General features: G+C 69.6%; 106 protein-coding genes, 2 tRNA genes and 1 pseudogene (2 of these 109 only partly in view). 54 read left to right on the top strand and 55 right to left on the bottom strand.

The genetic code is table 11. The annotated features are described in order from the left end of the window. The 3 genes in view from argE to BO64_RS04305 are tightly spaced (at most 34 nt apart) and all read right to left on the bottom strand, a layout consistent with a single transcriptional unit that may run on beyond the window. A protein-coding gene (gene argE / locus BO64_RS04315; RefSeq protein ID WP_496402043.1) for an acetylornithine deacetylase crosses the window boundary here: on the bottom strand, positions 1–890 show its 5' portion. Its footprint begins 277 nt before the window's first position; the window shows 890 of its 1,167 coding nt (coding positions 1–890); it begins with the start codon at positions 888–890; its stop codon lies off the left edge, out of view. A gap of 34 nt (positions 891–924) precedes the next feature. After that, positions 925–1,416, bottom strand: a complete 492-nt coding sequence (locus tag BO64_RS04310) for an FKBP-type peptidyl-prolyl cis-trans isomerase (RefSeq protein ID WP_496402042.1) — start codon at positions 1,414–1,416, stop codon at positions 925–927. A gap of 13 nt (positions 1,417–1,429) precedes the next feature. Further along, the gene (locus BO64_RS04305; RefSeq protein ID WP_496402041.1) at positions 1,430–2,638 is read right to left on the bottom strand and encodes a threonine ammonia-lyase; all 1,209 of its coding nucleotides are present in this window, start codon (positions 2,636–2,638) and stop codon (positions 1,430–1,432) included. 123 nt (positions 2,639–2,761) lie between these two features. Here BO64_RS04305 and BO64_RS04300 point away from each other — a divergent pair, with 123 nt between their 5' ends. Together BO64_RS04300 and BO64_RS04295 are read left to right on the top strand one after the other, a co-directional pair. Beyond that, a complete protein-coding gene (locus tag BO64_RS04300; protein ID WP_496402040.1) occupies positions 2,762–3,298 on the top strand; it encodes a D-glycero-alpha-D-manno-heptose-1,7-bisphosphate 7-phosphatase in 537 nt (178 codons plus the stop codon). 18 nt (positions 3,299–3,316) lie between these two features. Then, on the top strand, positions 3,317–5,095 hold the full coding sequence (locus BO64_RS04295; protein WP_496402039.1) for a glycosyltransferase: 1,779 nt from the start codon (positions 3,317–3,319) through the stop codon (positions 5,093–5,095). Here the strand turns inward: BO64_RS04295 and BO64_RS04290 are convergent. Beyond that, positions 5,092–6,033, bottom strand: a complete 942-nt coding sequence (locus BO64_RS04290; RefSeq protein ID WP_496402038.1) for a hydroxymethylglutaryl-CoA lyase-like TIM-barrel protein — start codon at positions 6,031–6,033, stop codon at positions 5,092–5,094. The two genes, BO64_RS04295 and BO64_RS04290, sit on opposite strands and share 4 nt — an antisense overlap. Positions 6,034–6,189: 156 nt before the next feature. On the opposite strand from BO64_RS04290, the gene BO64_RS04285 reads away from it, so the two are divergent. The 5 genes from BO64_RS04285 to BO64_RS04265 all read left to right on the top strand — a co-directional run bounded on the left by BO64_RS04285 (position 6,190) and on the right by BO64_RS04265 (position 10,807). Then, positions 6,190–7,119: a hypothetical protein gene (locus tag BO64_RS04285; protein WP_496402037.1), complete on the top strand. Its 930-nt coding sequence runs from the start codon at positions 6,190–6,192 to the stop codon at positions 7,117–7,119. A gap of 104 nt (positions 7,120–7,223) precedes the next feature. Beyond that, positions 7,224–8,039 (top strand): hypothetical protein, encoded by an 816-nt coding sequence (locus BO64_RS04280; RefSeq protein WP_496402036.1) that lies wholly within the window; start codon positions 7,224–7,226, stop codon positions 8,037–8,039. Positions 8,040–8,068: 29 nt separating this feature from the next. After that, the gene (locus tag BO64_RS04275; RefSeq protein WP_496402035.1) at positions 8,069–8,887 is read left to right on the top strand and encodes an amidohydrolase family protein; all 819 of its coding nucleotides are present in this window, start codon (positions 8,069–8,071) and stop codon (positions 8,885–8,887) included. A 1-nt stretch (position 8,888) separates the two neighbouring features. Then, positions 8,889–9,554 carry a class I SAM-dependent methyltransferase gene (locus tag BO64_RS04270; RefSeq protein WP_496402034.1) on the top strand — a complete coding sequence of 222 codons (666 nt, stop codon included), beginning with the start codon at positions 8,889–8,891 and terminating at the stop codon, positions 9,552–9,554. Continuing rightward, the gene (locus BO64_RS04265; RefSeq protein WP_496402033.1) at positions 9,551–10,807 is read left to right on the top strand and encodes an ATP-grasp domain-containing protein; all 1,257 of its coding nucleotides are present in this window, start codon (positions 9,551–9,553) and stop codon (positions 10,805–10,807) included. Before BO64_RS04270 ends, BO64_RS04265 begins: the two co-directional genes overlap by 4 nt. Here the strand turns inward: BO64_RS04265 and rffA are convergent. The 4 genes from rffA to BO64_RS04245 are packed head-to-tail and all read right to left on the bottom strand — an operon-like array spanning position 10,804 to position 14,954. Beyond that, positions 10,804–11,967: a dTDP-4-amino-4,6-dideoxygalactose transaminase gene (gene rffA / locus BO64_RS04260; protein ID WP_496402032.1), complete on the bottom strand. Its 1,164-nt coding sequence runs from the start codon at positions 11,965–11,967 to the stop codon at positions 10,804–10,806. The two genes, BO64_RS04265 and rffA, sit on opposite strands and share 4 nt — an antisense overlap. A 46-nt stretch (positions 11,968–12,013) precedes the next feature. Then, positions 12,014–13,639: a cisplatin damage response ATP-dependent DNA ligase gene (locus BO64_RS04255; RefSeq protein WP_496402031.1), complete on the bottom strand. Its 1,626-nt coding sequence runs from the start codon at positions 13,637–13,639 to the stop codon at positions 12,014–12,016. 37 nt (positions 13,640–13,676) lie between these two features. Then, on the bottom strand, positions 13,677–13,895 hold the full coding sequence (locus tag BO64_RS04250) for a hypothetical protein (protein ID WP_496402030.1): 219 nt from the start codon (positions 13,893–13,895) through the stop codon (positions 13,677–13,679). 51 nt (positions 13,896–13,946) lie between these two features. Then, complete coding sequence (locus tag BO64_RS04245; RefSeq protein ID WP_496402029.1) at positions 13,947–14,954, bottom strand: ligase-associated DNA damage response exonuclease; 1,008 nt, start codon at positions 14,952–14,954, stop codon at positions 13,947–13,949. Positions 14,955–15,049: 95 nt separating this feature from the next. On the opposite strand from BO64_RS04245, the gene BO64_RS04240 reads away from it, so the two are divergent. Beyond that, positions 15,050–15,448: a PaaI family thioesterase gene (locus tag BO64_RS04240; RefSeq protein WP_496402028.1), complete on the top strand. Its 399-nt coding sequence runs from the start codon at positions 15,050–15,052 to the stop codon at positions 15,446–15,448. Positions 15,449–15,452: 4 nt separating this feature from the next. Then, positions 15,453–15,863, top strand: coding sequence for a PaaI family thioesterase (locus BO64_RS04235; RefSeq protein WP_496402027.1), 411 nt, complete (start codon positions 15,453–15,455; stop codon positions 15,861–15,863). Here BO64_RS04235 and phnD read toward each other — a convergent pair. From phnD to BO64_RS04220, 3 genes are read right to left on the bottom strand one after another with little or no spacing between them, the layout of a single operon-like run. Further along, a complete protein-coding gene (gene phnD, locus BO64_RS04230) occupies positions 15,860–16,870 on the bottom strand; it encodes a phosphate/phosphite/phosphonate ABC transporter substrate-binding protein (protein WP_496402026.1) in 1,011 nt (336 codons plus the stop codon). The genes BO64_RS04235 and phnD overlap by 4 nt on opposite strands. A gap of 2 nt (positions 16,871–16,872) precedes the next feature. Beyond that, on the bottom strand, positions 16,873–17,685 hold the full coding sequence (locus BO64_RS04225; protein WP_496402025.1) for a hypothetical protein: 813 nt from the start codon (positions 17,683–17,685) through the stop codon (positions 16,873–16,875). Positions 17,686–17,694: 9 nt separating this feature from the next. After that, positions 17,695–20,301: a TonB-dependent receptor gene (locus BO64_RS04220; protein ID WP_496402451.1), complete on the bottom strand. Its 2,607-nt coding sequence runs from the start codon at positions 20,299–20,301 to the stop codon at positions 17,695–17,697. Between the two features lie 141 nt (positions 20,302–20,442). On the opposite strand from BO64_RS04220, the gene BO64_RS04215 reads away from it, so the two are divergent. From BO64_RS04215 to BO64_RS04195, 5 genes are all read left to right on the top strand, one after another. Beyond that, on the top strand, positions 20,443–22,119 hold the full coding sequence (locus BO64_RS04215) for a lysine--tRNA ligase (protein WP_496402024.1): 1,677 nt from the start codon (positions 20,443–20,445) through the stop codon (positions 22,117–22,119). Positions 22,120–22,253: 134 nt separating this feature from the next. Next, complete coding sequence (locus tag BO64_RS04210) at positions 22,254–22,730, top strand: MerR family transcriptional regulator (RefSeq protein ID WP_496402023.1); 477 nt, start codon at positions 22,254–22,256, stop codon at positions 22,728–22,730. 124 nt (positions 22,731–22,854) lie between these two features. Beyond that, positions 22,855–24,645 (top strand): acyl-CoA dehydrogenase C-terminal domain-containing protein, encoded by a 1,791-nt coding sequence (locus BO64_RS04205; RefSeq protein WP_496402022.1) that lies wholly within the window; start codon positions 22,855–22,857, stop codon positions 24,643–24,645. A gap of 10 nt (positions 24,646–24,655) precedes the next feature. Beyond that, complete coding sequence (locus BO64_RS04200; RefSeq protein ID WP_496402021.1) at positions 24,656–25,135, top strand: OsmC family protein; 480 nt, start codon at positions 24,656–24,658, stop codon at positions 25,133–25,135. A gap of 66 nt (positions 25,136–25,201) precedes the next feature. Further along, positions 25,202–25,759 carry a hypothetical protein gene (locus tag BO64_RS04195; RefSeq protein ID WP_496402020.1) on the top strand — a complete coding sequence of 186 codons (558 nt, stop codon included), beginning with the start codon at positions 25,202–25,204 and terminating at the stop codon, positions 25,757–25,759. On the opposite strand, the gene BO64_RS04190 is transcribed toward BO64_RS04195, so the two are convergent. The 4 genes from BO64_RS04190 to BO64_RS04175 all read right to left on the bottom strand — a co-directional run bounded on the left by BO64_RS04190 (position 25,756) and on the right by BO64_RS04175 (position 28,946). Next, the gene (locus BO64_RS04190) at positions 25,756–26,259 is read right to left on the bottom strand and encodes a GNAT family N-acetyltransferase (RefSeq protein ID WP_496402019.1); all 504 of its coding nucleotides are present in this window, start codon (positions 26,257–26,259) and stop codon (positions 25,756–25,758) included. The two genes, BO64_RS04195 and BO64_RS04190, sit on opposite strands and share 4 nt — an antisense overlap. Positions 26,260–26,264: 5 nt before the next feature. Further along, positions 26,265–26,735 carry a very short patch repair endonuclease gene (locus tag BO64_RS04185; RefSeq protein ID WP_496402018.1) on the bottom strand — a complete coding sequence of 157 codons (471 nt, stop codon included), beginning with the start codon at positions 26,733–26,735 and terminating at the stop codon, positions 26,265–26,267. Further along, positions 26,732–27,721: a cysteine synthase A gene (cysK, locus tag BO64_RS04180; RefSeq protein WP_496402017.1), complete on the bottom strand. Its 990-nt coding sequence runs from the start codon at positions 27,719–27,721 to the stop codon at positions 26,732–26,734. The genes BO64_RS04185 and cysK overlap by 4 nt, the downstream gene beginning before the upstream one ends. A gap of 97 nt (positions 27,722–27,818) precedes the next feature. Beyond that, the gene (locus tag BO64_RS04175; RefSeq protein WP_496402016.1) at positions 27,819–28,946 is read right to left on the bottom strand and encodes a DNA cytosine methyltransferase; all 1,128 of its coding nucleotides are present in this window, start codon (positions 28,944–28,946) and stop codon (positions 27,819–27,821) included. An 88-nt stretch (positions 28,947–29,034) separates the two neighbouring features. Between BO64_RS04175 and BO64_RS04170 the strand changes: the two genes are divergently transcribed. Next, complete coding sequence (locus BO64_RS04170; RefSeq protein ID WP_496402015.1) at positions 29,035–29,499, top strand: COG3650 family protein; 465 nt, start codon at positions 29,035–29,037, stop codon at positions 29,497–29,499. Here the strand turns inward: BO64_RS04170 and BO64_RS04165 are convergent. Next, the gene (locus tag BO64_RS04165; protein ID WP_496402014.1) at positions 29,496–29,621 is read right to left on the bottom strand and encodes a hypothetical protein; all 126 of its coding nucleotides are present in this window, start codon (positions 29,619–29,621) and stop codon (positions 29,496–29,498) included. The two genes, BO64_RS04170 and BO64_RS04165, sit on opposite strands and share 4 nt — an antisense overlap. Positions 29,622–29,772: 151 nt before the next feature. Between BO64_RS04165 and BO64_RS04160 the strand changes: the two genes are divergently transcribed. From BO64_RS04160 to BO64_RS04150, 3 genes are all read left to right on the top strand, one after another. After that, positions 29,773–31,512: an N-acyl-D-amino-acid deacylase family protein gene (locus BO64_RS04160; protein WP_496402013.1), complete on the top strand. Its 1,740-nt coding sequence runs from the start codon at positions 29,773–29,775 to the stop codon at positions 31,510–31,512. A gap of 77 nt (positions 31,513–31,589) precedes the next feature. Further along, complete coding sequence (gene recQ / locus BO64_RS04155) at positions 31,590–33,428, top strand: DNA helicase RecQ (RefSeq protein ID WP_496402012.1); 1,839 nt, start codon at positions 31,590–31,592, stop codon at positions 33,426–33,428. Positions 33,429–33,434: 6 nt separating this feature from the next. Further along, positions 33,435–34,373, top strand: a complete 939-nt coding sequence (locus BO64_RS04150) for an acyltransferase family protein (RefSeq protein ID WP_496402011.1) — start codon at positions 33,435–33,437, stop codon at positions 34,371–34,373. Here the strand turns inward: BO64_RS04150 and BO64_RS04145 are convergent. Further along, positions 34,321–35,697: a hypothetical protein gene (locus tag BO64_RS04145; protein WP_496402010.1), complete on the bottom strand. Its 1,377-nt coding sequence runs from the start codon at positions 35,695–35,697 to the stop codon at positions 34,321–34,323. The two genes, BO64_RS04150 and BO64_RS04145, sit on opposite strands and share 53 nt — an antisense overlap. Before the next feature lie 43 nt (positions 35,698–35,740). Then, positions 35,741–37,720, bottom strand: coding sequence for a TonB-dependent receptor plug domain-containing protein (locus tag BO64_RS04140; RefSeq protein WP_496402009.1), 1,980 nt, complete (start codon positions 37,718–37,720; stop codon positions 35,741–35,743). Positions 37,721–37,893: 173 nt separating this feature from the next. On the opposite strand from BO64_RS04140, the gene BO64_RS04135 reads away from it, so the two are divergent. Then, entirely contained in the window at positions 37,894–39,024 is a 1,131-nt protein-coding gene (locus tag BO64_RS04135) for a helix-turn-helix domain-containing protein (protein WP_496402008.1), read from the top strand. On the opposite strand, the gene BO64_RS04130 is transcribed toward BO64_RS04135, so the two are convergent. Beyond that, a complete protein-coding gene (locus tag BO64_RS04130; protein ID WP_496402007.1) occupies positions 39,021–39,284 on the bottom strand; it encodes a hypothetical protein in 264 nt (87 codons plus the stop codon). The genes BO64_RS04135 and BO64_RS04130 overlap by 4 nt on opposite strands. Positions 39,285–39,553: 269 nt before the next feature. On the opposite strand from BO64_RS04130, the gene BO64_RS04125 reads away from it, so the two are divergent. Next, the gene (locus tag BO64_RS04125) at positions 39,554–39,967 is read left to right on the top strand and encodes a hypothetical protein (RefSeq protein ID WP_496402006.1); all 414 of its coding nucleotides are present in this window, start codon (positions 39,554–39,556) and stop codon (positions 39,965–39,967) included. A 25-nt stretch (positions 39,968–39,992) separates the two neighbouring features. Here BO64_RS04125 and dmeF read toward each other — a convergent pair whose 3' ends face one another. Further along, positions 39,993–40,955 carry a CDF family Co(II)/Ni(II) efflux transporter DmeF gene (dmeF, locus tag BO64_RS04120; protein ID WP_496402005.1) on the bottom strand — a complete coding sequence of 321 codons (963 nt, stop codon included), beginning with the start codon at positions 40,953–40,955 and terminating at the stop codon, positions 39,993–39,995. Positions 40,956–41,027: 72 nt separating this feature from the next. Here dmeF and BO64_RS04115 point away from each other — a divergent pair, with 72 nt between their 5' ends. Beyond that, the gene (locus BO64_RS04115) at positions 41,028–42,122 is read left to right on the top strand and encodes a CobW family GTP-binding protein (protein ID WP_496402004.1); all 1,095 of its coding nucleotides are present in this window, start codon (positions 41,028–41,030) and stop codon (positions 42,120–42,122) included. 30 nt (positions 42,123–42,152) lie between these two features. Here BO64_RS04115 and BO64_RS04110 read toward each other — a convergent pair whose 3' ends face one another. Further along, on the bottom strand, positions 42,153–42,950 hold the full coding sequence (locus BO64_RS04110) for an isocitrate lyase/PEP mutase family protein (RefSeq protein WP_496402003.1): 798 nt from the start codon (positions 42,948–42,950) through the stop codon (positions 42,153–42,155). 138 nt (positions 42,951–43,088) lie between these two features. Between BO64_RS04110 and BO64_RS04105 the strand changes: the two genes are divergently transcribed. The 5 genes from BO64_RS04105 to polA all read left to right on the top strand — a co-directional run bounded on the left by BO64_RS04105 (position 43,089) and on the right by polA (position 51,411). Then, a complete protein-coding gene (locus BO64_RS04105) occupies positions 43,089–44,024 on the top strand; it encodes a DUF808 domain-containing protein (RefSeq protein ID WP_496402002.1) in 936 nt (311 codons plus the stop codon). Positions 44,025–44,034: 10 nt separating this feature from the next. Continuing rightward, positions 44,035–45,171: a DNA replication/repair protein RecF gene (gene recF / locus BO64_RS04100; protein ID WP_496402001.1), complete on the top strand. Its 1,137-nt coding sequence runs from the start codon at positions 44,035–44,037 to the stop codon at positions 45,169–45,171. Between the two features lie 84 nt (positions 45,172–45,255). Then, positions 45,256–45,801, top strand: coding sequence for a DUF3617 family protein (locus tag BO64_RS04095; RefSeq protein WP_496402000.1), 546 nt, complete (start codon positions 45,256–45,258; stop codon positions 45,799–45,801). Positions 45,802–46,019: 218 nt separating this feature from the next. Beyond that, positions 46,020–48,443 (top strand): DNA topoisomerase (ATP-hydrolyzing) subunit B, encoded by a 2,424-nt coding sequence (gyrB, locus tag BO64_RS04090; RefSeq protein ID WP_496401999.1) that lies wholly within the window; start codon positions 46,020–46,022, stop codon positions 48,441–48,443. Positions 48,444–48,531: 88 nt separating this feature from the next. Further along, positions 48,532–51,411 (top strand): DNA polymerase I, encoded by a 2,880-nt coding sequence (polA, locus tag BO64_RS04085; protein WP_496402450.1) that lies wholly within the window; start codon positions 48,532–48,534, stop codon positions 51,409–51,411. 12 nt (positions 51,412–51,423) lie between these two features. Here the strand turns inward: polA and BO64_RS04080 are convergent, their stop codons facing one another. Then, positions 51,424–52,203 (bottom strand): metallophosphoesterase family protein, encoded by a 780-nt coding sequence (locus tag BO64_RS04080; protein ID WP_496401998.1) that lies wholly within the window; start codon positions 52,201–52,203, stop codon positions 51,424–51,426. A 156-nt stretch (positions 52,204–52,359) separates the two neighbouring features. On the opposite strand from BO64_RS04080, the gene BO64_RS04075 reads away from it, so the two are divergent. Then, the gene (locus BO64_RS04075) at positions 52,360–52,764 is read left to right on the top strand and encodes a cupin domain-containing protein (protein WP_496401997.1); all 405 of its coding nucleotides are present in this window, start codon (positions 52,360–52,362) and stop codon (positions 52,762–52,764) included. A 536-nt stretch (positions 52,765–53,300) separates the two neighbouring features. Here BO64_RS04075 and BO64_RS04070 read toward each other — a convergent pair. Both BO64_RS04070 and BO64_RS04065 read right to left on the bottom strand, forming a co-directional pair. Beyond that, positions 53,301–53,909 carry a recombinase family protein gene (locus BO64_RS04070; protein WP_496401996.1) on the bottom strand — a complete coding sequence of 203 codons (609 nt, stop codon included), beginning with the start codon at positions 53,907–53,909 and terminating at the stop codon, positions 53,301–53,303. Next, the gene (locus BO64_RS04065; protein ID WP_496401995.1) at positions 53,906–54,229 is read right to left on the bottom strand and encodes a hypothetical protein; all 324 of its coding nucleotides are present in this window, start codon (positions 54,227–54,229) and stop codon (positions 53,906–53,908) included. The genes BO64_RS04070 and BO64_RS04065 overlap by 4 nt, the downstream gene beginning before the upstream one ends. Positions 54,230–54,877: 648 nt before the next feature. Here BO64_RS04065 and BO64_RS04060 point away from each other — a divergent pair. From BO64_RS04060 to BO64_RS04045, 4 genes are all read left to right on the top strand, one after another. Beyond that, positions 54,878–55,765 carry a hypothetical protein gene (locus tag BO64_RS04060; RefSeq protein ID WP_496401994.1) on the top strand — a complete coding sequence of 296 codons (888 nt, stop codon included), beginning with the start codon at positions 54,878–54,880 and terminating at the stop codon, positions 55,763–55,765. A gap of 96 nt (positions 55,766–55,861) precedes the next feature. Further along, on the top strand, positions 55,862–56,959 hold the full coding sequence (locus BO64_RS04055; RefSeq protein ID WP_496401993.1) for a hypothetical protein: 1,098 nt from the start codon (positions 55,862–55,864) through the stop codon (positions 56,957–56,959). A gap of 2 nt (positions 56,960–56,961) precedes the next feature. Further along, positions 56,962–57,234 (top strand): hypothetical protein, encoded by a 273-nt coding sequence (locus tag BO64_RS04050; RefSeq protein WP_496401992.1) that lies wholly within the window; start codon positions 56,962–56,964, stop codon positions 57,232–57,234. Between the two features lies 1 nt (position 57,235). Next, the gene (locus tag BO64_RS04045) at positions 57,236–58,042 is read left to right on the top strand and encodes an ASCH domain-containing protein (protein ID WP_496401991.1); all 807 of its coding nucleotides are present in this window, start codon (positions 57,236–57,238) and stop codon (positions 58,040–58,042) included. Here the strand turns inward: BO64_RS04045 and BO64_RS04040 are convergent. Continuing rightward, positions 58,039–58,569, bottom strand: a complete 531-nt coding sequence (locus BO64_RS04040; protein WP_496401990.1) for a hypothetical protein — start codon at positions 58,567–58,569, stop codon at positions 58,039–58,041. The genes BO64_RS04045 and BO64_RS04040 overlap by 4 nt on opposite strands. Before the next feature lie 264 nt (positions 58,570–58,833). Here BO64_RS04040 and BO64_RS04035 point away from each other — a divergent pair, with 264 nt between their 5' ends. Then, on the top strand, positions 58,834–59,208 hold the full coding sequence (locus BO64_RS04035) for a hypothetical protein (RefSeq protein ID WP_496401989.1): 375 nt from the start codon (positions 58,834–58,836) through the stop codon (positions 59,206–59,208). Here the strand turns inward: BO64_RS04035 and BO64_RS04030 are convergent. Both BO64_RS04030 and BO64_RS04025 read right to left on the bottom strand, forming a co-directional pair. Next, positions 59,093–59,755: a DUF6538 domain-containing protein gene (locus tag BO64_RS04030; protein ID WP_496402449.1), complete on the bottom strand. Its 663-nt coding sequence runs from the start codon at positions 59,753–59,755 to the stop codon at positions 59,093–59,095. The genes BO64_RS04035 and BO64_RS04030 overlap by 116 nt on opposite strands. Beyond that, positions 59,717–59,792 (bottom strand) — tRNA-Ala (locus tag BO64_RS04025). The genes BO64_RS04030 and BO64_RS04025 overlap by 39 nt, the downstream gene beginning before the upstream one ends. 95 nt (positions 59,793–59,887) lie before the next feature. Here BO64_RS04025 and BO64_RS04020 point away from each other — a divergent pair. The 5 genes from BO64_RS04020 to BO64_RS04000 all read left to right on the top strand — a co-directional run bounded on the left by BO64_RS04020 (position 59,888) and on the right by BO64_RS04000 (position 62,824). Beyond that, a complete protein-coding gene (locus BO64_RS04020; protein WP_496401988.1) occupies positions 59,888–60,193 on the top strand; it encodes a YggT family protein in 306 nt (101 codons plus the stop codon). 2 nt (positions 60,194–60,195) lie between these two features. Next, on the top strand, positions 60,196–60,480 hold the full coding sequence (locus tag BO64_RS04015) for a DUF167 family protein (protein ID WP_496401987.1): 285 nt from the start codon (positions 60,196–60,198) through the stop codon (positions 60,478–60,480). 64 nt (positions 60,481–60,544) lie between these two features. Then, a complete protein-coding gene (locus BO64_RS04010; RefSeq protein ID WP_496401986.1) occupies positions 60,545–61,288 on the top strand; it encodes an SIR2 family NAD-dependent protein deacylase in 744 nt (247 codons plus the stop codon). An 86-nt stretch (positions 61,289–61,374) separates the two neighbouring features. Beyond that, on the top strand, positions 61,375–61,782 hold the full coding sequence (locus tag BO64_RS04005; protein WP_496401985.1) for a hypothetical protein: 408 nt from the start codon (positions 61,375–61,377) through the stop codon (positions 61,780–61,782). 82 nt (positions 61,783–61,864) lie between these two features. Further along, the gene (locus tag BO64_RS04000) at positions 61,865–62,824 is read left to right on the top strand and encodes an HpcH/HpaI aldolase/citrate lyase family protein (RefSeq protein ID WP_496401984.1); all 960 of its coding nucleotides are present in this window, start codon (positions 61,865–61,867) and stop codon (positions 62,822–62,824) included. On the opposite strand, the gene BO64_RS03995 is transcribed toward BO64_RS04000, so the two are convergent. The 6 genes from BO64_RS03995 to hemC all read right to left on the bottom strand — a co-directional run bounded on the left by BO64_RS03995 (position 62,821) and on the right by hemC (position 68,849). Beyond that, complete coding sequence (locus BO64_RS03995) at positions 62,821–64,461, bottom strand: acyl-CoA dehydrogenase family protein (protein ID WP_496401983.1); 1,641 nt, start codon at positions 64,459–64,461, stop codon at positions 62,821–62,823. The two genes, BO64_RS04000 and BO64_RS03995, sit on opposite strands and share 4 nt — an antisense overlap. Before the next feature lie 75 nt (positions 64,462–64,536). Continuing rightward, positions 64,537–64,612, bottom strand: a tRNA-Thr gene (locus BO64_RS03990). Between the two features lie 52 nt (positions 64,613–64,664). Further along, entirely contained in the window at positions 64,665–66,179 is a 1,515-nt protein-coding gene (locus BO64_RS03985) for a heme biosynthesis protein HemY (protein ID WP_496401982.1), read from the bottom strand. Next, positions 66,176–67,033 (bottom strand): COG4223 family protein, encoded by an 858-nt coding sequence (locus BO64_RS03980; protein WP_496401981.1) that lies wholly within the window; start codon positions 67,031–67,033, stop codon positions 66,176–66,178. Before BO64_RS03980 ends, BO64_RS03985 begins: the two co-directional genes overlap by 4 nt. Continuing rightward, positions 67,030–67,734 (bottom strand): uroporphyrinogen-III synthase, encoded by a 705-nt coding sequence (locus tag BO64_RS03975; RefSeq protein WP_496401980.1) that lies wholly within the window; start codon positions 67,732–67,734, stop codon positions 67,030–67,032. The genes BO64_RS03980 and BO64_RS03975 overlap by 4 nt, the downstream gene beginning before the upstream one ends. Positions 67,735–67,877: 143 nt before the next feature. Further along, on the bottom strand, positions 67,878–68,849 hold the full coding sequence (gene hemC, locus BO64_RS03970; protein WP_496401979.1) for a hydroxymethylbilane synthase: 972 nt from the start codon (positions 68,847–68,849) through the stop codon (positions 67,878–67,880). 72 nt (positions 68,850–68,921) lie between these two features. On the opposite strand from hemC, the gene tsaD reads away from it, so the two are divergent. The 4 genes from tsaD to BO64_RS03950 are packed head-to-tail and all read left to right on the top strand — an operon-like array spanning position 68,922 to position 71,642. Next, positions 68,922–70,010 (top strand): tRNA (adenosine(37)-N6)-threonylcarbamoyltransferase complex transferase subunit TsaD, encoded by a 1,089-nt coding sequence (gene tsaD, locus BO64_RS03965; protein WP_496401978.1) that lies wholly within the window; start codon positions 68,922–68,924, stop codon positions 70,008–70,010. Beyond that, entirely contained in the window at positions 70,007–70,999 is a 993-nt protein-coding gene (locus tag BO64_RS03960; protein ID WP_496401977.1) for an NAD(P)H-dependent glycerol-3-phosphate dehydrogenase, read from the top strand. The genes tsaD and BO64_RS03960 overlap by 4 nt, the downstream gene beginning before the upstream one ends. A 6-nt stretch (positions 71,000–71,005) precedes the next feature. Beyond that, complete coding sequence (locus BO64_RS03955) at positions 71,006–71,290, top strand: YciI family protein (protein ID WP_496401976.1); 285 nt, start codon at positions 71,006–71,008, stop codon at positions 71,288–71,290. After that, a complete protein-coding gene (locus tag BO64_RS03950; RefSeq protein ID WP_496401975.1) occupies positions 71,277–71,642 on the top strand; it encodes a Rieske (2Fe-2S) protein in 366 nt (121 codons plus the stop codon). Before BO64_RS03955 ends, BO64_RS03950 begins: the two co-directional genes overlap by 14 nt. Before the next feature lie 34 nt (positions 71,643–71,676). Here the strand turns inward: BO64_RS03950 and BO64_RS03945 are convergent, their stop codons facing one another. Both BO64_RS03945 and BO64_RS03940 read right to left on the bottom strand, forming a co-directional pair. After that, positions 71,677–72,435 carry a creatininase family protein gene (locus BO64_RS03945; protein WP_496401974.1) on the bottom strand — a complete coding sequence of 253 codons (759 nt, stop codon included), beginning with the start codon at positions 72,433–72,435 and terminating at the stop codon, positions 71,677–71,679. A 64-nt stretch (positions 72,436–72,499) separates the two neighbouring features. Beyond that, positions 72,500–73,006: a hypothetical protein gene (locus BO64_RS03940; protein ID WP_496401973.1), complete on the bottom strand. Its 507-nt coding sequence runs from the start codon at positions 73,004–73,006 to the stop codon at positions 72,500–72,502. Positions 73,007–73,099: 93 nt separating this feature from the next. Here BO64_RS03940 and acs point away from each other — a divergent pair. Beyond that, positions 73,100–75,031: pseudogene (acs, locus tag BO64_RS03935) on the top strand (acetate--CoA ligase); the annotation flags it as partial. Positions 75,032–75,473: 442 nt separating this feature from the next. Further along, positions 75,474–76,403 (top strand): small ribosomal subunit Rsm22 family protein, encoded by a 930-nt coding sequence (locus BO64_RS03930; RefSeq protein WP_496401972.1) that lies wholly within the window; start codon positions 75,474–75,476, stop codon positions 76,401–76,403. Here BO64_RS03930 and BO64_RS03925 read toward each other — a convergent pair. After that, on the bottom strand, positions 76,400–77,365 hold the full coding sequence (locus BO64_RS03925) for a LysR family transcriptional regulator (RefSeq protein ID WP_496401971.1): 966 nt from the start codon (positions 77,363–77,365) through the stop codon (positions 76,400–76,402). The genes BO64_RS03930 and BO64_RS03925 overlap by 4 nt on opposite strands. Positions 77,366–77,593: 228 nt before the next feature. Here BO64_RS03925 and BO64_RS03920 point away from each other — a divergent pair, with 228 nt between their 5' ends. Further along, positions 77,594–80,455 carry a M16 family metallopeptidase gene (locus BO64_RS03920; RefSeq protein ID WP_496401970.1) on the top strand — a complete coding sequence of 954 codons (2,862 nt, stop codon included), beginning with the start codon at positions 77,594–77,596 and terminating at the stop codon, positions 80,453–80,455. A gap of 11 nt (positions 80,456–80,466) precedes the next feature. On the opposite strand, the gene BO64_RS03915 is transcribed toward BO64_RS03920, so the two are convergent. Both BO64_RS03915 and BO64_RS03910 read right to left on the bottom strand, forming a co-directional pair. After that, complete coding sequence (locus BO64_RS03915) at positions 80,467–81,774, bottom strand: Hsp70 family protein (RefSeq protein WP_496401969.1); 1,308 nt, start codon at positions 81,772–81,774, stop codon at positions 80,467–80,469. An 89-nt stretch (positions 81,775–81,863) separates the two neighbouring features. Then, positions 81,864–84,155: an NADP-dependent malic enzyme gene (locus tag BO64_RS03910; RefSeq protein ID WP_496401968.1), complete on the bottom strand. Its 2,292-nt coding sequence runs from the start codon at positions 84,153–84,155 to the stop codon at positions 81,864–81,866. Between the two features lie 206 nt (positions 84,156–84,361). On the opposite strand from BO64_RS03910, the gene BO64_RS03905 reads away from it, so the two are divergent. The 3 genes from BO64_RS03905 (at position 84,362) to BO64_RS03895 (ending at position 85,838) form a co-directional block, all read left to right on the top strand. Beyond that, on the top strand, positions 84,362–84,793 hold the full coding sequence (locus BO64_RS03905) for a hypothetical protein (RefSeq protein WP_496401967.1): 432 nt from the start codon (positions 84,362–84,364) through the stop codon (positions 84,791–84,793). 136 nt (positions 84,794–84,929) lie between these two features. Further along, positions 84,930–85,703 carry a 4-hydroxy-tetrahydrodipicolinate reductase gene (dapB, locus tag BO64_RS03900; RefSeq protein ID WP_496401966.1) on the top strand — a complete coding sequence of 258 codons (774 nt, stop codon included), beginning with the start codon at positions 84,930–84,932 and terminating at the stop codon, positions 85,701–85,703. 3 nt (positions 85,704–85,706) lie between these two features. Then, on the top strand, positions 85,707–85,838 hold the full coding sequence (locus BO64_RS03895; RefSeq protein ID WP_496401965.1) for a hypothetical protein: 132 nt from the start codon (positions 85,707–85,709) through the stop codon (positions 85,836–85,838). A 15-nt stretch (positions 85,839–85,853) separates the two neighbouring features. Here the strand turns inward: BO64_RS03895 and dut are convergent, their stop codons facing one another. Together dut and coaBC are read right to left on the bottom strand one after the other, a co-directional pair. Beyond that, a complete protein-coding gene (dut, locus tag BO64_RS03890; RefSeq protein WP_496401964.1) occupies positions 85,854–86,312 on the bottom strand; it encodes a dUTP diphosphatase in 459 nt (152 codons plus the stop codon). Beyond that, positions 86,309–87,517 carry a bifunctional phosphopantothenoylcysteine decarboxylase/phosphopantothenate--cysteine ligase CoaBC gene (coaBC, locus tag BO64_RS03885; RefSeq protein ID WP_496401963.1) on the bottom strand — a complete coding sequence of 403 codons (1,209 nt, stop codon included), beginning with the start codon at positions 87,515–87,517 and terminating at the stop codon, positions 86,309–86,311. The genes dut and coaBC overlap by 4 nt, the downstream gene beginning before the upstream one ends. Before the next feature lie 185 nt (positions 87,518–87,702). Here coaBC and BO64_RS03880 point away from each other — a divergent pair, with 185 nt between their 5' ends. After that, positions 87,703–88,260 carry a hypothetical protein gene (locus BO64_RS03880; protein WP_496401962.1) on the top strand — a complete coding sequence of 186 codons (558 nt, stop codon included), beginning with the start codon at positions 87,703–87,705 and terminating at the stop codon, positions 88,258–88,260. Between the two features lie 13 nt (positions 88,261–88,273). On the opposite strand, the gene ubiB is transcribed toward BO64_RS03880, so the two are convergent. Beyond that, complete coding sequence (gene ubiB / locus BO64_RS03875; RefSeq protein WP_496401961.1) at positions 88,274–89,785, bottom strand: 2-polyprenylphenol 6-hydroxylase; 1,512 nt, start codon at positions 89,783–89,785, stop codon at positions 88,274–88,276. 3 nt (positions 89,786–89,788) lie between these two features. Continuing rightward, complete coding sequence (locus BO64_RS03870; RefSeq protein ID WP_496401960.1) at positions 89,789–90,547, bottom strand: class I SAM-dependent methyltransferase; 759 nt, start codon at positions 90,545–90,547, stop codon at positions 89,789–89,791. 61 nt (positions 90,548–90,608) lie between these two features. Here BO64_RS03870 and mutM point away from each other — a divergent pair, with 61 nt between their 5' ends. The 5 genes from mutM to dnaA all read left to right on the top strand — a co-directional run bounded on the left by mutM (position 90,609) and on the right by dnaA (position 95,487). Next, entirely contained in the window at positions 90,609–91,484 is an 876-nt protein-coding gene (gene mutM / locus BO64_RS03865; protein ID WP_496401959.1) for a bifunctional DNA-formamidopyrimidine glycosylase/DNA-(apurinic or apyrimidinic site) lyase, read from the top strand. Positions 91,485–91,494: 10 nt separating this feature from the next. Then, positions 91,495–92,367, top strand: a complete 873-nt coding sequence (locus tag BO64_RS03860) for a TraB/GumN family protein (RefSeq protein ID WP_496401958.1) — start codon at positions 91,495–91,497, stop codon at positions 92,365–92,367. 34 nt (positions 92,368–92,401) lie between these two features. Next, positions 92,402–93,181: an enoyl-CoA hydratase gene (locus BO64_RS03855; RefSeq protein ID WP_496401957.1), complete on the top strand. Its 780-nt coding sequence runs from the start codon at positions 92,402–92,404 to the stop codon at positions 93,179–93,181. Between the two features lie 147 nt (positions 93,182–93,328). Then, positions 93,329–93,598, top strand: coding sequence for a 30S ribosomal protein S20 (rpsT, locus tag BO64_RS03850; protein ID WP_496401956.1), 270 nt, complete (start codon positions 93,329–93,331; stop codon positions 93,596–93,598). Positions 93,599–94,026: 428 nt separating this feature from the next. Beyond that, entirely contained in the window at positions 94,027–95,487 is a 1,461-nt protein-coding gene (gene dnaA, locus BO64_RS03845) for a chromosomal replication initiator protein DnaA (protein ID WP_496401955.1), read from the top strand. A gap of 286 nt (positions 95,488–95,773) precedes the next feature. Here the strand turns inward: dnaA and pnp are convergent, their stop codons facing one another. The 9 genes from pnp to rimP all read right to left on the bottom strand — a co-directional run bounded on the left by pnp (position 95,774) and on the right by rimP (position 106,668). Next, a complete protein-coding gene (gene pnp / locus BO64_RS03840; protein WP_496401954.1) occupies positions 95,774–97,921 on the bottom strand; it encodes a polyribonucleotide nucleotidyltransferase in 2,148 nt (715 codons plus the stop codon). A gap of 248 nt (positions 97,922–98,169) precedes the next feature. Next, positions 98,170–98,439: a 30S ribosomal protein S15 gene (gene rpsO / locus BO64_RS03835; RefSeq protein WP_496401953.1), complete on the bottom strand. Its 270-nt coding sequence runs from the start codon at positions 98,437–98,439 to the stop codon at positions 98,170–98,172. Between the two features lie 19 nt (positions 98,440–98,458). Continuing rightward, positions 98,459–99,388 (bottom strand): tRNA pseudouridine(55) synthase TruB, encoded by a 930-nt coding sequence (gene truB, locus BO64_RS03830; RefSeq protein ID WP_496401952.1) that lies wholly within the window; start codon positions 99,386–99,388, stop codon positions 98,459–98,461. Continuing rightward, positions 99,388–99,825 (bottom strand): 30S ribosome-binding factor RbfA, encoded by a 438-nt coding sequence (gene rbfA / locus BO64_RS03825; RefSeq protein ID WP_496401951.1) that lies wholly within the window; start codon positions 99,823–99,825, stop codon positions 99,388–99,390. Before rbfA ends, truB begins: the two co-directional genes overlap by 1 nt. 210 nt (positions 99,826–100,035) lie before the next feature. Then, positions 100,036–100,536 carry a DUF2939 domain-containing protein gene (locus BO64_RS03820; RefSeq protein WP_496401950.1) on the bottom strand — a complete coding sequence of 167 codons (501 nt, stop codon included), beginning with the start codon at positions 100,534–100,536 and terminating at the stop codon, positions 100,036–100,038. A 148-nt stretch (positions 100,537–100,684) separates the two neighbouring features. After that, positions 100,685–103,648, bottom strand: a complete 2,964-nt coding sequence (gene infB, locus BO64_RS03815) for a translation initiation factor IF-2 (protein WP_496401949.1) — start codon at positions 103,646–103,648, stop codon at positions 100,685–100,687. Positions 103,649–103,716: 68 nt separating this feature from the next. After that, positions 103,717–104,382 carry an RNA-binding protein gene (locus BO64_RS03810; protein WP_496401948.1) on the bottom strand — a complete coding sequence of 222 codons (666 nt, stop codon included), beginning with the start codon at positions 104,380–104,382 and terminating at the stop codon, positions 103,717–103,719. Positions 104,383–104,403: 21 nt separating this feature from the next. Next, on the bottom strand, positions 104,404–106,110 hold the full coding sequence (gene nusA / locus BO64_RS03805) for a transcription termination factor NusA (protein ID WP_496401947.1): 1,707 nt from the start codon (positions 106,108–106,110) through the stop codon (positions 104,404–104,406). Between the two features lie 12 nt (positions 106,111–106,122). Next, positions 106,123–106,668, bottom strand: a complete 546-nt coding sequence (gene rimP / locus BO64_RS03800) for a ribosome maturation factor RimP (protein ID WP_496401946.1) — start codon at positions 106,666–106,668, stop codon at positions 106,123–106,125. Between the two features lie 266 nt (positions 106,669–106,934). On the opposite strand from rimP, the gene ppa reads away from it, so the two are divergent. After that, positions 106,935–107,471, top strand: coding sequence for an inorganic diphosphatase (gene ppa, locus BO64_RS03795; protein WP_496401945.1), 537 nt, complete (start codon positions 106,935–106,937; stop codon positions 107,469–107,471). Between the two features lie 51 nt (positions 107,472–107,522). Here the strand turns inward: ppa and trmB are convergent, their stop codons facing one another. The 4 genes from trmB to lnt all read right to left on the bottom strand — a co-directional run. Then, positions 107,523–108,197, bottom strand: a complete 675-nt coding sequence (gene trmB, locus BO64_RS03790; protein ID WP_496401944.1) for a tRNA (guanosine(46)-N7)-methyltransferase TrmB — start codon at positions 108,195–108,197, stop codon at positions 107,523–107,525. Positions 108,198–108,318: 121 nt separating this feature from the next. Further along, positions 108,319–109,539 (bottom strand): methionine adenosyltransferase, encoded by a 1,221-nt coding sequence (gene metK / locus BO64_RS03785; protein ID WP_496401943.1) that lies wholly within the window; start codon positions 109,537–109,539, stop codon positions 108,319–108,321. A gap of 112 nt (positions 109,540–109,651) precedes the next feature. After that, positions 109,652–110,074 (bottom strand): helix-turn-helix domain-containing protein, encoded by a 423-nt coding sequence (locus BO64_RS03780; RefSeq protein WP_496401942.1) that lies wholly within the window; start codon positions 110,072–110,074, stop codon positions 109,652–109,654. A gap of 72 nt (positions 110,075–110,146) precedes the next feature. Further along, on the bottom strand, positions 110,147–111,510 hold the 3' portion of the coding sequence (gene lnt / locus BO64_RS03775; RefSeq protein ID WP_496401941.1) for an apolipoprotein N-acyltransferase. The gene runs 199 nt beyond the window's last position; the window shows 1,364 of its 1,563 coding nt (coding positions 200–1,563); the start codon falls outside the window, past its right edge; the stop codon is at positions 110,147–110,149.

Genomic DNA, 111,510 nt, shown 5'->3' with positions numbered 1-111,510 from the left:
ACCACCCCGGCCTCGGGCGCCCGGGCCTTGAGGGCGGCGTCCATGGCCGCCACCTGCGCCCGGAAGTCCTTCAGCACCGCGTCGGCCTTCAGCCCCGGCGGGGTCCGTAGGTCGAAGACGAATTCGCAGTGGCGGGCGATGATGTTGTGGGCCGTTCCCCCGTTCACCAGGCCGATGGTCAGGGTCGCCCCCTTGGGCGTGAACGGCGAAGCGGGGTCGGCCTCGGCCTCCAGCCGCTCGGAGAGGTCGGTGAGGGCGTTCATCAGGCGGGCCGCCGCCATCACCGCCGAGACGCCCTGCTGGGTCTGGCTGGAGTGCGACTCCCGCCCCGTGACCGTGACCTTGTAGGTGGCGATGCCCTTGTGGCCGTTGACCGCCACCATGTCGGTGGGCTCGCCCACCACCACCAGCGCCGGGGGCGGCAACTCGCGGCGGATCACCTCGATCATCAGCGGCGCCCCAAGGCAGCCGACCTCTTCGTCGAACGAAAAGGCCAGATGCACCGGCCGGCGGGCCGTCCTGGCCAGTTCGGGCGCGGCGGCCAGGGCCAGGGCCAGGAAGCCCTTCATGTCGCAGGTCCCGCGGCCGTAGAGCCGGCCGTCGCGTTCCACCACCGTCCAGGGATCGGTGCTCCAGGGCTGGCCGTCCACCGGCACCACGTCGGTATGGCCGGAGAGGACAACCCCGCCCGGCTCGGCGGGCCCCAGGGTGGCCAGGAGGTTGGACTTCGTCCCGTCGGCGTTGGGCACCCGCCGGTGGGTCACGCCCAGGCCGTCGAGATAGCGCTCCACCCATTCGATGAGGGCGAGGTTGGACCGGCGGGAGGTCGTGTCGAAACCCACCAGCGTAGTGAGCAGGTCCCGGGCGGACGGGTAGAGATCAGCCGTCATGCCCAAAGCCTTAACCCCTGGCTGGCGGTCTGGGCTACCCCTGCATGATCCGGCCGGGGCCGGGCAGCACGTCGATCAGCTCGATGCGGAAGATCAGGGCGGCGTTGGGCGGAATCTCACCGCCGGCCCCCTCCGCGCCATAGCCCTGCTCGGGCGGGACGTAGAGGATCCACTCGTCGCCGGGACGCATCTGGACCAGGGCTTCCTGCCAGGCCGGAATCAGGCCCCGCAGCGGCATGGCCGCCGGCTGGCCTCGCTCGTACGAGCTGTCGAAGACTCGGCCGTTGATCAGCTTGCCCTCGTAGTGAACCTTCACCTCGTCGCGCAGGGTCGGCTTGATGCCCGTCTCGGGCCCGGACCGAACGACCCTGTAGGCGACGCCGGACGGCAGGACCTGAACGCCCTCCTCCTTGACGGTCTTCTCCATGAAGGCCTTGGAGGCTTCCGCCTGGTCGGGGAGCTTCGCCTTGGGTTGGCAGGCGGCGAGCGCGAGGGCGGCCGCCGCAAGGATCAGGACACGCTTCATCTCGGACTACTCGCTAGACCACTCGGGGGGGATAGCCGCGCTCGCGCAGGGCATCCATCACTTCCTGGGTGTGCTGGGCGTCACGGGTTTCGATCATCACGTCGAACTCGGCGCCCTTGGCCGGCACGTCCAGGGCCAGACGATTGTGGGCCACCTCGATGATGTTGGCGCCCATCTGGCCGATGGTGGCCGACACATTGGCCAGCAGGCCGGGCCGATCGTCGCCGATGATCCGCAGCGAGACGATGCGGCTCTCGCGCACCAACTCACGGGTCAGCACCGAGGCCAGCAGGCGGGTGTCGATGTTGCCGCCGGTGATGACCAGCCCGCACTTCTTGCCCCGGAACCGCTCGGGATAGGCCAGGAGCGCCGCCAGCGAGGCCGCGCCGGCGCCTTCGGCCACCGTCTTCTCCACGTTGGCGTAAAGGGCGATGCCGCGCTCGAAGTAGGGCTCCTCGATCAGCAGCACGTCGTCGATCAGCGGCCGGGAGACGGAATAGGTGACCTCGCCCACCTGTTTCACCGCGATCCCCTCGGCGATGGTGGAGGCGCCGACATTGGTGGCCGTGCGCACGCCGCGCATCTTGGCGGTGAACGAGGGGAACATGGCCGGCTCGACGCCGACCACGCGGATGTCCTTCTTCAGGTGCTTGGCCGCCGTGGCCATGCCGGCGATCAGACCGCCGCCGCCGATGGGGATCGGCAGCACTTCGAGGTCCGGCACGTCCTCCAGCATCTCCAGGGCGACGGTGCCCTGGCCGGCCATGACGTCCAGGTCGTCGAACGGATGGACGAAGGTGAGGCCGCGCTCCTCGCAGATGCGCCGGGCCGTGGCCGAGGCCTCGTCATAGCCGTCGCCGTCGATGACCACCTCGGCCCCGTGGGCCCGGGTCTGCTGCACCTTCACGAAGGGCGTGCCTTTCGGCATCACGATGGTGACCGGAATGCCCAGCCGCGCGGCGTGATAGCTGAGCCCCTGGCTGTGGTTGCCGGCCGAGGCGGCGATGACCCCGCGCTTGGCGACCTCGCCATCCAGCTGCAGCAGCTTGTTGAGCGCGCCGCGCTCCTTGTAGGCCGCCGTGAACTGGAGGTTCTCGAACTTCAGCCACACCTCCGCCCCCGTGATCTCGGAGAGGGTGCGCGACAGGCGACAGGGCGTGCGCTCGATGTGACCCTGAAGCCGTTCCTTGGCCGCCAGGATGTCGTCGAAGCTCAGGGTCATTGCGTGGGTCGGGTCCTCGAAAGGTCGCGCAACCTAGCGACGGCGCGCCTCTGCTGCAACGCAGCGCGCTGGGCCGGCCCAAAATGAAATCGAGACCGCGCACGGTTCAGCTATAAGGCCGCCGTGTCGCATTCGTCATCGAATCCCGTCTTTCGCCCCGCCCTGTTCCTCGACCGCGACGGCGTGCTCAACGAGGACCGCGGCTATGTCCACCGCTGGGACGACTTCACCTGGATCCCGGGCGCCCGGGAGACTGTGGCCGCCTTCAACCGCGCCGGCTGGCTGGTGATCGTGGTGACCAATCAGTCGGGGGTCGGGCGCGGCTACTACACCGAGGCGGACGTGCATGCCCTGCACGCCCGGATGCAGGAGGACCTCGCCGAGGCGGGCGCGCGGATCGACACCTTCTACCATGCGCCCCAGCACCCGGAGGCGCCCCTGGAGGCCTACCGCCACCCGGACCCGCCGCTGCGCAAGCCCAACCCGGGCATGCTGCTGCAGGCCATGGCCGAGTGGCCCATCGACCGCGAGGCCTCGCTGATGATCGGCGACAAGCCCTCCGACCTAGAGGCGGCCCTCCGCGCCGGGGTGAAGGGCGTGCTGTTCGAAGGCGGAAACCTCCGCGATTTCCTGGTGAAGCAGGCTCTGTGGCCCGCATAGGCCCGCGGAGAGACGGCCATGTCTGAAACGCCCGACATCCTGAAGGCCGGCTGGGACGCGGCGCTGAACGGCGCGCCCGCGGACCAGGTCCTGCCCGCGCTCGCCGCTATCGGCGAGGGCGATCCGCGCTTCCCTGAGGCGCAGCACCTGCGCGGATATCTGGCCCTGCGCTGGGGTGACGCCGCGAGGGCCCTCCCGCTGCTGACCGACGCCATTCGTCGTGGGCATGGCCGCCGGGCCGTCTGGCTGCGGCTGGCGGCGGCGGCCAGCCGCCTCGGCTGGCCTGACGAGAGCGTGGCCATGGTGCAGGATCTTCTGCGCCGGCTTGCTCCCGGGGACCTTGACCCGTTCGTCGTCGACCTCGTCCGGGCGACCGACTTCGCCAACAAGGAACTCAGCGCCGCCAAGGACGCCACCTTTGAGCGGCTTCTGCTGACCATCCTTCCCGACCTTCTGGCGCGCGAGGCCATGGACGCCGCCATGCTGCTCGAGGGGGCGATCTACGAGTTCTACGTGAAGCCGACGGAGACGGACGCCCACTTCCAGCACTGCATGAGCCGCCTGGAGCCGCTGTTCACCGCCGCCGGCCGCGCCTGGCGGGAGAGGCTGCCCGCGCTCCCCCGACCGCCGATGCGGCGGCCCTATCGCATCGGCTTCTTCATCCATAGCGCCTCGATGCTCGCCCACATCGAGGTGCTGCTGAACACCCTGAAGGGCTATCGCCGGCTCGCCGACCAGCCGTTCGAGCCCATCGTCTACTGCTTCTCCGGCAAGGACCCGCGCCTGGAGGCGGCCCTGACCGAGCTGTCCGTCCCGATAGTGATGCTGAAGGAGCGCTTCCCGGAGGCGGCGAACTCGAGCTGGCGACGCCTCCTCCGTCTGCGCGAGTCTGTGGCCGAGGACGGCGTCCACGAGGTGATCTGGGTCAGCCTCGTGACCATCCTGCCCCTGGCCTTCGGCCTGCGCATCGCCCCCGTCCAGACCTGGTGGGCGATGAAGTACCGCAACTTCAGCCAGCCCGACATCGACGGCTATGTCACCGGCAGCGCCCTGACGCGGTACTCCACCTTCGCCGGCCGGCGCTGGAGGATGGGGCGGCTCGGCGTGGACGACTGGTACGATCCCGCGCTGGAAGGGGAGGCTGCCGCGATCCGCGCGCGATTTGCCGGCAAGACCATCCTCATGACCCTCGGGCGGACCGAGAAGATGCGGGACGCCGATTATCTGTCGGCCGTGGTCACCCTGCTGAAGCGTCATCCCGAGGCGGTGTTCCTGTGGGCCGGACGAGAGGAGGACCCCATCGTCGTAAAGGCCTTCGCCGAAGGCGGAGTGCTGGCCCAGACCCACTTCATCGGCTGGGTGAACACACGGCTCTACGCCCAGGTGGCCGACATCTTCCTGGACACCTTCCCGTTCCCCTGCGGCTTCACGCTGTTCCAGGCGATGGCGGCGGCGAAGCCCGTGGTCGTCTTTGATGCATCAGAGGCGGCTCAAGCAGGGCTCATGAGCTTCATCAAGCCACTGCTCGACGGCGACGAAGGCACGGCTGAAGAGCGCCAGGAACTCCGTTCCCTAGTGGGAGATCCGGACGCGCCAATGATCGCCATTGCGCGATCATCCGATGACTATGTGCGCTGCGCAGATCGGCTGATCACGGACCATGCGGCCCGCGCGGCGGCCGGCGGCGCCTCCAAACGCTTCATGGACCGCTATTTCTCCAGCTCGACGTCCATGGGCGCGTCCTTCACCAGCCATTTCGTCGAGCTCGTCGACGAAGCGGCGGCCCGCGCAAGCTAGTCCAGCCTGCCTGAACCGGCCTGATGGATGAGCGGGCGTTCGAGATACAGGCTGCGGAAAATCTGCTCACGGCTGCGGCCGCTTGCCAGCAGTTTTCCCAGGTGGCGCGAGTGGGTTCCGGTGAGGCCCAGCGCCACATTCCAGTAGTCGTAGTCCTGACCCACTCGCCGTGAAAATTCCTCAGCGAGGCTGATCGCATGCGAGATCCGATCTGGATCGTCCAGCGTGAGCAGGCTCAACAGCACCTCGGTCGGGGCATTGCCGCCGGAGCGCCCAAAACCGCCCAGGGTGCCGTCCACATAGGCATAGCCAAGCTCCGCCGCCACGAGGCTGTTGGAAACGGCGGAGTGGAGATTGTTGTGCCCGTGGAACGCTTTGCGCGCCGGCCAATGTCGGCTGAAATGCGTCAAGGCTGCCAGGGTGCGCGCGCCGTACAGGAACCCGGCGGAGTCGACGTAGTAGCAGCCGGCGGTCTCAAGCTTCGCAAGGGACGCCAGGGTCTCCTCGATCAAGTCCAGCGGCCAGACTGAGGAGGCCATCAGGAATGGGAAGGCTTCGACTCCTGACCCCTGAAGCTCCGCGAGCACTTCAAAACCGGCCTCGACGGCAGAGTCCGGGATGCCGACCCGGATGAACTGGGCGCCATCGCCGGCGCACTCTCGAACTTCCTGGAGCGTCGCATTCCCGGCGATCAGGAAACACCCGACCTTGCTCGCGCCCGCAACAGATAGCGCGGCCTCAAGATATGCCCGGTCGGTCGCCCCCGCCGCCTTCCCGTGCAGGCGCGCGCCGCCGAGGCCGAGGCCATGCCCCACCTCGATGTGCGACACCCCCAGCTCAGACAGGCCCTTGGTGATCGACCGGGTCGTGTCCAGGTCGATCATGAAGTCGACCACGTAGCTGGAGTCTCGCAGGGTGCAGTCGAAGACAGTCGTCATAGATCCTCAATGCGCAGCGTCATGCGCGGATGGCCTCTTTTGGAGGACGCTTCTAGGCCAAAGTCCTGCGGGCGCCTTCGGACGAGTGGCGACGGCCCGGCCATAGCGCATTTTCACGATAGCCACGACAGCCACGGAGACCTTAGAGCGGGCGCCATGGAGACCATCGTCCTGCCCAAGGCTGTTCACGTCGCCACGCCCAATCCGTCCATCCACTGGATGGCTGGCGGCCTCGGAGCATTCTTTCCGCGGATCACTCCCGACGGTCTGCTGGAACTGTTTGTCAGCGGCCGGGACGAACGCGGGGAAAGCCGCATCGGCAGCATGCTCTTCGAATGGGGCGACCCGCCAAGGCTCCTTGAGGTGAGCGAGCCGCTGCTCGACGTGGGCGAGCTCGGCACCTTCGATATGAATGGCGCCGGATATCCCTGGATCGTCGAGCATGAAGGCGTCGAGCGGATGTATTACGTCGGCTGGACACGGCTCGGCGGCCAGGTTCCGTTTCGAAACCAGATCGGGCTCGCCGAACGACGGGAAGGGCGGGGTCCCTTCATCCGGGCATCGCGCGCTCCCTTACTGGAAGCGATAAATTCGGAGCCGATCGGCTCCGGCTCGTGCTCCGTTGATCGCCAGTCCGACGGCCGTTGGCGCCTGCTCTACGTGAGCTTCGTCGCCTGGGAAGCTGCCCCGAATGGCGCGGTGCACCGCTACCATGTCCGGCAGGCTTTCTCCGACGACGGTCTGAATTTTGACCGAGCCAATTCCAGCGTGGCCATCGAACTAGAAGGGGACGAGCTCGCCATCGGCACGCCCGCGCCGCGCAGAACAGCCGAGGGCGAGGAAATCCTGTTCACCGCGCGGACGGACTTCTATCGAATCTACAGCCTGCCCGTGGACGACCGCGGCGAGATCTCTCGCCGGCGTACGCGCCTGTCCATTCCGCAGGGCGCCTGGGATAGCGAGATGCAGGGTTACCCCAAGGTGCTGCGGCACGACGGCGCCGACTGGCTATTCTACTGCGGCAATGGTTTTGGCCGCGCAGGCATCGGCATGGTTCCACTGCCGGCCGGACGCGTGGCGCGCTAGTCGTCAGGTGCAGCAACTGAAGCCACGGCGGCTGGTGATTCCTGTTTTCAACCGACCCGAACTGTGGCGCATGCAGCAGTGCTACGGGCGCAACGGAAGTTGAGATGGCAGCGGTGAACATGGCGACCGAAGATCTGGGCTCCGGGACGATCATCGAAGTCGCCGCGCCCGGTGACATTCTCGCCGATGCAGCAGCCCTGGCCGATATGGCGCGGGACCTTGATCGCGGGCGCATACTGGTCAGCCGGAGGGTTCTTTCGCCGGAGTACGTCAGCCATCTGGTCGACTATCTCATCGGGATCGGACGGGGGTCGTTCCCGAACTGGCGGCCCCTTGAGCCCGGGTGCCCCAATTTCCATCGCCTCAACTGGGATGATGAACGCGCCTACGTCCGGGCGGCGTTTCATCAGTTCTCCTTTTTCCCCTGGAACCAAGACGTCTTTCGCATTTTCGAGCGCCTGCGGGACGCCTTTCGGCTACGCAATCACCTCTGCGGCGCGAAGGAGAACGCCTTCCTGTCAGGCGTCGCGTCGGAGGGAGCCGTGGCCCGGTTCTCCGCCCAGTTCTACCCCTGTGGCGGGGGCTACATGAACGGACATGTCGACCCGGTCGGCGACTTCCAGATCGTGGTTCCGATTCTCGTCATGTCCACGTTCGGCGAGGACTTCCGCTCTGGGGGCCTGTGGATCGACACCCCGGACGGCGCCCGCGTGAACATCGATCCGCACGTCGGCCCCGGCGACATCGTCTGGTTCCATCCGCAGCGGCCGCACGGAGTGGCCCCCATCGACCCGGAGATGGGCCTCGACTGGCCCGCATTCAGAGGACGATGGTCGGCCATCCTCGCCGTCAACGCCCTGCCGGGCTCGCCATCCAGAGCGGGTGTCGAGGTCGAACCGGCGCGGCCTCCTCAGGCATGACCGCAATGCGGTCCTCCCCAACCGACCTCATGACGTCATCCCGTCCCCAGCACATCCCACTCTTCGACAGCCATGCCGGCGCCACCCTGGACGGACGCTGGCTCGATGGCCGCGCCGGGCTAAGCTTTGCCGAGCTGCGCAGCGCCATGACCGCTGCAGGCTTCGTGGGCGGGCTCGTCCAGGGCCTGCCAGGCGTATGTGGCTATGAGCATTCCGCCTTTGCGAAGGCCGCGCTGGCGCAGCAGGGCCTCCGGCCGGTGGCCGCCTGGGACGGCTCGGAGGCCGAAACGCGCCTCGATCACCTGAAGGGGCTGAAGGCGATGGGCTTCGTCGGGGTTCATGTGCACCCCCGGCTCACGGGCCAAGGTCCGCAGACCGACCTTTTCCAGGCGCTGATGCAATCGGCCGGCGCGGCCGGTCTGGCCGTGTTCTATTGCGCCTATCAGTTTGCAGACACCGCGTCGGGACTTCCCGTCGATCCATTGCCGCATCTCGCCGACGCCCTGCGCGAGGCCCCGACGACGCGCCTGGTTCTGCTGCACGGCGGCACGGTGGAAGCCCTGCGCTACGCCGAATTCACGCGCGCCAACGACCGCGTCCTCCTCGACCTGTCCTTCACGCTTATGCGGTATGCGGGCACGTCGCTTGATCAGGACTTGTCCTACATCTTCCGGACGCTGGACCGTCGGGTCTGCATCGGTACGGACGCGCCCGAGTATCCCCACGCCGACGTGCGCGCCCGGTTTGAGGCCCTGACAGCGGACCTTCCGACAGACAAACGAATGAACGTCGCCGGCCGGAGCCTCGCACAGTTCCTGGACCTCGACCTCTATCCCGCGGCGGCGTGACATGGACCTCGACGAAAAGGCGGCCAACCGCCAGCGATACGAAAGCCGCTACGCCGAATACGGCTACGATCCTCGGACTCTGGGCTGGACCAAGGGCCGCGAGCGTCTGAGGTACGAGATGCTGCTGGCGGGCTGGCCGCAGGAAACGTCGTCTGTCCTCGATGTAGGCTGCGGCTTCGGCGACATGCACGCCTACTGTCGCGCCAGCGGACGGGCGGCGTGGCGATACACGGGCGTCGACATCGTGCCGGCGCTCGTCGAGGAGGGCCGCCAGCGCCATCCCGACGCCGACCTGCGGGTGCAGGACATGGACGTCGAGGGCCTGCCTGCGGGCTACGACATCGTCGTGGCCTCGGGCGTGTTCTCGCATCGGCTCAAGGACAATCTCGGGTTCATCGCGCGCGCGTTTGAAGCCTTCGCCGGCGCCGCGCAGATCGGCTTTGCGGCCAACTTCATGTCGCCCACGGCGGACATTCGCTACGATCACCTGTTCTACGCGGAGCCGGGGGCCATCTTCGATCTGGCGCGCCGACACAGCCGGCGGGTCGTGATCCGCCACGACTACATGCCGTTCGAATATACCGTTCAGGTGCACCTGAACGACGCGTTCGATCCGGACACCGTGGTGTTCGGCGCGTACAACCACCTCGTCTCGAACACGCCGTGACGGATGCGTTGAAGTCCGCAAATCCTACCGTCCTCGTCCTGGGCGCGGGCCGCGCGATCGTACGGTCGGTCGCCGGGCTGAAGGCCGCCGGCTTCCGGACTGTCGTGGCCGACAGCATCCCACAGCCGCACGCCTTCGAGGTCGCCGATGTGGGATCACCCTGCGCGGTGCACGATGTGGACGGCCTCGCGCGGCTCATTGAGGAGCACGGGATCGACGGCGCCGTCGCCACCAACGAGGCCGGCGTGTCGGCCATCGCGCACCTGGCCCAGCAAGACCTGGTCCGCGGCCTTCCCCTGCCTACTGCCGCCCGGCTGGCGAGCAAGCTCGAACAACGCCAGGAGATCAATCGGCTCTGCCCGGACTGGGCGGTGCCGTTTCAGATCGTCCAGGACGTCGAAGACGTCATCCGTGCCGGCGAAGCCCTCGGCTGGCCGCTGATCCTCAAGCCCGATCTCAGCGGCGGCGGGTCCCGCGGCGTGAGTCTCGTAAGCGATCGCGAGGCCGCCGCATCGGCCCTGGCGTTTGCACAGGAAGCTGCGGCCGGATCGGCCGTGCTGGCCGAACGTGCCCTGGACGGCCCCCAGTTCAGCGCCGAGGTGCTTGTCGCCGAGGGCCGCGCGGAGGTGCTGGCGATCGGCCGCAAGCGGAAATCCCGGCCGCCATACCGGGTCGACCTCGGCGTCAGCTACCCGGGCCTGGCGGGGCCAGATCGCGCCTTGGCCGAGCAGATGGTGAAGGACGTGGTGCGGGCGCTTGGCATCGAAAATTCGCCCGCACACATCGAATTCGCCATGACGTCCGCTGGCCCGCGACCGATCGAGGTCGGCGGTCGGGTCGGGGGGGGATTTACGGCCCTACTCGTCGGCCACTCCAGCGGGTGCGATCCCTTCCTGCAAGCGGCGCGGCTGGCGTGCGGCCTGCCCGTTCAGTGGCCGGAGCCCGACGCCGGCGCCCGGGGGGCCGTCTACGGCTTTCTGACCTACCCGCCAGGACAGGCCGCGGGCTTTGTCATACCCGAGCAGGTGACGGCCGACCCGCGCGTGCTGGACGCTTTCATTTTCCTTCCGCCGGACGGACAGATTCGTCCTCTCAGGTGGACATCGCAGCGCGTGGGCATGATCGCGGTGACGGGCGTCGACGCAGACGACGCCATGCGCCATTTCGAGGCCATCTCGAAGGAGATGCTCCTCGACTATGCTGATGGCCGCCGCTGCGCGCCCCTGACCAACAACGCCGAAGAGGCCTGTTAACGCAGCGCCGCGCGCACCGCGTCGATGACCTGCCCGACCTGCGCCGAGGTCATCTCGGCCCAGAGCGGCAGCCGCATCAGCCCTTCGCCCGCCGCGTCGGTATTGGCCATGTCGCCGACCTGCCGGCCATAACGAAGCCCCGCCGGCGAAGCGTGCAGGGGCACGTAGTGCGAGGTGGCCTGCACGCCCTTCTCGCGGAGCGTCCGCATCACGGCTGTGCGGCGCTCCAGCGACGGCAGGCGCAGGTGATAGATGTGGGCGTTGTGCTCGCACGCCTCGGGAATGTGCGGCAGCCGCGCGAGGCCCGCCTCGCCCAGGCCGCGGAACGCCTGATGATACTCCGACCAGATTTCCAGCCGCCGGCCGGTGATCTGACGGGAACGTTCGAGCTGGGCCGCAAGGAAGGCGGCGTTGAGCTCGCTGGGCAGGAAGGACGAGCCCACGTCGATCCAGGTGTACTTGTCGATCTCGCCGCGGAAGAAGGCGGCGCGGTTGGTCCCCTTCTCGCGGACGATCTCGGCGCGGCGGCCAAGGTTGTCCGCCTGGCAGGTGAAGGCGCCGCCTTCGCCGCAATGGATGTTCTTGGTTTCGTGGAAGCTGAAGGCGCCCATGTCGGCCAGGGCGCCGGCCGCGCGGCCCTTGTAGCGGGCGTGCAGCGCCTGGGCCGCGTCCTCGATCACCGTCAGGTCCGCCTTGGCGGCGAGCTCCATGATCGGGTCCATGTCGCAGGGCACGCCCGCGTAGTGCACGACCATGATCGCCCGGGTGCGCTCGCTCAGGGCCGGCCGGACCTGCTCGACATCGATGTTCAGGGTGTCGGCCCGCACATCGACAAACACCGGCGTCGCCCCGCGCAGCACCACGGCGTTGGCCGTGGACGAGAAGGTGAACGAGGGCATGACCACCTCGTCCCCCGGCCCCAGCCCCGCCAGGATCGCAGCCAGCTCCAGGGCCGCGGTTCCGGATGGGGTAAGCAGCGCATGGCCTATGCCCAGGGCCTCGCGCAGATAGGCCTCGGCGGCGTGCGAGGCGGCATTGTCCCCGGCCAGCACCCGCCGTTCGACGGCCGCTTCGATCGCCGCCAGTTCGTCGCCCGTCCGCAATGGCCGAACGAAGGGCACGTCGATGGGCGGCAGCAGGGCGATTTCGCTTGAAGTCATGCGCGCCCTGTCTGCGCTAACGCCGATCGCGCCGCAAGGCTTGGCCCTAGCGTCCCTCCATCTGGATCAGCAGGCGTTCGAGGGCGGCGAGGTCATCGGCCTCGCCCGGGGGTTTGTCCCAGCGGATGCGGTTGATCCGCGGGAAGCGCATGGCGACGCCTGACTTGTGGCGGCTCGAGCGCTGGAGCCCCTCGAAGGCCACCTCGAAGACCAGGCCGGCGCGGGGTTCGGCGCGGACCGCACGGACGGGCCCGAAACGCTCGGTGGTGTTGTCGCGCACGAACTTGTCGATCTGCCTCAGCTCCTCGTCGGTGAAGCCGAAATAGGCCTTGCCCACCGGGGTGAGGAACCGCTGGCCGGTGGCCGCATCCTCGGTCCAGACGCCGAAGGTGTAGTCCGAATAGAAGCTCGAGCGCTTCCCGTGACCCCGCTGGGCGTACATCAGCACCGCGTCCACCAGGAATGGATCGCGCTTCCACTTGAACCAGGGGCCCTTGGGCCGGCCGGCCTCATAGACGGAATCCCGCCGCTTCAGCATCAGGCCCTCGGCGATCTGCGGATCGCCCGGCGGGGGGCCGGCCCGCAGTTCGGCGAGTTCGGCCCAGGTCGCGAACGGCTGGAGGGGCGAGATGTCGAGGCGCGGGCTGGCCTGGCGGGTGATGAAGGCCTCCAGCCGCCGCCGGCGCTCGACAAAGGGCAGGGTGCGGGTGTCGTCCGGCCCGTCCTGAAGCAGGTCGTAGGCGCGGATCGCCGCCGGATAGCGGGCCAGCAACTTCCCATCCACGGCCTTGCGGTTCAGCCGCTGCTGCAGGTCGGCGAAGCTCGCCACGCGGCCCTCGCGCATCACCAGCAGTTCGCCGTCGATGACGCCCTCGTCCGTCAGGGCGTCCAGAATGTCCGGGAACGTCCGGGAAATGTCGTCGCCCGTCCGCGTGTAGAGCCGGCGCACGCCGCCCTCATTCACGGCCTGGACGCGGATGCCGTCCCACTTCCACTCGGCCACATAGTCGGCGGGGTCGAGCCGGGCGAAGTCGACGGCCTCGTCGATGGCCTGGGCCAGCATCACCGGCCGGAAGCGGCCCGGGTTCTCGGACGACGGCTTCTCGCTGCGCCCCTCCAGCCAGCCGAACAGATCCTCATAGGGCGGATGGAGGGCGTGCCACAGCTCCTCGATCTCGGCCGGCTCGACGCCGCCCATTTCCGCAGCCGCCCGCTTGGCGAGCCTGGCCGTCAGGCCGACCCGCAGGGCGCCGGTCATCAGCTTCAGCAGGGCCCAGCGCTCCCGGGGGCTGTCCATGGCGTCCAGCCAGCCTTCGATCAGCCGCTGGACCTCCGCCCGCGAGGCCGTGCGCAGGGCCTCCACCACCTCGGACAGCTCCGGCTCGCGGTTGGCCCCGGGGCGCCTGGGCCAGCACAGGGACACCGCCTCGGCCAGATCTCCCACATAGTCGTAGGACCACCAGAAGAGCTGGGGGTCCATCCGCGCTTCGATGGCCTTGCGGATGAAGGCGGGCTTGGCTGCGTCGAAGGAGAGGTCGCCGGTGAGGGCCGCGAGCGCCCAGCCCCGGTCCGGATCGGGCGTCTCTCGCAGGTAATCGCGCACCAGCGTCAGCTTGGCGTTGCGCGACGGGGTCAGCGCCAGCCGGTCCAGAAGTTCGGCGAAGGCCCGCATGGCTCAGAAGCTAGGGAGGCGGGGCGTCGCCGCCAAATCAGACGTCCCGGCCGTCGTCGCCCTCGCCGATCATGCCGCCCGGCGCGTCCTGGCCCCGGTCGGCGTCGCCGTCCACGCCGGGATCACGGGCGTCGCCCGTCCCCGCGGCCGGCGGCAGGCCGTCGTGCGGATGCTGTGGCGGCGCGCCTTCGCCCGGCGGACGGCCGAGCGGGCCGCCTTCTCCACCGGCGCGACCGGGCGTTGGACCTTCGGACATCGGCGAGCTCCTCTTCGCGGGAGCCAACGCCAGGGCGCAGCCGGCGTTCCCCTAGTCGTCGTCATCCTCGTAGCCCACCAGGGCCAGGGCCCGAGCCGAGACGCCGTGCAGCTCGGCCCAGCGGGCCAGGGCCTCCTCCCGGCCATGGGTGATCCAGAGCTCGCCGGGGCGGATCTCATCGATGGTGGCGGTGAGCTCGTCCCAGTCGGCGTGATCGGAGATGACCAGGGGCAGTTCCACGCCGCGTTGCTTCGCCCGGGCGCGGATCTGCATCCAGCCCGAGGCGAAGGCGGCCACCGGCTCGGGGAACCTCCGGCTCCAGCGATCCTGCAGGGCGGAGGGCGGGGCGATGACGATCTCGCCCGCGAAGCTCTGCCTGTCTGACGTGGTGGCCGGCGCGAGCGGCCCGAGGTCGATCCCGTGGCGCTGGTAGAGGCCGTTCAGCCGCTCCAGAGCGCCGTGGACATGGATAGTCCGGTCCCAGCCGGCCTCTCGCAAAAGGCGGATGATCCGCTGGGCTTTGCCGAGGGCGTAGGCCCCGATGATGTGGCTGCGGTCGGAAAACTGGGCGACCGAGCGCAGCAGGCGGGCGATCTCCTCCCGATCATCCGGATGGCGGAAGACCGGAAGGCCGAAGGTTGCCTCCGAGATGAAGACGTCGCAGGGGACCGGTTCGAAGGGCGGGCAGGTGGGATCGCGCCGCCGCTTGTAGTCGCCCGAGACCACCATGGTCAGGCCTTTCCAGCGGACCACCGCCTGGGCCGAGCCCAGCACATGGCCGGCGGGGACCAGGGTGACCTCCACCCCGTCGCGGGCGACGGTCTCGCCATAGGCCACGGCCTGCCGCCGACGGGTGAAATCCTCGCCGTAGCGCTCGGCCATGATCGCCAGGGTCTCAGGGGTGGCGAGGACCGCGCCATGCCCGGACCGGGCGTGATCGGAATGGCCGTGGGTGACCACCGCCCGCGCCACCGGCCGCACCGGATCGATGTAGAAGTCCCCCGGGGCGCAGTAGAGGCCCTCGGGCTTGGGGCAGAGCAGGTCCTGAGGCCGGATCATCTTCCTAGAATGTAGGAAGCCGCGACAGGCTGCGCATTGACGGACACGACGTCGGCCCCCTAACCGGTCCCGCCATGCCTACGCCGCAAGAATTCATGGCCCGCGTGATGGTGATGGCGCCCCACGCCGCCGCCATCGGCCTGACCTTCGAGTCCGCCGGGGACGGCCGCGGCGAGATGTCCGTGGCCTGGCGCGAGGACCTGGTGGCCGATCCCGACACCCAGGTGATCGCCTCCGGGGTCGTCACCACCCTGCTCGACCATGCCTGCGGCCTGGCGGTGAACGCGGCCATCGACCAGCCCTTCCCGATCGCCACCCTCGACCTGCGGATCGACTACATGCGCCCGGCGGCGCCTCGGACGGGGCTGCGCGCCTCGGCCCACTGCTACAAGCTCACCCGCTCCATCGCCTTCGTCCGGGCCCAGGCCTGGGACGTCGACCCGTCCGACCCGGTGGCCACCGCCCAGGCCGCCTTCATCCTGAACCGGGGCTAGCGGCATGACCTCGCATCAGGCCCTCGCGCAGTTCCTCGACCGCTCGCCCTACATCCGCTTCCTCGGCATGACCGCCGAGTTGGAAGGTGAGACCGTCCTGGCCTGCCTGCCGTTCAAGCAGGAGCTGATCGGCAATCCGATGATCCCGGCCCTGCACGGCGGGGTGATCGGCGCGTTCCTGGAGATGACCGCCCTTGGCCGGCTGGCGGTGGCCGAGCCGTCGCGGCGGATGCCCAAGACCATCGATGTCACCGTCGAGTACCTGCGGCCGGGCAAGCCCCTCGACCTGTTCGCCCGGGCCGAGCTGCGCAAGGTGGGCCGGCGCATCGCCAACGTCCATGTGGAGTGCTGGCAGGACAGGCCGCAGAACCCGGTGGCGGCGCTGCGCGGCCACTTCCTGCTGCAGGCCGACTAGGCTCCGGGCGCCAACGCCGCCCGCCCCCGGCGGATTTCGGCCAGGGCGGCCTCGGCCTTGGCCACGCCCGCCGCATCGCCCCGGCTCCTGGCCCGCAACAGCTCGCCGGTGGCTTCCATTTCGCGCACGGGCAGCAGGTGCGTGGCGTCAGCCGCCTTGAACGGGAGGGTCTGAATGCGCTCGAGCACCGCCCGCTGGCGAGCCGCCTCCGGCGTGTCGCCGACGCCGTAGCTGAACATGAAGTCCGCGATCTTCCGGCGCAGCTCGGGATCCAGGTCCTTGCGCCAGACCAGCGGGTCCTCGGGGATGCGCGGCGAGCGCCAGATGATCTCTACCGAGGCCAGGGTGCGCCGGGCGATGGCCGTGTCCAGCATGGCCATCCGCTCCATGGAGGCGGTGTTGTTGGTGGCCGCGTCCACCGTGCCCGAGGCGACGGCGAAGAGGTTGGCCTCGTGGTTCGCCGAGCGGACGGTCTTGAAGCAGGTCTCGGGGTCGATGCCGCGTGGGGCGAACAGATAGGTCATGGGCGCGAGCGTGCCCGAGGTGGACTTGGCGTCGCCGATGCCGAAGTCGATGGTGCGGTCGCACTTGAGCAGCTTTTCGAGCGTCAGGCCCGAGCCCTTGGGGACGATGATCACCGCCTCGTAGCCGTCGATCCCGGTGGGGTTCACCGAGCGGGCGAAGACCTCGCCGTTCGCCCGCCGCACAGCCTCAAGCCCGGACTGGTTGGTGAACCAGCCAAGGTCGGTCTGTTTGAAGCGCATGGCCTCGACGAGCATGGTGTAGTTCGAGCCGTAGAAGGCCTTCACCGGCATGCCGAGGGCCTTGGACATGTCGTCCAGGAACGGCTGCCAGTCGGCCTGGGCGCTCTGCTGGCTCTCGGCCGACAGGATGGAGAAGTTGAGCTCACGCTTCTCGGCCGGAGCGTCCGCCCCTTGCGAGCAGGCCGCAAGCGGCCCCGCGGCGGCGAGGACGGCGGCCAGGACCAGCAGCTTGCGTCGGATCACGTCTATTCCCCCCTCGCTGCCGCCAGTCTGGGCAGCCGCATGGCCACGACCTCTCGATTGGGCCGGCTGATCCCAAAGAGAGCACGATCCGAGCTTCTGTCGAAGGCGATCGCCTGCCCCTCGATGGGCGCGGCGATGGTCGCCACGTGATCAAGCTTCGATCCGCCCTTGGGCAGTCTAAGGACGTAAAGCTCCGCATGGTCATGGCCGGTGACATACAGCAGCCCGTCCGCGCCCCAGGCTCCGCCGGACGAACTCATGGGCCGGAAGCGATCGACCACCGAGGCAGGGAACGACCAGGCCTCCTGTCGCCGCCATTGATCGTCGAACTTCACCAACTGGGTATGGGCCGACCCTCGGCCGGGCTCTCCGCCTTTGCCCTCATAGTTGGCGAAGGCCGCCCACCAGGCGCCATCGCGTCGCTCCACCCACGTCAGCGACCCCGTCTGCTGCCCCAGCGAAACCGTCCGCAGGTGAACCATCCGCACGGGATCGAAGATCTCCACCGAACCGGTCATCGGAACCTCCGGGAAGTTGGAGGCGGCGCAGACCAGCTCGCGCTCGATCACGGTGCACGAATTGATATGGGGAAAGCGGTCTCGGTCGCCTGACCACTCGGCGACCTTCCGCCCCGTGGCCTTGTCGTACTTGGCGATCCGAGAGTTGGCGACGGCATAGAAATGGCGACTGTCGACCGCCACGCCCTGGGTCGCCTCCGGCGCCGGATAGCGCCGGAGAACCTCGGCTGAAAGACCGCCCTGCGCCGCCGCGGGGACAGCCAGGCTGACGAAGACGAGGATCAGAAACGTCCGCATGGCGCACCCCTAGAATGCAGCCGCCAGGCCAACCCAGTAGGTACGACCGTAGTTGGCCCACTCCTGAAGAAAGCGGTGACCTGGCCCGGTCACTTCCTGCCGGCCGGTGTTGGAGATGTTCTGCGCCTCCGCGAAGACGGTGATGTTGTTGTTCAACCGCCAGGAAACGCTCGCGTCGAACAAATGGCGCCCCTTCCAGTACTGGTCGGAGTTGGGCACGGCGTCGACGATCGTCTCCAGGAACCCGCCGATATAGTTGTGGGACAGCCGCGCCTCGAAGGGGCCGCGTTGATAGTAGATCGACTCGTTGGAGGTCACGTCCGGCTGCTGGAACAGACCCCGGGTGCGAGGGCCAGCGCTGGTCAGATAGGTCGCCTTCGAATTGACGAACGTGACATTGCCGTTGAACCCGAAGCCGTCGAACGGGGCGGGGAGGAAGGCGAAGGCCTGCTGGATGGCGAACTCCACGCCCTCGACCTTGGCGTTCTCGGCGTTCTGCGGTTCGCTGACACGGTAGCTCACGCCGCCGATGCTCTGCAGCGAGGTCAGGGTGAAGATCTCGTTCTTGATCGTCTTCCGGAACAGGGCGACCGAGACCAAGCCATCGGTCGGATAGAATTCGAAGGAGAGGTCGAAGCCCTCGCTCTCCCGCGCTTTCAGGTTCGGATTGCCCCGGCTCAGGGTGGCCTGGGCTCCATCAGAACCGATGGTTTCGCCGGCGGTCAGCTGGCCGAAATCAGGCCGGCCGATGGTGTTGGTCCAGGCGGCGCGGATCACGAGATCGTCCGTCAGGCGGTACTGCAGGTGCAAACTCGGCAACCAGTTGTCGTAGCGGCCACCGTTGCTCACTGGCGTCAGGACTCCGCCGTGATTGCGCAGGGCGTCAGAGTCGACCTTGGTCCGCTCATACCGCAGGCCGCCCAGGACGGTCAGGGGGCCGAACTCGTAGCTCGTCTGGCCGTATCCCGCGAAGACGTCCTCCCGCACCTCGTAATCGCCGGTGTTCGGCGTGGCGGTGATGATGAAGCGGTCGCGATTGGCTTCCAGGAACGCCCGGGCCGCCCCGGCGTCGACGCGCGGGTCGAGCAGGTAGCGTCCGGCGATCCGTTCGCTCGGCCCCGGTTTGTCGACCAGATCAAGAGTGTAGATGAGGCCGCTGGAGGCCGCGTAGTTGGTCTGTCGCGACAGGAACGTGCGCGTGGTGGTCCGCGCCAGCCCGCCAAACTTGGCCTTCAGACGCGCATCGGCGCTCTCATAGGCGAGGTTCAGGCGCCCCTGCCATGACGCCTCGTCGGTGGATGTCAGGGCATCCCGATGCTGCTGCAGCCGGTAGTTGGCCGGATTGCGGTAAGCCGCCTCGTCGAGAGGCATGAACACCGGGAAGAGCGGGTTGCTGGTGTCGTAGGTGAAGGCCAGCAGGGATTCCTGCGCGGCCTGTGTGCGGAACTCCACCGAATGGTTCGGCACGTCGAGGGCGGCGCGTGAATAGACAAGGTCGCCATCGGCTTTCCATTCCGGGGCGATGCGCCAATCGACCCCGCCCCGCCCCATGGCGATCTCGCGGCGGGTAATCGGCTGGTTCATATGGATCACGCCCCGGCCGCGCGCGAAGCTGCCCGAGACCGGCGTCTGGTTTGACACATTGCCGAGGGGCTCAAGCCGGTTCTCGATCCGCTCCTCGTCATCTTCCATCTTGGCGAACAGGCCGGAGACGACCCAATGGAGGCTGTCGGCAGGGCGGTGCTCGACCTTGGCGTTGATCCCCGCCCGCTGCTTCGTGTTGTTGTACCAGAAGAGGCGTTGGTAGGTCGGAACCTGGATGCCGTTGCCCGTGGGCGCGCCGGAATTCACCGGGGTCCCCTCGGCGGTATACTCCCGCACCGAGGGATCCTGACTTTCGACCTGAGGGATGTCGTAGTCGAGCTGTTCGAACGAAGCGCCCACAACGACGCCCCATTCATCCTCCGCGCCAAAGGTCCTCCCGGCGGCGATGGCGGCCCGGTATGACAGCTTGTCATTACGAACTTCGCCGCTGCGCTCGTAGTGGCCGTATGAGGCGATCGCGTTGACGAACGGCCCGCTCAGGTCAAAGGCGCTGCGGGTGGTGACATTGACGATACCGCCGATGGCGTTGGCGTCGTTCTCGGGCGTCACCGTCTTGGTGACCTCCAGGCGGCCAGCCATCACCGAGGGAACGATGTCCATCGGCACGGTACGACCGGTCTCGTCCACCGAGCCTACGATGGCGCCGTCGATGGTGGTGCGGTTGTAGGTGGAGCGCAAGCCACGGAGGGTCGGAAAACGCGGCTCGCCCTGGTCTTCCATCACCGAGACGCCCGGGATGCGCCGCAGGGCGGCAGCAGTGTTGTGATCGGGCAGCTTGCCGATGTCGTCCGCGGAGACCGCGTCCACCACCTCGAAGCTTTCACGCTTCACTGCGATGGCGGCCCGCTGCGCCTCGCGTTGGCCGGTGACCACGATCTCGTCCACCTCGGCCATGTCCGCGTCATCGGCGGCGCGGGCCGGAACGGCGAGCGCGGCCATCAGCACGAAACCCGAGGCCGACAACAGAACATGGGCCCGCAGCCTGCGGCGAGCGGCGAAGTTCGGAGACATTTGGAAACACCCCTTCTTGTCGGGGCGCTCTTTAGGGCCGCGCCATGACAGGTCCGCGACGTTGGAGCGACGGCTGTGAGACAACGCCGCGGCGCGCGAAAGCGCTTGAGCGCGGCGGCCCTGGGCGCTAGGCCGCGCGCCATGCTGCAAGGTCTTTCCCATCAGGCGCGCGACGCGAAGAGCTGGCCGTTCGAACAGGCCCGGATCCTGCTCGACCGCATCACCCGCCTGCGCCTTACCGACGCCGAGCGCGACCTGGCGTCCAGCCTGTTCGCCCAGGGCAAGTTCCATGAGGCGGTGGCGAGCCTGCCGGCCCTGGCCAAGCCCGTGGTCTTCCAGTGCGGCTATGGCGCCAGCGGCCTGCCGCACCTGGGCACCTTCGGCGAGGCCACCCGGCCGACCATCGTGCGCAACGCCTTCCGGGCCCTGACCGAGGACGCCATCCCGACCACCCTGATCGTCTTCTCGGACGACATGGACGGCCTGCGGAAGATTCCCGACAACGTGCCTAACCGCGAGATGCTGGAGGAAGACCGCGACAAGCCGGTCACCTCGGTCCGCGACCCCTTCGGCCAGTACGAGAGCTTCGGGCACCACAACAACGCCCGGCTGCGCGCCTTCCTCGACAGCTTCGGCTTCGAGTACACCTTCATGAGCTCGACCGAGACCTACAAGTCCGGCCGGTTCGACGAGGTGCTGCTGCGCATCCTCGAGCGGTTCGACGCCATCCAGGCGATCATGCTGCCGACCCTGGGCGAGGAACGGCGCGCCACCTATTCACCCTTCCTGCCGATCAGCCCCAAGACGGGCCGTGTGCTTCAGGTCCCGACCCTGGAGCGCAACCTCTCCAAGGGCGCCATCGTCTTCGCCGACGAGGACGGCGAGCGCATCGAGACGCCCGTCACCGGCGGCCATGTGAAGCTGCAGTGGCGCCCCGACTGGGCCGCCCGCTGGACCGCCCTGGAGGTGGACTTCGAGGCCTCGGGCAAGGACCTCGTGGACAGCGTCCGGGTGTCCAACAAGATCGTCCGGGCCCTCGGCGGCGAGCCGCCCGAGGCCTTCCACTTCGAACTCTTCATGGACGAGAACAACCAGAAGATCTCGAAGTCCAAGGGCAACGGCCTGACCATCGAGGAATGGCTGCGCTACGGCGCGCCCGAGAGCCTGACCTACTACATGTTCCAGAGCCCGAAGTCGGCCAAGCGGCTGTACTTCGACGTGATCCCCAAGGCGACGGACGAATATCTGTCGCACCTGGACGCCTTCAATCGCGACCGGGCGGCGGGCAAGGTCAACCTCGACAACCCGGCCTGGCACGTGAACCGCGGGGCGCCGCCCGAGAAGGGTTCGCCCGTCAGCTTCAGCCTGCTGCTGAACCTGGTCTCGGCCGCCGACGCCTCCACCAAGGAGATCCTCTGGGCCTTCCTAGAGCGCTACCTGCCGGGCGCCACGCCGGAGAACGAGCCGATCCTCGAGCGCCTCGTGGGCTTCGCCCTCAACTACTACGAAGACTTCGTGAAGCCTTCGAAGCGCTTCCGGGAGCCCACCGACCAGGAGCGGGCGGCCATGGAGGCCCTGGTGGCCCGGCTGAAGGCCCTGCCGGAAGGCGCCGACGCCGAGGCGATCCAGAACGAGGTGTTCGAGGTGGGCAAGGCCGCCGGTTTCGAACCCCTGCGCCTGTGGTTCGCCGCCCTCTACGAAGTGCTGCTGGGCCAGAGCCAGGGCCCCCGGTTCGGCTCCTTCGTGGCGATCTTCGGCATCGACCGCACCATCGACCTGATCGAGCGGGCCCTGCGGGGCGAACTCGTCTCGGCCTGACCTCCTGTTCGAAGCGGACCACCGCGGGCCTCACCCTGGGTGAGGCTCGTAGGTGAACGTCGTTCATCTACCCTTGACGTAAACGTAACCCCGCCCTTAGCTGCCGCGGCGTGTGAAACCTAAGGGAGGATTTCATGCCCACGGACCTGCGCCGGCCGATGCGCACCTATACGATCCGGCAGCTCTGCCTGGAGTTTAAATGCACGCCGCGCGCCCTGCGCTTCTATGAGGACAAGGGGCTGCTGAACCCCGCCCGGGACGGCATGAACCGGGTCTATTCCTATCGCGACCGCGCCCGCCTGCAGCTGATCCTGCGCGGCAAGCGGGTGGGCCTATCCCTGGCCGAGATCGGCGAGATCCTCGACCTGTACGACGCCGACGAGTCCGGCGCCGCCCAGGCGGCCAAGAGCCTGCGCAAGTTCAAGGAGCGCATCGTCGCCCTGGAGCAGCAGAAGCAGGACATCGACGCGGCCATCGACCAGCTGCAGAAAGGCATCGCCCAGATGGAGAAGCGGCTGGCGGAAACCCGGCCCGACCTTCTGCCCCGGGCGGCCGACTATGATCAGGTGCTGCGCCGCCGGCTGGACGGCGTGGAGCACAGCGAGGCCTAAGGGCCCGCGCCTCGGCCGGACGCCGGCCGACGAGCGAACGCAGGGCCGCGCGAGCCTAGCTCGCGCGGCCCGCAAGGATTATGTCGGGAGCCGTCACGCTCCCTTGGCTTGCTCCGGAGTAGCCATGTCCTACCAGCCCCCCGTGCGGGACTATGTGTTCCTGCTGCGCGACGTGCTGCAGCTCGACCGCTACGCCGACCTCCCGGCCTTCGCCGACGCCTCCATGGAGACCGTGGAGGCCATCCTCGATGAAGCGGGCAAGTTCACCTCCGAGGTGCTCGCCCCGCTCAATGCGGTGGGCGACAAGGAAGGCTGCACCTGGAGCCCCGACTTCACGGTGAAGACGCCGACCGGCTTCAAGGAGGCCTACGCCAAGCTGGTGGAAGGCGGTTGGCCGGCCCTGGGCTCGGATCCGGCCTATGGCGGGCAGGGCCTGCCGCATGTGGTCAATGTAGCCTTCTCCGAGATGAGCTCCTCGGCGAACATGGCCTTCTCCATGTATCCGGGCCTCACCCACGGGGCCTATTCGGCGATCCTCGCCGGCGGGACGCAGGAGCAGAAGGACCTCTACCTGCCCAAGCTGGTCTCGTTCCAATGGGCCGGGACCATGAACCTCACCGAGCCGCACTGCGGCACAGATCTCGGCCTGCTGCGCACCAAGGCGGTCCCGCAGCCGGACGGGACCTACAAGATCACCGGCCAGAAGATCTGGATCTCGGGCGGCGAACAGGACCTGACCGAGAACATCGTCCACCTGGTGCTGGCGCGGATCGAAGGCGCGCCCGCGGGAACGCGCGGCATCAGCCTGTTCATCGTGCCGAAGTTCATCCCCGACGCCGACGGCAACCCAGGCCAGCGCAACTCGGTGAAGTGCCTGGGGCTCGAGGAAAAGATGGGCATCCACGGCAACGCCACCTGCGTGATCAGCCATGAGGAGGCCACCGGCTGGCTCGTCGGCCAGGAGAACCAGGGCCTCAAGCTGATGTTCGTGATGATGAACGAGGCGCGGCTCGGGGTGGGCCTGCAGGGGCTGGCCCAGGCCGAGGCCGCCTATCAGGCCGCCGTCGCCTTCGCCAAGGATCGGCTCCAGGGCCGCTCGCTCACCGGCCCCAAGAACCCCGACGGCCCCGCCGACCCCATCATCGTCCACCCGGACGTGCGGCGGATGCTGATGGACAGCCGGGCGATCATCGAGGGCGGCCGCGCCTTCATGGCCTGGACCGCCCTGCACGGCGACCTCAGCCACGCCAGCCCTGACGAGACGGTCCAGCAGAAGGGCCGCGACTACATGGCCCTGATGACGCCGGTGGTGAAGGCGTTCCTCACCGACCGGGGCTTCAAGGTCTGCTCCGAGGCCATGCAGGTGCATGGCGGCTCGGGCTTCACCGAACACTTCCCGGCCAGCCAGTACCTGCGCGACGTGCGCATCGCCCTGATCTACGAGGGCACCAACGGCGTCCAGGCCCTGGACCTCGTGGGCCGAAAGCTGGCGGCCGACGGCGGCCGGGGCGTGATGAGCTTCTTCGCCGAGCTGGACGGCTTCGTGGCCGACAACGCCGAGGCCGACGCCGAACTCAAGCCGTTCATCGAGGGCGTCGCCAAGGCCAAGGGCGAGTTGCAGGAGGCCACCATGTGGCTGATGCAGAATGGCCTGGCCAACCCGGACAACGCCGGCGCGGCCTCCACCGACTATCTGCAGCTCTTCGGTCTGACGGCGCTCGCCTATATGTGGGCGATGATGGCCAAGGCGGCTCAGGCGAAGATCGCCGCGGGCGACACCGATCCGTTCTACGCGAACAAGCTCGTCATCGGACGGTACTATGTCGATCGTATTCTGCCTGAAACCAGCGCCCATCTGGCTAAACTGAAAACCGGCGCGGACCTGATGATGAGGCTTCCCGCCGAGGCGTTCTAACGGAGGTTCCATGGCCAGCTATCGCGCAACCATCGAGTGGTCCCTGGAGCCGGGCGTCGGCGCCGAGGATTTTCTCAAGGGGCGCTACAGCCGCGGCCATACCGTGCGCTTCGCAGAGCATGTGATGCCGGCGACCGCCTCGGCCCATGTGGTGGGAAACCGGTGGGCGGCGCCCGGGGCGGTGGATCCCGAGGAGATGTTCGTCGCCGCCCTCTCCAACTGCCACATGCTCACCTTCCTGCACATGGCGCGGCTGAAAGGCTTCGTGGTCACTCGCTACCGGGACGAGGCGGTGGGCGTCATGGAGAAGAACGCCGACGGCCGCATGGCGGTCACCCGCGTGACCCTCAGGCCGCAGATCACCTATGAGGGCCGCCGCCCGACGCCCGAAGAGGCCCATGCCCTCCACCATGAGGCGCACGAGGAATGCTTCATCGCCAATTCGGTGAAGACCGAGGTGGCGGTGGAAGACGTCGCGGCGGACGCCTAGTTCCCCATACGTTCTTGACACAACTCAAGCTTGACTGCAGCCTCTCGACAAACGGGAGGTGGAGCTATGGGATATTCCTTGGCCTGGGTCGCCGTGCGCGGCGTCACGCGAGAGGCTGCGCTTGAGGCCCTGGGCATGGAGGCCAGCGGCAAAGGCGGGCGCATCCGCCAGAGCCTTGGCGAGCTGCCTGGCGGATGGCTGCTTTATCTGGACGAAAATCCGGATCGGGGCTTCGGCAAGCCGCTTGAGCGGCTTGTGACCTTGGGCGCACCGACGGTGGCCTGCCGGCAGGAAGACCATGTCATGCGCAGCGAGGCCCGCGGCTATGAAGGCGGGCGCGAAATCTGGCGAATCGTCTGTGATTCCAGCGAGGACGAGCGGCTGGCCGTGAGCGGTAAGCCGCCCGCCCCCTTCGAGGAGCTTCGCGCTCAGGCTCAGGCCGAGCAGGCGGCGGAGGACGAAGACGAGGACGAATATCCCGTCGACTTCATCTATGAGGTGCCGCTCAACCTGGGCATGGCGATCTTCGGCTTCCGGCCGGGCGAGACGGAGGATCCTTCGTTGACCCCGCTCAAGCCGGCCGGGGGCGGCGGGTTCTTCGCCCGCCTCTTCGGGCGACGCTAGGCGGGCAGCTTCTTCCAGTAGATGGCCGTGCCAACGGCTCCGCCCTGGGGCTTGTAGGCATAGTCCGGGATCACCCCGGCCCGGGTCCAGCCCAGGGACTCGTAGAGCTCGGAGGCGCCGCCTTCCACGGCGGTGTCCAGGTTGAGGAGGGTGCGGCCGTGCTCGACCGCCAGCCGCTCGGCCTCGATCATGAGGGCCCGGGCGAGCCCCTGGCCGCGGGCCGCGGGAGCGACCATCAGCTTCCAGATCTCGCCCCGGAACGGCTGGTTGGGCGGGGTGTCCAGCCACAGGGTCACCGTGCCCTCCAGCCGGTCGTCCACGAAAGCGCCGAGGACGATGCGTCCGGCGTCGGCGACGGCGCTCGACCAGTAGGCCTCGGCCGCGCCCTCGGGGACCGGGTCCATGAAATGCACCGAGCCGCCGGCCGCGACGGTCTCCTGCAGGATCTCGGCCAGCCGCGGGACCGCGGCCGCGTCCAGGCGTTGGATGGTCAGGTTCATGCCTGTCAGGTGGGGACGCGCCCGCGCGCCGGGTCAAGCGAGCCGAGCAGCTCAGTCAGGCGCGCCTCCAGGCCTGCCCGATCCTTCAGCTCGCATTCCCAGATCGTGACCACGCGCCAGCCGGCCGTGGCGAGAGCCTCACGGTTGCGGGCGTCCCGGGCGACGTTCCGCCCGACCTTGGCGGTCCAGTAGTCGCGGTTCTGCTTGGGGACCCGTGCGCCCCGGGGACAGTCGTGGCCGTGCCAGAAACAGCCGTGCACGAAGAGCGCCAGCCGACGTCCGGGCATGACGATGTCAGGACTGCCCGGCAGGTCCTTGCGATGCAGGCGATAGCGGGCGCCCAGCCGGGTGAGCGCCCGCCGCACGATCATCTCGGGCGCGGTGTCCTTGCCTTTGACCCGCCGCATGACCGCCGAACGGGTCTCCGGATCGAAGACGTCCGTCGCCGCGGCCTCGTCGGACGGGTGGGATGTCACAGCCCTTCGAACAGCGCCGTCGAGATGTAGCGCTCGGCGAAGGACGGCACGATGGCCACCACGAGCTTGCCGGCCATGTCATCGCGCTTGGCGATTTCGAAGGCGGCGGTCAGGGCCGCGCCGGAGGAGATGCCCACCGGGACGCCTTCCTCGCGGGCCACCCGGCGCGCCATGGCGAAGCTGTCGTCGTTGGAGACCTGGACGATCTCGTCGATGACGCCGCGGTCCAGGATCGAGGGCACGAAGCCCGCGCCGATGCCCTGGATCTTGTGCGGGCCGGGCTTGCCGCCTGACAGCACCGGAGAGGCCTCGGGCTCGACGGCGACCATCTTCACCGAGGGCTTGCGGGCCTTCAGTACCTGGCCGACGCCGGTGATGGTGCCGCCGGTGCCGACGCCGGAGACCACCACGTCCACGCGCCCCTCCGTGTCGTTCCAGATCTCCTCGGCGGTGGAGACCCGGTGGATCAGCGGGTTGGCGGCGTTGTCGAACTGCTGGGGCATGACCGCGCCGGGGGTCGCCTCGACCAGCTCCTTGGCCCGGGCGACGGCGCCGGCCATACCCTTCTCGGCCGGGGTGAGCTCGAGCTTGGCGCCCAGGATCACCAGCATCTTGCGGCGCTCGATGGACATGCTCTCGGGCATGACCAGGGTGAGCTTGTAGCCCTTGGCCGCGGCCACGAAGGCCAGGGCGATGCCGGTGTTGCCGGAGGTGGGCTCGATGATCACCCCGCCGGGCTTCAGGATGCCCTTGGCCTCCAGATATTCGATCATCGCCACACCGATCCGGTCCTTCACCGAGGCCACCGGATTGAAGAACTCGAGCTTGGCCACCACCTCGGCCTTGGGCTTCAGCGCCTCGGTGAGGTGCGGCAGGCGCACCAGGGGCGTGTCGCCCACGGTGTCGAGGATGGAGTCGTAAATCTTGCCCCGGCCGGCGCGGCGGTAGCGGGCGGCGTCGTAGGCCTTGTCGGGAGTAGCGTCCATGGCAGGGTCTCAGGTCTCAAAGGCTGGAAGCTGGCCCCGTGAACCTAGGCTTTCTGCGGCGTTTGGGAAGGCGCCGCGCCTGGCGCCGCTTGCAGATTTACTCAGCGGCCATGACCGAGGCGGGCGCCAGAAGGAGCTCCAGCAGCTCCTGGGCCAGCCAGCGGACCACCGGCACGGCGACGCCGTCCCCCGCCACATGCAGGGCGGCTGTGGCCGGCTTTGGCAGCTGATAGGTGTCCGGCAGGCCCATCAGCCGGGCGGCTTCCCGGGGGCTGAGGAGCCGGCTGCGGACATGGCCGTCCTCCACCACCACCAGGGTCTGGCGCGAGGAGCCGCCCCGGGGGGTGCGCAGGCAACCGGCGAGCCCGTCGAACCGGACCTCGGCCCGCTGCACCCGGCGGCCGTCCTCGATGCGGGTCCGCCGGAACACGGCGCCTACCGCCCGGCCCCGATGGCCGGACAGGCGGGCGCGATGATGCGGCGCCATGAGCGACAGAAGGCGCTCGGTGTCGGCCTCCGAGCGCCAGACGACAGCCTCGTCCGGCTCCAGCAGGGCCGACAGGTCGATGTTGCGGGCGGGGGGCGGGGCCAGACGCCACCACACCCAGGCGGCCTTCAGGTCATGAGGCAGGCCGATGTGGGCCTGACGGACGGCCCGGGTATGGAAGGGGCTGTCCCCGGAAAGCGCGGCGGGCGGCGCGATCCGCGAGGCCACCACGAACACCCGGGGCCGCGACTGCGGCAGGAGGCAGGCGGCGTCGATCTCCAGCGCCCCGAACACATAGCCCGCCTCGGCGAGGGCGCGGCCGAGGGCGGCGAAATCGGCCCCGCCGCGGGAGGTGAGCAGGCCGACCACGTTCTCGATGACGATCAGGCGCGGGGCGCGGCCCTCGCCCTGCAGGGCCTGCATCAGCTTCCAGAAGCCGAAGAATGCCGAGGAGCGCCCGCCCTCCAGCCCCGCCCGGGCGCCGGCGAGGCTGAAGTCCTGACAGGGGCTGGAAGCCCAGGCGAGGTCGGCTTCGCCCGGCAGGTCGGCGGCCGAAAGCGCCCAGACGTCGCCCTCGCGGAAGTGCCCCTCGGCGTCCGGGAAATTGGCGCGGTAGGTGGACGCCTTCACCGGGTCGAAGTCGTTGGCGAAGGCGCAGGCCCAGCGCTCGCCGAGCCCCAGGCGCGCCATGCCGCCGCCGGCGAAGAACTCGTAGAAGCTGAAGGGTGTCGCGCCCACGGCCCGACCCTAGCGTGATTTGCTGCGATCCATCATCCGGCGACCAAAGCGCCTTGCGGCCGTCCTGAATGAGGGCTTTGCTGCGGTGATGCGTCACCTACCGATCCTCGCCGCCGCGCTGCTGCTCCCGGCCTGCCAGCCCCAGGCGCCGGATGGCGCGCCCGCGCCGGCGCCCGCCGACGCCCCGACTGATGCGGCCCTGCCGCCTGGTCCGACCACCACCGACTTCAGCGCCCCGATCACCGCCCGGGGGACCGAGCCGTTCTGGGCCCTCAGGATCGACGGCGGGACCCTCACGCTGGAGCGGATGGGCGAGACGCCGGTGAGCTACGAAGCGCCAGGGGCGGCCATCTCGCCGGGGCGCGGCGAATGGCAGGCCGCCGGGCCCGGCGGGGCGAGCCTGAAGGTGACGCTCTATGTCAGCGAATGTTCGGACGGCATGAGCGACCTGCGCTATCCCATGACCGCCGAGGTGGAGCTGGTGACGGGCGAGACCCTGCGGGGCTGCGCGGCGCGGAGCGACGCCCTGCCCCGCGAGGCCGGTCAGGGCTAACCCAGCTCCAGCATCGGGATCTGGCCGACTTCGGCCTGGGCTTCGCCGCCTTCCCGACCGGGAAGGGTGAAGCCCACCGCGATCGCCAGGGCCGCCAGGGCCATCAGGGCTTTGATCGGCATGATCTTCCTTTCATCAGGCGTCATCGAACCCCTCGGAGACGGCGAGGTTCCTAAGGCAGAGGCCCGGTTCTGCTTGACCTGACGCGGCGTCCGCGCGGCTAGATGCCGGCAAAGGGCGCCTTGAGACGCCCGGCCCTTAGGGAGGCGCGCCATGGAAAAGGCCTTCGACCTGGTGATCCGCGGCGGGACCGTGGCGGACGGCTCGGGCGGACCGCTGCGCGAGACCGATGTGGGCGTCAAGGACGGCCGCGTCGCCGCCGTGGGGCGGCTGTCCGGCGCCGGCGCCGAGGAGATCGACGCCCGCGGCCTGCTGGTGACCCCGGGCTTCGTGGACATCCACACCCACTATGACGGGCAAGCTGCCTGGGATGAGCGGATGCAACCCTCGTCCTGGCACGGGGTCACTACCGTCGTCATGGGCAACTGCGGCGTCGGCTTCGCTCCCTGCCGGGCCGAAGACCACGACCTGCTGGTGCGGCTGATGGAGGGCGTGGAGGACATTCCCTTCCCGGTGCTCAGCCAGGGCCTGCCGTGGAACTGGGAGAGCTTCCCCGACTATCTCGACGCCCTGGAACGGCGGCGGTTCGACGTCGACATCGGCAGCCAGCTGCCTCACGCGGCCCTGCGGGTGTTCGTGATGGGACAGCGCGGCGCCGACCGCGAGCCGGCCACCGAGGCTGACATCCACGCCATGGCGGCCATCGCCAAACGGGCGGCCGAGGCGGGGGCGCTGGGCTTCTCCACCTCGCGCACCCTGAACCACCGCACCTCGGACGGCCAGCCGACGCCCACCCTCACCGCCGGCGAGGACGAGCTGACCGGCATCGCCCTGGGCCTGGCCGCCGCCGGCCGTGGCGTTCTGCAGGTGGTGTCCGACTTCGCCGAACCAGCCGCCGAACTGGCCATGCTGCGCCGGATCGTCGAGCGCTCGGGCCGTCCGCTGTCGTTCAGCCTGCTGCAGAGCCCCCGGGCCCCCGACAGCTACCAGATGATGCTGGCGTGGCTATCGCAGGCCAACGCCGACGGCCTGCCGATCCGCGCCCAGGTGGCCGGCCGGCCCGTGGGCGTGCTGTTCGGCTTCGAGCTGACCATGAACCCGTTCAGCCAGCATCCGGCCTATGGCGAGATCCGCGACCTGTCGCTGGCGGCCAAGGTGGCGCGGCTGTCCGACCCGGCCTTCCGTGCGCGGCTGCTGGCCGAGGAGGCGGCCGCCGCCGAGGGCTTCGCCGGAACCCAGCCGCGCGCCTGGGACAACATGTTCCTGATGGGCGAGGAGCCGGACTACGAGCCGACTTCCGACACGACCGTCGCCGCCATCGCCGTCCGGGAGGGGCGCGATCCGGCCGAGGTGGCCCTGGATCACATGCTGAGCAACGGCGGGCGGGGCATGCTGTACCTGCCGTTCCTCAACTACGCCCGGCACACCCTCGACCCGGCCCATGCGATGCTGAGCCACCCCCACTGCGTCCCGGGCCTCTCGGACGGCGGGGCGCATGTAGGCATGATCTGCGACGGCAGCTTCCCCACCTTCAACATCACCCACTGGACGCGTGACCGCACCCGCGGCGCGAAACTGCCGCTGGAGCGCATGGTGAAGGCCCAGACCCGGGATACAGCCGAGACCGTGGGCCTGTTCGACCGGGGGCTGATCGCCCCGGGCTACCGCGCCGATCTCAATGTCATCGACTACGACCGGCTGAAGCTGCGCCCGCCCGAGGTGGCCTACGACCTGCCGGCGGGCGGACGGCGGCTGCTCCAGCGGGCCGAGGGCTATGTGGCCACCATCGTGGCGGGCGAGGTAACCTACCGCGACGGCGAGCCCACCGGGGCCCTGCCCGGTCGGCTCCTGCGCGGCGCCCAGGCCGCCCCGCAGGCCCTGGCGGCGGAGTAGCTCGGCGGGCGCCCCGGCCCCGGCCGGGCGGGAAAGGTCGCATCGACCTCGGCGCGAATTGGGCCATAAGGGCCCCCATGCACGCCGCTCACGCAGAGGAGAGGGTTCCGTCGCTGGAGGCGGCGCGGAACGTCCTGCGCCGCACGTTCGGACACGCCGACTTCCGGGGCCTGCAGGCCGACGTCATCGGCGAGGTCCTGGCCGGGCGCAGCGCCATGGCCGTGCTGCCCACGGGCGGCGGCAAGAGCCTGTGCTACCAGATCCCCGCCATGCTGCGGCCGGGCCTGGGCCTCGTGGTCTCGCCGCTGATCGCCCTGATGACCGACCAGGTGGCGGCGCTGCAGCAGTCGGGCGTGGCGGCCGCACGGCTGGACTCCAATGTCGACCTGCACGAGCGCACCGAGACCTGGCGACGCATCGAGCGCGGCGAACTTGACCTGCTCTATGTCTCGCCTGAAGGCCTCATGCAGCCGACCATGCTGGACCGGCTGGCGCGCACGTCCCTCGCCCTGATCGCCATCGACGAGGCCCACTGCGTGAGCCAGTGGGGACACGACTTCCGGCCCGAGTACCGGATGCTGGGACGACTGGCCGAGCTCTTCCCCGCCGTGCCGCGGCTGGCGGTCACCGCCACCGCCGACGCGCGCACCCGCGAGGACATCCGGGCGGAATTGCGGCTGGAGGGCTGCGCCGAGTTCGTGGCGAGCTTCGCCCGGCCCGAGCTGATCCTGTCGGCCGAGCGCAAGAAGGGCTCCAAGGAAAAGCGCGTGGTCGAGCTGGTGGCGGCGCGGCCCGGCAAGTCGGGCGTGGTCTATGCCGGCTCGCGCGACGGCACCGAGAAGCTGGCCGAAGCCCTGCGCCAGGCCGGGGCGCCGGCCCTGGCCTATCACGCCGGCCTCGACCGCAACCTGCGAACCGAGCGGCTGGAGCAGTTCCTGGAAGCCGATGCGGCGGTGATGGTGGCGACCATCGCCTTCGGCATGGGCGTCGACAAGCCGGACGTCCGCTTCGTCATCCACGCCGACCCGCCGGCCTCCATCGAGGCCTACTGGCAGGAGATCGGCCGGGCGGGCCGCGACGGCGAACCGGCCGAGGGCATCACCCTCTATGGCGCCTCCGACCTCGCCTGGGCCCTTCGGCGGATCGCCGAGCGCGACGTGGACGAGGGCGTCAAGCAGGTGCAGGTCCGCAAGCTGCGCCAGCTCTACGCCATGCTCGACGGCGTCGCCTGCCGGGCGGCGGCGGTGCGCCGCTACTTCGGCGAGAGCGGGGTGAAACCCTGCGGCCAATGCGACCTGTGCACTGGCGAGATCGAGACCACCGACGCCACCGAGGCCGCCCAGAAGGCGCTGTCGGCCGCCCACCGGCTGGGCGGACGGGTCGGGCGCGGGCGGGTGGTGGACCACCTGCTGGGGCGGACCAAGGACGTCACCGACTGGGAGGCGGGCCTGTCCACCTGGGGCATCGGCTCCGAGCTGTCGGCCCTGCAATGGCGCGACCTTCTGGAACAGCTGCTGTTCGAGGGGCTGCTGCGCGAGGACCCCAATGACGGCCGCCCGCTGGTGGGCATCGGCGACGCCGACGGCGTGCGGGCGGTGTTCCGGGGCGAGCGGCGCGTCGTCATGCGCAAGATCGAGGACGAGCCCGCCCAACGGCCGCGCCGCAAGCAGAAGGAGCCGCCGCTGTCGCCGGCCGATGCGCCGCTGTTCCAGGCGCTGAAGGCCTGGCGGGCGCGGGAGGCCAAGGCCCAGCACGTGCCGCCCTATGTGATCTTCCACGACCGGACCCTGGCCGAGATCGCCCAGGCCCGCCCCGGCAGCCGGGCGGCCCTGGAGCGGATCAGCGGCGTCGGCGAGGCCAAGCTCGCGCACTACGGCGAGGCCGTGCTGGACGTGGTGCGCGGCTTCGAAGGCTAGGCCGCCATGAGCTTCGACCTCATGCGCCTCCTCGCCGCCCTGCTGGTGGTGGTGAGCCACACCTTCCCGCTCTCGGGCGAGCCGCCGCTGACCATCCGCGGGGTCGAGGACCTGGGAGCGCTGGGCGTCTCGGTCTTCTTCGTGATCAGCGGCTTCCTGGTCACGGGCAGCTACCAGCGCGACCCGAAGAGCTATCTCCTGAAGCGCATCCTGCGGATCGAGCCGGGGCTGATCGTCTCCCTCGTTCTCACGGTGGTCCTGCTGGCCTTCGTCACCACCGCGCCCCAGGCGGAATACTGGCGCGGCGCGACGCTCTATGTGGTGCGCAACGCCCTGCTTTATCCGGCCACCTACGAACTGCCGGGCGTATTTGCGGACGCACCCCACGCCGGCGTGGTCAACGGCGTGCTGTGGACCCTGCGGCTCGAGTTCACCTTCTACTTGGTGCTGATGCTGATCCGGGCCAACCTGAAGCTTGTCGTGGCCCTGGCCGGGCTGTGCGCCGGCGCCTGGCTTTCGCTGGTCGTCACCACCCCGGGCTGGGCCGACGAACAATGGAGCCGCATCGCGGTCCTCGCCGGGCGCAACGGCTTCCTGTTCTTCGCCGGCTCGGCCCTGTGGCTGACCAGGGCGAAGGTTCCGCTGTGGCTGGGCGCGCTCTCGGCCCTGGCCTTCCCGTTCGTGGGCCCCCTGGCCCTGCCGACGGCGGTGGCGGGTCTCTCCCGCCCCGGCAAGCTGCCGGCGGACCTCAGCTATGGGGTCTATATCTACGCCTTCCCGATCCAGCAGCAGCTGGCGCTGATGGGACAGCTGAACGTGGTCACGGCGATCCTGGCGGTCCTGCCGTTCGCGGTGGCCAGCTGGTTCCTCGTGGAGCGGCCGGCGATGCGCCTCAAGCCGCGCGTCGCCGGGGAGTCGGCCGGCGGCGAGGGACGAGCCTGGTGACGTCGGCCTGGATGCGCCGCCATCCGAGCCACACCCCGATCGCCACGCTGAACCCCGCAAACAGCAGCAGCACCGTCATCGCCCCGGCCCAGGCCGGGCCCCGGTCGAACCCGGAGATCATGTCCAGCCGGTGCAGGGCGAGATGCCACCAGCGGAAGCCCTGGGCGGCCTGATCCACCGACCGCAAGAGTTCGCCGGTCTCGGGATCGATGTAGTCGCGCGTCCCGTCGGCGCGGATCACCCGCCACACAGGCAGCTTCACCGTGTCATGGTGGCCGTACCAGTAGGCGTCCTCCTTCTGCATCAGCCCCTGGGAGGCGATATGACCGAGCACGGTCGTCGCCCAGCGCAGCTCGGCCTCTCTGGGCGGGCCGGCCAGGCGCCGACCGTCCACGACCAGGGAAAGCCGGCCACGAAAAGGCGCGAGCCGCACCTGCCGCACCGGCCGATCTTCGGCCTTGAGGCGTTCCAGAGCCTCGCCCAGCTCGGCGACGGTGATGGCGGCGGCGGCGTAACGGGCGCGGGCCGGATCCTCGCCGCTCTCCAACAGGCCCCACGGCTGCATGGAGAGCAGGCCCGAAAGCACCCAGGTGAGGGTGAGCAGGCCCGCCGCCAGGCCCGTCAGATGGTGCCACAGCATGACGCCCCGGAAGGGCGAGAGCCGCTCGTCCCGCCACGGCCGCCAGGCGATCAGGCCAAGGTAGATCCCGGTGACGGTGAGGAAGACGCCGGCGAGCGAGGTCCAGATCACCACCTGGGTCCAGAGCCTGCCGTCCTGACGCAGAACCTGCGGATAGAGCCAGTGGGGGATCGGGCCGAGCCAGGCCAGCACCCGGCTCGCCCGGGTGGTCACCTGCGCCACTTGGCCGGTGCGGGCCGAGACATGGACCACCGTCCGGGCCGGATCGCCCACCTCCACCCGCCAGAACGGCCGGCGGGCGTTGAAATAGCCGGTGACGGTCCACTGGTCGCGCTCGACCAGGCGGGCGGAGACCGGCGTGCGCCCGGTATGGGCGGCCGCCACGGCCAGCGCCTCGGCCACGGTCAGCGGCTCCAGGACCCCGCCACGGGCCAGGTCATAGGTCTCGCCGCCGCTGCGCAGCACCGGTCGGCCGGCCACGGCCTCGATGACGCCGTCCTCCAGGCGCTGGCCGGGACCGAAGCTGGAGAAGTCGCAGCAGGCGGCCCAGGGAATCGGCGCAAGGCCCGCCGTCCGCTCGGGCTCGGTCACCTCCGGCCAGCGGACGAACAGCATCACGACGCCGCTGACGAACCAGACGAGCATGAGCAGGCCCATGGCGACGCCCAGATAGCGGTGCGTCACCACCAGCCAGCGCGGCGCCCAGGGCTTGCGCTGAGGTTTCGGCTTAGAAGCTATAGGCGTAGCTCACATGCAGGGCCCGCGGCGCGCCGCGGAAGCGGTAGAGGAAGCGGGCGGTGGAACCGTCCACCACGGCCGAATTGACCCGGGTCGCATAGTCCTCGTCCAGGACGTTCTCGATCCGCGCGGCCAGCTTGTGGCGACCGCCCACGCCGTCGAGCAGCACATGCGCGGCGAGATCCACCACCGTATAGTCGCCGTACTTCACCCGGCCGAACCCGGAGACGTTTGACGCGACCTCTCCAGTCCAGAGGAGACTCGCCGAAGCGCCGTAGGGGCGGTCCGCCGGCTGCCAGACGACCGTCGCCTTGGCCTGGTCTTTCGGCACCCGCTCGAACTGGACGCCCGCCCCGGCGGTTCGGGCGCGGGTGTGGGAATAGGCGCCGCGAACGAAGAGCGCGCCGCCGAGCTGGACCGTCGCCTCGGCCTCGAAGCCGCGGAAGCGCACCTTGCCATCGGTGTTGATGTAGACGCCGTCGGGCAGGCCCGGCTGGTCGTAGTCGTCGATGATCAGGTTCTCGACCTTGCGGGCGAAACCCGTGAGCTTCCAGTCCAGGGGGCCGGCCTGGCCGCCGATCGAGGCGTTGAAATTGAGGCTCTCCTCGGCCTCCAGGTTCGGATTGCCCACCGCGCAGCAGGGGTCGATTCCGTAGAGCTGCTCGGCGCTGGGCAGCAGGAAGGCGGCGCCGGCCATGCCTTCCAGGTAGAGGCTGTCGGTGGCGTCCCAGCGTCCGGAGACGTTCCAGATGGTCGTCTCGGTTTCGCCGGTGCGATTGTGGCGGACCCCGGCGGCGAAGCGGGCGCGGTCGAAGAGATCGTCGGTGGTGCGAACCTGGGCGACGACGGCGTGCACCTTCTCGGTCCGGTCGGCGATCAGCAGCACGTCGTCGCGGCCGTTGAAATTCTGGAAGTCATAGCCGAGCTGGTACTCGAACCCGCGATGCAGGTTCAGCTTGGCCAGGACGCTGACGCCGTAGTCCTCGTAGCCCCAGTAGGTGAGGTCATCGACGATCACCGGCGCGGCGGTCGGATCGCGGGGGACGTTGTTCACCGTCGAATAGACCGTATCCCAGTCGTGATAGTAGCCCTTCACCGAAAGCTGGATGTCGTCGCGGGCCGTCCAGTCGAGGCTGACGCTGGCGATCTCCTCGTCGCGGTCGTTGAACGACAGGCGGGTGAGGCGCGGGTTCGGATATTCGAGGTGCGCGTCCGTGTGCTGAACATAGAGGTTCAGCGCGAGGCCATCGGCCAGATCCACCCCGTACTTGCCGCCGAAGCTGACCACGTCATAGCCGCGCTTGCGGTCGGTGGCGCTCGGCTGGAAGACGTCGAAGCTCCGATAGCCTTCGGACTCGTCCTTGGACGCCCAGGCCACGAAGCGGTGGCGGCCGATGGCGTCCCGCACATAGGCGTCGGCCCGGACGCCGCCGTGGGTGTCGACGCCCGCCGTGACGCGGCCGTCGAAGGTGTCGGAATAGCCGCGGGTGACGACATTGATGGCCCCGGCGACCGCCTGGGTGCCGTAGAACAGGCTCTGACCGCCCTTCAGCACCTCGATCCGCTCGACCATGCTGGCCGGCAGGGTGTCAGCGGGGCTGGTGGAGGTGTAGAGCCGGTTGTTGATCCGTACGCCGTCCACGAGCCACAGGACGTCGCCCGTCCGCGAGCCCTGCAGGGCGATATCGACGTAGGAGAACGGCCCGTTGCGTGGGGCCAGATAGAGGCCCGGCGCCTGCATCTGCAGCGCCTGGGAAATGTCCATATAGAGGTTATTGCGCAGGGTGGCCTCATCGATGACCGAGAGGTCCGCGCCATAGCGGGCCAGCTCCTGCGGCAGGGTCTCTTCCAGCCGGGCGGCGGTGACCACCAGCTCGTCCACATCGGCCGTCTCGGCCCAGGCGCCCGTGGCCAGGCCCGTGGCGGTCAGGCACGACAGCGCCGCCCCCGCGAGCAGGAATCTCCTCATCTCTCCAGTCCCTCGACGCTCGCCGATTGTTGTTGGCCGAAACTCGGGTATGGCGATAAGGACCGTCGCGCGGGCGGGCTCGTACTTTACGGTTCGCCCGGCGTTACACGGGGGTTACAGCGACAGCGATGGGCGGCCTGGAGGCGGAGATCGCGCGGGTTCGGGAGAGCGGCGTGCTGGGTCGCTCCCAGGGGCTTTCGCGGCTGTTCGACTACCTCGCTGAGCAGGCTCTGGCCGGGCGGCCGGTGCGCGAAGCCGACATCGCCGCGGACGTCTTCGGCCGGACGTTGGATCTGGCGGGCGACGCCTCGGTGCGGGTCTATGTCCACCGGCTGCGGCGCAAGCTGGACGCGTTCTACGCGGATCGCTCGCCGCGCCTGGCGGTCCCGCTGGGCGAATACCGCCTGACGCTTGTCGAAGCGCCGCCCTCTGAAACGGCCGAGGTGAAAGCGTCCGCACCTCGCCGCCGCACGCCCTGGATCATGGCGGCCGGGTTCGTCCTTCTCGCCCTCGCCGGGATCGGCGGCGCCTGGACGCTGCGGGCCACGGCGCCGATGCGGGAGCTGGACCGGGCGGCGGCCTCCCCCCTCTGGGCCGGTTTCGGCGCCGAGCGGCCGGTGCTGGTGGTGGTGGGCGATTACTACATCTTCGGCGATACCGAGCACGGCGAGACGCCGGTGCGGATGATCCGGGCGTTCGACATCAACTCGCCCGCCGACCTCGACGGCTATCTGATGGCCCGGCCCGAACTCCAGGGCCGCTATGTGGACCTCGACACCTACTACACGCCGGTGGGCGCGACCCTGGCGCTTCGGCAGGTGATGCCCCTGGCTCGACGCCTGGCCAGGGAGGACGAGCGCCTGCGGCTGGTGACCTCCTCGCAGCTCACGCCGGCGATGCTGAAGGACTTCGACATCGTCTATGTGGGCTATCTGTCAGGGCTGCGGCTGCTGCAGGACCCGGTGTTCGAGCGTTCGCGCTACGCCATCGGGGAGACCTTCGACGAGCTGATCGACCGCCGCACCAGCCAGACGTTCGTCAGCACGGCGGGTCCGGCCCATGCCGGTCGCCCGAACCAGGACTACGGCTATCTCGCGGCGTTCCAGGGACCAGCCGGCAACCGCTTCGTGGTGATCGCCGGGGCCCGCGACATCGGCCTCATGCAGGTGGCGGAGATCGCTGCCGATGGCCGCCGCAATCGGACGGTTGCGCCCAAGGCCGAGGGCCTGCTCTACCGTGTGGAGGGCGTCGGCCGCACAAACCTGTCGGCGACGCCTGTCATCCCGGACGGAGAGGCGCCCTAGCGCGGCGGATTGACCGGCCCCGGCGGCATGGCGTCGTCCTGCTGCCCCGCCGGATCCTCGCTGAGGGTCGGCGGCGTGGCCGGCATGGGCTGGCCTTGGGTGTCCGGCGTGGTTCCGGGCGGCGCGGGGTTCACGGTCATCGGCGACTGCGCAGAGGTGTCGCGGGTCGAGTCCGTGGCGGCGGCGGTTCTTTCCCCGCCGGTCTCGGCGCAGGCGGCGAGGCCCGCCAGGACCAGCGCGAAGGCGGCTGAACGGAACATCCTGATCCTCCTGGAAGCTGCGGCGTTCGCCAGGCAGGCGCCTTGGCGGTGGACGTGAGGCATGGCGGAGCAACGGAAGCCGCCCGTCGAAGTTCCGCGGGCCCGGCTATGGACACCGCGGCCCGATGACGGCATGGAGCGCCGCCCGCCATCCGGTTCTCGGGGCGTCCCGGCGGGTTCAGTCAGCTTCGGTTCACATGCGCCGGGGCAGGTGTGGCGCCTTCCCCGCCGATCCGGCGCCCCGTCCAACGTCTCGCGTTTCAGAACTCATGCGCTTCAGACCTGCCGCCTCGAGCCTCGTCCGCACCACCATCACGGCCTACGCCCTGTTCTTCGGGCTCAACGCCCAGGCCGCGCCCGCCAAGGCCGCCGAGCCCCGCGGGGTGCAGGCGGCCTTCGGCAACACGGTCAAGGCCCTGTATCCCGATGGCCGCTATCAGCGCATCTGGCTGCACGCGGACGGCACCTGGGACGCCATCGGCCGACGCGGCAAGGCCTCCTCGGGCAAATGGACGGTGAAAGGCGAACAGGTCTGCCTGAAGCAGTCCAAGCCGATCCCCGTGCCGATCAGCTACTGCACCGACTTCCCCTCGGATGGCGGCATCGGCGCGGTCTGGACCGGCAAGGACATGCACGGCGAGCCCATCAAGCTCACCGTCGTCAAGGGCATCGATCTGCCCTGAGCCTGACCGCTGGGCGGCTTGCCGTTCAGCCGTGGCTGTGGCCGCAGTGGTCGTGGGCGTGGTCCGCCCCGCGCACCTCCACCGTCACATGCGACAGGCCCGCGAGCCCGGCGAGGCGGGCGCGATAAGCCTCGGCCGGCTGGGGATGGTCGGCTGCGATCACCGCGATCACTGCATGGTGGCCCGGGCCGAGACGCCAGAGATGCAGGTCGATGACCCGCTCGCCGCCGCTGGCCAGGCGGGCGCGGACCTCGGTGGTGAGTTCGGGCGAGGGGTTGATGTCCAGCAGGGCCGCCCCCGCGCGCTTCAGCAGCTTCACGGCGAACTGCGCCACCAGCAGGGCGGCCAGAAGGCCCGCAAGGGGATCGGCGAAACGCCAGTCGAACTGCTGGCCGATCAGTACCGCCGCCAGGACCAGGACCGAGACGGCGGCGTCGGCGGTTAGGTGCAGGTGGACGGCCGAGAGGTTGAGGTCCCCGTCCGGGTCGTTGCGGGTGGCATGGGCGCGGCCCGGCCGCAGCAGCCAGATGCAGACGAGGGTGATCGCCAGGCTGGCGGCGGCGATCGGCACGGCGCCGTGATAGTCGACCACATGCGGGTTGAGGATGCGCTCGACGCTCTCGCCGGCGATAATCACCGCGGTGAGGGCCAGCACCATGCCGTTGGCGAAGCCCGCCAGATAGCCCAGCTTGCCGGTGCCGAAGCTGAAGGCGGGATTGCCAGCGTTGCGCCGCGCCAGAACATAGGCGCCGGCGGCCACCAGCAGGGCGACCACGTGGGCGGCCATGTGCAGGCCCGCGGCGGTCAGCGCCAGCGAGCCCGTGACCACGCCGCCCACCACCAGCACCGCCAGGGTGGCGACGCAGATCGCGGTCACGATCCAGGTGCGGCGTTCATTCCGGCGGTGGTCGGCCCCGAGATAGGTCCGGTCCTGACGGAAGGCGTCGAGGGGTTCGACGCGGATTTCGGGGCGCTCGGCCATCGTCATGTGTTATTTTATAACATCTCAGAGTGAGAACGCTACTTCATAAGTTCGCGCCGTGGCCCTACATGGTCGCCCATGAGCGACAAGACCCCAGTCACCGTCCTGACCGGCTACCTCGGCGCGGGCAAGACCACCCTCCTGAACCGCATCCTCTCCGAGGACCACGGCAAGAAATACGCCGTCATCGTCAATGAGTTCGGCGAGGTGGGCATCGACAACGACCTGATCGTCGGCGCGGACGAAGAGGTCTTCGAGATGAACAACGGCTGCGTCTGCTGCACCGTGCGCGGCGACTTGATCCGGGTGCTTTCCGGCCTGATGAAGCGCAAGGGCAAGTTCGACGCCATCATCGTCGAGACCACCGGCCTCGCCGATCCCGCGCCCGTCGCCCAGACCTTCTTCGTGGACGATGACGTGCGCGCCCGCACCGAGCTGGACAGCGTGACCACGGTGGTCGACGCCAAGCACCTGCCGCTGCGCCTGAAGGACTCCAAGGAGGCGGCCGAGCAGATCGCCTTCGCCGACCAGATCATCCTCAACAAGGTCGACCTCGTCTCCGAGGCCGAGCTGGCCGAGGTGGAAAAGGCGATCCGCACCCTGAACCCGCTGGCGCCGATCCGCCGGGCCGAGCGCTCGAACGTGCCGCTGGATGCGATCCTCGGCCGCCACGCCTTTGACTTGGCCCGGGTGACCGAGCTGCAGCCCGACTTCCTCAACCCGGCCCACGGCGAGCCGGGCCATGTGCACGACGAGAACTGCAGCCACCACGGTCACGACCATGACCACCATCACCATGGGCATGACCATGATCACGATCATGGCCACAACCACGGACATGATCATGGGCACATCCACGACCACGTGGCCGAGAGCGGCATCACCTCGATCTCGCTGACCGCAGACAAGCCCATCGACGCCAATCGCGTCACGGCCTGGCTGAACAACGTCCTGCAGACCCAGGGCGTCGACATCCTGCGCGCCAAGGGCATCCTCGACATCAAGGGCGAGGACCGGCGGCTGGTGTTCCAGGCGGTGCACATGATCCTGGAAGGCGACTTCCAGGGCCCGTGGCGCGAGAGCGACAAGCGCTATTCGCGCTTGGTATTCATCGGCCGCAACCTCAACGAGGCCGCCCTGCGCGCCGGCTTCGAGAGCTGCATCGCCGCCTAGAAGCCTCGCTGGGGGCGGCCCCGCCCGCTCCTAGCCGAACCGCTGCTGCAGCGCCGGAGCCCCCTCGGCCGTCCGGGCCAGGGCGTCGGGATCGCCGTCGCGGACGAAAGCCTCCACCGCCCGGGCCAGCGCCGCATAGGCCACGCGGAATGGATTGGTGGCGGTCGACAGCCGCCGCACGCCCAGCGCCTGCAGCCGCGCCGCATTCGGCACGCCCGCCCAGCCCATGATGTTCAGCGGCAGACGGATCTCGCTGGCGAGGCGGCCGATCAGGTCCGGATCGGACGGCCCCGGCACGAAGATCCCGTCAGCGCCGGCCGCGCGGTAGCGCTCGGCCCGGGCGACGGTCTCGATGAACGCCGCGGGACCGTCAGCGAGGCCACGCAGATAGACGTCCGTGCGGGCGTTGACGAAGACCCGGTCTCCGAGGGCCGTCTTGATCGCCTCGATCTTCGCCGCATGCAGCTCGGGCGGGCGATCACCGTCCTCCAGATTGATGCCCACCGCCCCGGCTTCGACCACCCGGGTGACGTTCTCCACGAGCTGGCCAAGGTCGTCGGTGTAGCCGCCCTCGAAGTCGGCGGTGACCGGCACGTCCACCACCCGGGTGATTTCGGCGACGGTCAGCACCGCCTTGTCCACCGGCAGCAGGTCGCCGTCGGCATAGCCGTGGGCCCAGGCGACGGCGGCCGAGGAGGTGGCCACGGCCTTGGCGCCGGCGTCGGCCATGACGGCGGCGCTGGCGGCGTCCCAGGCGTTGGGCAGCACCAGAATCTCGGCGCCCCGGTGCAGGTTGCGGAAGGCTTCGGCCTTGGCGGTGTAGCTCATCTATAAGGTTCCCTGTCCGTGGTTCAGCTTGCCAGGACGCTGATATGGGAAGGCTTGTGACACGCCGCTCGCGGAAATCGGACGTGATCGGCGCGTTAGGTGCGACGCCTGCAAAGGCGCTCTGACAGGAGAGTTCTGATGGCGTCGGGCTTGGTCGCCCTCCTCGACGACGTGGCCGCGATCGCCAAGGTAGCCGCCGCTTCCCTGGACGATGTCTCGGCGGCCGCCGGCAAGGCCGGGGCCAAGGCCGTGGGCGTGGTCGTTGACGACACCGCGGTGACTCCCAGCTACGCCACCGGCTTCACCCCTGACCGCGAGCTGCCGATCGTCTGGAAGATCTCGCTCGGCTCTCTGCGCAACAAGTTCCTGTTCCTCCTGCCCGGCGCCCTGCTGCTCAGCGCCTTCGCCCCCTGGGCGGTGACGCCGATCCTGATGCTGGGCGGCGCCTACCTGGCCTTCGAAGCGACCGAGAAAATCCTCGAGGCGGTGCGCCATGAAGACACCGCCGATGAGGCCAAGGAGCTCGCCCTGGGCTCGGCCGAGCTTGAGAAGGCCAAGGTGTCGGGCGCCATCCGCACCGACCTGATCCTCTCGGCCGAGATCACGGCCATCTCCCTGTCCAGCGTCACGGACCGGCCGCTGCCGGTGCAGGCCACAGCCCTGGCGCTCGTAGGCCTGCTGATCACCGCCGGCGTCTACGGCGTCGTCGCCCTGATCGTGAAGATGGACGACATCGGCCTGCACTTCGCCCGCAGCGAACGGCGGCTGGTCAGGCGGCTGGGCGCGGCCCTCGTGCGCGGCATGCCCACCGTGCTGACCTGGCTGTCCACCATCGGCACCGGCGCCATGCTGTGGGTGGGCGGCGGCATCCTGCTGCACGGGCTGGAGCACTACCACGCCCCGGTTCTCCCCGAGCTGACCCATGCCCTCACCGGGCCGGCCACACACCTGCCGCTGGTGGGACCGGCGGCCGGCTGGCTGGTGTTCGCTCTGCTCTCGGCCGTGTTGGGCCTGGTCGTCGGCGGCCTGGTCGCCGGCGTGCTTCATCTGGCGTCCCCCAAGCGCCACGGCTAAGACCCCCAAGGTGCGCACGGCCCTCATCCGCCTGACCCTGACCGACTTCCGCTCCTACGCCGCCGCCGAGCTGGCGCTGGACGGACGGCCGGTGTGGCTGGCGGGCCCCAATGGCGCGGGCAAGACCAACCTGCTGGAGGCGGTCAGCTTCCTGATCCCGGGTCGGGGTCTCCGGGGCGCCAGCATCGCGGAGGTCGGCCGGCGCCTGCCGGGCGAGGCCGTCGGGCGGGCCTGGGCGGTCTCCGCGACCATAGACGTCGAGGGCGACCAGACGCGGCTTGGCACCGGCGTCGAACTGGCCGGCGCGGCCCGGCGGGTGGTGCGGGTCGAGGGCGAGCCGGCCCCGCCCGGACGCCTGGCTGAACACGTCCGGCAGGTGTGGCTGACCCCCGCCCATGATCGCCTGTTCCTGGAAGGGGCGAGCGATCGGCGGCGGTTCCTCGACCGGCTGGTCTTCGCCGCCGACCCCGGCCACGCGCCCCGGGTCCAGGCCTACGAGAAGGCCCTGCGCGAGCGGATGCGGCTGCTGGCCGATGGTCCCGCCGACCCGGCCTGGCTCGACGCCCTCGAAGCGCGCATGGCCGAAGCCGGAACTCTGATGGCCGAGGCCCGGGCCCGCACCGTCGCCGCCCTCCAGGCCGAGATCGACACCCGCGGCGAGCGGCCGTTCCCCCAGGCCCGGCTATCCCTGACCGGGGAGTGGGAACAGCTGGCCGGCGCGGGCGCCGATTTCGCCGAGATCGAGGCCCGGCTAGCCAAGGCGCTGGCTGCGGGGCGCGAGCGCGACGCCGCCGCCGGCCGTGGCCTCACCGGCCCGCATCGCGGAGACCTCGCCGTCGTCCACGCCGACAAGGACCGTCCGGCCGCCGAGTGCTCCACCGGCGAACAGAAGGCCCTGATCCTCAACCTCGTGCTGGCCCAGGCTGCGCGCCTCGCCCGCGCGGACGGCCAGCCGGCGCCAATCCTGCTTTTGGACGAAGTGGCCGCCCACCTCGACCGCACCCGCCGGGCCGCCCTGTTCGATGAGATCGAGGTGCTGGGCCTGCAGGCCTTCCTCACCGGCACCGACGACCATCTCTTCGAAGCCCTGGCGGGCCGGGCCCAGGGGTTCCGAGCCGAGCTGTCCGGCCTGACGCCCGTGGCCTAGATCGCCCGCTCGTCGCAACCGGCGCGCGATTTACCGCATGCGACTTCACCCATGGACGTCCATGCCCCAAAGGTGGAGGTTTCGATGAAGCACCGGAGCCCCCCGATCATGCGCATGCTCACCGTTTCCCTCGCCGTCCTGGGCCTCGCCGCCTGCGGCTCGAAGTCGGACGCCCAGACAGAGGCCGCCACGGGCGATGCGACGCCTGCCGCCGCCACGGCCTCGGAGGGGACGCTGAGCCTGGGCGCGGACGGCGTGCCGCGCTTCCGCGAGGGCCTGTGGGAGGTCACCCGGATCGAGGACGGCGAGCGCGAGGTCAGCAAGGTCTGCACGGGCGCCGAAGCCCGGGAGGACGTGCGCGAGATGCTCACCCGCGAGGCCCCTGGCTGCAAGATGGACCGCTCGAGCGGCCCCGGCGGAATCAAGCTGCGCGCGGTGTGCGACCAGGGCGGCGTGAAGACCGAAACCGACATGACCATGTCGGGCTCGTCCACCAACTGGAACATGAAGCTCGCGCTGTTCGTGGTCATGCCGGACGGGGCCCGCAGCGGCAACGAAGTGACCATGAACGCCCGCTGGGTCGGCGCCTGTCCCGCCGGCATGAAGCCCGGCGACGAGGTGGAAGACTAGTCTTTCGTCCGGCGCGTCGCGACCGCCTGTCCACCCTTGAGCAGATCCCGGCGCCGCAGCCCCGGCTGCGGCGCTGAATCGCGTGCAGAATCAGCCTGGAGCCCTATATAGGTGAGGGGAATCCTTAGGCTCCGCGCCCAGCGCGGCGGCCTCGCACCAGGCGCTTAAGGCAACGCTGGCCATCGGGCCCGCAGGACGGCGCCCCAGCTGGACGCGATATGAGCGAAGAAGTCGAGCAGAACGGCAACGGCGCGGCCGACTATGGCGCGGACTCGATCAAGGTCCTCAAGGGCCTGGATGCGGTGCGCAAGCGGCCGGGCATGTATATCGGCGACACCGACGACGGCTCGGGCCTGCACCACATGGTCTATGAGGTGGTCGACAACGCCATCGACGAGGCCCTGGCCGGCTACGCTACCCGCGTCGAGGTGATCCTGAACGCGGACGGCTCCTGCACCGTCACCGACGACGGCCGCGGCATTCCCACCGACATCCACGAGGGCGAAGGCGTCTCGGCGGCCGAGGTCATCATGACCCAGCTGCACGCGGGCGGTAAGTTCGACCAGAACAGCTACAAGGTCTCGGGCGGCCTGCACGGCGTGGGCGTCTCGGTCGTGAACGCCCTGTCCGACTTCCTGAGGCTGAAGATCTATCGCGGCGGCCTGCAGCACGAGATGGAGTTCCGCCGCGGCGACGCCGTCGCCCCACTGGCGGTCACCGGCAAGGCCCCGCTGCGCGAGAACGGCGAGTTCCTCACCGGCACCCACGTCACCTTCCTGCCGTCGGCCGACACCTTCCGGTTCATCGAGTTCGACCTGAAGACGCTGGAGCACCGCCTGCGCGAGCTGGCGTTCCTGAATTCGGGCGTCACCATCTGGCTCAAGGACTATCGCGGCGCCGAGCCGTTCGAAGAGGTGATGAGCTACGAGGGCGGCATCGAGGCCTTCGTGCGCCACCTCGACAAGGCCAAGCACCCGCTCATCAAGGCGCCCATCGTGGTGCGCGGCCGCAAGGACACCGTCGAGGTGGACATGGCCATGTGGTGGAACGACGGCTACCACGAGAATGTCCTCTGCTTCACCAACAACATCCCGCAGCGGGACGGTGGCACCCACCTGGCCGCCTTCCGCTCCGCCCTGACCCGGATCATCACCAACTACGCCGAGGCCTCGGGCACGACGAAGCGTGAGAAGGTCTCGGTGTCGGGCGAAGACGCCCGCGAAGGCCTCACCTGCGTCCTGTCGGTGAAGGTGCCCGACCCCAAGTTCTCGTCCCAGACCAAGGACAAGCTGGTCAGCTCGGAAGTGCGCCCGGCCGTGGAGAATCTCGTGAGCGAGGGCCTCTCGACCTGGTTCGAGGAGCATCCGAACGAAGCCAAGATGATCGTCCAGAAGATCGCCGAGGCCGCCGCCGCCCGCGAGGCGGCGCGCAAGGCCCGCGAACTGACGCGCCGCAAGTCGGCCCTGGACATCACCTCCCTGCCCGGCAAGCTCGCCGACTGCTCCGAGAAGGACCCGGCCAAGTCCGAGCTGTTCCTGGTGGAAGGTGACTCGGCCGGCGGCTCGGCCAAGCAGGCGCGCAACCGTGAGAACCAGGCCATCCTGCCCCTGCGCGGCAAGATCCTGAACGTCGAGCGCGCCCGCTTCGACAAGATGCTGTCGTCGGATCAGGTCGGCACCCTCATCACCGCCCTGGGCGCCGGCATCGGCCGCGACGACTTCGACATCGAGAAGCTGCGCTACCACAAGATCGTCATCATGACGGACGCCGACGTGGACGGCGCCCACATCCGGACGCTGCTGCTCACCTTCTTCTACCGGCAGATGCCGGAGGTGATCGAGCGCGGCTACCTCTATATCGCCCAGCCGCCGCTCTATAAGGCGACCAAGGGCAAGTCATCGCGCTACCTCAAGGACGACAGCGAGCTCGAGGCCTACCTCATCGACGAAGGCGTCGACGGCGCCGTCCTGCGGCTCGCCTCCGGTGAGCAGCTCGGCGGCCAGGACCTGCTGCGGCTGGTGAACGCCTCGCGCGGCGCCCGGGCCAATGTGGATCGGCTGTCGGCCCGCGCCCCGGCCTTCGCCATCGAGCAGGCCGCCCTGGCCGGGCTGTTCCAGGAAGGCGGCGGCGATCCGACCGCGGCGGCCAGACGCCTCGACCTCTATGCCGAGGAAGGCGACGGCGCCTGGGAAGGCGTGCGCGAACAGTCCAGCTACGTCTTCAGCCGCACCCGGCGCGGGGTGTCCGAACGCATCGTCCTCGACGACGTCCTGCTGCAGGCCGCCGACGCCCGCCGCCTGGCCGAACGGGCCAGGGAACTGGCCGAGATCTTCCCCGGCCCCGCCACCTTCACCCGCAAGGACAAGACCACCACCGTCCGCGGCCCGCTGGATCTGGTGGGCGCGGTGATGGACGCCGGCCGCAAGGGCCTCTCCATCCAGCGCTACAAGGGGCTGGGCGAGATGAACCCCGAGCAGCTCTGGGAAACCACCCTGGACGCCGAGGCCCGCACCCTGCTGCAGGTCAAGGTGGCCCACGCCGACGCCGCCGACGACATGTTCACCCGCCTGATGGGCGACCTGGTCGAGCCGCGGCGGGAGTTCATTCAGGAGAACGCCCTGGACGCCGAGGTGGACGTCTAGTCCGGCTGCTCGTCCAGACCCGCGGGGAAGACGCGGGCGAGGCCTCTCGATGGGTGACCTCGCCCCGCCGCCGCCCTATCTTCCCCTCATGACCGACACGCTCGACGCCACGCCCAAGTCCCTGGGCGAGATTCCCCGTGAACCGACCCAGGACGGGCCGAAGATCCGGCTCTATCTGGTCGACGGCTCGGGCTACATCTTCCGCGCCTTCCATGCGCTTCCGCCGCTGACGCGGAAGTCCGACGGCCTGCCGGTGGGCGCCGTCGCGGGCTTCTGCAACATGATCTGGAAGCTGCTCGTGGAGATGCGCAGCCAGGCGGACGCGCCCACGCACCTGGCCGTGGTCTTCGACCATTCCGAGCAGACGTTCCGCAACAAGCTCTACGACCAGTACAAGGCCCACCGGCCGCCGCCGCCAGAGGACCTGGTCCCCCAGTTCCCGCTGGTCCGCGAGGCCACCCAGGCTTTCGGCGTGCCCAGCCTCGAGCTGCCGGGCTACGAGGCCGACGACCTGATCGCCGCCTATGCCTGCAAGGTGCGCGACATGGGCGGGGAGGTGACCATCATCTCGTCCGACAAGGACCTGATGCAGCTCGTCGGCCCGCAGGTCTTCATGCTCGACACCATGAAGAACGTCCGCATCGGCATCGAGCAGGTCGTCGAGAAATTCGGCGTAACGCCGGACAAGGTCGTCGATGTGCAGGCCCTCTGCGGCGATTCGGTCGACAATGTCCCGGGTGCGCCGGGCATCGGCATCAAGACCGCGGCGGCCCTGATCAACGAGTACGGGGACCTCGACACGCTCCTGGCCCGGGCCGGCGAGATCAAGCAGCCCAAGCGGCGCGAGACGCTGATCCAGTACGCCGACCAGATCCGCCTGTCCCGGGAGCTGGTGCGGCTGGACTGCGAGACGCCCTTGCCCTGTCCGATCGACGACCTCGTAGTGGACGATCCCGATCCGGCGGTGCTGTCGGCCTTCCTGGAGAAGATGGAGTTCCGCACGCTGGCGCGCCGGGTCGGCGACGGCAAGGCGCCCGTCGGCGACCGGCCGCCGCTGGGGACCGCTCCGGCGACCACCGAGGCGACGAAGGCGCGGACCGGGCCTGAGCACCCGGCCGTGGACGTGAACGGCTATGTCTGCGTGCGCGACGAGGCCACCCTGGACGCCTGGATCGCCAAGGCCTTCGCCGCGGGCGTTGTGGGCTTCGACACCGAGACCGACGCCCTGTCGGCCAGTTCCGCGGGCCTTTGCGGCATCTCCCTGGCCGTGGCCCCGGGTGAGGCCTGCTACATCCCGGTGGGCCATGCGGAGGCCGACGGCTTGGCGCTGGAGGCCGCCGACGACCTCACCCAGATCCCGCTGGAGACGGTCATCGCCAAGCTGAAGCCGCTGCTGGAGGATCCGGCGGTGCTGAAGGTGGCGCAGAACGCCAAGTACGACATGGCGGTGCTCAAGCGTCACGGCGTCGAGGTCGCCCCCATCGACGACACCATGCTGATCAGCTTCACGCTGGAAGGCGGCCTGCGGAAAAGCCACGGCATGGACGACCTGTCCCGGACCTGGCTGGGCCATGAGCCGATCAGCTTCAAGTCCGTGGCAGGGACCGGCAAGGCGCAGAAGAGCTTCAAGCACGTGGGCCTGAGCGAGGCCACCTGCTACGCCGCCGAGGACGCCGACGTCACCCTGCGCCTGTGGGAGCACCTCAAGCCGCGCCTGGCCCACGAGGGGCTGGCCAACGTCTATGAGACCACCGAGCGCCCCCTGCCCAAGGTGCTGGTGGACATGGAACTGGCCGGGGTGAAGGTCGATCCGCAGCGCCTGCGCGAACTGTCCAACGACTTCGGCGTGCGCATGGCCGAGCTGGAGGCCGAGGCCCATCGCCTAGCCGGCCGCCCGTTCAACCTCGGCAGCCCCAAGCAGATCGGCGAGATCCTCTATCAGGAGATGGGCCTGTCGGCCGGCAAGGCCACCGGCACCGGCGCGGCCTCCACCGACGCCTCGGTGCTCGAGGACCTGGCCGCCCAGGGCCATGCGCTGCCGCGCACCCTGCTGGACTGGCGCCAGCTCTCCAAGCTGAAGGGCACCTACACCGACAATCTGGTCGAGGCGATCAACCCGAAGACCGGCCGGGTCCACACCACCTTCAAGATGGCGGCGGCCACCACCGGCCGTCTGGCGTCGGAAGACCCCAACCTGCAGAACATCCCGATCCGCACCGAGGAGGGCCGCAAGATCCGGCGCTGCTTCATCGCCGAGCCCGGCCATGTGCTGATCAGCGCCGACTACAGCCAGATCGAGCTGCGCCTCCTGGCCCACATCGGTGACATCCCGCAGCTGAAGCGCGCCTTCGCCGAGGGCCTGGACATCCACGCCATGACCGCCTCCGAGATGTTCGGGACGCCGGTGGAGGGCATGCCCGCCGAGACCCGGCGGCGCGCCAAGGCCATCAACTTCGGCATCATCTACGGCATCTCGGCCTTCGGCCTCGCCAACCAGCTCTCGATCCCGCGCGACGAGGCCAGCGCCTACATCAAGACCTACTTCGAACGCTTCCCGGGCATCCGCACCTACATGGACCGGATGCAGCAGCAGGTCCGGGCCGAGGCCTTCGTCACCACCATCTTCGGCCGCAAGGTCCATATCCCCGCCGCCCGCGGAAAGAGCCAGGCCGAGCGCGCCTTCGCCGACCGGGCGGCCATCAACGCCCCGATCCAGGGGGCGGCGGCGGATGTGATCCGGCGGGCCATGGTCCGCATGCCAGGGGCCCTCAAGGCGGCCGGCCTGTCGGCGAAGATGCTGTTGCAGGTGCACGACGAACTGGTGTTCGAGGCGCCCGAGGCCGAGGCCGAGGCGGTGATCGCCGTGGCCAAGAAGGTGATGGAGACCGCCCCCGAGCCGGCCCTGCAGCTGTCGGTGCCGCTGGTGGTCGAGGCCCGCGCGGCCGCCAACTGGGACGACGCGCACTAGGTCGCTCGGCCCTTACGCGGCCACGGGCCGCTGGGCGCGCTGCTGGATGAGCCGCTGGTGCTCGCCCTCCAGGCGCACGGCGGTGAGCACGCCCGTGGCGTAGGCCCCGGTGTCGACGCCGAGGCGATTGGGCAGCAGCTGCGGCTCCTCGCTCGGCGTATGGCCGTGGACGATCACCTTGCCGAACGGCTGGGTGGCCTGCAGGAACTCCTGCCGGATCCAGAGCAGGTCGCGCTCGGCCTGGGCCTCCAGGGGCACGCCCGGGCGAACCCCCGCATGGACGAAGGCGTAGTCGCCCGCCTCCGCCATCAGCTCCAGCGTCCTGTAGAAGGCCAGGTGGGCCGCCGGCAGGGCCGCCGCGAAGGCGTCCCGGGCCCGCCGCCAGGCTTCAGCGTCGGTGCGCGCGGCCGGCGGCTGGACGCCGTAGGACGCCAGGGTCGGGCCCGCGCCATTGTCCATCCACACCGGTCCGAAGTCGGGATCGTCCAGAAAGCGCAGCAGCGCCTCCTCATGGTTGCCCTTCAGGACGCGGGTCTCGAACCGCCCCTCGCCCTGCATCTGCAGCAGGAGGTCGACCACGCCCTTGGAGTCGCCCCCCCGGTCCACATAGTCGCCGAGCATGACCAGCAGCGGCCGCTCGGCCGGGCGCGTCGCCAGGGCGTCCTCGAAGATGTCGCGCAGCAGGGGAGAGAGCAGGTCGAGCCGGCCGTGCACATCGCCCACCGCATAGACCAGCCGCCCGCCCGTGGACGGACGCGCCTTGGGGGATTTCCTGCGCAAGAGGCCGAACATGCGAAGTGAAGAATAGGAACCCGAAGCCCGACGTACAACGAACGCCGATCAGCCGGCCGTCATCTGGCCAACGCCTCGCCCGATGGAATTGACTCTCGTCATGGCCCGGTCGCCTGCTGCGGCCATACAGAAGGGCACGGAGAAGGAGACGCGCAGATGAAGGGCTTCGTCGAGGACATCGAGGAACTCACGAAAGGCAACGAGGACTTCCGGCGAGTTCTCTACACGGGCAAGCACCTCCAACTGGTGCTGATGGCCCTCCAGCCGGGCGAGGAGATCGGCGAGGAGGTCCACGCCGACCACGACCAGTTCTTCCGGGTGGAGAAAGGCAAGGGCGAGGTCTGGATCGACGGCGTGCGGACGAACATCAAGGGCGACGACGCGATCATCGTCCCCGCGGGCGCCAGGCACAACGTCGTCAACACCGGCGACAAGCCGCTCAAGCTCTACACGATCTACGGGCCGCCGGATCACCGGGACGGCATAGTCCACAAGACCAAGGCCGACGCCGAGGCCGCCGAAGAGCACTTCGACGGCGCGACCACGGAAACCACGGAATAGGACGAGGCCCGGGCCTCAGCCTCAGGGCGTCCATGCCGCCACGACGGCCATGGACGCCCCAATGCTGTCCGGATACTTCGCGGTTTGTGGATCAACGGCGCAGCGCGTGTATGCGCGCGCTTCCAGGCCGAAACTCCGCGACCTGCTTCGGTTTGATCTTGCCGGACAATTCAGCGTCGCTGGGGGACCAATCCGGAAGGATTGGTGGAGCCGAGGGGAGACTCGCGGCGTCGGTATCTGACGGCTGCGGCTGACCGTCATCAACCGTTTCGTAGTTGGTGCTATCGGGCTCTTTGGTGGGCATGTGCGCGACCGTGGTGATGGTGTGCGCGCATCATCCGACGAGTCGGTCGGAGGGTGGCGGATGGGTGTGCGACGAGGCTCTGAGGACGTGGTGGAGCCAGCGGCGCACATCACCCCGGAGGAGTTGGAAATCCTCTCGCCGCTAATCGGCGCCTTGGCCCGGATGGCGATGAGGGAGCTTGCGCAGGAGGAGGCGGATGCGTGCGCAGACCCTCTCCTCGAAGACGGTCCGCCTACGCTGCGAGAGGCTCCTGAGGGGTAGCCACCTCGCGAGCGATCTTCGTCACCGTGGTGGTCGAGGCTTTGTGCAGGCGGGCGGTTGCACGGATGCCCAGACCGTCCAGCAACGATCTCCTGATCGCCTCCACACGGTCCTCGGGCATGGGCTTGCGGCCGCTCTTTTTCATCGTCCTCCGCAACCCTGCGAGGATGCGCTCGCGGATCATGGCACGCTCGAACTCGGCGAAGACGCCCAGCATCTGGAAGAGCATCCGGCCCGAAGGTGTCGAGGTGTCGAGCCCCTGCTGATGCAGGTAGAGGTCCACGCCCTTGGCGTGGGCGTCGTTCAGGAAGGCCACAAGGTCGGGCAGGGATCGGCCAAGGCGGTCCACGCTCCATGCGGCGACCATCTCGAAGTCCTTGCGGGCGATCCCCTTCAGCAGCGCGTCGTAGCCGGGGCGTTTGTCGCGGCCCTTGGCTCCGGAGATGCCTTCGTCGGTGAAGACGGCCGTGACGATCCAGCCTTGCCGCTGGGCGACCTCTTGGAGTTCGCGCAGTTGGTTCTCGACCGTCTGGGTCCGGTCGGTGGACACGCGGGCGTAGATGGCGATGCGCTTGGTCACTGCTCACCCCACGTCGCCTTGAAGAGCAGCATGTCGCCGTCGTTCTTGAACTCGATCCGCCAACTGTCCTCTTCGTCAGGGCCGAACCGACCCTTGGGGACATGCTCGACGATCCGGTAGGCGCGGATGTGCTCGAAGCACCAGTTGGCGATCTCGGGCCTGAGAATGACGAAGGGGCCGTGGATTTGGCTGAAGATGACGACCTGCTCGTCGGGCCACGTCATCAGCCAGAGCTTGCCCTCGGTCTTAAGGCGGTAGCCTCCGCGCGGTCCCTCTTCCCAGCGATCCGCGCCAGTCGCCAACGTCAGCCACGCCGTCATCCGTTCTCCTGAAGCTGTTGAGGTTCGAGCTTCAGGCTCTCACGGATCGGCCATCTGTCATCAAAAACATGCCGCGCCATTTCGGGCACGTGCTCCGAAACAGATGATGTGCGCGACGCCAGAAGCCGGGTTGGCGGATGTTGCGCGGCCCTTGTTAAGGCAGATGTTTTCGAGCGCACCCACGGCCGGTTTTCAGAGGGGTTTCGGAGAACGGGTCTGATGGGGGCCAACGCCACGAAGAATGACCCGAGAGGCAGCCGCCTTCGCGCCCGCCTGCGACGAGCCGAGATCGGCTGACGGCCTGCGGTCCTCGCTACGCTCGGTCCTCAGCCTGCCGATCCCGCCTCGTGCGCTTACCAAGTGAAGTTCAGGGCGCGGCCGGGATTCATGTGCCCACTGGAAAATCACACGCCACTTCAATGACCGGATGACTTGTAGACCAGTTTTCTAACGAAGAATCCCCGGCCGGAGTCTTAGATGAAACGTTAGAAAAATAGTGGGAAAGCGTGGAGGAGATTTTCTTCATCGCGCAGTTAGAAAAATATTGGGGATCGCGCGGCTGTTAGATTATTGTGGATAAATAGCAGAGACAAACCATTTAAGACGCAGAAATCTAACTACGGTATTATCAAAGTGCGTAACCGAGAAATGGTGGTCAGCACACTCGGCCACATCTACCACAACAAATCGACTAACCAGCCCCAACTTCTGATGAACGAGATCGCCGGATTTGAGGCGTTCAACTCCTTCGCCGATCTTCGCAACTACGTGATCGGCCTGCAATATCCGAATGAGCAAGCCAGCAAGTTGGAATGCTTCGGGTGGGTGCCGACCCTGTTCATGCCCAGCGACCGGGTCTACCGCCGCCCCGACGGCACGGAGGTCACTAAGCACGGCAACTGGCGGGTTGGCGCGGAAGAGGCGGACCGGCTCTCGATCTTTTATGCCGACGTGGACAACGCCGCTCCCGGCCAGCCCATCGTGACCATGGAGCACGTGGCGGCGAGACTCGACGCGTTCGACGGTCCGCTCAGCTACTTCATGTATTCCAGCTTCAGCCACGCTGCCGCCAAGCCGAAGTTTCGAGTGGTGGTCGAGACCAGCCGGGACATCAGCCGCTCGGAAATGCTGCGGCTTGCGCTCTACCTGAACTGCACCGCGTTCGGGGGCCAAGCGGACCTCAGCATCTACGACCCCGGTGATTTCATCTTCGCCCCGCCGCATCAGACCGTCACGCTGACGCAACTCGAAGGCGCCGCGCTGGATGTGGACGCGACGCTGGCGAAGCAGGCTCTGCTGGCGGCTTCCAACCCCAACAGCGTCGCTGCCTACCTTCAGGCCCGCCAGCCTCGCGCGCCGAGCAAGCCGATCACGAAGAAGCGGCGCGCGTCGATGAAGGCGAAGGCGACGGACACCGCAGCCGCCCGCCTCCTGCGCGACCATACGGTTGGCGAGATCGAGCTTCGCGGTTGGAGATGGATCGCGCGGCAGATTTTACCCGACCGCGACGGTCGGCTGCCGTGGAAAGCCACTTAGCGTGGGCAATGATGCAGGCTGCGTTGCCCACGCTTGACAGCGCGGTTGCGCCCATGCTGTATGGGGATATCGGAAAGCTGACTTGCCAAGGAAAACATGGGCCAGAGCCTTAGAGACGTTTTTGAGAGCCGCCTCGCCGAGTTCGAGGAGGACTACGGCTTCTACGAACAGGACGAAGCCATCCGCACGCTGACCGTCACCGGCGAGCTACTCGACCTGATGTTTGGGGGCGTGGAGGCGCCTCTGGCGATGACCGCGCTCCGACGCATCATCGCGCACGGCGTTGGTCGCGAGTGGGACTGGGGCAAGCTCGCTAAGGATGGGGTGGACCTCAACTGGCGGGAGACATGGGAAGAGATCAACGGCTGGGACGCAAGCTCCACGCCGCCGTTCCTTGACGAACTCCACGACCTCAACGCCTTCGGATATTTCGGCATCCATCCGATTTGGGGGTTTGCGGCCTCTGAGCGGCGCCATCTGCCTGAAGCGCAGCACCTGCTCGCCCGATTGGCGGCTGCTGAGGACATGCCCACGTGGGTCGAAAGCGTTTGCCAGAAGATCGATCTTCTTGAGCGGCTCGCGCCCCGGACGGCAGATGGTGGCGCCAGCCTTCGCGAGATTCTCGTCACGCGGAACCTCGCCCGAGCCCGGATCAAGTTCGATCAGGGCCAGCCGATCACCATCCAAGAGCTTGCGCTGTTGTCGGCTGTCACGCCGAAGCGCATCCAGAACGCGATCTACGCCAAGACCGACGAGGCGCCGGTCGTGGACAAGAACGGCCTGATCAGCCCTGAGTCCTGCGAGACGTGGCTGGCGACCCGAGACTATCGTCCCTCGATCTGGAAGCAGGTCGCCTCGATCTACCCGCTTGGTCCGGAATGGGGCGAGGACATCGAGTTCGAAGCCACCGAGCCCGACCGGTTCGTCGAGGACTTCGTGTTTGTCCCCGTCGCCAACGACGGAACCATGTTTGTGCCGAGTTTGCACCGGGCTGGGAAGGACCACGCAGGCGGCTACACCATCGGCGCGAAGGGCGCCGAGCAGGTGATCCCGAACTACGACGCTGCACTCGATCAGCTTCGTAAGATGGAAACGCCCCGCTGGCGGCGGCCGAACCTCGAAAGCGGCAAGTGGGGTATCGTCACGGGGCAGACGTGGAAGCGCGTTCGTCGCGCCGAGCTTCAGGGCCTGTGACCATGGAAGCTCGCCCCTTTGTCATGTCGCAACATGCGGCAGAACGCGCGCGCGACCGCAGCATTCCTGACATCGCCCAGTGGTTGCTCGCCGAGTTCGGCACGCGTCGCCGAGCCGGGCGAGGCGCCGACAGCTACTCCTTCGACAAGAAGTCGTGGAAGGACGTTGAGCGTCTCTTCGGTTCATGGCCGCTCAAGAAGATGGACCAACTCAAGCGCACCTACATGGTCGTGGCTGACGACGGCACCGTCATCACCTTGGCCTACCGGGACTAAGATGCAGATCAGCAAGGGACTCATCCTCGCCGATCCGTGGATCGGCCACATTCTCGACGGCTCCAAGACGTGGGAGATGCGGTCGAGCAGCACCTCGCATCGAGGCTGGTTCGCCCTCATTCGCAAGGGGAGCGGCTGCATCCACGGCGTGGCGCGGCTGGTGGACGTGGGCTCGCCCCTAAGCCCGGCCGAGATGCTCCGCACGTTTGAGAAGCACCGAATCCCAGCCGACCTCATCGCCAGCGGTGCGGTGGCGAAATGGAACACGCCTTGGATCATCGCCGACGTGCGGCGTCTGCCGAAACCGGTGCCATATACTCACCGAAGCGGAGCGGTGACGTGGGTCGCGCTCGACGCCGAGGTTGGCCAAGCCATCGCCGCGCAGTTGGGCGACCTCGGAGCGGAGGAGGCAGTCGTTCGCTTCGTTCCTCCGGTGACTTCAAGAGGCGCGACGCCGCCGCCCACCACAACGCGCGCGGCCCCATCCGCGAGCGCGATCAGGATCGAGATCAGGGAAGCCAACCTTCGCCACAAGCACTTCTACCTTCGAGACCACGTCCATAAGTTCCCCGACGACGTGATCGGCGGCTCGAACAGGGCGAAGGCGGCGCCGCGCGAAGTGATCCTCGATTGGGGCGGTCCTGAACCAGCCCGCACCGACATCGATGGCGAGGACAAGAAGTTCTTCCGCGCGCGCGGCTGGGTGGGGGCTTTCTACAAGCTCCACGACGCGCAAGCTGGGGACTTCGTGCTCATCGAGCCCATCGATCCCTACCGCTATCGCGTGAGGTTGGAGAAGGCGGCTTAGGCCGCCTTCATCTCGAATCGGCTCCGCAGGTCCATGTCAGCCGTCCGCGTGTAAGTCGCCAGCAGTCCATCCAGCGTCGCGTTCGGCTGGACTGCCGTGTCGGGGATCATGATCGTCCGGTCGTGGCGGAAGGCAAGCTCCTCGATCTCGGCCTTCAGGACCTCTGGATCGACTTCGTCGAGGCCGTCGCCGCTCTCGTCTTCCAGCGCGTCGGCTTCTGCGGCCTGCTCGCCCTCGCGCCACTCCTCGGCAGTCTCTTCGATGCCGTCGATGTCGTCGAGGGTCACCAACGCAGCCTCGATGGTCTTCCCGAGCCCCACCTCGTCGGCCAGCAGCACGCCCTTCGAGATCGGCGAGCGCATGGCGAACATCGCTGCATCGACCTGATGCGGATTGAGATCGACGCGTGCGGCCGAGAGAGACTGCGTGAGGCCGTCAGTCCGCCCATCGCCGGTCAGTCCCTCGCGCGTGAGGAAGTGGGCGAAGTAGGCTGCCTGATAGGGCGTGTAGCTAGGCGATACGCTCATAGATTCTCGATGTGGCCGGGCGGTCGCACGCGCTACCGGCGCCGGTGTCACGGCTCGAATCGCGTTGGCGTCCCCCGAGGGCTGGTTCCCCCAATGTTCAGGTATCCGAGGGGCTTGTTCAATGGGGTCAGGCACGATCAAGGGCAGGCGGCGCCGCATCGCGCTCGCGCCGGGATTTCGCTCCTCGACTGCCGCCGTGAACGCGCCCCAGTCTACGAGCCATTCCCGCTCGTTTCGCCGCGACCATTCGGCAAAGACCTCCCGATGGCGCGCTTCGAACTCGGCCCGGCCGACATTGTTACGCCGACAAAAGTGAGCGACGGCGTCTTCGACAGCAAACCGACCAAGTTCGCCAGAGGCGGCCATCGCGGTCGTGGCGCCGAAGTGCTCGACGGCGTGGCAGAGCCAGCAACTCAGTTGGATGGCGACCAGCTTGGCGACGGCCGGATCGGCACTGGTGTCGTATTCCCATTCCTCATGGGCGGCGAGGTCGCGGGGTTCCAACTGCGCCTGCCCGCATGTCTCACACCGCAAGCCGCGCTGCGCGATGACCTCTTCGCGCAGGCTTCTCGGTCGATGCCGCTGATCGGCCTGTCCTTGCCCCACAACTCGAACACCATCTCCCGTAGGTTTTCGTAGTGCATCTCGGTCTTGCGACTGCGCTGCCTCGCGGGATCGGTAAGGAAGAGTCGAAACAGGTCACCGAGACTCCTCGATGAGCCACGCTCACAACCCGCATCTCCGCGCCGGAGAACCATCGTTCGAGGTCACCTGCCACCAATCGCGCGGCCCGGATCGCCTCAGCCTTGTTGGACGTTCTCAGAGACCGCCACACGTGCGTTCGTCCGACCGTCGCTTCGAGCGTTCTTGGCACCCTGAGACGAACGTAGAAGACCCTTCCCCTGACTATCAGGCCAGACGGTTGGCGCCGCGAGAGTGCGACCGACCGTGGCGACGGTGGAGCGGGCCGTTCAGACGGTTTGTGAACCACACTGGTGCAGCAGTCCGCCGCGCGAAAAACCCTTTCGCCGCAACGTCTTAGCTCACCGTCAGAGGGGCGGTTGTGAACCACGTTGGTGCAGCAATCGGCTGCTGCTGGTTCACGCGTTTCCAGTTTCCCGAGACAAACCAAACCCTTGGCGGGAAATGGTGGAGCCGAGGGGAGTCGAACCCCTGACCTCCTCATTGCGAACGAGGCGCTCTACCAACTGAGCTACGGCCCCAGGAAGGCGCGGAATAAGGCGATTGGCGGGGCTGCTGTCAAGCGTGCTTTCTGACTGCGCCTTGCTTGCGGCCAAAAGGCCGTTAAACGAGGGGCATGGCCAGCTTCGCCCACTTCATCCTCGACGCCCTCCTGGGCCTGCTGATCCTGGCGATCATCGTCAGCGCGATCCTCTCGTGGCTCGTCGCGTTCAACGTGATCAACCTGCGCAATCAGTTCGTCTATGGCGTCGTCCGCTTCCTCGACGCGGTGACCCGGCCCGTGCTGGCGCCCTTCCAGAGGATCATTCCGCCGCTGGGCGGCGTGGACATCAGCCCGATCATCGCTATCCTCGTGCTGCAGGGGATCAAGATTTACCTGCTGCCCATGGCGATGAACCCGCTGAAGGCCTTCCTGGGCTGACCTTGCGCCTCACCGTCCGGGTGACGCCGAAGGGCGGGCGCGACGGCGTGGACGGCTGGGCCAGCGACGAAGCCGGGCGGCCGGTCCTGAAGGTCCGTGTCAGCGCCGCCCCCGCCGACGGCGCCGCCAACGCCGCCGTCACCACCGTCATCGCCAAGGCCCTGAAGGTCCCGCGCTCGGCCGTCCGCATCGTGGCCGGCGACACCGCGCGAGTGAAGCGGCTGGAGATCGAGGGCGCGGAACAGGCCGACCTCGACCGCGCCTTCGGCCGGCCGCCTGCGGCCTGAGGCTCCAGGCCGCCCCCCCTCAAGGTCGCTTCCGGTCCGCCTCGCGCGCCGCTAGCCTTGCCCCATGTCCCGCGCCGACCTCGCCCGCATGATCGCCGACGCCCGCCGGATGGTGGTGTTCACCGGCGCGGGCATCTCCACCGAATCGGGCATCCCCGACTTCCGCAGCCCCGGCGGGGTCTGGTCGAAGATGAAGCCCATCTACTTCCAGGAGTTCGTGGCCAGCGAGGCGAAGCGGCGGGAAGCCTGGGAGCGGGCGTTTTCCGGCCGCGCCGGCTGGGTGGGGCGCGAACCCAATGCCGGTCACATGGCGGTGGCCCGCCTGGTGGCCCAGGGCCGCTGCAGCGCGGTGATCACCCAGAACGTCGACAACCTGCACCAGGCCTCGGGCGTGCCCCCCGAGAAGGTGATCGAGCTGCACGGCAACGCCAGCTACGCCACCTGCCTGGAGTGCGGCCTGCGGCACGAGCTTGCCGATCTCAAGGCGCTCTACGAGGCCACCGGCGACCTGCCCGCCTGCCGCGCCTGCGGCGGGATCGTGAAGACCGCCACCATCTCCTTCGGCCAATCGATGCCCGCCGAACCCATGGCCCGGGCCGAGGGCGAGACCCTGGCCTGCGACCTCTTCCTGGTGCTGGGCTCGTCCCTGGTGGTCTATCCGGCCGCCGGCTTTCCGCTGCTCGCCAAGCGGGCCGGGGCCAGGCTCGCCATCGTCAACCGCGAGCCCACCGAGCTCGATCCCTATGCCGACCTCGTGCTGCACGACGAGATCGGCCCGGTGATGACGGCCGCCGTTCCGGCCAACTGACTCATCCCCGCCGCAGCGGCGCCGCACCCCCGCCTTGTTCTGCGCGTTATGCCCGCGACGCCCATTGACCGCGGAGTCCTGACGCCTTGCTGATCCGTTCCCTGGCCGCCCTCGCCGGCCTCCTCGCTCTTTCCGCCTGCGGCCCCAGCGGCGGCGGGGCCGCCTCGACCGACCCCTATGCGGGCCTCGACGCCCAGATGCTGGCCTGGCGCACCGAGATCGAGAACACCCATCCCGCCTGCGCCGCCAAGAACGACGGCAAGGGCTGCGAGGCCTTCGAGGTGACCTGCAAGGGCGCCCAGGAGCTGACGGCTGAGGACGCGGCCCAGGGCGTCACCGCCAAGGTGGTGGCCGCCATGCGCTTCGCCGCCACCACGCCCGACGGCTCGTCGGGCAAGAACGCCTCGGCCTTCGCCACCTTCTCCAAGGCTGGCGACCAGTGGACCCGCACCGAGTCCGCCCCGGTCAATCCGACCACCTGCGCCCCGTTCTAGAGGCGCCCTTCCGGGGGCGGTGGCCTTCCCCAACGGCTTCGGTCTAATCAGCGGCGAGCCGCAAGACCGGAGCCGACGCCGCATGGCCTACGACCGCCCCGCCCGCCCGAACCGCAGCCAGCTGTCCGTGCCGGGCTCGTCCGCCCGCTTCATCGAGAAGGCCGCGGGCAGCGCCGCCGACATCGTCATGCTGGACCTGGAGGACGCCGTGGCCCCGGCCGACAAGCCGGCGGCCCGGCGGACGGTCATCGAGGCCCTGCGCGATGTCGACTGGGGCGAGCGGACGGTGTCGGTGCGAATCAACGCCCTCGACACCCCGTTCATGTACCGCGACCTCATCGAGGTGGCCGAGCAGGCGCCGCGGGTGGACCTGATCATGGTCCCCAAGGTCGACAGCGCCGCCGACGTCCATCTGCTCGACGTCCTGCTGTCGCAGATCGAGGCCGCCACAGGCCGTCGGCGCATCGGCCTCGAGCTGCAGATCGAGACCGCCAGGGGGTTGCAGAACGTCGACGCCATCGCCGCCGCCAGCCCCCGGGTCGAGAGCCTGCACTTCGGCCCCGGGGATTACGCCGCCTCGATCGGAGCTCGGACCGTCTCCATCGGCGGGCCGGTGCCCGACTATGCGGTCCTGGCGGAACCCGGCCCGGACGGCGCGCGACCGCCCTATTACGGGGACGCCTGGCACTACGCCCTGGCGCGGATCGTGGTGGCCTGTCGCGCCGCCGGCGTGCGGCCGGTGGACGGCCCCTACGCCGACTTCCGCGATCCTGAGGGCCTGCGCTGGAGCGCCCGGCGAGCCTCGGCCCTGGGCTTCGAGGGCAAGTGGGCCATCCACCCCGATCAGATCGCCGTGCTGAACGAGGTGTTCAGCCCCACGGCGGAGGAAGTGGCCCGCGCCCGGCGCATTCTGGAGGCTCTGGCCGAGGGCGAGCGGCAGAGCCGCGGCGCTGTGGCTATCGACGGCCGCATGGTCGACGCCGCCTCCATCCGCCAGGCCCAGGTGCTGGTGGCCAAGGCCGAACGCCTGGGGATCGGCTAGCCCCGGGTCAGCAGGCCGCGGGCGATCACCTGCGCCTGGATCTCGGCCGCGCCCTCGAAGATGTTGAGGATACGGGCGTCGCACAGCACCCGGCTCATCTCGAACTCGAGCGCATAGCCGTTGCCGCCGTGGATCTGCACCCCGGCGTCGGCGTTGGACCACGCCACCCGGGCCGCCAGCAGCTTGGCCATGCCGGCCTCGATGTCGCAGCGCTCGTCCAGGTCCTTGGTGCGGGCGGCGAAGTAGCTGAGCTCCCGGGCCACCACCGTCTCAACCAGGGCCAGGGCCAGCTTGTCGGCCACCCGGGGGAACTCGATCAGCGCCTTGCCGAACTGGCGCCGCTCCTGGGCGTAGCGCAGGGCGAGGTCGAAGGCGTTCCAGGCCACGCCCGTGGCCCGGGCCGCCGTCTGGATGCGGGCCGCCTCGAAGGTGCGCATCAGCTGCTTGAAGCCCTGGCCCTCGGCCTGGCCCAGCAGGCCTTCGGGCGGCACGGCGAAGTCCTCGAAGCTGAGGACGTATTCCTTCATGCCCCGGTAGCCCAGGACGCCGATCTCGCTGCCGGTCAGCCCCGGGTCCGGGAACGGATTGTCCGGCGTCCCCCGCGTCTTCTCGGCCAGCATCATCGACAGGCCGCCGTGGCCGCGGTTGTCGAGGTCGGTGCGCACCAGCACCGTCATCAGATCGCTGCGCGAGGCGTGGGTGATCCAGGTCTTGGCCCCGGTGATCCGCCAGAAGCCGTCGGGCGCCTTCACCGCCCGGGTCTTGAGGGCGGCCAGGTCCGAGCCGTTGTCCGGCTCGGTGAAGACGGCCGTGGGCAGCACCTCGCCCGAGGCGATCTTCGGCAGCCAGCGCTGCTTCTGGTGCGGCGTGCCGGCGGTGGAGATGAGCTCGCCGGCGATCTCCGAGCGGGTGCCCAGGGAGCCGGCGGCGATCCAGCCCCGGGACAGCTCCTCCGAGACCACGCACATGGCGAGCTTGCCCAGGCCCAGGCCGCCGTATTCGGGGGCGATGCAGACCCCGAATACGCCGAGCGCGCCCATCTCGCGGACCACCTCGTCCGGGATCAGCACGTCGTCCAGGTGCCAGCGGTGGGCGAAGGGCGCGATCCGCTCGGCGGCGAAGCGCCGGAACTGCTCGCGGACGGCGTCGAGGGTCTCGTCGCCCAGGCCCTCATAGGGCCGCCAGCCCTCGGCCAGCTTCTGGACCAGGGCCTTGCGCACCCCGAGCGTGTTGCCGTTGGCCAGGAACCAGCCGGCGCCCGGATCGCGCGCCAGGGCCGAGGCGGCCTCCTCAGCGCCATAGTCCCACGGCCGGGCCAGCTCGTTCTGGCTCATGGGCAGGCCGCCCAGCAGCTGGGCGAGGTATTCCCCGAAGGCCACGCGCAGCACCAGCTGCTCGCCCTCGCCCAAGGCGCCGGCCGCCTGGGCGCGCTGGGCCCACACGTGCAGCTGGGCCAGGGCCTCCACCGTGGTCGCGGCCCAGGCGAAGGCATGGACCCCCCGCTGGGCGGCGTCGAGGCGCTCCGGATCCAGCCGCCCCTCCGGCGCCGCCACCGCGGCCACGCCCTCCCGGGCAGCGGCCACGAAGCGGCGCAGGGCCGCCACGGCGCTCCCAGCGCGGATCAAGAGGTCGGCCATGCACAACTCCTCCAGGCGTTCACGCGCCGGTCATGGCCCGGTCGCCCTGGGGAAGACAAGCTGAAGAAGGAGAGATGGTGCCGCCTGCGTGACTCGAACACGCGACCTACGCATTACGAATGCGCCGCTCTACCGGCTGAGCTAAGGCGGCCCAGGAAGGGCTCTCGCGGTTCCGAAGCAGGGCCCGGCCACGCGAGGTGGGGCTATTTAGCGGCTCGCGGGCCGTTCGCCAAGCGTCGGCGCGCAGCGCCGCGTCGGCCGGCGCCCGACGACGGGCTTTCCAGGGCCGGCGGCGGCTCGGGGCCGAAGTCGTCGGCGTCCACCGGATAGAGCACCGGCTCGGTGAGCATGGGCTCGGATTCATAGGCCAGCGGCAGCTCGGGCAGCTCGCGCAGGGTCTGTTCCGAACGCTCGTGGCGCGGGTGGATGAGCTCGCCCGTCTCGGCGTAGCTCATCACCAGCCGGCCCCAGTCCTTGGCGTGATAGGCGAAGGCCCGCCCCTCGGGGTCGAGGTCGGACCAGTCGGGCTCGTGCGGAGCGCTCACGCCGCGGGCGAGCCACACCCGGGCCTCGTCCGGGCTGCCTGCGGCGTAGGCGGCCCGCGCCATCAGGCCGCAGATGCGGGCGGTGGGCGGCTCGCCCTCCAGCGCCTGGGCGGCTTCCCGGGCGGCGACGGGATCACCGGCGATCAGGGCCCGCTCCACATGTAGGATCAGGCTCTCGCGGTGTGCGGGATTGACCGCCGCCAGTTCCGACAGCCGCTGAGCGCGCTCGCGTGGGGTCTCGTCGGTGCGCAGGTCGCGATAGGCGAGCCACAGGGCCGGGTGCGGCGCGGTCCGCCAGGCGGTCTCCACCGTGGCGGCGGCGCGGCCGATCTTGCCCTCGGCGGCCAGCAGGCGGGCGGCCATGACCACCCCAGGCGCGAATCCGGGCTGCAGCTTGGCGGCCTCCACCGCATGGTCGAGGGCCAGGCTTCGGGCCTTGGGATCGGGCGCATGCTCCAGCTGGGCCGCCGAGGCGGCGAGCAGGGCGGCCCGGGCCCGCTCGGCCACCACCGGCGGGACGATCCGCCGCTCTAGGGCGCTCTTCACCAGCTCGAGGGCGCCGGCCCAGTCGCCCACGTCCAGGCGGGACTCGAGCAGGGTGCGCCAGGCCCAGCGGGCGGTGCGCGTCTCGCCATAGGCCTCCTGGGCGTGGCGCAGGGCCGTCTCCCGCAGCCCCTGGGCGGCGGCGAGCTGCATCAGGCCCTTGTGGCCGGCCAGGCGCATCTCGGGGAAGCCCAGCATGGCGGTATAGGCCGCCCGGGCCTCGTCCAGGTCCCCGGCGGCCTCCGCAGCCTGGGCGGCGAGCACCCGGACGAGGCCGGGCGCGTCGGTCGCCAGTTCGGCGGCCTTGCGGGCCAGGCGCCGGGCCTCGGAGCCGTCGCCCCCGGCCGCCGCCAGGAAGCCGCGGGTGAGCACGTCCACCGCCTGCCGCCGCCGGGCCTCCGCCCGCGCCTGCTCGGCCCGGCTGGGGGCGTCAAGGATCCACAGGACGGTGCGCCAGAGCACCGCCGCCACCAGGCTGACCAGCAACGCCAGCAGGAGCCCCGCCGCGGCCGTGGTGTCCGCCCGCCAGCCCAGCCATTCGACACTGGCCCGGCCCGGCTCGCCGGTGAAGGCGAGGACTGAGACGGCCACCGCCGCCACCAGGAAGAAAACGATCGCCGCCCGGATCATGCCGCGACTTCCAGGACGGCGCCGGCGGCGCGCAGGTCGCGCAGGGCCCGGGTCTTGAGCCGGGCGGCGGCGCGGTCGATCTCGGCCCGGCGCTCGGCCTCGGCCCGCCACGCGGCCAGGCTCTCCTGCACAGCCTCAGGCAGGCCGTCCAGGGCCTTGAGGGCGGCGGGCACGTCGCCCTCCTCGAGCGCGGCCTCGGCCCGGGCCAGGCGCGCATCGGGACTGTCGCCCTCGGTGCGGCTGACGCGGCGCACGCTGACCATCCGCGAAAAGGCGTAGATCACCCGCTGTTCCAGCTTGGCGTCGGGCCCGGGAAGGCGGGCGGCGCTGGCGGCGCGGGCGGCATAGGCCGGAAACTGGGCGGCGAGAGCCGCGCGGGTGGGCGCGCCCTCGGCGGCCACCCGCGACAGCGCCGCCAGTTCGGGCAGGTCGGGGGCGAGCCGGCGCAGGGCGGCGAGTTCGGCGGCGAACGGGCGCGAGGTCTGGCTGGCCTCGATCAGAGCAGCCGCCGCCACCGCGGCGGCGGCCGCCTCAGTGGTGCGGGCGCCCTGGCTCTCCAGGGCGGCGATGCGGGCCTGCAGGCGCTGGATTTCGGCTTCGTCGGCGTCGAACGGCTCGGCCTGAGCGGTCACGAGCGGGACCGCCGGCTCAGGGGTGGCGGGCGCGGCCCGCGGCGGCGCCGGCTCGTCGGGCAGGAAACGCGGCAGGAGCCGCGCGACGCCTGCGCCGGCCAGCACGCAGAGCAGGCAAAGGGCCAGCAGGGTCCAGAGCCCCAGGCCGAAGGGCCGGCGCCGATAGGCGGCGGGATCGCTGGGCACGCCGGGGGCCGTGACGGGATCTGGACTGACGCTCATGGCTGGCGGTCGATGAGATTGAGCAGCGCCGCCTCCAGCGGGAACGGCGGATAGGCCCTGGCGGCCAGGGGCGTGCGCTGCAGCGGCTTGATCACGGCCTTGGACAGGCCAAGCGCCCGCAGGTGTGGCGCCGGATGGGCCTTCAGCACCTTGGCCATCACCTGGGCCGCCCGGGGCGAATGGAGGAGCGCCACGTCCGCCGAGGCCAGCCGCTCGGCCTCCTCGGCCGACAGCTTCACCGGGGCGGTCTCGTACAGGACCAGCCGCCGGGCCTCGATCCCGTGCTTCTGCAGCGATCCCGCCAGGTCGCCCGCGGGCTCGGCGGCGCCCGGGTGCAGCACGGCGCCCTTCAGTTCGGCGCGGCGGATGCCGATGCCCTCCGCCAGGGCCTCCACGTCGCCGTCCGCGGAAAGCACGGAGCGGAACCCGGCCTGCCGGGCCGCCTGGGCCGTGGCCGCCCCCACGGCGAAGACCCGCAGCGACCGCTCTGGGCAGGCGTCGGCGAAGGCCCGCACGCCGTTGGCCGAGGTGAAGGCCAGGGCGGCCACGCCGGTCAGGTCGATCTCCACGTCGGGCAGGACGCGGACGGCCAGCAGGGGCGCCACCAACGCCTCATGGCCCAGCGCGCGCACGCGCTCGGCGGTGGCGTCCGCGCCGGGCTGGGCGCGGGTGATCCAGATCCTCTGCCGACGGCCGGCCATGCTCCCTTGTCGCCCCGAACCCTTTCGTCTTTGCGAACGACGTTAAGCCTGACGCGGGCGGGTGCAATCCCGGTGCGTTGACCGGTCACACAAGGCCGCCGCGCGTGACCTGAAAGCGACGCCCCGAACAGACGCCGCGCCCGTCAGAGCGAGATGGCGTCGCCAGCCTCGGCCTTGATCGCCTCGCCCAGGGAGACGCCCAGGGCATGGGCCGAGGCCTCGGGGTCGGCCAGCTGCGAGAGCTCGGCCTCGCCCGTATGGCGGAAGCGCCGGGCGCCATCGGGCGTCAGGGCCTCGACGATCAGCTTGCACGTCCCGCCCTCCAGCCAAGCGTGGGCGCCGATGGGCGTCTTGCACGAGGCTTCCAGAGCCACCAGGGCCCCGCGCTCGGCGGCGACGGTGAGAGTGGTGGTCTCGCAGCGCAGCGCCCGCACCCAGGGCAGGTCCTTGTCGGCGACCCGGGTCTCGATGGCCAGGGCGCCCTGGCCGGGGGCCGGCGGCGCCTCCTTGGGGTCGAGCAGGCTGCTGGGCAGATGGCCGAGGCCCAGGCGGCGCAGGCCGGCGTAGGCCAGGAGGATTGCGTCGGCCTCGCCGGCGGCCAGCTTGGCGAGGCGGGTGTCCACGTTGCCGCGGAGCAGCTGGACTTTTAGGTCCGGGCGGCGATGGAGGCTCTGGGCTTGGCGGCGCAGGCTGGCGGTGCCGAGGATCGCGCCCTCGGACAGGTCCTCCAGCCGTTGCGGCCCCCGGGAGAGGAAGGCGTCGCGGGGATCCTCGCGCGGCGGGATCGCGCCGATGCACAGCCCCTCGGGAAGCACCGCCGGCACGTCCTTCATCGAGTGGACGGCGCAGTCGATGCGCCCCTCCAGGAGGGCTTCCTCGATCTCCTTGGTGAACAGCCCCTTGCCGCCGATCTCTAGCAGCCGCCGGTCCTGCACCCGGTCGCCCGTGGTGGTGATGACCACCAGAGGCGCGACCCGGTCGACCTCGGCCTGATCCTGAGGATCCACTCCCAGGGCGGCCGCGATCCGGCGCTGGATCGTTCCGCTCTGCGCCAGGCTCAGCTTGGAGCCGCGCGCCCCGATGCGGATGGGGCCGGCCGCAGGTTGCGTGGACACGGTGGGCAGTCTACCTCCGAACCTTGAATTGGAAGCGCCTCGCTACAGGAGCGGGCCGCCCCCGGCAACCGGATGACCCGCACACTCACCGTACTTGGCCTGGAGACGAGCTGCGACGAGACCGCCGCGGCCGTGGTGCGTCTGGCCGACGGCCGCGCTGAGGTGCTGTCCTCGGTGGTCGGCAGCCAGATCGCCGCCCATGCCCCGTTCGGCGGCGTGGTGCCCGAGATCGCCGCCCGGGCCCATGTGGAGGGCATCGACGCCATCGCCGCCCAGGCGATGGGCGAGGCGGGCGTGGACTATGCCCACCTCAGCGGCGTGGCGGCCACGGCGGGCCCAGGCCTTGTGGGCGGGGTGATGGTCGGCCTGTCGTTCGGCAAGGCCGTGGCCCTGGCCCGGGGCCTGCCGCTCGTGGCGGTGAATCACCTGGAAGGCCACGCGGTCTCGGCGCGGCTGGGCGCCGACATTCCGTATCCCTTCCTGCTGCTGCTGGTCTCCGGCGGCCACTGCCAGCTGCTCGAGGTCGCCGGGGTCGGGGCCTGCCGCCGCCTGGGCTCCACCATCGACGACGCGGCCGGCGAAGCCTTCGACAAGATCGCCAAGACCCTGGGCCTGCCCTATCCCGGCGGCCCGGCCCTGGAAAAGCTGGCCAAGGGCGGCGATCCGACCCGCTACACCCTTCCGCGGATGCTGCTGGGCCGGAAGGACTGCGACTTCTCCTTCTCGGGCCTGAAGACCGCCGCCGCGCGCATCGCCGAGGGCCTGACCACTGACGAGGAGCGGCGGGACCTGGCCGCCACGGTGCAGGCCGCCATCGCCGCACAGCTGGCCGAACGCACCGACCGCGCCATGAAGGCCTATGCCGGGGAGCGCGAAGGCCGCGACCTGCGCTTCGTGGTGGCCGGCGGGGTGGCCGCCAACGCCGCCGTTCGGGCCAGGCTCACCGAGACGGCCGAGGCCCGGGGCTTCAGCTTCCACGCCCCGCCCCTGGCCTATTGCACCGACAACGCCGCCATGATCGCCCTGGCGGGCGCCGAGCGCCTGGCCCTGGGCCTGACCGATCCGCTGGACTCGGTGGCCCGACCCCGCTGGCCCCTGGACGAGGCCGCCGCCGCCGCCAGTCCCACCCATGTTCCCGGACGAAAGGGCGCCAAGGCATGAAGCACGCAGGGGTGATCGGCGGCGGCGCCTGGGGGACGGCGCTCGCCCAGGTCTGCGCCCGCGCAGGTCGCGCGGTGACGCTGTGGGCCCGCGAGGCCGAGGTGGTGGAGGCGGTGAACGCCCGCCACGAGAACGTCGCCTTCCTGCCGGGCGCGCCCCTGGATCCGGCTGTGCGCGCCACGAGCGACCTCGCCGAACTGGCGGACGCCGACTTCATCCTGGCGGTCCCGCCCGCCCAGCACATGCGCGCCACCCTGACCGCCTTCGCGCCCCACGTGCGCCCCGGCCTGCCGGTGGTGCTCTGCTCCAAGGGGGTCGAGCAGGGCTCGCTGAAGCTGATGACCGACGTCCTGGCCGAGACCCTGCCGCAGGCGCGCCCGGCGGTGCTCTCCGGCCCAAGCTTCGCCGGCGAGGTGGCCCGCGGCCTGCCCAGCGCCGTCACCCTCGCCTGCCCCGACGACGCCTTAACCGAAGCCCTGGGTCAGGCCATCGCCACCCCGACCTTCCGGCCCTACTTCGCCGACGACATGATCGGCGCCGAGGCCGGCGGCGCCGTGAAGAACGTGCTGGCCATCGCCTGCGGCATCGTCGAGGGCCGGGGCCTGGGCCGCTCGGCTCACGCGGCCCTGATCACCCGAGGCTTCGCGGAACTGACCCGGATCGCCGTGGGCCTCGGCGGCCAGGCGGAAACCGTGGCCGGGCTCTGCGGCCTGGGCGACCTGGTCCTCACCTGCTCGAGCCCGCAGTCGCGCAACATGAGCGTCGGCCTCGCCCTCGGCGCGGGCCAGACCCTGGAACAGGCCCTGGCCGGCAAGCTGTCGGTGGCCGAAGGCGTAGCCTCGGCGCCGGCCGTGCGCGAGCTCGCCCGCAAGCTCGGCGTGGAAACCCCCATCTGCGAAGCCACCGCCGCCATCCTGGCCGGCGAGGTCGACGTGGACACCGCCATCCGCGGCCTGCTGTCCAGGCCGCTCAAGGACGAACAGGACTGAACGCCCATGCCGCTCTTCGCCCTCATGTGCCTCGACAAGCCCGACTCCCTGGAGCTGCGGCTGGCCACCCGTGAGCGGCACCTGGCCTATGTGCGCGAGCATGCCGAGAAGGTGCGTGTGGCCGGGCCGGTCCTGGACGACGCCGAGCAGATGGCCGGGTCGTTTTTCATCCTAGACGTACCGGACAAGGCCGCCGCGGAAGCCTTCCACGCCGCCGATCCCTACACCCAGGCCGGCCTGTTCGGGTCGGTGACGCTGCGCCACTTCAAGGCCCTCATTGGACAGGTCTGAGCCGGGCAATCCGGCCCGCCCGCCAGCGGGCGCACGCCTTTGCGCCCTCGCCGATCTCGACGATCCCGGCACGCGCGGCTTCCGCTTCCGGGAGGGCTCGCGCCTGTTCGCCGGCTTCGTGCTGCGTGAGGGCGGGACAGTGCGCGGCTTCGTGGATTCCTGCCCCCACGCCGGCTGGCCCCTGTCGGCCCTGCCCGACCGCTATCTGACCCGGGACGCCCGCCACATCCTCTGCGCCGGCCATGGGGCCCTCTTCAGCCTGGAGGGGCGATGCGTCGCCGGCCCCTGCCTGGGCGAGCGCTTGTCAGAATGGCCGGTGGAGGTGCGCGGCGGCGAGGTGTTCACGGCCTGAAACCGGCGAAAGCTCCGGTTTCGAGAGCGCGCCTTCAGCCGAGCTGCGCCGGGCCTTGTTCGGCGTCGAAGGCGGCCACGTCCTCCAGCAGGGCGGCGGCGGCGGTTCGCACCAGTTCGCCGCCTTTCTCGGGCGTCGCCTGGCCCGGATCGGAGCCCATGCGGCCGTCGGCGTAACGGGCGCGGAAGTCGCTGGCCTCGCGGATCGGGCCGGTGGGGGCGATCTGCGGCGCGTAGTTGGCGGACTTGATCGCCTGCGGATAGGCCCACTGGGTCACGGCGATCTCGGACGGCGTGGCGTGGCTGCCGTGGCCGGTGGGGAACTGGCGGTTGGCCAGGGCGGTGACGCCCGCAAGGTCCCACCAGTTCTTCAGCTTGCAGGCGAAGCCGCGCTTGCGGCCGGCGTAGCTGGCCTCGGCGTAGAGCTCGGAGAAGGCCGCCTCGATGGTGGCCACGTTCCCGCCGTGACCGTTCAGGAAATAGAGCTTTTCGAAGCCCGCATGGGCGAGGCTGCGGCACCAGTCGCCGATGGCCAGCATGAAGGTGGACGGCCGCAAGGCGATGGTGCCCGGGAAGTCCAGATGGTGCTGGGCCATGCCGATGTTGAAGGTCGGCGCCACAAGGATGTCCCCCTGCTTCTGGGCCTCGTGGGCGATGATCTCGGGGCACAGCCAGTCGGTGCCGAGCAGGCCGGTGGGGCCATGCTGCTCGTTCGACCCGATGGGGATCACCACCGTTTTCGAGCGCTCAAGGAACGCCTCGACCTCGGCCCAGGTGGACAGGTGCAGCAGCATCGGTTCGGCTCCTCGGCCCGACAAAAGACTCCGGACCGCAGATGCGCCTTCGCGGCGCGGTTTGCTAGTCGCCGGCGTCCGCCACCTGCACGGTCACGCCCATGGCCTGCATGCCCACCAGCCGCCAGCGCTTGTCGCTCTTGCCGAAGGTGAGCAGGCAGCGGCCGGAGCCGTCGTCGGCCGGCAGGCACACCTTGCCGTCCTGGATCTTCAGCCGTTCCCGGATCGGCGCCGCGTCGCCAGCCCGCACCACATGCAGCGCCTCAGGCGAGATCATGCGGTCCAGGGCGAACTCCGAGGGCCCGCCGTCCACCTCCAGGCCGCGCTCCCGGGCCCATTCCACCATCTGCCGGCGCACATCCTCGCGCACGGCCTCGCGGTCGATCTCGGCCTCGAAGGCCACCCGGTCGCCGGTCTCCACGGCCTTGAGCAGGCGCTCGGCGCTGGCCGCCGCCTCGGACCTGGCCCGGCCCTCGCAGCCGCCCAGGACCAAACCCAGCGCCGACAGCGCCACGACCGCACCCATCCGAAGCATGGCGCGGAAAATGCCGATGGCGCCGAGTCCCCGCAAGCGGAGCCATAACCTGCGACGGCGACCGATGTTGCGCGTCGTCGGCGCAGAGCCTACTCGTGCGCTTCGGCCACAGTTGGAGGAGCATCGCGCATGTCGGATGGCGAGATTTTCCCGGTCCCGGAGGCGTGGGCGCAGCGGGCGCATCTGGACGCCGCCGCCTATGAGGCCGCCTGCCGTAGAGCCGAGGAGGATCCCGAGGGCTTCTGGGGCGACATCGGCCGCCGACTGGACTGGATGGTCCCCTTCACCCAGGTGAAGGACGTCTCCTTCGACAAGGACGACTTCCGCATCAGGTGGTACGCAGACGGCGTCCTGAACGTCTCGGTCAACTGCCTGGACCGACATATCGCCGAGCGTGGCGACCAGATCGCGGTGATCTGGGAGAACGACGACGGCAGCGCCTATGACGCCCTGACCTACAGGCAGCTCCTGGCCGAGGTCTGCCGCTGGGCCAACGTCCTGAAGTCGAAGGGCGTCAAGAAGGGCGACCGGGTCACCATCTACCTGCCGATGATCCCCGCCGCCGCGGCGGCCATGCTGGCCTGCGCCCGGATCGGCGCGGTCCATTCCGTGGTGTTCGGCGGGTTCTCGCCCGACAGCCTGGCCGGACGCATTCAGGACTGCGACTCGAAGATCGTCATCACCGCCAACGAGGGGCTGCGGGGCGGCAAGGTCGTTCCGCTCAAGGCCAATGTGGACGAGGCGCTGAAGTCCTGCCCGGGGGTCACGGACGTGATCGTCGTGCGCCGCACCCCCGCCGAGGTCCCCATGACGGAGGGCCGCGACGCCTGGTTCGCCGACCTGAAGAAGACGGTCCCCGACACCTGCGATCCCGAGCCGATGAACGCCGAGGATCCGCTGTTCATTCTCTACACCTCGGGCTCCACGGGTAAGCCCAAGGGCGTGCTGCACACCACCGGCGGCTATCTCGCCTGGGCCAGCTACACCCACGAGATCGTCTTCGACTACCGGCCTGGCGAGGTCTTCTGGTGCACCGCCGACGTGGGCTGGGTGACCGGCCACAGCTACGTCGTCTATGGCCCGCTGGCCAATGCGGCCACCACCCTGATCTTCGAGGGCGTGCCGAACTTCCCGACCTCGTCGCGCTTCTGGGAAGTCTGCGACAAGCACAAGGTCGAGATTTTCTATACCGCCCCCACCGCCATCCGCGCCCTGATGCGCGAAGGCGAAGAGCCCGTGCGACGCACCTCCCGCCAGTCGATCCGGCTGCTGGGCACGGTGGGCGAGCCGATCAATCCCGAGGCCTGGCTCTGGTACCACCGGGTCGTGGGCGAAGGGCGCTGCCCCATCGTCGACACCTGGTGGCAGACCGAGACGGGCGCCTGCCTGATGAGCCCGCTGCCGGGCGCGACGTCGCTGAAGCCGGGCTCCTGCACCAAGCCCTTGCCGGGCATCAAGCCGCAGCTCGTGGACGCCGACGGCAAGCCGCTTGAGGGCGCCGTCTCGGGCAACCTGTGCCTGATCGACAGCTGGCCGGGGCAGATGCGCACGGTCTACGGCGACCACCAGCGCTACATCGACACCTACTTCACCACCTACCCCGGCAAGTACTTCACCGGCGACGGCGCCCGGCGGGACGAGGACGGCTACTACTGGATCACCGGCCGGGTGGACGACGTCATCAATGTCTCGGGCCACCGCCTGGGCACCGCCGAGATCGAGAGCGCCCTCGTCGAGCACGAGGCCGTCGCCGAGGCGGCGGTGGTCGGCTACCCCCACGACATCAAGGGTCAGGGCATCTACTGCTTCGTGACCCTGAAGGTCGGGATCGAGCCGACCGAGGCGCTGCAGGCCGACCTGCGCGGCTTCGTCCGGCGCGAGATCGGCCCCTTCGCCGCCCCCGACGTGATCCAGTTCGCCCCGGGCCTGCCCAAGACCCGCTCAGGCAAGATCATGCGGCGCATCCTGCGCAAGATCGCCGAGGACGACCTCGGCAACCTCGGCGACACCTCCACCCTGGCCGACCCGACCGTGGTGGACGACCTCGTCAAGAACCGCGCCGCCCGCACCCAGGCCGACATCCTCTATCTGAACGGCAAGGTGGTCCCTGCCGCCGAGATCGAGGCGCTGCTGATCAAGAACGCGCCGGTGGCCGAGGCTGTGGCGGTGGACGCCGGCAAGGCGGGCCTGGCGCTGTTCCTGGCCCTGGAGCCGGGCTTCCAGCCCAGCGACATCCTGAAGGCCGACATCCGCGCCATCCTCCGGCGCGAGCTGGGCGAGGGGGTGGTCCCGGGGCTGATCCATCTCGGCGCCCTGCCGCGCACGCCGGCGGGCGAGGTCGTGCGGCCGATCCTGCAACGGATCGCCGAAGGCCAGCCGCCCGGCGACCTGACCGGCCTGGCCGACCCGGCCGTGGTCGACGAGATCCTCATGAGCCGCGCCTAAGCTGTCGCCCGACCTGCCGCCAGCGCTGAAGGCCGCCATCGCGCGCGAGCTGGACGGCGTGTCCCGCAAGGGGCTCGCCGAGCGCGCGGCTGCGACCACCGCCACCTACCGCTCCGGCGGGGGCTCCTCCACGGCCATCCGCTCGGCCGAGGACGCCCTGGCCTACGCCCTGGCCCGGCTGCCGGCGACCTACGCCGCCTGCGCCGCGGTCTTCGCCGAAGCCGGCCGGATGGCGCCCGACTTCGGCCCTGCCCGGCTGTTGGACGCCGGCTGCGGCCCGGGCGGCGGCAGCTGGGCGGCGCTCGAAGCCTTTCCAAGCCTGACCTCTGTCGCCTGGGTGGACGCCAGCGCCCCGTTCCTGGCCCTGGCCGCGCGCCTGGGCGCCGAGGGTCCGGCGCCCCTGAAGGCCGCCGCCGCCCAGCGCGCAGACCTCACCGCCGCGGCGGACCTGCCTCGGGGCGACCTGGTGATGGCGAGCTACGCCCTGGCCGAGATCGCCCCCGCCGATCAGGCGCCCCTCGTCCGTCGCCTTTGGGCCGCCTGCGAAGGCCTGCTGGTGCTGGTGGAGCCCGGCACGCCCGCCGGGTACGGCCGCATCCTCGCCGCCCGCGAGGCCCTGATCGGCGAGAGGGCGACGATCCTGGCGCCCTGCCCGCACCACGACGCCTGCCCGCTGGTCGGCGAGGACTGGTGCCATTTCCGTGTCCGCCTGCCACGCTCGCGCGACCATCGTCTGGCCAAGAGAGCCGAGGTTCCGTTCGAGGACGAGAAGTTCAGCTACCTCATCGCGGCGCGCCCGCATGTGGCCGTCGCCCCGCGGTCCGCGCGCGTCCTGGCCCCGCCCAGGGTCGGCAAGCCGGGCATAGAGCTTCGGCTGTGCGCCCCGGGCGGCCTTGAGACCCGCTTCGTGGCCCGGCGTGACAAGGCGGCTCATGCCCGGGCGCGTCGCCTGGACTGGGGCGACGCTTTCGAGGACGAGACCCCTTAAGGCGCCGCCTCATCCAGGCCCACGGGAAGGCCGTCGTTGGCCGGTTCTCCCAGGCGGCGAAGGCGGCGGGCCCGTTCCGCCCGGACGCGCCCCATTTCCTGCAGATAGGGCACGAAGAAGTCGATGAAGGCGCGCACCCGAGGCGTGTCCTTCAGCTCCCGGCGGGTCACGATCCAGGACGAGGCGCGCGCCTCCTCGATGATCGGCGAGCAGCGGATGAGGTCGGGCTCCAGGTCGGCCGCCTGGCAGGCCATGGGCCCGACGCCGAGCCCGGCCCTTATGGCGTGCAGCAGGTTGGTCATGGTGTTGGAGCGGCTCACGGGCGCCTTCCCGCCGGCCAGGCTGAACATCCAGGCCATCCCGGGGCCGTCGGCCATCTCCAGTTCGCCGCCGAGCAGGTCGTGGTCCTCGAGCGTCTCGGGCGTGGGCAAGCCCTTCCGCGCGGCGTAGTCCCGGCTGCAGTAGAGCGCGAAGTCGTGGTCGCCCAGCTTGCGGGCCACGAGGTCCGAGATCGCCAGGGCCGCGGCCGATCGGATCGCCACATCCGCCTCGCCGGCCTCCAGGTCCAGGGGGCGATCGGTGATGATGAGGTCGGTCTGGATCTCCGGATGCCGCTGCCGGAATTCGACGATTCCCGGCATCAGCATGAGGTTGGCCATCATCTCGGTGGCGGTGACGCGGATCACGCCCGCCAAGCCCCGGCGGCGCCCCGCCGCTCGATTGCCGAAGCGGAGGGCGGCCTGCTCCACGCGCTCGGCCTCGGCGAGGAGGTCCTGGCCGCACTCCGTGAGACGGCTGCCCGTCTGGCCGCGCTCGAAGAGCTTGAGGCCCAGGGCTGTCTCCAGGCTCTCGATGCGGCGCGCGACCGTGGTCTGGTTAACGCCCAGGGCCCGGGCGGCCGCCAGGGTGGAGCCGCCCCGGGCCACCGCGAGGAAGGCCTTCAGGTCGTTCCAGTCGTACATGTCTGCCTCCGCCCCGCGGGCAGACGCCCGCCGGCCAGGACGCCCGCTCGCGCCCTCGCGGAGACAAAGCGTACTCCCCCGCACGCAAAACAGAACCCCGTTATCGCGTCGCGTATAACAAACAGACCTGACAGGCCGCCGCCCTTAGGGCGTGACCATCTCTTAAGCTTCCCCCCTGGCGCGGGAGTGCTAGGTGTTGAGGACCATCATCCCCAACCGGGACCATCCATGATCCGCACCGTCCGCCCCGCTCTCCGGACCTTCCGCGCCGCCGGACTGGGCCTGCTGCTGGCCACCTCGGCCCTGGCGCCCGCCGCCCTGGCCCAGGCCGCGCCGACCGCGGCCGCCGCCGAGGCGCCGCCGATCGTTTTCCAGCAGCGGACCCTGGCCAACGGACTGAAGGTCTTCACCTCGCTCGACAAGGCGACGCCCAACGTCACGGTTCAGGTCTGGTACGGCGTCGGCTCCAAGGACGATCCCCAGGGACGCTCGGGCTTCGCCCACCTCTTCGAGCACATGATGTTCAAGGCCACCCGCAACCTGCCGGCCGAGACCATCGACCGGATGACCGAGGACGTGGGCGGCTTCAACAACGCCTCCACCTGGGACGATTTCACCAACTACTACGAGGTGGTGCCGGCCAATCACCTGGAGCGCCTGCTATGGGTCGAGGCCGAGCGGCTGTCCGCCCTGGTGGTCGACGAGGAGACCTTCCGGTCGGAGCGGGACGTGGTGAAGGAGGAGTTCCGCCAGAACTACCTGTCCCAACCCTACGGGCGCTTGTTCGGGCTCTACATCCCCGAGGCCAGCTACAAGGTGCATCCGTACCGCCGCCCGGGGATCGGCAACATCGAAGAGCTGGACGCCGCCACCATCGACGACGTCCGGGCCTTCCACCAGACCTGGTACCGGCCGGACAATGCGGCCCTGATCGTCGTGGGCAACTTCGATCAGACCCAGCTCGACGCCTGGATCGACCGCTACTTCGGCGTGCTGAAACGGCCTGAGACGCCGATGCCGCGGGTCGCCGTCAAGGAGCCGCCGCGCACCGAGGCCGGCGTCTTCGAGGGCTACGGCCCCAACGTCCCGCTGCCGGCCGTGGCCATCACCTGGCAGGCGGTGGAGGCGGCCCACCCGGATGCGGCGGCCCTCACCGTGCTCGACGCCATCCTGTCGGCGGGCAAGTCGTCTCGGCTCTACAACAGCCTCGTCTATGAGAAGCAGCTGGCCATCGAGGCCATGTCCAGCGCCGACCTGCCCCAGGACCCCGGCCTGTTCGTGGTGGCCGCGGTGATGGCCAGCGGCCACGGGATCGAAGAGGGCGAGGCCGCCCTGCTGGCCGAGGTGAAGCGCCTGCGGGACGCGCCGCCCAGCGCCGCCGAGCTGGCCGAGGCCAAGAACGAACTGGTGGCCGGCCGCCTGCGCCAGCGCGAGACCATCGACGGGCGGGCCTTCGCCCTCGGCCAGGCCCTGATGCTTACCGGCGACGCCGCCCAGGCCAACACGGAGCTCGCCGCCCTCCAGGCCGTGACGGCCGAGGACGTCCAGCGGGTGGCCCGCAAGTACCTCGCCGAGGACCGGCGCATGACCATCCGCTACCGGGCCGAAAGCGAACGGCCGGCCGGGCGGGTCGATGCCCCGAAGCCCCCGCCGCCGAAGACCGTGGCGAAGTATGACGGGCCGGTCCTGAGCCTTGCGCCGGAGGCCGAGCGTGTGAAGCCGCCGCCCATCGGCGAGCCGTTGCAGCCGACCCTGCCGGCGCCGGCCGAGCGGACCCTGGCCAACGGGCTGCGGGTGATCGTCGCGCGCTCGTCGGACCTGCCGCTGATCACCGCCGACCTCACCGTGAAGACGGGCGCCTGGGCCGATCCTCAGGGCTTGGCCGGCGCGGCGGCCATGACCGCCAACATGCTCACCGAGGGCACGAAGACCCGCTCGGCGCAGGAGATCGCCAGCCAGACCGAAGCCCTGGGCGCGACCCTGTCCTCCGGCGCCAGCCTGGAGGTCTCCTCGGTGACCCTCAGCGTCATGCCCGACAAGGCGCCGGCGGCCCTGGCCATCATGGCCGACGTGGCGAAGAACCCCGCCTTCGCCGCCGAGGAACTGGAGCGCCAGCGCCAGCAGGCCCTCGACGGCCTGCAGGTGGCCTATCAGCAGCCGGGCAGCCTCGCCGCCCTCGCCACCTCGCCGGTGATCTTCGGCGGCACGCCCTTCGGCCATCCGTCCCAGGGCTCGCCGCAGTCCCTGACCCGCCTGACGCCCGAGGCCCTGGCGGCCATCCACCGCACCTACTACCGGCCGGACAACGCCGTCCTGGTGCTCACCGGCGACATCACTCCAGAGCAGGGCTTCGCCCTGGCGGAACAGGCCTTCGGCGACTGGCGGAAGCCGGACGCCCCGCTCCCGGCCCAGCCGCGCATCGCCCCGTCGGCCAGACCCCGGGCGGTGGTCATTGACCTGCCCGGCACGGGCCAGGCTTCGGTGAACGTGGTCAAGCCGGCGATCCCACGCACCGACCCCGACTACTATCCGGGCATCGTCGCCTCGACCGTCCTCGGCGGGGGCTATTCCGCGCGGCTGAACCAGGAGATCCGCATCAAGCGGGGCCTGTCCTATGGCGCCCGCGCCAGCCTCTCCACGGCGCGCACCACCGGCTCGTTCCGGGCCAGCGCCCAGACCAAGAACGAGTCCGCCCCGGAGGTCCTCGACCTGATCAAGGCCGAGATGACTAGGCTCGCCGCCGAGCCCGCCTCGGCCGATGAGCTGAAGGCCCGCAAGTCGGTGCTGGTGGGAGGCTTCGGCCGACAGCTGGCTACGTCAGGCGGCCTGGCCGACATTCTCGGGAACCTGGCGCTCTACGACATCCCGCTGGACGAGGTGAGCCTCTACACCCGCAAGGTGGAGGCGGTGGACGCCGCCCAGGTGCAGGACTTCGCCCGGCGGGTCCTCGACCCGGCCCAAGCCAGCGTCATCGTCGCCGGCGACGCCAAGGCCTTCGCCGAGGGCCTCAAGGCGCGCCTGCCGACCCTTGAGGTCACCCCGGCCGCCGAGCTCGACCTGGAAAGCCCGACCCTGAGAAAGATGAAATAACGCCCGGACCTCTAGGCGGACCGCATGGTCCAGCCGGAGAGGTCGGGTTCGCGGCCCATCAGCGACAGCCCGGCGGCGATGGATTCCAGCTCCGCCCCGGTCTCGATCCGCTCGCGCGGGAACCGGCGGTGGAAGATGTCGCGCACCGCGGGCACCAGGGACGAGCCGCCGGTCAGGAACACCCGGTCGATGGCGCCCGTCTCCAGGCCGGCGGCGCCCAGGGCCTCGTCCACCGCGCGCTCGATCAGGCCGAGCTCCGGCGCGATCCAGGCCTCGAACTCGCCACGCGCCACCTCGGCGCCGATGTCGATGGAGCCGGCCTGGAACCGGAACTCGGCCCGGTCCTCGAAGGACAGGGCTTCCTTCAGCCGCGAGACCGAACGGTAGAGGCGATAGCCGTGGTTCTCGTCGAGGACCTCGATCAGCCGCTCGATCTTCTCGGGCTCCACCGCATCGCGGGCCAGCTTGCGGATGTCGCGCATCTCCCGGCTCGCCCGCATCAGGGCCAGCTGATCCCAGCGGGCGAAGGTGGAGTACCAGCGGTTCGGCACCGGCAGCACCTTGCCCATGGAGGTGTAGCTGGAACCCTTGCCGAGCTCGGGCGAAACCAGGCGGTCGATGATCCGGTAGTCGAAGGCGTCGCCCGCCACGCCGACGCCGGCGCGGCCCAGGGGCGTGGCCGCCAGTTCGCCCGCCCGGCGCTCGAAGCGGATGATCGAGAAGTCCGAGGTGCCGCCCCCGAAATCGCCCACCAGGACCGTGGCGTCATGGTCGAGCTCCCGGGCGAAGAAGAAGGCCGCGCCCACCGGCTCATAGGCGTAGAGCACCTCCTCCACGCCCAGGCGGCGGAAGGCGGTCTCGTAGCGGGAGAGCGCCAGGGCTTCGTCGGGATGGGCGCCCACGAAACTGACAGGCCGGCCCACGATCACCCGTTCAGGCATCTGTTCCAGGCGCGCGCCGGCATAGTCGCGCAGCCTCAGCAGGAAGGTGGAGAGCAGGTCCTCGAAGCGATAGCGTCGGCCGAGGATCTGGGTCTCGGTGAAGCTCGCCTGAGCGGCGAAACTCTTGAAGCTCTGAATGAACCGGGTCTCGGCCGGGTCCTCCACATAGGCCTCGATGGCCCAGGGACCCGCCGTGACCTGCCGCTCCGAAGGCTGTTCGGGCGGAGCGTAGAACGAAAGGCACGAGCGGAAGGCGAACAGCTCGCCTTCCGTCGCAGGGAACTTCACCAGTTCGGCCGGACCGGTGTCCCCGGCCAGGGCGAGGACGGTGTTGGTGGTGCCGAAGTCGATGCCAAGGGTGCGACTGGGCCAGGTCATCGGGACGCTCCTATCGGGGACGGGCGGCGGACCGCCCGCTCCCCGTGGGCGCGCGGTCCCTCAGATGCTCAGGCGCGACGCCACGACCATCAGGACTCCACCTCCGCCAGCGGGCGGTCGTAGGCGCAGAGAGTGGCCTGCTGCAGGATCCGCGACACCGAGGCCGACAGCGGGCAAATCTGCACCGACTTCGACAGGCCGAGGAGGATCGGCCCAATCACCGTGGCGCCGCCCAGCGACTTCAGGAGCTGGGTGGAGATCGCCGCCGAGTGGATGGCCGGCATGATCAGCACATTGGCCGGGCCCGACAGGCGCATGAACGGGTAGTTGCCGCGCCGCTCGGGATCCAGGGCCAGCTCGGGCGTCATCTCGCCTTCGTATTCGAAGTCGATGCCGTCCATCTCGTCGAGCATGGCCACAGCCTGGCGGACCTTCTCCTGGCGCTCGCCCATCGGATTGCCGAAGGTCGAGTAGCTCATGAAGGCCACCCGCGGCGTATAGCCCAGGGTCTTCACCGCCCGGGCCGCCTCGATGGCGATCTCCACGAGATCCTCGGAGTCCGGCATCTCGGTGACGTTGGTGTCGGCGATGAACAGCGTCCGGCCCTTGGTGAGCACGAGGCTCATGCCGATCACCCGGCCGTCAGGCGCCGGGTCGATCACCCGCAGCACCTCTTCCAGCACCTGATCGTAGGCGCGCGTCACGCCCGTGACCATGCCGTCCGCGTGGCCATGGGCCACCATCGAGGCGGCGAAGGCGTTGCGGTCCTGGTTGATCAGGCGCTGCACGTCGCGGCGCAGGTAGCCCTCTCGCTGCAGGCGCTTGTAGAGGCTCTCGGTGAACTCGGCGTTCCAGTGCGAAAGGCGGGCGTTGATGATCGAGAGATTGGCCTCGGCCGGGTCGATGCCCGCCAGGCGCATGTTCTCGTGCACCAGCTCCTCGCGGCCCACCAGGATCGCCTCGCCCAGGCCGCTGGTCTGGAAGGCGTAGGCGGCGCGGATGACGCTGGGCTCCTCGCCCTCGGCGAAGACGATCTTCTTCCGCGGGCCGGCCAGCACCGCGCCCTGCAGCTTCTGCAGGAAGGCGGCGGTGGGATCGAGACGCTGGGCGAGCGAGGCCCGGTAGGCGTCCATGTCCTCGATCGGTCGGCGGGCCACGCCCGTGTCCATGGCCGCCTGGGCCACGAACGGCGGGATGTACCAGATCAGCCGCGGATCGAACGGAGTGGGGATGATGTACTCGGGCCCGAACTTCAGGGTCGCGCCGTGATAGGCGGCGGCCACCTCGTCCGGCACGTCCTCGCGGGCGAGCTGCGCCAGGGCGTTGGCGCAGGCGATCTTCATCTCCATGTTCACCCGCCGCGCGCGCACGTCGAGGGCGCCGCGGAAGATGTAGGGGAAGCCCAGGACGTTGTTCACCTGGTTCGGGTAGTCGCTGCGGCCCGTGGCGACGATGGCGTCGGGGCGCACGGCGTGCACCTCCTCCGGGGTGATCTCCGGATCGGGGTTGGCCATGGCGAAGATGATCGGCTTGGGCGCCATCTTCTTCACGAGGTCGCCCGAGAGCGCGCCCTTGGCCGACAGGCCGATGAACACGTCCGCGCCCTCGAGGGCGTCCGCCAGGGTCCGCTTGTCAGTGTCCACCGCGTGGGCGGACTTCCACTGGTTCATGTCGTCGGTGCGGCCGCGGTACAGAACGCCCTTGCGGTCGACGGCGATGACGTTCTCGTGCGGCACGCCCATGGCCTTGATCAGCTCGAGCGTCGCGATCCCCGCCGCGCCGGGTCCGTTGAGGACCACCTTGACCGTCTTCAGGTCGCGGCCGGTGATGTGACAGGCGTTGATCAGGCCGGCCGCGGTGATGATCGCCGTGCCGTGCTGGTCGTCGTGGAACACCGGGATGTCGAGGAGCTCCTGGAGCTCGCTCTCGATCCGGAAGCACTCGGGGCTCTTGATGTCCTCGAGGTTGATGCCGCCGTAGGTGATGCCGATGTTCTTGACGACGGTGATGATCTCGTCGGGATCGGTGGCCGAGATCTCGACGTCGATAGCGTCCACGTCGGCGAAGCGCTTGAAGAGAACGCCCTTGCCTTCCATGACCGGCTTGGACGCCAGGGCGCCCAGGTCTCCGAGGCCCAGGATCGCCGTCCCGTTGGACACCACCGCCACCAGGTTGCCCTTGGAGGTGTAATCGTAGGCCGCCTCGGGGTCCTCGGCGATCTTCAGCACGGGAACCGCCACGCCCGGCGAATAGGCGAGCGAGAGGTCTCGCTGCGTCGTCATCGGCTTGGTGGCGGCGATGCCGATTTTCCCGGGACGGGGCAGGCGGTGGAAGCTCAGCGCTTCCTCATCGGTGAAGGTGCGTTTTTCGGCGTCGCTCATGCGCGCGTCGGGACCCCTCGGTTGGGCGCGGCTACAGGAAAGGCGGGCAACCTATAGACCAGCCACGCTACAAACAACCTTCCCTAGGGGAAGAATGGGCCGCGGCAAATCATGCCCTGAAGAAATTTGGCGTCCCGAGGGAACCCGGACGGGGCTCGGCAGTTTCGTTCCTGCAGGGGTGCGGGGGCGTGTAGGGAACATGCCTAATGAGACAAGTCCTTTCCGCCGCCGCGGCGGTCGCCGCGCTTAGCTTCGCCGTGCCGGCGTTCTCCCAGACCACGTCGTCGGAGACCTCGCCGGCCGACCAGCCGCCGCCGGCTGATTCCGTGACCGGCTCCGCGGGCGCGACCACCGGCGCGACTACGGGAACCGACGCAGGGGGCCTGCCCGCTACTGCGCCTGACGCCCCGAGCGCCGGCGCCAACGCCAGCGTCACCGCCGGCATGACCGTCAAGGACAGCACCGGCGCCAGCATCGGCCAGATCGCCGACGTCAAGTCGGACGGCGGCAAGACCATGGCCACCATCCGCATGGGCGCCGAGACCTTCGCCGTGGACGCGGCGAACCTCGGAGTGTCTGGCGGCTCGGCGACGATCAACGCCACCCAGGCCGAGATCCAGCAGATGCTGAAGAAGTAGCCCTCGCGCCAGAGGGACGACGGGAAGGCGGCCGCAGCGACGCGGCCGCCTTTCTCGCGCCCGCTCCTGTCCGGGCGGGCGCTTGACCCCGCGCCCCGGCTCGCGTGAGTGTCCGGCGAAATTTCGCGGAGGGCTCGTGGCCGACGTCATCAAGATCGCCATCGCCGGCGCCCTGGGGCGCATGGGACAGGTCGTGGCCCAGACCCTGGACGGGGACCCGGGCTTCGAACTCGTCGGCCGCTTCGACCGGCCGGGCGCCACGGGCGAGGGCCTGGTTTCAGCGGACGAGGCCATCGCCGCCGCCGACGTGGTGATCGACTTCACCATTGCCGCCGCTTCCGCGGAGCTGGCGCCCAAGGTGGCCGCCGCGGGCAAAGCCCTGGTGATCGGCTCCACCGGCTTCGATGACGCCCAGCTGGCGACCATCGCCGAAGCGGCCAGGGCGGTCCCGCTGGTGCGGGCGGGCAACTTCTCCCTGGGCCTCAACATGCTGATGGGCCTCGTGGCCCGGGCGGCCAAGGCCCTGCCGGCCGAGGCCTGGGACATCGAGGTCGTCGAAGCCCATCACCGGCGCAAGGTGGACGCCCCCTCGGGCGCGGCCCTGATGCTGGGCGCCGCCGCCGCCGAGGGCCGGGGCGTCGCCCTCGGCGAGGTCGGCCGGCGCAGCCGCGAGGGCATCACCGGCGAGCGGCCCACGGGACAGATCGGCTTCGCCGCCATCCGCGGCGGCGGCATCGTCGGCGAGCACAGCGTGATCTTCGCCGCCGAGGACGAGATCCTGACCCTTTCCCATTCGGCCCGGGACCGCAGCCTGTTCGCGCGCGGGGCGCTGGCCGCCGCCCGCTGGGTCTTCGGTCGTCCACCCGGCGAATACGACATGCAGGACGTCCTCGGGATGAAGGACGGCTAGGGCGTGGCCGACCTGCTCGACCTCGACGCCACGGCCATGGCCCAGGCCCTGGGCGCCCGGCGGGTGTCGGCGGTGGAGCTCCTCAAGGCGGCCCTCGTCCGACACGAACGCCCCATCAAGCCGCCGACGCTCTAGGCGATCTGCAGGCCGCTACTTGCTGCCGGTGGAGCCGAAGCCGCCGGCGCCCCGGGCGGTCTCGTCCAGGGTCTCGACCTCGGTCCAGGTCGCCCGGACCACCGGGGCGATCACCAGCTGGGCGATGCGGTCGCCGCGACGGATGTGGAAGTCCTCCTCGCCGAGGTTGGCCAGGATCACCTTCACCTCGCCGCGATAGTCGGCGTCGATCGTGCCCGGCGAGTTCAGGCAGGTGATCCCCGACTTCAGGGCCAGGCCCGAGCGCGGCCGCACCTGGGCTTCGTAGCCAGCCGGAAGGGCGAAGGCAAAGCCGGTGGGCACCGCCTGGCGCGCGCCGGGCTTCAGGGTCAGGGTCTCGCCGTCCACCACCGCAGCGCGCAGGTCCATGCCCGCCGCCTGGGAGGTCTCATAGGCCGGCAGAGGCAGGCCTTCGGCGTGGGGCAGGCGCAGGATCGGGACGGTCGGGGCGGTCACGGGCGAGGGTCCTGGGAAACGTGGTCAGCGATGCGGGCGGCGAGCCTCCGGGCCACCTCGGCCTTGGGCGCCCGTTCCCATCGCTCGATTCCGGCCTTCGAGACTATGGCCACGGCGTTGAGGTCGCCGCCCATGGTCCCCTCAACGGCTACGTCGTTGGCGACGATCCAGTCGCACCCCTTGCGCTCGAGCTTGGCCCTGGCATGGGCCTCGACGTCGTCGGTCTCGGCGGCGAAGCCGACCACGAGGCCGGGCCGCTGGGGTGAGCGGCTGAGGCTCGCCAGGATGTCCGGGTTCTCCACCAGGGTGATGGCGGGCGGCCCGCCCGGCCCCTTCTTGATCTTGCCCGCGCCGACGGTTTCCGGCCGCCAGTCCGCCACAGCCGCCACGCAGACGGCGATATCGGCCGGAAGCGCCGCCTCACAGGCCGCCAGCATCTCGCGGGCGGTCTCCACCTCCACGCGGGACACCCCCGCCGGCGCCGGCAGGGCGACCGGCCCGCTGACCAGGGTCACTTCCGCGCCCAGGTCGGCCAGGGCGCGGGCGATGGCGTAGCCCTGCTTGCCCGAGCTGCGGTTGGTGAGCACCCGCACCGGGTCGATGGGCTCGGCGGTGGGGCCGGCGGTGACGATGGCGCGCCGGCCCGCCAGCGGCCGCGCCGCCGTCCCGGCCAGGGCGTCCTGGATCGCCTGGAAGATCGCCTCGGGCTCGGCCATGCGGCCCGGGCCATATTCGCCGCAGGCCATGGCGCCCTCGTCAGGGCCCACGAACAGCACCCCGTCGGCCTTCAGGGTGGCGACGTTCCGCCGGGTGGCGGGATGTTCCCACATCCGCACGTTCATGGCCGGGGCCATCAGCACCGGCTTGTCCGTGGCCAGGAGCGTCGTGGAGGCGAGGTCGCCGGCCAGGCCGTGCGCGGCCTTGGCCATCAGGTCGGCCGTGGCCGGCGCCACCACCACCAGGTCGGCCGAGCGCGACAGCTGGATGTGGCCCATCTCGGCCTCGTCGGTCAGGGAGAACAGTTCGGAATAGACCTTGTCCTCAGCCAGGGCCGACAGGGACAGCGGCGTTACGAACTGGGCCCCAGCCTGGGTCAGGATCGGCCGCACGCCGATCCCTGCCTTCCGAAGCAGCCGGACAAGTTCGAGGGATTTGTAGGCGGCGATACCGCCGCCGACGATCAGGAGGATCCGCTTCTCGTCCAAGGCTTCGCCGCCCCTTCGCGAAAGAGGGCCTCCATGTAGGGCAAGGCGCCGCCTGCGACAAACCGCCGATGCGGGGGCGGCTACACCCCGCACGCGAAGCCCGAGGGCGGCGCAACTAGGACTCGACAAACCCTCATAGCTATGTTCTCAATTCGTTCCAGCTCGGCTTTGAGGGAGAGGACGGGATGGTTCGGGTGAAGCTCGCGCTGGCGGCCGGCGCCGCCGCCTTGGCGCTTTCCGCATGCGACAACGGCCCTTCGGCGGTGACCCCGCAGGCGGCCGGAAGCCAGATGGCGGCGCCGCAGGAGACGACCGGGGCGCCGACGGCCGCAGACCGCGGTCAGGCGCAGGTCGATCATCGCAACGATCCGGTGGCGCTGGTGGATGGGCGACCTATGTGGTCGGCCACGCGGCGCTATTCCGCCGAGGCCAACGCCCAGCGCGCGTTCGAGCGCAACGGGGCCGACTTCGGCGCCGAGACCCGTGAGGCGTTTGTGCGGAAGGCCCACGCCTTCGTCTCGCGACCGCCCCGGGGCACGCTCACCCTGTCCCGGCCCAACGGCGACACGCTCTTCTACGATCCCAAGGGCAACATCTTCGCCATCGCCACCAAGGACGGGGCGCCGCGGACCATGTTCAAGCCGGATGACGGCGCCGCCTATTGGGAAGAGGTGAAGGCCCGCGAGACGCGCCGGAGCCAGACCCGTCAGGCCAGCCGGGCGGACGCGGACGAGGACGCCTGAAGCCGGGACCCCGCTAGCCCAGGACCAGGCCGGCCAGGAAGGCCGCGCCCGAGACCACAGCGCCCAGGGCGAACCAGAACAGCGGGTGGGCGTCCTCCCGCGGCGGCTCCACCACCACGGCGGTCGGGGCCGGCTGCGTCTGGGCCAGGCGCGCGAGGTTGCGGACCGCGGTCTCGGCCTCGGCGGCGAAACGCCGGACGCGGGTGGCCGGCGACAGCTCCCGGGCGATCCAGCGACGGACCACCGGGTCGGAGGCGGCCCAGATGTCGTGGTCGGGGTCGATGCGGCGGGCCACGCCTTCCACCGTCATCATCGTCTTCTGCAGCAGCACCAGCTCAGGCCGCAGGCGCATGTCGAAGAGGGCGGTGATCTCGAACAGCTGGGTCAGCACCCGGCTCATGGGCACCTCAGCGGCGGCCCGGCCGAAGATCGGCTCGCCCACCGCCCGCAGCGCCTGGGCGAAGGCCGAGACGCTGTGCACCGCCGGCACATAGCCCGCCTCGAAATGCACCCGGGCGATCTGCTCGTAGTCCCGGTTCAGGAAGCCCCAGAGGATTTCGGCCAAGTACCGCCGCTCGGGCGCGCCCAGCCGGCCGATGATGCCGAAGTCCACCGCGGTGATCTGCGCCGGGGCGGCCACGAACAGGTTCCCCTCGTGCAGGTCGGCGTGGAAGACGCCATGGTCCAGGGCCTGGGCCAGGAAGGCGCGGATCAGGTTGTCGGCCAGGGCCTTGCGGTCGAGGGCCGGGTCGGCGAGCACGTCCTCGTCCGACAGCGGCCGGCCCTTGGCCCATTCCATGGTCAGGACGCGCTTGCCGACGCCCTCCCAGACCACCTTGGGCGCGGCCATGTAGCCGTCCTTGGCCATCACCTCGCCGAGTTCGTCGGCGCCCGCCGCCTCCAGGCGCAGGTCCAGCTCCAGCTCGGTGGCGCGGATGACCGTGGCGGCGAAGCCCCTGGGCTCCAGCCGCCGGGCGGGCTTCACCCAGCGGTCGATGAGCCGGGCCGCCAGGTCCAGAACGGCGGAGTCCTCGGCCACCCGCCGGGCGATGGCCGGGCGCAGCACCTTCACCGCCACCCGCCGCCCGTCCAGGAGCACGCCCTCATGCGCCTGGGCGAGGGAGGCCGCGGCCACCGGCTCGCCGAAGCTGGCGAACAGGGCCTCCACCGGCCGCCCGAGGGCATGCTCCACCTCGGCCCGGGCCACCGCTGTGGGGAACGGCGGCAACCGGTCCTTCAGCCTGGAAAGGTCCTCGGCGAACTGCCGGCCGAAAATGTCGGCGCGGGTGGACAGCAGCTGGCCGAGTTTGATGGCCACCGGGCCCAGCCGCTCCAGCGAACGCGCCAGCCGCTCCCCGGGGCGGCCCTGCCGCGCCTGGGGCCCGCAGAACAGCCGCAACATCCGCGCCACGGTCCGCACGCCGGACGAATAGAGGCCGTCCAGTTCGCGCGGCAGCAGGGCGTCGTTGCGGACGAGGGTCCAGCCGGCCCCGACCAGCCGCAGGAAAGCGCCTGGACCCGCCATGCCTCAGATCGCCCGGCCGGTGTGGAGCGCGGCCACGCCCGCCGTGAAATTGGTGTAGCCCACCTGCGAGAAGCCGGCCTCGCGGATCATGGCCGCGAAGGTCTTCTGGTCAGGGAAGCGGCGGATGCTTTCCACCAGGTATTGGTAGCTGTCCCGGTCCTTCGCCACCCAGGCGCCGATCTCGGGGATCACCTTGAAGGAATAGGCGTCATAGGCCTTGCGCAGGGGCTCGGTCACCGGGTGCGAGAATTCCAGGCACAGGAACCGGCCGCCGGGCTTCAGCACCCGCCGGGCCTCGCGCAGGGCGGCCGGGATGTCGGTGACGTTGCGGATGCCGAAACTGATCACATAGGCGTCGGCGCTGGCGTTGGGCACAGGCAGGCGCTGGGCGTCGCCCACGGCCCAGGCGATCTCGGGCTCGAAGCCGCGCTCGCGGCCGGCCATGATCATTTCGGCGTTGTAGTCGATGACGAAGATCTTGGCGTCCTCGCCCCCGCGCCGCTCCTGCACCCGCCGCGCCATCCGGGCGAACCGTCGGGCCATGTCGCCGGTGCCGCCGGCCACATCGAGGATCACCTCCCCCGGCTGCGGATTGAGCCTGGCCGCCACAGCGTCCTTCCAGAGCCGGTGCACCCCCGCGCTCATCAGGTCGTTCATCAGGTCGTAGCGGCGGGCGACGCGATCGAAGACGCCGCGCACCAGGCCTGCCTTTTCGCGGGCGTCCACGTCGCGGAAGCCGAAGGTGGCGGTGGGTCCGGTCATGGCGGCGGTCTTAGCGGCTCAGCCCTCGACGCGCCAGCGATGCCGTGCCAAGCCAGCGGCCATGCCCGAATTGCCCGAAGTCGAGACGGTGCGCGGAGGCCTCGCCCCCGTGCTGGAAGGCCGCCGCCTGGTGCGGGTGGAGGCGCGGCGGCCAGACCTGCGCTTCCCGTTCCCGGGCAACTTCGTCCAGGTGCTGACCGGCGCCACGGTGGTGCGGCTGGAGCGCCGGGCCAAGTACCTGATGGCCCGCCTCGACCGCGAGGACACCCTGGTCATGCACCTCGGCATGAGCGGCCGCTTCGAAATCTCCCGCCCGGACGGCTCAGGAGGCGGGGCGGCCCGCCCCGGGGATTTCCATTACGCCCCCGCCCCGGACCCCAAGCACGCCCATGTGGTGTTCGAGACCGACGAGGGCGTCCGGGTCACCTATTACGACCCGCGCCGGTTCGGCTACATGGCCCTGGTCAACACGGCGACCCTGGAGCTGCATCCCTGGTTTGCGGCCCTGGGGCCTGAACCGCTCTCGGAGGCCTTCGACGCCGCCCGACTGAAGGCCGCCTTCAAGGGGCGCAAACAGGGACCCAAGACCCTGCTGCTCGACCAGCGGATCGTGGCCGGGCTCGGCAACATCTACGTCTGCGAAGCCCTGCACCGGGCGCGGATTTCGCCCTTCAAGCCGGCGGGGAAGATTCCGGCGACGAAGCTCGGGCCGTTGGTGGAGGCGATCCGCGACGTGCTGGCCGAGGCGATCCGGGCGGGCGGCTCCACCTTGCGCGACTACGCCCAGGCGGACGGCGCCCTGGGCTACTTCCAGCACAGCTTCCGGGTCTACGACCGGGAGGGCCGCCCCTGCCCCAACACGGGCTGCCATGGCGTCATCCATCGGCAGGTGCAGGCCGGACGTTCGACCTTCTATTGCCCCGTTTGTCAGAAATAGCGTGGCCGGGATGATCCGCCGCCTGACCGGGGCCCTCGCCGCCCTTGCCGCCACCTTCGCCGTCGCCGCGCCGGCCGGCGCCGAGCCGCCCGTCTGGGTGGTGAGAGACGCCGATTCCGAGATGGTGCTGTTCGGCTCGATCCACGTCCTGCCGCCGGGCCTGGCCTGGAAGCCAGCCGCCCTGGCCGCGGCGCTCGAGACCGCCGACGACCTCTGGTTCGAGCTGCCGCCCGGCCCCGCCACCGAACGGGAGAGCGCCCGCCTCGCCGGCGAGAAGGGCATGCTGCCGCCCGGAGAGTCCCTGTTCGCCCGTCTGGGCCCCGACGACGCCGCCCGCCTCGCCCGGGTGGCCCAGACCTATGGCGCCGATCCGACCGTGCTCGACCGGCTGGAGCCCTGGCTGGCGGAACTGGCCCTGGCGGGCGCCGTCTATGGCAAGGCCGGGGCGGGGATCGACGCTGGGGTCGAGAAGGCGGTGGAGGCCGCCGCCCCTGCGACCGCCGCGCGTCGCGCCTTCGAGACCGTGGCCGAACAGCTGGCGATTTTCGACGAGGCCCCCGAGGCCGAGCAGCTCGCCTCCCTGCGCGAGACGATCCGGGAGATGGAGGCCGACCCCGAGGCCTTCGAGAAGCTGGTGGCGGCCTGGGCGGCCGGCGACGTCGAGCGACTGGAGCGAGAGGCGCTGGAGCCGTTGCGCGAGGCCTCGCCGCTCCTGTTCCGACGCCTCGTGGAGGACCGGAACGCCCGCTGGACCGAGATCCTGCACGCGCGACTAAAGGGCCAGGGCCGCACGGTCGTGGTGGTGGGCATGGGCCATCTGATCGGCGAGGGCGGCGTCCCGGCCCGGCTCCGGGCGCTTGGCTATTCGGTTACGGGGCCGTAAGTCGCTGGAGGCAAGCGGAGGAGGACGCAGCGCCATGAGCTTCGAGACCCTGATCGTCGAAACCCCCAGCGCGGGCGTCACCCTGATCCGGCTCAACCGGCCCGAGGCGCTGAACGCGCTGAACAGCACCCTGCTCGGCGAACTGTCCCTGGCCCTGGACGCGGCCGAGGCGGACGAGGCGGTGCGCTGCCTGGTGATCACCGGCTCGGAGAAGGCCTTCGCCGCCGGCGCCGACATCAAGGAGATGTCGGACAAGACCTACGCCCAGATGTTCTCCCAGGACTTCTTCACCCCGGCGGCCCGGCGGATCGAGCAGTTCCGCAAGCCGATCATCGCTGCGGTGTCAGGCTACGCCCTGGGCGGCGGCTGCGAACTGGCCATGCTCTGCGACTTCATCATCGCCTCCGAGACGGCGAAGTTCGGCCAGCCCGAGATCAACCTGGGCGTCATGCCGGGCATCGGCGGCACCCAGCGCCTGACCCGCTTCGTAGGCAAGTCCAAGGCCATGGACATGATCCTGACCGCCCGGATGATGGACGCCGCCGAGGCCGAGCGCGCCGGGCTGGTCTCGCGGGTGGTCGCCGCCGACAAGCTGCTGGACGAGGCCCTAGCAGCGGCGGCCAGGATCGCCGCGCAGTCGCCGTTGGCCGTGATGATGAACAAGGAGCTGGTCAACACCGCCTACGAAACCACGCTCTCCACGGGCGTCGCCGTGGAACGGCGGCTCTTCCACTCCCTCTTCGCCTTCGAGGACCAGAAGGAAGGGATGGCCGCCTTCGTCGAGAAGCGGAAGCCCGACTTCAAGGGCCGGTAGGCGCGGCCGGACCGGCCTCTGCGCAGAACCTTCGGAGATCAGCTCCAATGGCATTGACCCGGCCGCCGCCCTTGCGTATATCCGCGCCTCCAATTTTGCCCGCCCGGCCGGCTGGTCGGGCGCGACCCGTTTCGAGAGCTTAGACGAATGGCCAATACGCCCGGCGCCAAGAAGGCGGTCCGCAAGATCGCCCGCCGCACCGAAGTCAACACCGCCCGCCGCTCGCGCGTGCGGACCTTCCTGCGCAAGTTCGAAGAGGCCGTGGCCTCGGGCGACGCCGGCGCCGCGAAGGAAGCCTTCGTAAAGGCCCAGTCCGAGCTGATGCGGGCCGTCAGCAAGGGCGTGTTCCACAAGAACACCGGCGCCCGGAAGGTCTCGCGCCTGGCCGCCCGGCTGAAGAAGCTGTCGGCCGCCTAAGGTCCGCGCCGGAGGGCTGAAAGGCCTGCCGATCCTGCTGGATTTTTCGAAACAGCGTCCCGCCTGGGGCGCTGTTTTTTCATGCCGCGATCACCTCTTCGCGAGGCATTTTCTGAACCGCGGTTCGTCCGCCGCGGGCGACGCCGCGACATATGTTCCCAGTCTCTGAAGCCGTTTTTTGAGCTTTCCCTTGGCCGCAAAAGGCCTGGCTGTGAGTCAACCGAAATATCCGTCGACAGGGCGAAGAATCACCGTTGACCGGGCACGGCCCCCGACTAGTCTCAGCGGTCTTACAGGCGTCTTTTATTGATCTCGCGACCACAGCGGGACGCCGGCGGAGCACATGTGTTCCCCGGATAAGAGCTTGTGTGTGTTGAAAAATCCGGTCGTTCGGGGGTTCGGGGCCCGGGCGTCGGCGTCGATGTTCGATGGGGTTGTGCGGGATGACGAGCAGGGGGGCTGCGGGAGCAATGGCAGGCGCGCCGGCGGGGGCCGTGTGGACGAAAACCTGCCAGGTCCTGAAGCACGAGTTGGGAGAAGCCACGTTCGGATCGTGGCTCGGTCAGGCTGCGCTGCGCGAATTCGGTGACGAGGTCTGCGTCGTCGCCGCCACGGGCGTCGCCCGGGACTGGATCCGCCGCCACGCCTGGCGCCGGATCGGTGAACTCTGGGCGCAGAACGACCCTCTGGGCCGGCGTCTGGATCTGAAGTCGAGGATGGAGGTCGAATCCGCCGGCATGGCCGCCCATACGCCCATCCCCGCGCCCGCCGCGGCCAACGCCGAAGCCGCCCCTCAGGTGTTCGAGGTCGAGGCTGAGGCCGCCGCGCCCGTGGCCGCCCGCCAGGGCCGCCTCCAGGGCCTTCAGGAGCGCTTCTCGTTCGACACCTTCGTGTCGGGCCCGGCCAACGAATTCGCCTTCGCCGTGGCCCGTCGCGTGGCCTCCTGGTCGGACGGCCACTTCAACCCCGTGCTCTTCCACGGCCCCTACGGCTTCGGGAAAACCCACCTGCTGAACGCCCTGGCCTGGGAGGCCATGCGCAGCGCCCCTGGCAAGCGCGTGGTCTATCTGACCGCCGAGCGTTTCACCTCCACCTTCGTCAAGGCGATCCAGGACCGTCAGACCCAGGCTTTCAAGGATGACCTGCGCAACGCCGACCTGCTGCTGATCGACGACGTTCACTTCGTGGCCGGCAAGACCCAGACCCAGGAAGAGCTGTTCCACACGCTCATCGCCCTGGTGGAGGACGGCCGCCGGGTGGTGCTCACCGCCGACCGCTCGCCCACCGAGCTGTCCGAGATGGAGCCGCGCCTGCGCTCGCACCTGCAGGCGGGCCTCGTCTGCGGCATCGAGCCGGCTGACCGCAACCTTCGCCTGGGCATCCTGGAGCGCAAGCTGCAGACCTTGGCCGCCCAGGGTCGCTTCGTGCCCTCGGCCCGGCCCGAGGTGCTGCAGTTCCTGGCCGACCGCTTCACCGACAGCGTGCGCGAGCTGGAGGGAGCCCTGAACACCCTGGTGGCCCGGGTGGGCGGCGACATCGCCCGCCTGACCCTGGACGAAGCCCAGAGCATCCTGCGGCCGCACCTGTCGGTCACCGAGCGCAAGGTGACCGTGGACATGATCCAGAAGGCCGTGGCCGAACACTACGCCCTCAAGCAAGCCGACCTGATCTCCGAGCGCCGCGCCCGCGCCGTCGCCCGGCCGCGTCAGGTGGCCATGTGGCTGGCCAAGCAGATCACCACGCGCTCCCTGCCCGACATCGGCCGCCGCTTCGGCGGGCGCGACCACACCACCGTGCTGCACGCCGTGCGGCGGATCGAGGCCCTCAAGGCCGAGGACCCGGCCATCGCCCGCGACATCGACGTGCTGCTGCGCAAGCTGCGCGGCTGACGCCCTCTTGGAGAGAGACGGAAGGGCCCGCCGGCGACGGCGGGCTTTTTCTTTGTGTCAGGGCCGCGCTGCACTCCTGCCGGGAAAGGGCAGGATGTTCCATGGAGGCCCCCGCGGGGGCCGCCCTGGCCGCCCAGGAGGCCGCCCGGCGCACCCCGGGCCTGGGACCTAGCCCTGAAGCCCGGCGGCCCGCTACGGCCTCCCCAAGGCCCTGACGGCCTGACCCACGAAAAAGGCGGCCGGATCGCTCCGGCCGCCTTCTCAACTCCAGACGGGATGCGGTCGCTTACGCGTCCGCGGCCTCCTCGGCCTTCTCGTCCTTCTTCGACAGGTCCTCGCCGGTCTCCTGGTCCACGACCTTCATGGAGAGGCGGGTCTTGCCGCGGTCGTCGAAGCCCAGGAGCTTGACCTTCACGGTCTGGCCTTCCTGCAGCACGTCCGAGACCTTGTTCACGCGCTCGTTGGAGATCTGGCTCACGTGAACCAGGCCGTCCTTGGCGCCGAAGAAGTTCACGAAGGCGCCGAAGTCGACGATCTTCACGACCTTGCCGGTGTAGATCGCGCCGACCTCGGGTTCCGAGGCGATCGACTTGATCCAGTCCTTGGCGGCGTCGATCTTGGCCTGCTCGGCGGCCGCGATCTTGATCGTGCCGTCCTCGCCGATGTCGATTTTGGCGCCGGTCTTCTCGACGATCTCGCGGATCACCTTGCCGCCCGAGCCGATCACTTCCCGGATCTTGTCGACCGGGATCTTGATGGTCTCGATCTTCGGCGCGAACTCGCCCAGTTCGGCGCGCGGTGCCGTCATGGCCTTGTTCATTTCACCGAGGATGTGGTGACGACCGGCCTTCGCCTGCTCGAGGGCCTTCTTCATGATCTCTTCGGTGATGCCGGCGATCTTGATGTCCATCTGCAGGGACGTGATGCCGTCGGCGGTGCCGGCCACCTTGAAGTCCATGTCGCCGAGGTGGTCCTCGTCGCCCAGGATGTCCGAGAGAACCGCGAAGCCGTCGTTCTCGAGGATCAGGCCCATGGCGATGCCCGACACCGGCTTCTTCAGCGGAACGCCAGCATCCATCAGCGCCAGCGACGAGCCGCAGACCGTGGCCATCGAGGACGAGCCGTTGGACTCGAAGATCTCCGACACGATGCGGATCGTGTAGGGGAACTCTTCGTAGGACGGCAGCATCGGACGGATCGCCCGCCAGGCGAGTTTGCCGTGGCCCACTTCACGCCGGCCCGGCGCGCCCATGCGGCCCGTCTCGCCCACCGAGAACGGCGGGAAGTTGTAGTGCAGCATGAACTTCTCGAAGTACTTGCCTTCGAGGGCGTCGATCAGCTGCTCGTCATCGCCGGTGCCCAGGGTGGCCACGCAGAGGGCCTGGGTCTCGCCGCGGGTGAACAGCGCCGAACCGTGGGCCCGGGGCAGCACGCCCACTTCCGAGACGATCGGGCGGACCTGATCCACCGAACGGCCGTCGATGCGCTTGCCGGTCTCGAGGATCGAGCGGCGCACGATGTCGGCTTCCAGCTCCTTGAAGACGCCGATCAGCTTCAGCGGATCGATGCCCTCAGGATTGGCGTCCGACTTGGCGAAGGTGGCGACCGCCTTCTCCTTGGCAGCGGCCAGGGCGGCCACGCGCTCGGACTTCTTGGTGATCTGGTAGGCGGCCCGCAGGTCGTCGCCGATCACGTCCTTCACCTGGGCCTTGAGGGCGTCGGTGTCTTCCGGTTCGAACTCGAAGGGGTCCTTGGCCGCATGTTCGGCCAGCTCGATGATCGCATCGATCACCGGCTGCATGCTCTTGTGAGCGAAGGTCACGCCGCCCAGGACCACCTCTTCCGAGAGCTCCTGGATTTCGGATTCGACCATCATCACCGCTTCGGCCGTGCCGGCGACGACGAGGTCCATGGCGCTCTCCTTCTGCTCGTCGAGCGTCGGATTGAGCACATATTCGCCGTTCACATAGCCAACGCGGGCGGCGCCGATCGGGCCCATGAACGGGGCGCCCGAGAGCACCAGGGCGGCCGAGGCGGCTACCATGGCGACGATGTCGGGATCGTTCTCGAGGTCATGCGCCAGGACGGTGCAGACGACCTGGACCTCGTTCTTGAAGCCCTTCACGAACAGCGGGCGGATCGGACGGTCGATCAGGCGGCTGGTGAGGGTTTCCTTCTGAGAGGGCGCACCCTCGCGGCGGGGGAAGCTGCCGGGGATCTTGCCGGCGGCGTAGAACTTCTCCTGGTAGTTCACGGTCAGGGGGAAGAAGTCCTGACCCGGCTTGGCGCTCTTGGCGTAGACCGCGGTGGCCAGCACCATGGTCTCGCCATAGGTGGCGAGGACGGCGCCGTCGGCCTGGCGGGCCATGCGGCCGGTTTCGAGCGTGAGGGTCTTGCCCCCCCACTCGATCGTCTTGCGCTTGATATCGAACATTTTGGCTTCTTTCTCATCCCGCGGGCGTATTCCCGGCGGGGGCGGACAGGGCGTCGGACTTCCGAAATCCTCTCCAGTCAAACAGGCGGGGCGAGGATTTCGGATCGAACCCTCACGGACGAAAAGGGCGCCCGGCCTCCGGGCCGCCCTGGTCCGTCACGAACTCCTCCGGCCTGTCGCGGAGGCGTGACGGTAAAAACATAGGTCGAGGGCCCGCCGGCGAACCGGTGGGCCCTCGATGGAACCAACTAGCGGCGCAGACCCAGCTTCTCGATCAGGGCCTGATAGCGGGCCTGGTCGGCCTTCTTCAGGTGGTCGAGGAGCGAGCGGCGCTGCGAAACCAGCTTCAGCAGGCCGCGGCGCGAGTGATTGTCCTTCTTGTGCGTCTTGAAGTGCTCGGTGAGGTTCGCAATCCGCTCGGACAGGATCGCCACCTGGACTTCGGCGCTGCCCGTGTCCGCTTCGCCGCGGGCATGGGCCTTGATGAGTTCGGCCTTGCGTTCAGCCGTGATCGACATCGGGTTTCTCCGCTCTGGGTCAAAGATTGAAGACACGCGAGGGTTCGAGCCGTCCCGCGCGCATCTCGCAGAGCGCCACAACCGACCCGCCCGCCATGGCCGAAACAGTGCGTTCACCCGGCCGGAGCCGGGCCTTTACCGCTTCCACCTGTCGGGGAACGAGAACGATCGATCGTCCCTGCTTCAATCTGAAGGCGTCTTCGTCGGTCACGGCCAGCGCCGGGATGTCGTCCAGCGCGGTCTCGACCGGAAGCAGGGCCTCCGATTGGCGAGCCTTATGCCCCAAATCTTCAAGAATATCCAGCGTGACGGCGTTCTCCTCGGTGAACGCCCCCACGCGGGTCCGGCGCAGGGCGCTCACATGGCCGCAGGCGCCCAGCATCTCGGCGAGGTCGCGGACGATGGCCCGCACATAGGTGCCCTTGCCGCACTCGACCTCGATGGTGACGTGATCGGGGTCCGGCGCGGCCGTGACCTTGGCTGAATGTATCACCACCGGCCGCGGCTCCAGCTCCACCTGCTCGCCGGCGCGCGCCAGGTCATAGGCGCGCTCGCCGTCCACCTTGATGGCCGAGAAGGCCGGCGGGACCTGCAGGATCTCGCCCACGAAGCGCGGCAGGGCGGCCTCCACCTCGGCCACGGTCGGCCGCACGTCCGAAGTGGCCAGCGTCGCGCCCTCGCGGTCGTAGGTGGCCGTGGTCCGTCCCCATTCGATGGTGAAGCGGTAGGCCTTGTCCGCGTCCATCAGGAACGGGACCGTCTTGGTCGCCTCGCCGAGGGCGATCGGCAGGACCCCGGTGGCCAGCGGGTCCAGGGTGCCGGCGTGGCCCGCCTTCTGGGCGTCGAAAATCCGCCGCACCCGGCTCACCGCATGGGTCGAGCCGAGGTCGTAGGGCTTGTCCAGATTGAGCCAGCCCGAAATGGCCTGGCCGCGCTTGCGCCGCGCCATCAGTCCTCGTCCTTCCAGGAATCCGACGGCGGCTGCGGCGAAAGGTCCTGCCGCACCCGCGGGTCGTCGAACAGCTTCGCCATCCGCGCCGCCTCGTTGAAGCTCTCGTCGTGGCGGAAGTGCAGCTCGGGTGTGAACCGCAGGTCGATCATCCGCCCGAGATGGCCGCGGATGAACCGGGCGTGCCGGTTCAGCGCCTTCACCACCTCGGCGGCGTTCTCGCCGCCAAGAGGCTCCACGAAGGCGGTGGCGTGGCGCAGGTCGGGATTGACCCGCACCTCGGTGACCGTGACCGACACGCCGGCCAGGACGGGGTCGTTGATCTCTTCCTCGCGGAAGATCTCCACGAGGGCGTGGCGCACCAGTTCGCCGGCGCGGAGCTGGCGCTGCGAGGGACCCTGCGGTCCGCCGCGGCCTTTGGCTTGGGGGCGTTTCATGTGTTCAAAACCTTTTGGCCTGAGGGGCGGGTCGGACGCCCCCTGCAGGCGAAGGGCGCGCTTCTAGGCGCGCGGAACGCGCAAGTCCAGCGTCAGGCGCCCGTTCAGGCCTTGAAGCAGGCGCAGGCGATGACCCCTGTTCGGCCGCCCTGGTGTCGCCGTCCTCCCGCGGATTGATGGTCAGCACGGAATGGGTGCGGCCTGACGCACTCAGACCCGAAGCTCGAAATCCTTCACCTCGCCCTCGAAGCCCGAGAGCCGCCAGCGGTCGTCGGGCCCCTTGGTGAAGTAGAGCAGGCAGGGCCCGCCCTTACTGCGGGTGGCGCAGATCCGGCCATCGTCCAGGGGCTTGAGCATCTGGGAGATGGCCACGGCGCCCGGGATCTTGGTCCGCGGCGTGTAGCCGTAGTGCTCGGCCACGGCGCGGAAGACCTCGGGCTGCACCAGGGCCTCGCCGGCCAGCTCCGCCAGGCTCGGGGCCAGGAGGGCGGCCAGGTCGCCCAGGCGCTTGTCCTTCGAACCCTCGGCGACGAGCCGCCGCTCGATCTCGGCCTTGAGCGCCTCGCGGTCCACATGGGCGTCGAAGGCGGCCTGGTCGTTGTCGCGGATGGAAATCAGCAGGGCATGGACGTCGCTGGCCGCATCCAGCTTCCGCACCGAGGCGCATGAGGCCAGGACCAGGGCGAGCAGGCTCAGGATGACGATACGCACGCGGACCTCCGGGTTCGGCTTCCCCTGACATAACTCGTCAGGGCGCCACAAGACGCCGCCTTCGCTGAACGACGCCTGGCCCGGCTCGCGCCTTCCCAGAACGAAAAAGCCCCGGAGAGATCCCCGGGGCTTGTCCGTCTCTGGTCGGCTAGAGCGAGCGCTTGACCTCTTCGAGGTTGAAGCACTCGATGGTGTCGCCGGCCTTGATGTCCTGGAAGCCTTCGAAGGCCATGCCGCACTCCTGGCCGGCCGGCACCTCGTTGACCTCGTCCTTGAAGCGCTTGAGCGTCTTAAGGACGCCCAGCTCCAGGATGACCACGCCGTCGCGGATGATCCGGACGCGCGCGCCCTTGCGGACCACGCCTTCCGACACCCGACAGCCGGCCACGCGGCCCACCTTGGTGATGTCGAAGGCCTGCAGCACCTCGGCGTTGCCCAGGAAGGTTTCGCGCTGGATTGGCGCCAGCATGCCCGAGAGCACGCCTTTGATGTCGTCGATCAGGTCGTAGATGATCGCGTAGTAGCGGATCTCGACGCCCTCGCGCTCGGCCAGGTCGCGGGCCTGCTTCGAGGCGCGGACGTTGAAGCCGAGGATCGGCGCGCCGGCGCCCTTGGCCAGCAGCACGTCCGACTCGTTGATGGCGCCGGCGCCCGACAGGATGACCCGCGCACGGACCTCGTCGGTGGCCAGCTTCTCCAGCGAGCCCACGATGGCTTCCGCCGAGCCCTGCACGTCGGCCTTGATGATGACCGGCAGCTCCGAGACCTTCTTGTCGGCCAGCTTGGCCATCATGTCGGCCAGCGAGGCGGAGGCGACCGGCGCGCCGGCCTTCTCGCGCTTCACACGCTGACGGTACTCGGTCAGCTCGCGGGCGCGGGCCTCGTTCTCCACCACGGCGAAGGGCTCGCCCGGATCGGGCGTGCCGTCCAGGCCGAGGATCTCCACCGGCGTGGAGGGCGTAGCCTCCTGAAGCTGCTCGTCACGCTCGTTGAGGAGCGCGCGGACGCGGCCCCAGCTCGAGCCGGCGACGACGATGTCGCCGCGCTTCAGCGTGCCGCGCTTCACCAGCACGGTGGCCACGGCGCCGCGGCCCTTGTCGAGCTTGGCCTCGATGACCACGCCGTCCGCGGTGCGGTCGGGGTTGGCCTTCAGGTCCAGCAGCTCGGCCTGCAGCAGGATCGCCTCGATGAGGTTGTCCAGGCCCATCTTCTGGGTGGCCGAGACCTCGACCACCTGGGTGTCGCCGCCCAGGCTTTCCACGACGATCTCGTGCTGCAGCAGCTCGTTGATCACCCGGGTCGGATCGGCGTCCGGCTTATCGATCTTGTTGATCGCCACGATGATCGGCGCGCCGGCGGCCTTGGCGTGCTGAATGGCTTCCACAGTCTGGGGCATGACGCCGTCGTCCGCCGCCACCACCAGGATGACGATGTCGGTGACATTGGCCCCGCGCATCCGCATGGCCGAGAAGGCGGCGTGGCCGGGCGTGTCCAGGAAGGTCACGCGCTGGCCGTTCTCCAGGCGAACCTGGTAGGCGCCGATGTGCTGCGTGATGCCGCCGTGCTCGCCCGACACCACGTCGGTGCTCCGCAGGGCGTCGAGCAGGCTGGTCTTGCCGTGGTCGACGTGGCCCATGACGGTGACCACCGGGGGCCGGGGCTCCAGATGATCGTCGTTGTCGTCGGCGGTGATGAAGCCCTCTTCGACGTCGGCCTCCGAGACGCGCTTCACGGTGTGGCCGAATTCGGTGGCCACCAGCTCGGCGGTGTCGCTGTCGATGACGTCGTTGATCTTCAGCATCACGCCCTGACGCATCAGGAACTTGATGACCTCGACGCCGCGGGTCGCCATCCGGTTGGCGAGTTCGCCCACGGTGATGACATCGGGGATCACGACCTCGCGGGAAACGCGGGCCTGCTCCTGCTGCCCGCCCTTGCGCTTCTCGCGCTCACGCTCACGGGCGCGGCGCACCGAGGCGAGCGAGCGCATCCGTTCGGCGCCGTCGGCGTCCCCGGCCACAGCCTGGATCGTCAGGCGGCCTTCACGGCGGCTGGGCGCGCCCTTGGCGCGGCTGATGGCGCCCTTGCCCAGATCGTTGGCGCGACGCCGGTCGTCCTCGTCCCGGCGGTCCATGACCGAGCCGCCGCTACGCGGCGCCTGCCGGGCGGCGCGCTGGATTTCGGGCGTGGGAGGCGGAGCCGCAGCGCCCACGCGAGGACCGCGCGGACCGCCGGGGCCGCCCGGACCACGGGCGCCGCCGGGCGCCGGACGCGGAGCGAGGGCCGAATAGCGGACGGTGCCGCCTTCCGGACGCACGGGCTGCGGACGATCGCTCTGGCGCGAACGGTCGTCGTCGCGGCGCTGCGGGCGCGGACGGTCGCCATCGGCCCGCGGCGTGCGCTGGCTGAAGTTGGTGTTTTCGAAGCGGCTGCTCGGCCGCTCGGGACGGTAGGTGGTCGTGGTCGGCCGATCGTCGCGCCGGTCGGGCGACGGCTGATAGGTGCGGGTCTGGCCGGCCGCGGGGGCCGCCGGACGCGGCGCCTGCGGGGCGGGAGCCTGGGCCTGGGGAGCCGGGGTCGGAGCCGCCGGAGCCTGAGGCGCCTGAGGCGCCTGGGGCGCGGCGGGCGCAGCCGGAGCGGCGGCCTGCGGAGCCGCAGCCTGGGGCGCGGGCGCAGCGGCGGCGGCCTGAGCCGCGGCGGCGGCGGCCTGGGCGGCGCGCTGGGCTTCGGCCTCGGCGCGGGCGCGCTCCTCACGGGCGCGGCGCTCGGCTTCCTGCTTGGCCTGTTGCTGGCGGGCGAGCTCCAGGGCGCGCTGACGAGCAGCGCGTTCTTCGGGCGACAGGCCGTCGTTCGGCGTCGGGCCGCGCGGAGCCTGGGACGCCGGGGCGGCCGGCTTGGGATCGAAATGGCGACGCTCGGCGGCGGACGGCGCAGCGAGGTTGCCGCCGCCCGAAGCGTGCGGGCGCGCGCGCTTGGTCTCGACGACCACCGTCTTCGTCCGGCCGTGGCTGAAGCTCTGCTTCACGGTGCCCGAGCTGACCGAACCCGCCGGGCGCGGCTTCAGGGTCAGGGGCTGGCGTCCGTTGCGGCCGTTGTTGTTATCGTCGTTCATTCGCTCGCTTTACTCACCGACCGGGCGGATCCCGGCCCCACGTCATCAAACAGTTCAAGGCGGAAACCCTAAGGCTCCCGCTTCGCCTCCGAAGGCTCCTCGCGCCAATCCTCAGGAAGGAGCGGACTGAACCCCTCGAGGCGACGGACATCTTCTGCCCAGCGCTCGGCGGCTCGCCCCGCAAGGAAGGCGGTGTGTATCACATTCTCGCCGCCCAAGGCCAAACCCAATTCCTCGGCGGTGAAAACGCCGAAGACACGCGGCTGGGGCTGCTGCTTCCGGGCCAGGGCCAGCAGCTTGCGCCGACCGTCGGCCGCGCCATCGCGGGCCTCGATCAGCCAGGCCGCCTTGCCGGCATGGATTGTCGCGGAAACCTTCTCGAATCCCGAGGTAATGTCGCCAGCCTTCCGCGCAAGACCCAGGGCCGACAAAAGCCGTCGCTTGAGCAGGCCTTCGACCTGGTCGGCGAGGCCCGGCGGAGCCTGGACCTTGGCCTTGGCGGCCCGGGCGAACAGGCCCTTCTTGGCCGCGGTCTCCACCGAGGCCCGGTCGGCCGCGACCCAGAGGCCGCGGCCCGGCAGCTTGCGCGCCAGGTCCGGCACGACCTGGCCTTCGGGTCCGACCACGAAGCGGATCAGCCGCGCCTCCTCCATGACCTCGCCCGAGACGATGTCACGCCGTTCGCGCGACGCCTCGGCGAGGGTGGCAGGGGCCTTAGCGGCGGAGGGCTCCATGGTCGGTCACCTCACCCGTCCTTAGGCGTCGCGGGCTTCGCCGGCCATTTCGGCCTCGGCGACAACCTCGTCGGACGGCTCGCCCTCGAAGCCGGCTTCGGCTTCATCGGCCTGCTCCTGCGGCGGGGCTTCCACCCAGCCCATGGCGACCCGGGCGCGCATGATCAGCAGCTCGGCGTCCTGGGCGTCGAGGCCGAAGGATTCCAGGATGCCCGGCTCGCGCACGCGCTCGCCGTTCTTGGTCTCGAACCAGCCGCGCAGGTCGTCGGGCACCAGGCCGGCGAGGTCCTCGACGGTCTTGATGCCGCCCTCGCCCAGGGCCACGGCCATGGGCAGGGTGATCCCCTCGATCTCCAGGACGGCGTCCTCGACGCCCAGGTCGCGGCGCTTCTGGTCGTATTCGGCGGCTTCCTTCTCCAGGTACTCGCGGGCGCGGGTCTGGATCTCTTCCGCCGTGTCTTCGTCGAAGCCCTCGATGGCCGAGATTTCGGACGGATCCACATAGGCCACGTCCTCGACCGAGGCGAAGCCTTCAGTGACCAGCAGCTGGGCGATGACCTCGTCCACGTCCAGGGCTTCCTGGAACAGGGCGGTGCGCTCGGTGAACTCGCGCTGACGGCGCTCGCTCTCCTGGCTCTCGGTCATGATGTCGATCTGCCAGCCGGTCAGCTGCGAAGCGAGGCGCACGTTCTGGCCACGGCGGCCGATGGCCAGCGACAGCTGCTCGTCGGGGACAACCACCTCGACGCGCTCGTCCTCCTCGTCCATCACCACCTTGGAGACTTCCGCCGGGGCCAGGGCGTTGACGATGAACGTGGCGTCGTCCGGGCTCCACTGGATGATGTCGATCTTCTCGCCCTGCAGCTCGGCCACCACCGCCTGCACGCGCGAGCCGCGCATGCCGACGCAGGCGCCGACCGGGTCGATGGAGGAGTCGTTCGAGACCACCGCCATCTTGGCGCGCGAACCGGGGTCGCGGGCCACGGCGCGGATTTCGATCACGCCGTCATAGACCTCGGGCACTTCCTGGGCGAACAGCTTGGCCATGAAGCCGCCGTGGGCCCGCGACAGCAGGATCTGCGGCCCCTTGGTCTCGCGACGGACGTCGTAGATGTAGCAGCGGATCCGGTCGCCGATGTTGAAATTCTCGCGCGGGATCGACTGGTCGCGGCGCATGATGCCTTCGCCGCGGCCCAGGTCGACGACGACGTTGCCGTATTCGACCCGCTTGACCGTGCCGTTGACGATCTCGCCCACGCGGTCCTTGTACTCCTCGTACTGACGCTCACGCTCGGCGTCGCGGACCTTCCCCATCACCACCTGGCGGGCCATCTGGGTCTGCACACGGCCGAACTCGAACGGCGGCAGCAGCTCCTCATAGACCTTGCCCACGAAGGCGTCCTTGTCCCGGCGCTTGGCGTCCGAGAGGCGCAGGATGCCCGGCGGCTCCTCGAACGGCAGCTCGTTGCCGTCCTCGTCGACCCCGCCGCCGAACTGGGCGTCGTCGTCCACCACCGTCACCACGCGCTTGATGGTGGTCTCGCCGGTCTTGGGATCGATGTGCACGCGGATGTCGTGCTCGGCGCCGTAGCGGGCCCGGGCGCCCTTCTGGATCGCCTCTTCGATCGCCTCGATGACGATCTCCTTGTCGATCGCCTTCTCGCGGGCGACCGCCTCGGCGATCTGCAGGAGTTCAAGCCGGTTGGCGGAAATGCCGGTGAGGCTCATGGGGTGGTCCCTCTACTCGGAAGTCTGTTGTTCGTCGGACATGCGGGCCGCGCGCAGCTCGGCGCCCCGCTTCATCAGCTCGTCGGTCAGCACCAGCTTGGCCTCGACGATCCAGGCGAAGGGAACGAGCGCGGTGTCCTCCTCGCCCTCCAGATCGATGGCCACCTGCCCGTCCTCGACCCCGGCCAGCACGCCGCGAAAGCGCTTGCGCCCCTCGGCCAGGCGGTCCAGCTCGAGCCGGGCCTCGTAGCCCTCGTAGGTCTCGAAATCCTTCAGCCGGGTCAGCGGCCGGTCGACGCCGGGCGACGAGACCTCCAGCGTGTACTCGCCGGCGATCGGGTCGGCGGCGTCCAGCACCTCGGACACGGCGCGGGACAGCTTGGCGCAGTCCTCCACGTTCATGTCCCCGTCCTCGGGACGCTCGGCCATGATCTGCAGGCGGCGCTGGTTGCGCTCTCCGCCCATGAGACGGATGCGCACGATCTCATAGCCCGCGGCCTCGGCCACGGGATCGAGCAGCTCTAGCAGTTTCAGGTCTTCGGCGGTCTTCCCGCGCATGGTCGAGACCCAGGCCTCCGGCAAAGAAAAAAGCGGTCGGGCCGGAGCCCGCCGCTTGAAGGCGCTATCCAGCGCGATCAGCGATGTTGTGCAGACTATAGCGCTCGAGCGGTCCTCTTGGAAGCCCCTCAGTCGACAGACGCCCGGCGTCCGTCGCCCGCGGCCGCCCGCATCCCCCGGTTTCTCCGCCCGAGGGCCTTTACTCACGCCCGCGCATCGCCCACAGAGCGCGCCTCTATTCTTCATCACCTGAAGGCCATCTCCCCATGGACCTCTCCAAGATTCCGGTCGGCGAGAACCCGCCGTACGACGTCAACGCCATCATCGAGATCCCGCAGGGCGGCGAGCCCGTGAAGTACGAGCTGGACAAGGAGTCCGGCGCGATCTTCGTCGACCGCTTTCTGCACACGGCGATGTACTACCCGGGCAACTACGGCTTCATCCCGCACACCCTGGCCGACGACGGCGACCCCATGGACATCGTGGTGGTGGGGCCGACCCCGGTGGTGCCCGGCGCCATCATCCGCGCCCGGCCGATCGGCGCCCTGATGATGCGCGACGAAGCCGGCGGCGACGAGAAGATCCTGGCCGTGCCCGCCGACAAGCTGCACCCGTTCTACGCGGGCGTGGATTCCTGGCGCGCCCTGCCCGCCATCCTGACCGAGCAGATCGCCCACTTCTTCAAGCACTACAAGGACCTGGAGAAGGGCAAGACCGTGGACATCGTCCGCTGGGCCGATCCCGAAGAGGCCGCCGACCTGATCCGCGCCTCGATCGAGGCCTACAAGGCCGCCAAGGGCTGATCCTGACGTGACCGGGGGCGGACCTGAGAGTTCAGCCCGCCCCCGGCCGCGCTAGATCCTCACGAAGTCGAGAAACACCGGCGCGCAGTCGCCCAGCTTCTTCTCCTCATAGCGCGTGGTGACGTGATCGGCGGGCCGGACCCGCCAGTCGTCCGCACGCTCCGCCGGCCACTGGAAGCGGCCATCCTTCAGAAAACGCTCCAGGCTCCAGTCCACATAGTCCGCCCAGTCGCTGGCGAACCGCAGCCGACCGCCCGGCTTCAACAGCCGGGCCAGCTCGGCCACCGTCTCGGTCTGCATCAGCCGGCGCTTGTTGTGCCGCGCCTTGGGCCAGGGATCGGGGAACAGGATGAAGACCCGGTCCAGGGCGGCGTCCGGCATCCGCGCCATCAGCTCGCGCACGTCGCCGTCGTGGATGCGGACGTTGGAGAGGCCCTGCTCGTCCACATGACGAAGGGCGCTCGCCACCCCGTTCTGGAAAGGCTCGGCGCCCACGATCAGCACCTCCGGTCGGCGGCCGGCCTGGGCGGCCATGTGCTCGCCGCCGCCGAAGCCGATTTCCAGCCACGCCTCGGCGGCGCCGGGCATCAGGTCCCTGGGCGCGAACGGTCCCTCCGGCGGCCGCAGCGACGGCAGCAGGCTTTCCATCAGCGCCGCCTGCCGGGGCTTGATGACGCGCGACTTGATGCGGCCGAAGGACCGGAGCGGTCGGTGGTTCTCGGTCATGCGCTCAACACTGGCTCGTCACAGCTCCGAAGACAGCGACCCATAGGCTCCGGGAGCGGAAGTGAAAATGCAAACGGCGCCGCCGAGGCGACGCCGTGCGCAACGCGTGATGTGGCCGTCCTTAAGCGAGCTTCAGCAGCTCGGCCACCAGGTCGGTGCGTTCCCACGAGAAGCCGCCCTCGTTGTCCGGCTTGCGGCCGAAGTGCCCATAGGCGGCGGTGCGGGCGTAGATCGGCTTGTTCAGGCCCAGGTGCTCGCGGATGGCCCGGGGGGTGGCGCCGCCGATCAGTTCGGGCAGCACCTTCTCGAGCTTCGCCGGGTCGATCTCGCCGGTGTTGTGCAGGTCCACATAGAAGCTCAGCGGCTCGGCCACGCCGATGGCGTAGCTGATCTGGATGGTGCACTTCTTGGCGAGGCCCGCGGCCACCACGTTCTTGGCCAGATAGCGGCAGGCGTAGGCGGCCGAGCGGTCCACCTTGGTGGGGTCCTTGCCCGAGAACGCGCCGCCGCCGTGCGGGGCCGCGCCGCCGTAGGTGTCGACGATGATCTTGCGCCCGGTGAGGCCCGCGTCGCCGTCCGGTCCGCCGATCTCGAAGCGGCCGGTGGGGTTGATATACCACTTGGTCCGCTTGGTCACGAGGCCCTCGGGGATCACCTCCAGCACATAGGGCTTGATCACCTCGGCCAGGCGCTTGGGCGTGGCCAGATGCAGGCCGATGCGCTTCTTGTGCTGGGTCGAGACGACGATCTGCAGCACCTCGGCCGGCTTGCCGTCCTCGTAACGGATGGTCACCTGGCTCTTGGCGTCCGGCTCCAGGACCGGGCACTCGCCCGACTTCCGCACCTCGGCCAGGCGCTTCAGGATGTTCTGCGAATATTGCAGCGTCGCCGGCATCAGCTCGGGCGTCTCATCCGAGGCGTAGCCGAACATGATGCCCTGGTCGCCGGCGCCTTCGTCCTTCTTCTCGTTGGCGTCCACGCCCTGGGCGATGTGGGCCGACTGCTCGTGCAGGTAGCAGGCGTACTTCGCCTTCTGCCAGTGGAAGCCCTTCTGCTCGTAGCCGATGTCCTTGATCGCCGCCCGGACCTTCGGCTCCAGCGACTTCACGATCTCCTTGGTGAGGGCCTTGTTCTCGGCCTTGGAGGCGCCCGGCTTGCCCGCCCGGACCTCGCCCGCCAGCACGATGCGGTTGGTGGTGACCAGGGTCTCGCAGGCGACCCGCGCCTCGGGCTCCACCGACAGGAAGGCGTCGACGACGGTGTCGGAGATGCGGTCAGCGACCTTGTCCGGATGGCCTTCGGACACGGCCTCGCTGGTGAAGATGTAGTTGGAACGGCTCAAGACGCTTAGCTCCGGGGCTTCTTGCGGCCGCGTACCCCAGGCGGCCGGCGGGAGGTCCGAAAGCCTATAAAGAAATCTTTATGTCCCGCCAAGCGCCGTCGGCGCTCTCGCGTCAGGCCTCTGCCGGCGCCGTCTCCTCGGCCATGGCCCGCACCAGGTCGAGGATGCGGCGACGGACCTTGGGCTGGCGGATGCGCGGGAAGAGCCGCGCCAGCTCCGCGCCGTCGTTCGACAGCAGGAAGGCCTGCAGGGCCGCGGACGCGCCGTCCGTCATCTCGGGAATCTCGTCGTCGAGCCCTTCGTAGAAATAGCTGACGGGAGCATTCAGAGCCCGAGCCACTTCCCACAGCTTCGAGGCGCTGACCCGGTTGGTGGCGCGCTCGTACTTCTGCACCTGCTGGAAGGTGAGGCCGATCATCTCGGCCAGCCGCTCCTGGCTCAGGCCGAGCTCCTTGCGGCGCATGCGGATGCGCAGGCCCACATGCCGGTCCACCGGATTGGGCGCGTCGCGCTCGAAGTCGGATAACATGTTCATGCAACGCCCCCATACCTAAGCTTGCGCGAATGGCAACCTTGAGACGTGGGGGTCGCGGCGCGCCCGAGGGGATCAGCGGCGGCGGCGGCCCAGGACGGCGCCGGCTGCGGAAAGTCCGAGCATGACGGCGAACAGCAGGTCCCCGAAGCGATGATAGGGCGTCGGCGCCAGCGGCGGCGGCAGGCGCGCATCGATCACGCCCAGCTCCCTGAGACCCAGGCGGTGGCCGGGCGCGACGCGGCCATGGGCGTCGATGACCGCTGAGACCCCGGTAGGCGTGGAGCGGACAATGGGCAGCCCCTCCTCGATGGCCCGGTAGCTGGCGATGTTCAGGTGCTGCAGCGGACCGCTGGTGCGGCCGAACCAGGCGTCGTTGGAGATGTTGAGGATCCAGGCCGGCCGGATGCCTTCGCGGGCGGCGGCGGCGCGGGTGAAGCCGGGGAACAGGGCCTCGTAGCAGATCAGCGGCTGAAGGGCGGGCGTTCCCCAGGGGGCCAGCGGGCGCGGCGGCGGTCCGGCGGTGAAGTCCTCGGGCATGTGCACCAAGCTGCGCACGCCCAGTCGGGTCATGGTCTCACCCAGGGGCAGGTACTCGCCGAACGGCACCAGCCGGTGCTTGTCATAGACGCCTGTCACCCGCAGGCCGCCGCCCTCGCGACGGAAGGCTACCAGGCTGTTGAAGTAGCGGACCTGGCCCGAGGGGGCGAGTTCGGCCCGGTTGGCGCCCATCAGCAGGGTCTGGCCGTCGGCCAGCGCGTCCCGCAGCCGGGGGCCATAGGGCGACTGCGGGGCGATGAGGTCGTCGATCACCGCCGGCAGGGCGCCTTCGGGCCAGACCACGATGTCCGGCGTCGAGGGCGAGGGGCGTCCCGTCAGGCCCGCATAGGTCTCGAAGATCAGCCCCAGGTTCTCGGGCTTCCACTTCTCCTTCTGGTCGACATCGGCCTGGACGATGCGGATCCGCGGCGCATCGACGTCCTCGGCCGCAGGCGCGGCCTGGAGGCGGACCCAGCCGTGACCATAAAGCCCTGCAAGGGCGAGGGCCGCGAGGCCCAGGGTGGCGATCCGCGCGGTCCGGCCGAGCCCGAGGGCGAGCCCCGCCGGGGCCGCGGCCAGGGCTACGGTGATCCACGTCAGACCATAGGCGCCCACCAGGGCCGCAGCCTGGGAGGGCGCCGAGCCCGCCCGCCAGCTTTCGCCCGGCAGGTTCCACGGGAAGCCCGTGAGCACATGGCCCCGCAGCCATTCGAGCCCCGCCACGCAGCCGGCGAACACCAGCACCTTCCAGACGCCGTCCGGGCGCAGCGCCCGATAGGCCAGGCCCGCCAGGCCCCAGAACAGCGCCAGCCCCCCGGCCATGGCCGCCAAGGCGAAGGGCGCCATCCAGCCGTGGACCTTCACGTCCACCAGGAAGGGCTCGATGATCCACCAGGTGG

The sequence above is a fragment of the Phenylobacterium composti DSM 19425 genome, from assembly GCF_059568645.1.
The sequence above is the reverse complement of the archived record's forward strand: the minus strand, read 5'-3'. Positions and strand labels throughout refer to the sequence as shown.

Excerpts from the sequence above, each read along its gene's own strand:
- BO64_RS04310 (WP_496402042.1), bottom strand. The coding sequence starts at position 1,416 with ATGAAGCGTGTCCTGATCCTTGCGGCGGCCGCCCTCGCGCTCGCCGCC.
- BO64_RS04305 (WP_496402041.1), bottom strand. The coding sequence starts at position 2,638 with ATGACCCTGAGCTTCGACGACATCCTGGCGGCCAAGGAACGGCTTCAG.
- BO64_RS04295 (WP_496402039.1), top strand. The coding sequence starts at position 3,317 with ATGTCTGAAACGCCCGACATCCTGAAGGCCGGCTGGGACGCGGCGCTG.
- BO64_RS04290 (WP_496402038.1), bottom strand. The coding sequence starts at position 6,033 with ATGACGACTGTCTTCGACTGCACCCTGCGAGACTCCAGCTACGTGGTC.
- BO64_RS04285 (WP_496402037.1), top strand. The coding sequence starts at position 6,190 with ATGGAGACCATCGTCCTGCCCAAGGCTGTTCACGTCGCCACGCCCAAT.
- BO64_RS04280 (WP_496402036.1), top strand. The coding sequence starts at position 7,224 with ATGGCAGCGGTGAACATGGCGACCGAAGATCTGGGCTCCGGGACGATC.
- BO64_RS04275 (WP_496402035.1), top strand. The coding sequence starts at position 8,069 with ATGACGTCATCCCGTCCCCAGCACATCCCACTCTTCGACAGCCATGCC.
- BO64_RS04270 (WP_496402034.1), top strand. The coding sequence starts at position 8,889 with ATGGACCTCGACGAAAAGGCGGCCAACCGCCAGCGATACGAAAGCCGC.
- rffA (WP_496402032.1), bottom strand. The coding sequence starts at position 11,967 with ATGACTTCAAGCGAAATCGCCCTGCTGCCGCCCATCGACGTGCCCTTC.
- BO64_RS04255 (WP_496402031.1), bottom strand. The coding sequence starts at position 13,639 with ATGCGGGCCTTCGCCGAACTTCTGGACCGGCTGGCGCTGACCCCGTCG.
- BO64_RS04250 (WP_496402030.1), bottom strand. The coding sequence starts at position 13,895 with ATGTCCGAAGGTCCAACGCCCGGTCGCGCCGGTGGAGAAGGCGGCCCG.
- BO64_RS04245 (WP_496402029.1), bottom strand. The coding sequence starts at position 14,954 with ATGATCCGGCCTCAGGACCTGCTCTGCCCCAAGCCCGAGGGCCTCTAC.
- BO64_RS04240 (WP_496402028.1), top strand. The coding sequence starts at position 15,050 with ATGGCCCGCGTGATGGTGATGGCGCCCCACGCCGCCGCCATCGGCCTG.
- BO64_RS04235 (WP_496402027.1), top strand. The coding sequence starts at position 15,453 with ATGACCTCGCATCAGGCCCTCGCGCAGTTCCTCGACCGCTCGCCCTAC.
- BO64_RS04225 (WP_496402025.1), bottom strand. The coding sequence starts at position 17,685 with ATGCGGACGTTTCTGATCCTCGTCTTCGTCAGCCTGGCTGTCCCCGCG.
- BO64_RS04220 (WP_496402451.1), bottom strand. The coding sequence starts at position 20,301 with ATGTCTCCGAACTTCGCCGCTCGCCGCAGGCTGCGGGCCCATGTTCTG.
- BO64_RS04215 (WP_496402024.1), top strand. The coding sequence starts at position 20,443 with ATGCTGCAAGGTCTTTCCCATCAGGCGCGCGACGCGAAGAGCTGGCCG.
- BO64_RS04210 (WP_496402023.1), top strand. The coding sequence starts at position 22,254 with ATGCCCACGGACCTGCGCCGGCCGATGCGCACCTATACGATCCGGCAG.
- BO64_RS04205 (WP_496402022.1), top strand. The coding sequence starts at position 22,855 with ATGTCCTACCAGCCCCCCGTGCGGGACTATGTGTTCCTGCTGCGCGAC.
- BO64_RS04200 (WP_496402021.1), top strand. The coding sequence starts at position 24,656 with ATGGCCAGCTATCGCGCAACCATCGAGTGGTCCCTGGAGCCGGGCGTC.
- BO64_RS04195 (WP_496402020.1), top strand. The coding sequence starts at position 25,202 with ATGGGATATTCCTTGGCCTGGGTCGCCGTGCGCGGCGTCACGCGAGAG.
- BO64_RS04190 (WP_496402019.1), bottom strand. The coding sequence starts at position 26,259 with ATGAACCTGACCATCCAACGCCTGGACGCGGCCGCGGTCCCGCGGCTG.
- cysK (WP_496402017.1), bottom strand. The coding sequence starts at position 27,721 with ATGGACGCTACTCCCGACAAGGCCTACGACGCCGCCCGCTACCGCCGC.
- BO64_RS04170 (WP_496402015.1), top strand. The coding sequence starts at position 29,035 with ATGCGTCACCTACCGATCCTCGCCGCCGCGCTGCTGCTCCCGGCCTGC.
- BO64_RS04165 (WP_496402014.1), bottom strand. The coding sequence starts at position 29,621 with ATGCCGATCAAAGCCCTGATGGCCCTGGCGGCCCTGGCGATCGCGGTG.
- BO64_RS04160 (WP_496402013.1), top strand. The coding sequence starts at position 29,773 with ATGGAAAAGGCCTTCGACCTGGTGATCCGCGGCGGGACCGTGGCGGAC.
- recQ (WP_496402012.1), top strand. The coding sequence starts at position 31,590 with ATGCACGCCGCTCACGCAGAGGAGAGGGTTCCGTCGCTGGAGGCGGCG.
- BO64_RS04150 (WP_496402011.1), top strand. The coding sequence starts at position 33,435 with ATGAGCTTCGACCTCATGCGCCTCCTCGCCGCCCTGCTGGTGGTGGTG.
- BO64_RS04140 (WP_496402009.1), bottom strand. The coding sequence starts at position 37,720 with ATGAGGAGATTCCTGCTCGCGGGGGCGGCGCTGTCGTGCCTGACCGCC.
- BO64_RS04130 (WP_496402007.1), bottom strand. The coding sequence starts at position 39,284 with ATGTTCCGTTCAGCCGCCTTCGCGCTGGTCCTGGCGGGCCTCGCCGCC.
- BO64_RS04125 (WP_496402006.1), top strand. The coding sequence starts at position 39,554 with ATGCGCTTCAGACCTGCCGCCTCGAGCCTCGTCCGCACCACCATCACG.
- dmeF (WP_496402005.1), bottom strand. The coding sequence starts at position 40,955 with ATGACGATGGCCGAGCGCCCCGAAATCCGCGTCGAACCCCTCGACGCC.
- BO64_RS04115 (WP_496402004.1), top strand. The coding sequence starts at position 41,028 with ATGAGCGACAAGACCCCAGTCACCGTCCTGACCGGCTACCTCGGCGCG.
- BO64_RS04110 (WP_496402003.1), bottom strand. The coding sequence starts at position 42,950 with ATGAGCTACACCGCCAAGGCCGAAGCCTTCCGCAACCTGCACCGGGGC.
- BO64_RS04105 (WP_496402002.1), top strand. The coding sequence starts at position 43,089 with ATGGCGTCGGGCTTGGTCGCCCTCCTCGACGACGTGGCCGCGATCGCC.
- BO64_RS04095 (WP_496402000.1), top strand. The coding sequence starts at position 45,256 with ATGAAGCACCGGAGCCCCCCGATCATGCGCATGCTCACCGTTTCCCTC.
- gyrB (WP_496401999.1), top strand. The coding sequence starts at position 46,020 with ATGAGCGAAGAAGTCGAGCAGAACGGCAACGGCGCGGCCGACTATGGC.
- polA (WP_496402450.1), top strand. The coding sequence starts at position 48,532 with ATGACCGACACGCTCGACGCCACGCCCAAGTCCCTGGGCGAGATTCCC.
- BO64_RS04080 (WP_496401998.1), bottom strand. The coding sequence starts at position 52,203 with ATGTTCGGCCTCTTGCGCAGGAAATCCCCCAAGGCGCGTCCGTCCACG.
- BO64_RS04075 (WP_496401997.1), top strand. The coding sequence starts at position 52,360 with ATGAAGGGCTTCGTCGAGGACATCGAGGAACTCACGAAAGGCAACGAG.
- BO64_RS04065 (WP_496401995.1), bottom strand. The coding sequence starts at position 54,229 with ATGACGGCGTGGCTGACGTTGGCGACTGGCGCGGATCGCTGGGAAGAG.
- BO64_RS04060 (WP_496401994.1), top strand. The coding sequence starts at position 54,878 with ATGGTGGTCAGCACACTCGGCCACATCTACCACAACAAATCGACTAAC.
- BO64_RS04055 (WP_496401993.1), top strand. The coding sequence starts at position 55,862 with ATGGGCCAGAGCCTTAGAGACGTTTTTGAGAGCCGCCTCGCCGAGTTC.
- BO64_RS04050 (WP_496401992.1), top strand. The coding sequence starts at position 56,962 with ATGGAAGCTCGCCCCTTTGTCATGTCGCAACATGCGGCAGAACGCGCG.
- BO64_RS04045 (WP_496401991.1), top strand. The coding sequence starts at position 57,236 with ATGCAGATCAGCAAGGGACTCATCCTCGCCGATCCGTGGATCGGCCAC.
- BO64_RS04040 (WP_496401990.1), bottom strand. The coding sequence starts at position 58,569 with ATGAGCGTATCGCCTAGCTACACGCCCTATCAGGCAGCCTACTTCGCC.
- BO64_RS04035 (WP_496401989.1), top strand. The coding sequence starts at position 58,834 with ATGGCGCGCTTCGAACTCGGCCCGGCCGACATTGTTACGCCGACAAAA.
- BO64_RS04030 (WP_496402449.1), bottom strand. The coding sequence starts at position 59,755 with ATGAGGAGGTCAGGGGTTCGACTCCCCTCGGCTCCACCATTTCCCGCC.
- BO64_RS04020 (WP_496401988.1), top strand. The coding sequence starts at position 59,888 with ATGGCCAGCTTCGCCCACTTCATCCTCGACGCCCTCCTGGGCCTGCTG.
- BO64_RS04010 (WP_496401986.1), top strand. The coding sequence starts at position 60,545 with ATGTCCCGCGCCGACCTCGCCCGCATGATCGCCGACGCCCGCCGGATG.
- BO64_RS04000 (WP_496401984.1), top strand. The coding sequence starts at position 61,865 with ATGGCCTACGACCGCCCCGCCCGCCCGAACCGCAGCCAGCTGTCCGTG.
- BO64_RS03995 (WP_496401983.1), bottom strand. The coding sequence starts at position 64,461 with ATGGCCGACCTCTTGATCCGCGCTGGGAGCGCCGTGGCGGCCCTGCGC.
- BO64_RS03985 (WP_496401982.1), bottom strand. The coding sequence starts at position 66,179 with ATGATCCGGGCGGCGATCGTTTTCTTCCTGGTGGCGGCGGTGGCCGTC.
- BO64_RS03980 (WP_496401981.1), bottom strand. The coding sequence starts at position 67,033 with ATGAGCGTCAGTCCAGATCCCGTCACGGCCCCCGGCGTGCCCAGCGAT.
- BO64_RS03975 (WP_496401980.1), bottom strand. The coding sequence starts at position 67,734 with ATGGCCGGCCGTCGGCAGAGGATCTGGATCACCCGCGCCCAGCCCGGC.
- tsaD (WP_496401978.1), top strand. The coding sequence starts at position 68,922 with ATGACCCGCACACTCACCGTACTTGGCCTGGAGACGAGCTGCGACGAG.
- BO64_RS03960 (WP_496401977.1), top strand. The coding sequence starts at position 70,007 with ATGAAGCACGCAGGGGTGATCGGCGGCGGCGCCTGGGGGACGGCGCTC.
- BO64_RS03955 (WP_496401976.1), top strand. The coding sequence starts at position 71,006 with ATGCCGCTCTTCGCCCTCATGTGCCTCGACAAGCCCGACTCCCTGGAG.
- BO64_RS03945 (WP_496401974.1), bottom strand. The coding sequence starts at position 72,435 with ATGCTGCTGCACCTGTCCACCTGGGCCGAGGTCGAGGCGTTCCTTGAG.
- BO64_RS03925 (WP_496401971.1), bottom strand. The coding sequence starts at position 77,365 with ATGTACGACTGGAACGACCTGAAGGCCTTCCTCGCGGTGGCCCGGGGC.
- BO64_RS03920 (WP_496401970.1), top strand. The coding sequence starts at position 77,594 with ATGATCCGCACCGTCCGCCCCGCTCTCCGGACCTTCCGCGCCGCCGGA.
- BO64_RS03915 (WP_496401969.1), bottom strand. The coding sequence starts at position 81,774 with ATGACCTGGCCCAGTCGCACCCTTGGCATCGACTTCGGCACCACCAAC.
- BO64_RS03910 (WP_496401968.1), bottom strand. The coding sequence starts at position 84,155 with ATGAGCGACGCCGAAAAACGCACCTTCACCGATGAGGAAGCGCTGAGC.
- BO64_RS03905 (WP_496401967.1), top strand. The coding sequence starts at position 84,362 with ATGAGACAAGTCCTTTCCGCCGCCGCGGCGGTCGCCGCGCTTAGCTTC.
- BO64_RS03880 (WP_496401962.1), top strand. The coding sequence starts at position 87,703 with ATGGTTCGGGTGAAGCTCGCGCTGGCGGCCGGCGCCGCCGCCTTGGCG.
- ubiB (WP_496401961.1), bottom strand. The coding sequence starts at position 89,785 with ATGGCGGGTCCAGGCGCTTTCCTGCGGCTGGTCGGGGCCGGCTGGACC.
- BO64_RS03870 (WP_496401960.1), bottom strand. The coding sequence starts at position 90,547 with ATGACCGGACCCACCGCCACCTTCGGCTTCCGCGACGTGGACGCCCGC.
- mutM (WP_496401959.1), top strand. The coding sequence starts at position 90,609 with ATGCCCGAATTGCCCGAAGTCGAGACGGTGCGCGGAGGCCTCGCCCCC.
- BO64_RS03860 (WP_496401958.1), top strand. The coding sequence starts at position 91,495 with ATGATCCGCCGCCTGACCGGGGCCCTCGCCGCCCTTGCCGCCACCTTC.
- BO64_RS03855 (WP_496401957.1), top strand. The coding sequence starts at position 92,402 with ATGAGCTTCGAGACCCTGATCGTCGAAACCCCCAGCGCGGGCGTCACC.
- rpsT (WP_496401956.1), top strand. The coding sequence starts at position 93,329 with ATGGCCAATACGCCCGGCGCCAAGAAGGCGGTCCGCAAGATCGCCCGC.
- dnaA (WP_496401955.1), top strand. The coding sequence starts at position 94,027 with ATGGGGTTGTGCGGGATGACGAGCAGGGGGGCTGCGGGAGCAATGGCA.
- pnp (WP_496401954.1), bottom strand. The coding sequence starts at position 97,921 with ATGTTCGATATCAAGCGCAAGACGATCGAGTGGGGGGGCAAGACCCTC.
- rpsO (WP_496401953.1), bottom strand. The coding sequence starts at position 98,439 with ATGTCGATCACGGCTGAACGCAAGGCCGAACTCATCAAGGCCCATGCC.
- truB (WP_496401952.1), bottom strand. The coding sequence starts at position 99,388 with ATGGCGCGGCGCAAGCGCGGCCAGGCCATTTCGGGCTGGCTCAATCTG.
- rbfA (WP_496401951.1), bottom strand. The coding sequence starts at position 99,825 with ATGAAACGCCCCCAAGCCAAAGGCCGCGGCGGACCGCAGGGTCCCTCG.
- infB (WP_496401949.1), bottom strand. The coding sequence starts at position 103,648 with ATGAACGACGATAACAACAACGGCCGCAACGGACGCCAGCCCCTGACC.
- BO64_RS03810 (WP_496401948.1), bottom strand. The coding sequence starts at position 104,382 with ATGGAGCCCTCCGCCGCTAAGGCCCCTGCCACCCTCGCCGAGGCGTCG.
- nusA (WP_496401947.1), bottom strand. The coding sequence starts at position 106,110 with ATGAGCCTCACCGGCATTTCCGCCAACCGGCTTGAACTCCTGCAGATC.
- rimP (WP_496401946.1), bottom strand. The coding sequence starts at position 106,668 with ATGCGCGGGAAGACCGCCGAAGACCTGAAACTGCTAGAGCTGCTCGAT.
- ppa (WP_496401945.1), top strand. The coding sequence starts at position 106,935 with ATGGACCTCTCCAAGATTCCGGTCGGCGAGAACCCGCCGTACGACGTC.
- trmB (WP_496401944.1), bottom strand. The coding sequence starts at position 108,197 with ATGACCGAGAACCACCGACCGCTCCGGTCCTTCGGCCGCATCAAGTCG.
- BO64_RS03780 (WP_496401942.1), bottom strand. The coding sequence starts at position 110,074 with ATGAACATGTTATCCGACTTCGAGCGCGACGCGCCCAATCCGGTGGAC.